Origin of the sequence: Hymenobacter sedentarius (assembly GCF_001507645.1) — a bacterium.
In the GTDB taxonomy this organism is placed as follows: domain Bacteria; phylum Bacteroidota; class Bacteroidia; order Cytophagales; family Hymenobacteraceae; genus Hymenobacter; species Hymenobacter sedentarius.
In genome coordinates this window covers 3,902,824-4,017,088 of sequence record NZ_CP013909.1, presented here as the reverse complement: position 1 = coordinate 4,017,088, position 114,265 = coordinate 3,902,824, and the positions used below count along the sequence as shown (strand labels likewise).

Here is a 114,265-nt window from a genome sequence, read left to right as displayed (position 1 = left end):
AGCTTCGGCGAGCCCGACTTTCAGACGCCCCAGTACATCAAGGACGCCGCCAAGGAGGCCCTCGACAAGGGCTTCACGTTCTACACGCCCGTGCCGGGCATTCCGGAGTTGCGGCAGGCCATCTGCGACAAGTTCAAGCGCGACAACCAGCTCGACTTTCAGCCCAACCAGATTGTGGTGAGCACCGGCGCCAAGCAGGCGCTGGCCAACGCCGTGCTAAGCCTAGTGAACCCCGGCGATGAGGTCATCGTGTTTTCGCCCTATTGGGTGAGCTACGAGGAGATGGTGAAGCTGGCCGAAGGCACGTCGGTGCCGCTCGTGGGCACGCTCGAAAACGACTACAAAGTGACGGCCGCGCAGCTCGAAGCCGCCATCACGGAACGCACCAAGCTCATCATGTACTCTTCGCCCTGCAACCCCACGGGCTCGGTATTCAGCCGGCAGGAGCTGAGTGAAATTGCGGCCGTAATGGCGCGGCATCCGCAGGTATTTGCCCTGGCCGATGAGATTTACGAGTACATCAATTTTGTGGGCGAGCACGTGAGCTTGGCTCAATTTCCGGAGGTGAAGGACCGGGTGATTACCGTGAACGGCTTCTCCAAGGGCTACGCCATGACTGGCTGGCGCCTGGGCTACCTGGCCGCCCGCCAGGACATTGCCGCGGCCTGCGAGAAAATGCAGAGCCAGATTACGTCCGGCACCTGCTCCATTGCGCAGCACGCCGGCCTGGCGGCCCTGCGCGGCGGCCGCGCCTCCGCCGACGAGATGGTGGAGGCCTACCGCCGCCGCCGCGATTTGGTGCTGGACATCGTGAAAGACATTCCCGGCCTCAAAACGCCCACGCCCAGCGGCGCTTTCTACGTCTTCCCCGACGTATCGGCCTTCCTGGGCCGCACCGCGCCCGATGGCAGCATCATTAGCACCTCGATGGATTTGGCGCTTTACCTGCTGAACGATGGGCTGGTGTCGGCGGTATCGGGCGAGGCGTTTGGGGCCCCGGAATGCATGCGGTTCAGCACAGCCGCGGCCGATGACAAGCTGGTAGAAGCGTTTCGACGGGTGAAAGCCAGCTTGGCGAAACTGTAGGCCCGCGCCGCAGGGTAGGCGGGGCAGCCCAAGCTCGGCTATGGGAGTGGACATGCTGGGGTAGAACGCGCCGTGGCTCGTCCCTACCTTTGCACAATGTCTGTCGATTCTCTGCTTACACTTTTCGAAAACTTCAATCGCCTACGCGTCCTCATCATCGGGGATGTGATGGTGGATGCCTACGTGTGGGGCCGCTCGACGCGGCTCTCGCCCGAGGCGCCGGTGCCCATCGTGCACGTGGCCCGCACCGAGCAGCGCCTGGGCGGGGCTGCCAACGTGGCCCTGAACGTGCAGGCCCTCGGCGCTACGCCGCTGCTCTGCGCCGTAATTGGCAACGACCCGGGCGGCGACCAGCTCCTGCAACTGCTGCACGAGCGGCAGCTCTCGTCGGATGGCATCATTCGCAGCGCACACCGGCCCACCACGGTCAAGCAGCGCATTCTGGCGCACGGCCAGCAGTTGCTGCGCATCGACTCCGAGGTTGAAACCGACGTCAACGCCGAAGAAAGTACCCAATTGCTGGCCGCCTACGACGACCTGCTGACCCGCGCCGACGTCGTGATTTTCGAGGACTACGACAAGGGCGTGCTCAACGAAGCCATTATTGCCGAGTGCATTGCGCGGGCAAGGGAGCGCGGCATTCCCACGGTGGTGGACCCCAAGAAGAAGAACTTCCTGGCCTACCGAAGCTGCACGCTCTTCAAGCCAAATTTGAAGGAGCTACGCGAGGGCCTGAAACTGGAGTTCGGCGACCCTGTGTCGGACCGCCCCGGATTTGAAGCGGCCGTAACCCGGCTGCGCGAGGTGCTGGAGCCCGAAACGGTGCTGGTGACACTGTCGGAATACGGCGTATTTGCGCAGCAGAATGAGCAAAAAACGTATCTGCCGGCCCACCTGCGCACCATTTCCGATGTGTCCGGCGCTGGCGATACCGTCATTAGCATTGCCGCGCTGTGCGTGGCCTTGGGCTGCCCGCCCGCCTTCACCGCCGCGCTGGCCAACCTGGGCGGTGGGCTGGTCTGCGAGCAGGTAGGCGTGGTGCCCGTGGAAAAGCAGCTGCTGCTCCAGGAGGCCATGGAGGCCGGAATCTAAACTGCCCAACCCGAACAGGTTAAAAAGGAAATGGCGCCGGGCAGAACCTGGCGCCATTTCCTTTTTAACCTGTTCGGGTTTATGCTTTCTTCAAAAACTCAGTTTTGAGCACCATGGTGCTGCCACCGGCCCGGCCTTCAATCTCGCTGGCGCTATTGGTGAGGCGGATGTTTTTGACGAGCGTACCGCGCTTCAGGGTGAGGGACGAGCCTTTCACTTTGAGGTCTTTGATGAGGGTGACCGAGTCGCCTTCGGCGAGCAGGGTGCCGTTGCTGTCTTTGACGTCCATGGAAGGCTTTTTTAATAACGAAGTGGGGAGTGAAAATCACAATCGGCTGTCATGCTGAGCCTGCGAAGCATCTTCTCATGGCTAAACGATTAGTACTAACCTGATAAGATGCCTCCTGCGTCAGGATGACAGCCGATTACAAACTACCCGCGCCAGGCCTTCACCGTGTCCACGAATACGCGGACGTTATCCGGGTCGGTATCAGGGTACACGCCGTGGCCGAGGTTGGCAATGTGGGGGCCGCCGGCAAACTTGCGGAGCATGGTTTCAGTGGCCGCTCTCACCTGCTCGCGGGTGCCGTAGAGAGCGCAGGGGTCGAGGTTGCCTTGCAAGGTTTTGCCGTCGGCTTCGCGGCGCACCTGCATGGGGTCCTGGTTCCAATCCAGCCCAATGGTGCGACAGGGCAGGGCCGCAAAATCGGGCACGGCCCACCAGGCGCCTTTTGCAAAAACGGTGACGGGCACCAGGGGAGCCAGCGCTTCGCAGATTTCAGCAATGTAGCGGGTCGAGAATTCGCGGTAGTGGTCGGGGGGCAGGATGCCAGCCCAGGAATCGAACACCTGCACCACCTGGGCACCGGCGGCCACCTGGGCCTTGAGGTAGGCAATGGTCGTGGCCGTAATTTTGGCGAGTAGCTGGTGGGCCAGGGCGGGCTCGCGGTAGAGCATGCCGCGGGCTTTGCTGAAAGTTTTGGAGCCGTGGCCCTCAACCATGTAGGCCAGAATGGTCCAGGGAGCGCCGGCGAAACCGATAAGCGGCACCCGGCCGTTGAGGGCGCGGTGGGTAATGCGGATGGCTTCGAGCACGTAGCCGAGGTGCTCTTCGGGGTCCGCGATGCGGAGCTTGGCCACGTCGGCGGCCGATTTGATGACTTCGGGAAAGAGCGGGCCGCGGGCTTCCACCATCTCATATGTCAGGCCCATGGCATCGGGCACCACCAGGATGTCGGAGAAGATGATGGCGGCGTCCACATCCAGCGCATCAATGGGCTGAATGGTGACTTCGGCGGCCAGGGCGGGCGTTTCTACCAGCTCTTTGAAGCCGGAGAGGCGGGCGCGCAGGGCGCGGTATTCGGGTAGGATGCGGCCGGCCTGGCGCATCAGCCACACGGGCGTACGTTCGGTGGCCTCGCCGCGAGCGGCGCGGAGGAAAAGGTCGTTTTTCAGCATAAGCGAGGGCAAAGGTACACCGCCAGGCAGACGCATGCCGCATTGCGTCCGAGTTGAAAAAGCGACGTTATGTCCCGGCTCTCGACATGCGGCACGCTGCCTGACGGCCGTTGGGCTTTTACCGCGTCAGCCCCGGAAACAGGGCGCTGATGGCCGTGGCAAAGAAATTGACCCCAATGGCCAGGGTGATGAAGCCCATGATGCGCGCCATGGCCGCCATGCCGGGCTTACCCAGCACGCGGGTGAGCCGCAGGGAAAAGAGCAGGATAATAAAGGCCGCCAGCGCCACCAGCGTAAAGCCAAACACTGTCATGGCCTTGTCGACGTAAGTGGGCCGAATCAGGCCAATGCAAATGGCCATGGAGCCCGGCCCCGACAGCATGGGCATGGCCAGGGGCGTGAAGCTGATGTCGTCCTTGTGCTTGCTTTCTTCAAGGGCATCGGGCCCCACCCGGTCGCGGTTGGCGCCGGGCGTGAGCAGCTCAAAGGCCGAGCGCATGAGCAGGATGCCGCCCGCAACGCGCAAGTGCTGGATGTTGATGCCAAAAAAATTGAGAATGTACTGACCGCCAAAAAAGGCCACGCTCAGAATCGCCACCATGTAGATGCAGGCGCGCAGGGCCGTGCGGGCGCGCTCCTGGGCCCGGTCTTCGGCCGTGAGGGTCAGAAAAACCGGCATCGCCCCAAACGGATTGACGATGGAAAACAGGGTGGTGAAGGTGGCGAGGAGAATTTCCATAGGTCGCAAAGGTATGCGTAGGTATTGGCTGGATGGAAAAGCCTTATTTTGCCACCTCAACGGCGGAGTTTACTGCTCTGCTTCCTGCTTCCCTCTTTTCGCCTTTCCCCACCTGATGATTCCTGACTCTTCCGCTGAAAGCTCGCCGTCTGGCCCAAGTAACGACGACCGCCCCATTATGGAAACGCCTATTGTAGGCATCATCATGGGGTCGAAATCGGATTTAAAAATTATGGGAGCCGCTTCCGACGTGCTCCGGCAGTTCGGCATTCCCTTCGAAATCACGTTGGTGTCGCCGCACCGCACGCCGCACCGCATGGTGGAGTACGCCGAAAGTGCCCGCAAGCGCGGCCTGCGCGTGCTCATTGCCGGTGGGGGCGGGGCCGCCCACCTGCCGGGCATGGTGGCGGCGTTCACCACGCTGCCCGTCATTGGGGTGCCCATCAACAGCACCATGTCCATTCAGGGGCTCGATTCCATTCTGAGCATGATTCAGATGCCGGCGGGCGTGCCCGTGGCCACGGTGGGCGTGGACGCGGCGGCCAACGCGGCCGTGCTGGCCACCCAAATGCTGGCCCTGAACAACGCCCGCCTGGCCGATGCCCTGGAAAAGTACCGCGCTACCCTCAAAGACCGGGTGATGCGCACCATTGAGGAGTTGCGCAAAGGCGGCTTCCAGGACGATGTATAATTCCTTGCGCCGCGTAGATGTCTGATTTTTTATACCTGCTGGTCACCATTGGCCACTGGGTGGTGTGGGTGCTCGGCGGCCTGGGCCTGGTGGTGACCCTGCTGCCCATACTGCGCCAAACCGCCTGGTGGATTCGCGCCTGCGACTTTCCCCGCCTGCAAATCGTGGCGGGCCTGGTGCTGAGCCTGGCGCTCACGCTGGCCCTGCCGCACGAGCCCGGCCCGGCTCATTCCTGCTTTTGGGTGAGCCTGGCGGTGGCCTTGGCTTACCAGGTGAGCCGCATCTGGCCCTACACGCCGCTGCACCGCAAGCAGGTGGCCAACGCCCTGCGGGCCGCCGACGACAACGACCACCACATCAGCCTGCTGGTAACCAACGTGCTGATGTACAACCGCGACGCCTCACGCTGCCTGGGCCACATTCGCAACTACCAGCCCGACATCGTGCTGGCCTTGGAAACCGACGATTGGTGGCTGAGTCAACTCCAAGGCATCGAGAAAACCCACCCCTATACCTGCCACGCGCCCCTGCCCAATACCTACGGTATGCTGGTGTTTTCGCGGCTGCCCCTGCGCGAGCCCCAGATTCGGTACATTCTGGACAAGGATATCCCCTCGTTTCATGGCTGCGCGGTGCTGCCCAACGGCGTGGCCGTGAACATGCACTTCCTACACCCCAAGCCGCCGGCGCCGCAGGAGTCGAAAACCAGTGCCCGGCGCGATGCCGAGCTGCTGGTGGTGGGCAAGCTCATTCAGCGGCACGACGGGCCCACCATCGTGGCCGGCGACCTGAACGACGTGGCCTGGTCGCATACTTCCGAGCTGTTTCGGCGGTTGTCGCGCTTGCTCGACCCGCGCATTGGCCGGGGCCTGCTGCCCACCTTCCACGCCGACCACAAGCTGCTGCGCTGGCCCCTGGACCACGTCTTTCATTCGTCGCACTTCCGCCTGCAGCACCTGGAGCGCCTCACCCACATCGGCTCCGACCATTACCCCATCTACATCCGCCTCAGCTACGAGCCCAGCGGCTGGCAGGAGCAGGAAGACCAGCTGGAGAAGGCCGATGCCGACGACCACCAGGAAGCCGACGCCAAAATCGAAGAGGGCGTAATCGAAGCCGCCCAGCCCGCCGAAGATTAATTCCGGCGAGCTGGGCGGCAAGAGTTGGGCTGCGAAATTGGGCTAGCGCTTGGCTGATGCTTTGCGCGTAACCAGTTCCGCGGGCTGGAAATCGCCCACGGGCGTCACGCGGCCGCTGGCGCTCACGTACGTGGGCCGGATGCGCATGGTGAGGCGGCGGGCGCTGCCGGTAAAGTCGGCCAGGCCAGCAGCGAAGGCGGCCGGGGTGCTGCCATTGAGCAGCGCCGGGGTCAGCTTCAGGTCCACGTCGACGGGCAGGGTCACGATGGCGCTGGATTCCAGCGCGGTGTTGGCGCCGGTGCTGCCTTTAGTCAGCTCACGGCCGTCGAGAAAGAGCTGGTAGTCGAGCTGCTTAAGCTGCAGGGTAACCTGGCTGGAATTGCGGGCATACACCCGCATACGCAAGCGCAGGGGCAGGTTGCCGGCTTGCAGGGCGGTTTGTAGTTTGGCTTGCTGGGCCGGCGTGAAGTCGCTGGCCTGGCGCACAAACAGGATGTCCTGGCCGCCTAGCTTGGCTTCGTCCATGAAGTTGAGCCGGTACTGGATTTGGTCGTAGGCCAGTGTTTCCTGGGCCTCGGTTGAGAGGTTGCTTTTCCGAGAACTGGGCGATTCTTTAACCTGGTCGCTAACGCTGCATTGGCTGGTGCCCACCAGCAGGGCCCCAAGGGCAAGCGCCCGGAGCGGAAAAAAGTAGGAAGTGGATTTCATAAAGTAACGAGTGAGTCGTGGCGGGGAGTCGAAAGTTGCGCAAGGCCAACAGGCCGCAACGGGCGTGCTTACGCAAATGGGCGAATGTTGGGCTAAAATTAGCGCATCTCAACGCTACTGTTGAACTAACCAGAATTAATTGGCCTCTTTCCGACGTATTCATTCAACTTGAGCCGAACCCGGTAGGAGCAGGCACCCTTTTCAAATCAGGTCAATAAGCATGGATTGGGCATAAAAAAGGCTGGAAGCAATGCGCTTCCAGCTTTTTATTATCCGCGACGGCTGGTATTATTTGCCGTCTACTTCTTCGTAATCCACGTCGGTTACGTGGTCGCCTTGAGGCTGGCCCTGGCCATTGCCATTGCCGCCGGCACCTTGGCCGTCGCCGCCGGGGAAGCCCCCGCCGGGCTGGCCGGCTCCGCCGCCTTCGCCACCGCCCGCAGCGTACATCTCCTGCGAGGCAGCCTGCCAAGCCGCGTTGATGGCGGCCATGGCCGTATCAATGGCGTTGAGGTCTTTGCTCTCGTGGGCCTTCTTGAGGTCTTCGAGGGCTCCTTCGATGGCGGTTTTGTTGCCACCGCTCAGCTTGTCGCCGTACTCTTTCAGCTGCTTTTCGGTCTGGAAAATCATCGAGTCGGCGGCGTTCACCTTGCTGATGCGCTCGGTTTCGGCTTTGTCCGATTCGGCATTGGCGGCAGCCTCGTCGCGCATGCGCTTGATGTCGGCTTCGCTCAGGCCCGAGCTGGCTTCGATGCGGATTTTCTGCTCTTTGCCAGTGCCCTTGTCCTTCGCGGTTACGTTCAGGATGCCGTTGGCGTCGATGTCGAAGATTACTTCAATCTGCGGCACGCCACGGGGTGCGGGCGGGATGCTGTCGAGGTGGAACTTACCGATGGTGCGGTTCTGGCTGGCCAGCGGACGCTCGCCTTGCAGCACGTGGATTTCCACCGAAGGCTGGTTGTCCGACGCCGTCGAGAAGGTCTCCGATTTCTTGGTCGGGATGGTCGTGTTCGACTCGATGAGTTTGGTCATCACGCCGCCCATGGTCTCGATGCCCAGCGACAGCGGGGTCACGTCGAGCAGCAGCACGTCCTTCACCTCACCGGTGAGCACACCGCCCTGGATGGCCGCGCCGATGGCCACTACTTCGTCGGGGTTCACACCCTTGGAAGGCTTCTTGCCGAAGAACTTCTCCACTTCCTCCTGGATGCGGGGAATGCGGGTAGAGCCACCCACAAGGATAACCTCGTTGATGTCGGAAGTCGACAAACCAGCGTCTTGCAGGGCCTTTTTCACGGGCTCCATCGAACGACGCACGAGGTCGTCGGCGAGCTGCTCAAACTTGGCGCGGCTCAACTTCACCACCAAGTGCTTGGGGCCCGAGGCCGTAGCGGTGATGTAGGGCAGGTTGATTTCGGTTTCGGTCGAGCTCGACAGCTCAACTTTGGCTTTCTCCGACGCTTCCTTCAGGCGCTGCAGGGCCATGGGGTCCTTGCGCAGGTCGAGGCCTTCGTTTTCGCTGCTGAACTGGTCGGCGAGGAAGTTGATGATAACCTGGTCGAAGTCGTCGCCACCGAGGTGGGTGTCACCGTTGGTGCTCAATACTTCAAACACGCCATCACCGAGCTCGAGAATGGAAATGTCGAACGTACCACCGCCGAGGTCATACACGGCAATCTTCTGGTCTTTGTGCTTCTTGTCGAGGCCGTAGGCCAAGGCAGCGGCCGTGGGCTCGTTGATGATGCGCTTCACGTCGAGGCCGGCAATGGCACCGGCTTCTTTGGTGGCCTGGCGCTGGGCGTCGTTGAAGTAAGCCGGCACCGTGATAACAGCTTCGGTTACGGTCGTACCCAGGTAATCTTCGGCCGTCTGCTTCATCTTCTGCAGAATCATGGCCGAAATCTCCTGCGGCGTGTAGTTACGGTCGCCAATCTTCACGTTCACCGTGTTGTTGGGGCCGGCTATTACCTGGTAGGAAACGTGCTTCTGCTCGGCAGTCACCTCATTGAAGTGGCGGCCCATGAAGCGCTTGATGCTGGAAATCGTGTTTTGGGGGTTGGTAACGGCCTGGCGCTTGGCAGGGTCGCCCACCTTGCGCTCGCCCTTGCCCCCGTCGAGAAATGCGACGATGCTGGGGGTGGTGCGGCGGCCTTCGCTGTTGGGAATTACAACAGGTTCGTTGCCTTCCATTACGGCCACGCACGAGTTGGTGGTGCCGAGGTCAATGCCGATTATTTTTCCCATGATGGGGTGTTTTTTAGTTAGGTGTGGAATGTCAGGTCAAAGCAGCCCAATGGGCCGCTGACCGACGATTACAAGCAACGTACCAGCGTGTTTTTGGTGACAGATTGTCACCGGCAGGCCACAGAAAGCCCATCCAAGCCGCCGCCGTGGCCGGATTGGCCGCAAGCAACTGAATATTTCCTGACAGGGATGCAGCCTAACTCGGCCGTCAGCTACTTAAGCGCCCTTTCCCGGATGCCTTATGCCTGTGTAGATTTCGGCGAGGTGCCCGATGAGCCCTTGGGTACTTTCACCACCACCTTCCGGTTCGCCGGGTTTTTCGTGGCCGAAAACTTCGCTTTCAGCTTGCGGGATTCTTCCGGCGTGAGCTCGCGCCATTGGCCGGGCGCCAGCTCGCCCAGGTCCAACTCGTCGATGCTGGCGCGGATAAGGCGCAGGCAGGGCAGGCCCACGGCCGCGCACATCTTGCGCACCTGCCGGTTCATGCCTTGGGAAATGGTGATGGCCAGCCAGCTGGTCGGGATGCTGGCCCGGTAGCGGATGGGCGTGCTGCGCTCCCAAAGCTCAGTGGGCTCGGGCAGGACTTGGGCCCGGGCGGGAACGGTGAGGCCATCTTTAATCTGCACGCCGCGCCGCAGCTTCTCCAGCGCTTCTTCCGAAACCACGCCTTCTACCTGGGCCCAGTAGGTTTTGGGAACTTTGAATTTGGGGTCGCTGAGGCGGTGCTGGAGGGCTTTGTCGTCGGTGAGCAGGAGCAGGCCTTCGCTGTCGAAATCGAGCCGGCCCACCGGGTAAATGCCGGGCACGGGCACGCAATCCTTGAGTGTGGCGCGGCCGTGCTCATCCGTAAACTGGGTGAGGACTTCGTAGGGCTTGTTGAGGAGTATGTAGCGCATATAGTTGGATTTGCTTAGACCATCATGCCGAGCGCAGCCGAGGCATCTCGCGTGCCGTGGCAATTCATTCGGTACAACGAAGCGGGCGAGATGCCTCGGCTGCGCTCGGCATGACGGACTTGTAGTGCTCCGCGCTACTCCCACCAGCGGGAGCTTGGCAGCGCAGCCCCCAAAGTTACCGGTTCGCCCAGGTGTGGCGTGGTGATGGGCTGGTGCAGGCGGGCCGCCTCGGCCGTGGCCCGGATTACCGGGTCGTTCCAGGCATGGTTGGCTTCGGTGAAAGCCGCCCAATGCACGGGCAGCATCACCTGAGTGCGCACGTCGTGGGCGGCCTGCACACTTTGTTCGGGCATCATATGAATCTGGGCCCATTGCGCGTCGTACTGCCCACATTCCATCAGCGCCAGGTCGAAAGGCCCGTAGGTGGTTCCAATGGTGCGGAAGTGGGGGCCATAGCCGCCGTCGCCGCTGTAAAAGACGCTTTTCGTGGCCGACTTCATCACCCAAGAGCTCCAGAGCGTGGAGTTGCGGTTGGTGAGGCCGCGGCCCGAAAAGTGGCGGCTGGGCGTGCACACCAGCGTGAGGCCGGGCAGCCGCACGCTGTCGCCCCAGTTCATTTCGCGGATGCGCTCCGGTGCTACGCCCCAGGCCCGCAGGTGCGCCCCCACGCCCAGGGGAACATAAAAGTGGGCCACTTTGCCTTTGATGCGCCGAATGGTTTGGTAGTCGAGGTGGTCGTAGTGGTCGTGCGAAATCAGCACGGCATCGATGGGTGGCAGCTTTTCCGGGCTGATGGGCAAGGTGGGGTTGTAGCGCGGCGGGGTCAGCAAGGCGCTGGGCCCCAGGTCCACGCTCAGCATGGGGTCGAGCAGAATGTTTTTGCCGGCCAGCTCCACCAGGCTGGACGAATGGCCGAACCACGTCACGCGCACAAGCTCCGGCGTCTTGTGCACGATAGCCAGCGAGTCGAGCGGCTGCATGGGCAGCGGGCCGGCGGGCCGGGCGTTCGGGTTTTTGCGAAAGAGAAACTTCCACAGCACGGCCAGGGTGCTGCTGCCGGTCATCACTTGGGTGGGCACCAGGTTCACAAACTCGCCGTTGTGGTAATGGCCCGATTTCGCAAAAGCTGCCCGCTCGGCCTTAGTGGGCGTGCCGCCAAACTCGGGGCTGAGGCTAACAAACGCCACGGCCGCAACGAGAGCCACGCCAATGATGCTGCCGAATGCCATAAGGAAGGTTTGTAGCGCTTTTCGCATGCGTTAGGCAGCCACCTTGCCGTGGGCCAGCGCCACAATATCCCGGACTTCCAGCACCGGTTTTGGGTAGCCCGTGCGCACTGCTGCTATCATGGCCTGGCCCAACTCCTGCAGGGTGGACGCATACGAGGGCGCCAGCCGCCGGATAATGGGGTAGAGCCAGCCCACGTACCGGTATGCTTTCGGCATGTTGCGCTGGCCAGCCGTGGGATGCATGAAGGCGGGCCGAAACATGTAGGCGTGCCGAAAGGGCAGGTGCATCAGGGCGTTTTCGGTGCGGCCTTTTACGCGGGCCCAGTGGCTGCGGCCGCGCTCGGAGCTGTCGGTGCCCGCGCCGGTGACGTAGCAAAACGTCAGGTCGGCGTTCAGGCGAACCAGGGTCTGGGCCACGGCCAGGGTCAGGTCGTGGGTGATGCGCTCGTATTCTGCTTTCGAAATGCCCAGCGAGGAAATGCCCGCGCAGAAAAAACAGGCATTGTACCCGGTGAGCTGGTTTTCGACGGGGCCCAGGTTCTGCAAGTCGGCCACCAGCAGCTCTTTCATTTTGGGGTGCGAGCGGCCAGTAGGTTTGCGGCCGAGCACCAGCACTTGCTCCACATCAGGGTCTCGTAGGCATTCGAGCAGCACGCCCTCGCCCACCATGCCGGTAGCGCCGGTAAGAATCGCCTTGATTTTCATATTGGCTAGGTAAAGTAGGAGGGAGGACGCTGCGGAGAGGATTCTACTTTACGGAGCACCGCGCTACGGGAAAAGGGTGGCGCGGCGAATGCGGAGGTGCATGTACAATAGGCTATAGTCTACCGATAAGAGCTGTTCTGAATCAGATAGAAAGGAAGCAGCGAAAATGAAATAAGTAGCAAAAGCACCATAATGCTACCTAAGTGGCGCTTCGCTGGAGAGTGCCCTGCAAATTCAGAACGATACAAAATCCAGTGGGCCGACTTTAGAATTCGATAGTTAAGCCAATAGGTTACTAACCATTCCGTGCCGAGTATACCCATAAACCATAATTGCTGAGATTGCCGATTATAGATAATGCCTGCATTCGTTAGAAAATGCATTGCGATAATAAGACCATACAGCGACCAACCCATAAAAGGGAGGAGCATTAGTCCAGCAGTATCTACGGCTCTTTGAGTTACTCTGGCACCCAAGGCTTTTATCTCCGTGGCCATTCGGAAACGAAAAACTTTATACAAGACATAGCTATACAGCTTCATTAACGCCCCCAATTAAGTCCCAACGTCTACACGCTGCCCGAGTACTTCCGCGTCGCCCATTCGGCCGTGAGGAAAGCCAGAATCACGAAGAAAATCCACTTCAGATTTATCAAATCCTTCAGGTCTTCTTCGGCGGTAATTACCGGTTTGTAGTTCGCCTTTTGAATGTCCTGGGCCAACTGGTCGAATTGAGCCGGATAGTAGAGGCGTGAGCCGCTGCGGCGCGAAAGTTGAGCCAGCAGGTTGTGGTCGGCGCGCGACTCGAGCGCTTCGAGCGGCTGCGACTGCACTACTAGCTCGCCTGCATCTTGTTGGGCCTGACCGCCCAGCGTGGCGCGGGCCTGGTAGCGGTAGAGGCCCGCGGGCAGCGGGCCCAGGTGCAAAGGCGACCCATCCTCGGGGTTGGCGAAGGTGAAGCGGCGGGTTTGCTGCTTGTCGTCGGTGAGGGTGAGGTCAATTTTTTGGTTATAGATGCGCTCAAACACCGCGTTGTAGGTTTCAGCGCCGAGGGTTACGTCGTCCTGCGTGCCGAAGCTTTCCTGCGTGGGATACACGTCGAGCCGCTTTTTGTTGGCGTTTTGGGTCAGGAGCTGCAGCGTGCGGATGATGAGCCGGTCGTAGGCTTCGGGCTTGTCGTCGTGCTCCACGGCTTCCTGCAGGCGCCACTGCCAGCTGCCATCGGTGAGTAGCGTGGCCTGGCGCCGGTCGGTGGTGCCCCCAAAAACCAGCAGCGGCTTTTGGGTGGCCACGCGGCCCACGCGTTGCCACAGCGCTGCCTCGGCGCCCGCGCCCAGGCGCAAATCGCCGAACGGCACCGGGGCCGGTGGGTACGCCGCAAAGCGGCGGGCCGATTCTTCGTCGGTGGCGAAGCGGGCAAAGCCGGGGTTGGGCAGCGGCGTCACTTCATCGGTCTGGGCCCCGCGCGGCTGAATGGTGAGGCCCGTGCCCAACTGGTTGTACGCCGCCAAATCCGACTGCGCGCCGATGATGTACAGCGCCGGCGTGCGGCGAGCTTTCACCTGAGCCAGAATCTCATTGCCCAGGCCACCCTGCGCTGGTATCTGGTGCAGAATGGCCACGTCAAAATCGGCCCCAGCCCGCAGCGGCGCCACTCCCGGCAGCGCCAGCGTCAGGTCGAAGTTGTTGTTAGCCAGAATCGCGGCCCGCAAGGCCTTCAGGTCGGGGTGGGGCGCGGCGCCGGCCAGCAGCACGCGCAGCTTGCCTTTCACGATTTCGATGAAGGCCGTGCGGGCATTGTTCAGCTCTGTAAACTCGCCGGGCTGGGGCACCACGCGCACTTCGTAGCGGCGCTTACCCGGCGCGGGCGCCGTTATCTGGAAGGTGGCTTTTACGCGCCGGCGGCCGGCAGGTAACGCCACGCGGCGCCTGTCGAGCACGCGGTTGCCTTCGCGCAGCTCCACGGTGGCCGCGCCGCCCGCGAAGCCCTCAAACCCAATTTCAGCCTCCACTGGAAACCGGTTGCCGCTAAACGCCACGCGGTTGTAGATGAGGCCGGTGAGGCGCAGGTCTTTTTTGGGCACGGTGTCGCCCACCGCCACGCTGTATATCGGAAAGCTGTACTCGGAGTAGGCCGGACTGCGGCCCTGGTTTACCAGGCCGTCGCTCAGCAGCACCACGCCGGCCAGGTTGCGGCCGTCGTAGGCTTCGCGGGTGCCGGAGAGCAGGCGGTCGAGGTCGGTGGTGGGGGCGCCGAAGCGTAAGGAATCGAGCCGAGCCGGGCGACCGGGCGTAGGAGTCAGAGTGCGCGTTTCGACATTGAAGCCCTTGCTGCGCAGGGTTTCGGCCAGGCGCGCGAGGCCCGCAGTGGCCTGGCTCAATACGTTCTTCGGGGTGAATAGCTCCACCGACTGCGAGTTATCAACCGCGAGCACAATGGTGGGCTGCTCGGTGTGCGTGGTCGTCGTCTTGATAAACGGCCCCAGCAGCAGGTAGCACAGGAAGCTGACCACGGCAAAGCGCAAGGCGGCCAGCGCATAATTCAGGTTGCGGCTCCACGGCGCTTTGGCCGAGTATTGCAGCGCCGCATAGCCCGCTCCCACGAGCAAACACAGCGGAATAAACCAGGCAGAATATTGGGTAGTCAGCAAGCGAAAGTCGGATTGAATCAGCGCTAAAGTTCGTCACTCGCCCCCAAGGTTGCAGGCCGTGGCGGGTGCCTCAGGATAGCCCAATAACCAGTGGGCGACCAATGAAGATATAAGCCGGCCGAATATAGCGCTCAGACCATGGCCGTGCCTGTCCCTTCGCGCCCGCAGCAATAGGCGTGCTGCTGCGGGGCTACTGGGGTCAAAATCAATACGATTCTGCTTCGTTCCGGGGCTTTGCCTACTACGTCAGCATGCCGCCATCTACCTGCAGCACCTGGCCGGTGATATAGCTCGAATCATCCGACGCCAGGAAGGCTGTGGCTTTGGCCACGTCTTCGGGCGAGCCGCCGCGCTTGAGCGGAATGGCCTTGCGCCACTCGTCTACCTGCTTGGGGTCGAGGGCATCGGTCATTTCGGTTTCGATGAAGCCGGGGGCAATGGCGTTGCAGCGGATGTTGCGCGAGCCCAGTTCCAGGGCCACCGACTTGGTGAAGCCGATGATACCGGCTTTGCTGGCGGCGTAGTTGGCCTGCCCGGCGTTGCCTTTAATGCCCACCACGCTGGTCATGTTGATGATGGAGCCGGCTTTGGCGCGCATCATGGGCTTGGTGGCGGCCTTGGTGAGGTTGAAAACCGACTTGAGGTTCACGGTGAGCACCTGGTCCCACTGCTGTTCGCTCATGCGCATGAGCAGGCCGTCCTGCGTGATGCCTGCGTTGTTGACGAGGATGTCGAGCTTGCCGAAATCAGCCAGCACGTCCTCAATCAGCTTTTCGGCCTGAGTGTAGTCCGAGGCGTCGGAGCGGTAGCCTTTGGCTTTGGTGCCGTGGGCCGAAAGCTCGGCCTCCAGGGACTGGCCCTTTTCGACGGAGGAGAGGTAGGTGAAGGCCACTTGGGCACCGAGTTGGGCAAAATGCGCCGCGATGGCGCGGCCAATTCCTTTGGAAGCGCCCGTTACGAGGGCCACTTTTCCGGTCAGCGTTTGAGTCATGGGGCGAAGGTAAGTAGCGCGTCCGTAGCGCGGACTTTGTCGTCTGCGTCTTTGAAAGACTTAAGCGGCGTGGGGGCGCGGACTGCAAAGTCCGCGCTACAGCGGGCTAACTTCGCCCCAGATTATGCTTCACCACGATATCTGCATTTTGGGTGCCGGCCCCGGCGGGGCCACCGCCGCCCTGCACCTGGCCAACGCCGGCCACCGCTGCCTGCTGCTCGACCGCGCTTCCTTCCCCCGCGACAAAATCTGTGGCGACGCCCTCAGCGGCAAGGTGCTGAGCGAGTTGCGCCGCATCGACGAAACGCTGCCCGCCCGGCTGGCCGCCGCGCCCATGCAGGTGCCCAGCTGGGGCATCGATTTCTTTGCGCCCAATGGCCGCCGTCTCGGCATTCCCTTCAAGCCCAAGTTCGACAAGGCCACCGACCACGCCGCCGGCCACGTAGCCAAGCGCCTCGATTTCGACAACTTCCTGGTGGAAGAAGTGCGCCAGCGGCCCGAAATTGACTTTCGCGAAAACGTGGATGTGGCCCGCACCGAGCGCACGCCCACCGGCTGGCAGCTGCTCGACAAAGCCGGCCAGGAAGTGGCGACTTGCCGCATTCTATTGGTGGCCAACGGCGCCCAGTCGGAGTTTGCCCGCAAGGTGGCCGGCCACGCCCTCGAGCCCGACCATCACTGCGCCGGCTTGCGCACCTACTACGACAAGGTGACCGGCCTGAGCCCCGACAATTTTATTGAGCTGCACTTCATCAAGGATTTCCTGCCCGGCTACCTCTGGGTATTTCCCTTGCCTAACGGCCAGGCCAACGTGGGCGTGGGCATGCTCTCCAAGACCGTAGCGGCCAAGAAAATTAACCTCCGCCAGCGACTCGACGAAATTCTGACCACCCACCCCACGCTGGCGCCGCGCTTTGCCAATGCCGAGCGGCTGGGGCCCGTGCGCGGTTTCGGCCTGCCCCTGGGCTCGAAACGCCGGTCCTTGTCGGGCGCCAATTATATGCTGCTCGGCGATGCCGGCTCGCTCATCGACCCCTTCAGCGGCGAGGGCATTTCGCACGCCATGGTGAGTGGGCGCCACGCCGCCATCTGGGCCGCCCAAGCCGTCGCCAAGGCCGATTTTAGCCTAGAATTCCTGAAGAACTACGACAAAGCAGTCTACAACCGCCTCGGCCAGGAGCTGCGCCTGAGCCGCGTGATGCAGCGGCTGCTCAACTTCCCCAGCCTGTTTAACATTGTAGCCAATCGTGCCGTGAACAATCCCACCTTGGCCGAAACCCTGTCGGCCATGTTCATGGACCTTGACCTGCGGGAACGGCTGCGCCAGCCAGGGTTTTATTTCAAGCTGTTGTTTGGCGGGAAGTAAGGGTATTTTATTCCTTAAAAAAAACGTCCTGCTAGGTGAGGTCGCGGAACCTCACCCCTACCGAGCACGGCCCCGGCCGCTCTCCAAAAGAGACGGGAGCCAGACGGTCATACAACTAAAAGCCCCGGCTCAATTTTGAGCCGGGGCTTTTAGTTTCAAGAAATTGAGCTGGTACTTGTGCCGTGGCTCCCCTCTCCGCGGGAGAGGGGCCGGGGGTGAGGTTCCGCTACCGCTTTGCTGCAGGGCGGGGCGCCACTTTAGCTCCCGTAGCTTTAACAGGCTCTTTGCCTTCGTTTTTCACATAGCGCCGGAGGCTCTTAGCCGCTTCGGGGTTGAGCTTGGTAGCCCGCTCCAGGTCGCGCCGCGCTTCGGCTAGCTTGTCAAACGACGAGTAGCTGATGCCGCGGTATTCCCAGGCATCGGCATAGGTGGAGTCGAGCTGGATGGCGCGGGTAAAATCGGCCACCGCTGGCTTGTATTGGTACATCTGCATCTTGGCCACGCCGCGGCCGAAGAAAGATTCTTTGTCGTCGGGCCGATACTTGAGGGCACCAGAAAAGTCCGACGCGGCCGCTTTGTATTCCTTCATCATCAGGCGGTTTACGCCACGGTTGTAGTAAGCGTCGGGGTTGGTGCGCTCGTAACGCAGGGCAGCGGTGTAGTCGGGCAGCGCTTCTTTATACTGCTTGAGGTAGCTTTTGGCCTTGGCCCGCTGGAGCAGGGCGGCGGCGTTTTTGGGATTGGCCTTCACGGCCGCCTCGGCGTTGGCGAGCATGGTGCGGTATTCCGCGGTGGTCATTTTCTTCTCCTTCGCCCGCTCGGCCGAAGCCACCGCCGCGCTTGGGGCTACAGCAGGAGCAGCATTAGCGGCCGCGCCACCGGCAGCCACGCTTTCCGTGATGGGCGCATTCACGGGCGCTCCGGTCACGGTGGGAGGAGTGGTGGGTTCGGCGGCGGTAACGCGGGCATCCGGCGCGGTAGCCGCGGCGCCGCTCGAGTCGGGGCGGGTGGCACCGGTGGCCACGGGCGCATCCATGGGCTGGCTCGCAACGGACGGCTTCTCCTTTTCGGTAACGGTAGTAGCGCAGTTGGTAAGGAATGCCAACAGCCCAATGGCAGCCAGCGGTGTGCGGAAAAGTAATTTCATGGAGTCAGAAGTATGGTAGGAAGTGGGCGGCTTTGCCGTTACCGGGGCGTTATACGGAGACAATGCAAGTGTGGCCGATATCCTGGGCCGCACAAAAGCCCTCCCAAGTAGTTAAGCCGAAGTATTGGATATAGCTGCGCGGTGCGGGGCCGCGTCTATCTTTGCGCCACAATGGGTGGGTCCCCCAGGCGGGCCCGGTGTACTTTTTTCTTCCTGAGCATTTTATGGCATTGCAATTTGATTTGGTCGTGGTCGGCAGCGGCCCCGGCGGGTACGTCGCCGCCATTCGGGCGTCGCAATTGGGTTTGAAAGTGGGCGTTATCGAGCGCGAGTCGCTGGGCGGCATCTGCCTCAACTGGGGCTGCATCCCCACCAAAGCCCTGCTCAAGTCGGCGCAGGTATTTGAATACCTCAACCACGCCAGCGACTACGGCCTGAAAGCCGACGGCATCGGCTTCGACTTCAACGCCGTTATCAACCGCAGCCGCGGCGTGGCCGACGGCATGAGCAAGGGCATCAACTTCCTGTTCAAAAAGAATAAGATTGAAACCGTGATGGGCACCGGCAAAGTGCTGGCTCCCGGCAAAGTAGAAGTAACCAAAGCCGACGGCAGCAAAGAAACCGTCGAAGCCAAAAGCATCATCCTGGCCACCGGCGCCCGCTCGCGCGAGCTGCCCACCATGCCCGTCGACAACAAGAAAATCATCGGCTACCGCAAGGCCATGGCCATGGAGCAGCTGCCCAAGCGCCTCGTGGTGGTGGGTTCGGGCGCCATCGGCGTCGAGTTTGCCTACTTCTACCGCACCATGGGCTCGGAAGTGACGGTGGTGGAGTACCTGCCCCGCATCGTGCCGGTGGAGGACGAGGAAGTGTCGCGTCAGATGGAGAAGTCGTTCCGCAAAATCGGCGTGAACGTGCTCACCAGCGCCGAAGTAACCAAAGTGGACACCGCCGGCGAAGGCTGCAAAGTGACCATCAAAACCGCCAAGGGCGAGCAGGTGATTGAGTGCGACGTGGTGCTGAGCGCCGTGGGCGTGACCACTAACCTCGAGAACATCGGCCTTGAAGAACTGGGCATCAAAGTGGAGCGCGGCCGCGTGATTGTGGACGACTTCTACCAGACCAACGTGCCCGGTATTTATGCCATCGGCGACATCGTGCCCGGCCCCGCGCTAGCCCACGTGGCCTCGGCCGAAGGCATCATCTGCGTCGAGAAAATCGCCGGCCATCACCCCGAGCCGCTCAACTACCAGAACATCCCCGGCTGCACCTACGCCTCGCCCGAAATCGCCAGCGTGGGCTACACCGAAGCCGAAGCCAAGGAAAAAGGCTACGACGTGCTGGTGGGCAAATTCCCGTTCTCCGCTTCGGGCAAAGCCAGCGCCGCCGGTGTGAAAGACGGCTTTGTGAAAGTCATCTTCGACAAGAAATACGGCGAATGGCTCGGCGCCCACATGATTGGCTCAAACGTAACCGAGATGATTGCCGAGGTAGTGGTAGCCCGCAAGCTGGAAACCACCGGGATGGAAATCATCAAGTCGGTACACCCGCATCCCACCATGTCGGAAGCCATTATGGAAGCCGCTGCAGCGGCTTACGGTGAGGTGATTCACCTCTAGGTCTGAGTTTAATTGTTTGAGAAAAAGGCCCGGCTATTTAGCCGGGCCTTTTTGATTTAATCCTGCACTGCCACCAGCGGCACCTCAGGCTCGGCTACCGCTTTGGGCTTGCGGCTCACCAGCCACACACCCAGGAAGATGAGCACGGCCTGCCCGGCCTTGCCCCAGGTGAGGTGGTCTTTGCCCAGACTCACGGCGATGAGCACGGCCAGCACAGGCTGCAGGTAGATGTATACGCCCAGCAGGGCCGGGGAGGCGTATTTCAGGGCCCAGTTGTTGAGCAGGTAGGCCAGAATGGTGAGGAAGATGACCATGTAGCCGATTTCCAGCCAGATGTGCAGCGGAAAGTGGCCGTAATCAGCGGTGAGGGCCTCGCGCCAGCCAAAAGGTACCGCGATGAAGGCACCCACCAGGAAGATGCGCGCCAGCACGGTGAAGGCGTGGTACTTGCGCATCAGCGGCTGCACCAGGACCAGGTACAGCCCAAAAACGGTGGCATTGGCCAGGATGAAAGTATTGCCCAGTGTGGCGTGCGGGTAAATGGCTGCCTGTGCGTTGCGGCTCAGGATGAGCAGGCCCGCCCCGAAGGCGCCCACGGCAATGCCGAGCACCCGCGGCAGCGTGATTTTTTCACTGAGCAAAATGGCCGAGGCAATGACCACCACAATGGGTGCGATGGTTTGCAGCAGCGAGGCGCTGATGGGCGACGTCAGATTGAGGCCCGAAAAAAACAGCAGCTGGTTGACGCCAATGCCGCAGATGCCGCAGGCAATGGCGCGCAGGTTGTCGGCCCGGCCCACCAGCTTGTCCTGCGGGGCCACGATGCGGTGGATGATGCCGAAGAATAGCGCCGCCCCAACAATGCGGAGCGTGACAATGCCAAACGGCCCCATGTAGCGCGGCATCACGTCTTTCGACAGGCTGTAGTTGGCGGCGTAGATGAGGGCGACGAAAAACAGCGCCGCGTGGACGCGGTAGGAATTACGCATAGTTTGGGGAGGGCTGTAGCGCGAACTTTGTAGTTCGCGTTTTCGCGCCGTCAGAACCCGTTACGGTGCCGAACGTTCTAAAAACGCGAACTACAAAGTTCGCGCAACTTTGCTACTCATGACTTCCCTTTTTCCCGACGAACCCGCCGCATTTACTCCCCCGCCCGGCCCCGGGCCCGACGCGCCCCTGGCCGAGCGCCAGCGTCCCCGCCGCCTGGCCGACTACGCCGGCCAGCAGCATTTGGTGGGGGAGAAGGGCGTGCTGCGCCGCTACCTCAACTCCGGCCGCCTGCCCAGCCTGATACTATGGGGCCCGCCCGGCGTGGGCAAAACCACCCTGGCGCACTTGCTGGCCTCGGAGCTAAAACAGCCGTTTTCGGCGCTCTCGGCCATCAATGCGGGCGTGAAAGACGTGCGCGACGTAATCGACAAAGCCAAGCGGCAGCGGGGCACGGTGTTGTTTATTGATGAGATACACCGCTTCAGCAAGGCGCAGCAGGATGCCTTGCTCGGGGCCGTGGAGCAGGGCACCGTCACCCTGATTGGGGCCACCACCGAAAACCCGTCGTTTGAAGTCATCCCGGCCTTGCTATCGCGCTGCCAGGTGTACGTGCTGGAGCCGCTGAGCGCGGAAACTCTGCGCGAGCTGGTGGCCAAAGCGCTGCGGGAAGACGAGGCCCTGAAACAGAAAAAAGTAAAGCTGGCCGAAGACCACGCCCTGCTGGCCCTGAGCGGGGGCGACGCCCGCAAGCTGCTCAACCTGCTCGAAATCGTGGTGCAAAGCACTCCGCCGGATAAAAAAGGCGTGGTCACCATCACCGATGCCGTGGTGCAGGAAGTGGCCCAGCGCCCGTTGGCCAAGTACGACAAGGGCGGCGAAATGCACTACGACGTCATTTCAGCCTTCATTAAAAGCATGCGCGGTTCCGACCCCAACGCCGCGCTCTACTACCTGGCCGTGATGCTGGAGGGCGGTGAAGACGTGAAGTTCATTGCCCGCCGCATGCTCATTCTGGCTTCCGAAGACATCGGCAACGCCAACCCCAACGCCCTGATGCTGGCCACGAGCTGCTTTCAGGCCTGCACGGTCATCGGCCTGCCCGAATCTGATTTGATTCTGGCCCAAACCGTTGTTTACCTGGCTACTTCGGTGAAAAGCAATGCCTCGTACATGGCCATCAGGGCAGCGCAGGCCGAGGTGAAAGCCAACGGCGTGTATCCAGTGCCGGTGCCGCTGCGCAACGCCCCCACGCGCCTGATGAAGCAGCTCGGCTACGGCAAGGAGTACGCCTACTCGCACAATGGCGAGGGAAACTTTGAAGAGCAGGAGTTTCTGCCCGATGCGCTGAGCGGCACCCGTTTCTACGAGCCGGGCCTCAACCCCAGCGAGCAGAAAATCCAGGAGCGCCTGCGCAGCTGGTGGGGCGAGAAGTACGGTTATTAGCCCAACGTCATGCAGAGCACGTCTGTCATGCAGAGCGCAGCGAAGCATCTTATCAAGTCAGCACGACTAGTTCAGCGGTGAGAAGATGCTTCGCTGCGCTCTGCATGACAGACGGCGTGAGGGAGACGACAGGCACTAAGCAGTTTAAGCTAGCTCAATTTCGAAACCAGGGCTGTTTTTGGATAGGATTTAAAAAAGCAGCGACAGCAGTTCTACGTCCTTACTTTTACAAACCTAATTTCTGTAAATAAACGACATGCGTCAATTCTTTAAATACGTGCTGGCCACCCTCGTAGGCCTGGTGGCGTTCTGCTTTTTGGGCTTTGTGCTGCTGGCCGCCATCATTGGGGCCGCCAGCACGGCCGACCGCAAGGTAATCGCTGCCAATTCGGTGCTGGAGCTGAAGCTCAACGAGCCGCTCTCGGAGCGGGGGCGCGACAGCAAGTTCAATTTCTTCGGGGGCAATAACTCCTCCACGGGACTGGTGAGCCTGAAGCAGGCCATTCGCCGGGCGAAAACCGACGGCGACATCAAGGGCATTCTCCTGAACCTCGACATTGTGCAGGGCGGCATGGCTTCGATGGAAGAGGTGCGCAACGAGCTACTCAACTTCAAGAAGTCGGGCAAGTTCATCGTGGCCTACCACGAAGTGTGCTCGGAGAAGGCCTTCTACCTTTCGTCGGTGGCCAATGAAATCTACCTGCACCCGCAAGGGACGCTGGAGTTCAATGGCTTGAGCACGGAGGTGCTGTTCTACAAGCGGCTGTTCGACAAGGCCGGCATTGAGCCGTACATCTTCCGGGTGGGTTCTTTTAAAAGCGCGGTTGAGCCGTTTTTCCGCGAGAATTTCTCCGATTCGGCCCGCTACCAAACCGTGTCGTTCCTGAACGCCATCAACAACCACATGATTGGGCAGGTCGCCGCCACCCGTGGCATTGCGCCGGCGCGCCTCAAGGTTATCAGCGACTCGATGCTGGTGCACAACGCCCCCGATGCCCTGCGCCTGAAGATGGTAACCAAGCTCGGCTACTTCGACGAAGTGCAGGACTACATGCGCGGCAAACTGGGTTTGAGCAGCAAGAAAAAGCCCAACCTGGTGAGCCTGCACGACTACTTCGACGAAGACAAAGCCGATGAAAACGAAGGCAAAACCAGCGGCAACCGCATTGCCGTGATTTATGCCGAAGGCGACATCGTGACCGGCAAAGGCAGCGACGACAACATCGGCAGCGACAAGTTTGCCGAAGCCATCCGCAAGGCCCGGCTCGACGACAAGGTGAAGGCCGTGGTGCTGCGCATCAACTCGCCCGGCGGCTCGGCCCTGGCCTCCGACATTATTTACCGCGAGGTGCTGCTCACCAAGAAGGTGAAGCCGATTATTGCGTCGATGTCGGACGTGGCGGCGTCGGGCGGCTACTACATTGCCATGGCCTGCGACACCATTGTGGCCCACCCCAACAGCATCACGGGTTCCATTGGTGTGTTTGGCGTGCTGCCCAACATCCAGCCCATGCTGGCCAACAAGCTCGGCATTACCGTGGACCGCGTCACCACCGGCAAGTTCTCGGACCTGCCCACCATCACGCGCCCGCTCTCGGACTTTGAGAAGCGCACGCTGCAGCACGAAGTCGACCACATCTACGCCGACTTCACCACCAAGGCCGCCTTGGGCCGGCACATGCCCGTGGCGCGCCTGCGCCGCCTGGCATCGGGCCGCGTCTGGAGCGGGGTCGAAGCCAAGAACAACGGCCTCGTAGACGTGCTGGGCGACTACACCGACGCCGTGAAAATCGCCGCAGCCCGCGCCCACATCAAGGCCGACGACTTCCGGGTGCAGCGCCTGCCCCGCCGCAAAACCGAGCTGGAACGCCTGCTCAACATGTTTGGGGCCAGCGATGACGAAGAAGCCCAAACCAAGGCCCTGCAAACCCAGCTGGGCCCGCTCTACCCGGCCTATGCGCAGTACCAGCAGCTCATGCACATGCGCGGCGTGCAGGCCCGGCTGCCCTACGAATTCGATTTGCAATAAACTCTTTCAACTGCCCGACTCCCAGCTCTAAATGCTCCATATGCAGCAACTGCGCGAGGCCACCGTCTACATCGAAGCCTACGCCCCCAATTTTCGCCCCGACATCGGCATCATCCTCGGAACGGGGCTCGGCGCGCTGGCCCGGGAAGTAGAAGTGGAGCACAGCATCAGCTACGCCAACATCCCGCACTTCCCGCTTTCGACCGTAGAAAGCCACGCCGGCCGGCTGCTGCTGGGCCGCCTGGGCGGCAAAAACGTGGCCGTGCTGCAAGGTCGCTTCCACTACTACGAGCGCTACACCATGGAGCAGGTGGTGCTGCCGGTGCGGGTGCTGAAGATGCTGGGCATCAAGCAGCTGGTGGTAAGCAACGCCGCAGGTGGGCTCAACCCCGACTTCAATATTGCCGACCTGATGCTGATTGACGACCACATCAACCTGCAGCCCACCAACCCGCTTATCGGCCCGAACCACGACGAACTGGGCCCGCGCTTCCCGGACATGTTTGCCGCCTACGACCACGGCCTGCTGGCCCACGCCGAAGCCGCCGCCCAGGAACTCGGCCAGGCCGATACCACCCGGCGCGGCGTGTACGTGAGCGTGCCCGGCCCCATGCTCGAGACCCCGGCCGAGTACCGTTACCTGCGCATCATCGGGGCCGATGCCGTGGGCATGAGCACCGTGCCCGAAGTAATTGCGGCCCGCCACCTGGGACTACCCGTGCTGGCCGTGTCGGTCATCACCGACTTGTGTTCGCCGGGGCACCTCAAGCCGGTGGTGCTGGCCGATATTTTCGCCGCCGCCGCCAAGGCCGAGCCACGCCTCACGGCGCTGGTAAAGGCCGTAATTGAAAAAATGTAAGCGCTGAATTGTTGATTGAGCCAAGCTCAATTTAGCGTGAGTTCAACCTGGTGTCAGGACAATAAAAAGGCCATTGCATTTTGCAATGGCCTTTTTATTATGAGCAGAAATGCATCGGGCCTAAAGTGGAAATCCGGCGGAGTACCTCTTATATAATTGCTGCGCCGGCCCACCTGTTGGGCTTAAGCTGTCTTTTAACACCATTGATGTTTAGCTACTTAATAATCTTAGTCATATGGGTGCCGCTCAGCACCGAGAAGATGCCGACGCCGCCCTGCACGTTGCTGTAGATGGCCGAGGGCTGGGCAAACGGGTTGCCGTTGGCCCCGCGGGCATCGCGAATCGACTGGCGGAAACGGTAGAAGGCCGCATCGGTGTGGTAGAGAGTGGCCGTGACGGTATCGCCGCTGAGAAAGCGGTAGGTGGTGCCCACCACAAACGGCTTGCCATTGAGCAGCCGGTCCTCGAAGGAGTTGTCGACTTCGGGCTGCTTTTGCAGGGCACCTTTGGCCGGGTTGCCTTTGTGCAGCTGCAGGCGGTAGCAGTCATCGGCCGTGGGCGGGTCGCGGAAGCTGGTGAGGAAATAGGCTTTGCGCTCGGCCCCGGTTTTATCATTGAACTTGTATTCCACCGAATCGATGGGCACGGGCGGCAGCATGGTAGTGGTACTCGTGACGTGGCGGCCCTGGGTATCGCGCACGTCCAGCTTAAACACGTCGCCGGGGCGGGCCACCAGTGGGTCGCGCCCAATATGGGAGTGGAATTTCTGGCCCGAGCTGGTGTCTACCAGGGCAGCGTAATTGGGCTTGAACGGCAGCGGCACCACCGTACCATTGGGCATCGTGAGGCTCACGGTAACGTCGGTGGGCACCTGAGGCAACGCCGCGCTCAGGTACGGCACCGAGGTAGTGACAGCCAGGCTCGGCACCTGGCCCGGCTCCAAATAGCACTCCACCACTAGCTCGGCCGAGTAGCTGGGCAGCGGCACGTCGATGTTGTTCTGCAGCTTGCCGCACCCCGCCAACGCCAGGAAGGCAAGGAGGTAAACAGCAGATTTATTTACGATTATCATATTGGGGATATTCACCAGTTTTTTAGAGGCTAAGTTGCTCAGCAGCATCGTTGCACGTCATGCTGAGCTTGTCGAAGCATCTCGCTCGCGCCACTTGTCATGCTGACGAAGGAAGCATCTTATCAGGTTAGCACGATTCGTTCAGCGGCGATAAGATGCTTCCTTCGTCAGCATGACAAGTGGCGTGGAAGCATGACAGATAGATGCGCTTTGCAAGGACATTAAAACCTGAAATTGTAAGTCAGCGAGGGGATAACTGGGAACAGCGACACCTGCTTGGCTTGAAAGCCGGTGGTGCGGTCGGTGGCTTTGTCCTTCACGGTTTCAAAAAACACGAAGTAGGCATTGCGCCGATTGTAGGCGTTGTAGATGCTCAGGGTGAGGTCCTGGTTGCGGCGGGTACCAATTTTGTACACCACGCCGAGGTCGAGGCGGTGGTAGGGGATGAGCTGGTAGGAATTGCGGTTGGGGTAAATGGGCACCGGCCGCGGGTCGATGCCCGTGCTCGAGCCCGGAATGTCTTGCACGCCAAACCGGCCCAGCGGCAGCGTGGTGAGCGAACCCGAGGTGTAGATAAAGCTGGCCGTGAGGTTGATGCGCGCGTTGAGCTGGTGCAGCAGCACCACGGTCAGGTTGTGGCGGCGGTCGTAGTTGGGGTGGAAATCCTGGCCGCTGTTTACGCCGGTGGTGCCGCGCTGGGGCTGGAAATTGCGCCAGCTCCAGGCCAGCGTGTAGCCTATCCAGCCGGTCGTTTTGCCGGTTTTCTTTTCCAAGTACAACTCGTCGCCGTAGATCCAGCTTTTGCCGAAGATGAATTCGGCATCCAACTCGGGGTTCACAAAAAGCTGGGCGCCGTCCTTGAAGTCGACTTGGTTGCGGCCCCACTTGTAGTATACTTCGTTGGTGAGCAGGTACTTGCCCCGGCCCAATAAAAAGCTCACGCCACTGCTCAACTGCTGCGAGCGCTGCGGCTGTACCGCGAGCCGTGAGGGGTACCAGATATCCGTGGGCAGCGAGGCACCCGAGTTCGTGACCAGGTGTACGTACTGGTACATCAGGGCGTAGCTGGCTTTGAGCGAGGTACGGTCGTTGAGCGAGTAGCGGGCCGATGCGCGGGGCTCGAGGCTGCCGTATTGGTTGCTGCCGCTGCGGAAGCCGGTGAGCCGCAGGCCGCCTTCGAGCTGCAGCTTGTCGGTGGCTTTCAAGTTGTCGGAGGCGTAGAGGGCGCCGTCGAGGCCGTAGTAGCTCACATCGGACCCAAAGTTCACGCGGCCGTCGCCGGAATTGGCATCCAGCCGGCCCACCCCAAACTTGTGCTGAGTGAGTTGCGCCCCGGCTTTGAGCACGTGCCGGTCGTTGGGGGTGTACTCGAAATCGGTGCGGCCGCTGTAGTCCGTGATTCGGGAGCCCAGTTTGAAGCTGAACTGGTCGAGCTTGTTGGTCAGGTCGTATTTATAATCCGAAACCGAAACCGAGGTATTGACGAAAAGCTTGGGCGAAAAGACGTGGTTCCAGCGCAGCGTGCCGATGGTGTTGCCCCAGTTGAATTTAAAATCGAACCCGCCCGAGCTGTTGAACCCGAACGTATCGCGGCCGAGGTAGCCGCTCAGAAACAGCTGGTCTTTCTCGCTGAGCGTATAGTTGGCCTTGGCGTTGAGGTCGTAGAAGTAGTAATCGGGAATGGGGCTGTAGTCTTCTTTTCCTTCGTTGGCCTTGTTGAGGGCGCGCGTGAAAATGTCGAAATACGTGCGGCGGCCCGACACGATAAACGAGCCTTTGCCTTTGTTGATGGGCCCCTCATAGGTGAGGCGCGACGAAATGAGGCCCACGCCGCCGGTGGCCACGTAGTGCTGGCGGTCGCCCTCGCGCAGCTTCACATCCACCACCGACGACAGCCGCCCCCCAAATTGAGCTGGAAAGCCCGACTTGTACAAATCCACGCTTTGCACGGCATCGGAGTTGAACACCGAAAACAGCCCAAACAAGTGGTTGGGGTTGTACACCAGGGCATTGTCGAGGAGCACCAGGTTTTGGTCGGCCGAGCCGCCGCGCACAAACAGCCCGCTGGTGCCCTCGCCGCCGCTCTGTATGCCCGGCTTGAGCTGCAGCGTTTTCAGAATATCGACTTCGCCAAACAGCGCCGGCAGCAGCTTGGCCTCCCGGATGCTGAGGTGCTCGACGCCCATTTGCGTGGTTCTGAGCTTTTCTTCCAGCGTAGCGGCTCCTTCTACCACCACCTCGCCGAGCTGGTTGCCGCTCTCTTCCAGGGCCACGTTGAGCCGCTGGTTTTTGGTCAGGTTCAGCTCGCGGGTGATTTGCTGATACCCCACGAAGGCCACCACCACCTGGTGCCGCCCGGCCGGCAGCCTCAGGGAGAAATGCCCCAGGGAATCGGCTGCGGTGCCGGTATTAAGGGCGGGCACGGCCACGCTGGCCCCCGGTAGCGCTTCGCCGCGCACGCCGCGCACCGTGCCACTGAGCAGAAAATGGGCTGCCTCCTGCGACCAGCCCACCCGTGGCCAGCCCAGGCCTAACCATAACACTAATAAGAAGTAACGTTTAACAGAACCCCCAGGCATACGGTAGCAATCGAGGAAAACACAAAGGTAGCGTGCTCTCCAACGCCCAGCCCGACCGGATAGTTTGCCGCCCGCTCGCAGCCCCGCAATCGGAAAACCCGATGAGCTAGCTCTTGCCCACGAAGGGCTGCAGCGCCTGGCTAATTTGGGCGGCGGGCACCACGCCCGCCTGCCGCCACACCGGCTGCCCCTGATGAAAGAGAATGAGCGTGGGGATGCTCTGCACGCGGTATTGCTGGGCCACGGCCGAGTTGCGGTCCACGTCAATCTTGATGACGCGCAGCTTGCCGCCGTGCTGGGCCGCTACCTGCTCCAGAATGGGCGCCATGGTTTTGCAGGGGCCGCACCAGGTGGCATAAAAATCGACCAGCACGGGCATGCCCGGGCTGTTGATGAGTTCGGGAAAGGATTTGCGTGGCACGGTAATGACGAAAGAAAGTGAACGAATAACGGACCCGGTGCGGTATTCCCGGCTGGCCAGGGCCCACTTTCTAAACGAAAAAACCCGGCACATGGCCAGGCTTTCGTTGGTTTCGCTGCTTAAAAAGCCGCCCGTGCGGTGGGCATTTACTTGGTAACCACGCTCACGTCGTTGCCGACTTCGGGAAACACAAACCGGCCACCCACGGCTTTTACGCCTTTTACCCGGCATTCCCAGGTGTAGCGGCCGGGCGCGGCGGCGGCCGCCTCCCCCGATTCGGTTTTGAAATACTGCGGGTCCGAAGGGTCGGTGGGGAACAGCACGTCGACGCCCGTTTGGCCCTGGGCCAGCTCCTTCACCAGGAAGTAGTCTTTGCCGGTACGCTCGCTGTGCACCACAAACGTGGCCGTGTAGGGTCCCAACTGGCCGTATTTATCGAGAATGCCCATTTTGATTTGGGCGTTGGTGCTCACCATCCAGGTTTGGGCGCGCACCGAGGGCGCGGCTCCCAGCAACAAGAGGGCCGTGAGCACGCCGGCTACCCGGCCGGCCAGCGACGGCTGCTTGGTTGAGGTAACGAAGGGTACGGTTGTTATCATGTGGGGAAATAGTGAAAGTTATATGAAACAAAGAGTAAATTAAGCTATGCAAGTAAGCTCAACCCAGGCCAAGGTAGCGCATAGTAAGCATATCAGCAACTTGTGAAAGTTGAACGGTGTTAGCTCAATAAATAACCCTCTTTCTAACTCGCCCTTTTGCAGCTTATGGCAAGGCAGCGCACCCGGCCCTCGGCATGGCCGCCCCTCGATTCACCGGTTACCGTTGGCCCGCAGTGCGGCCTGTGCGAGCGGGAGGTACAAGCCACTTCCCGGCACCACTTGGTACCGCGCGAAGAAGGCGGCAAATACGGCCCCACCGTTGAGCTATGCCAACCCTGCCACAGCAGCGTGCACCGCTTCCTAAGCAACCGCGACCTTGCCCAGCGCTACTCTTCGGTTGAGCTGTTGCGCGCCGCCGAGGAGCTGCAAACCTACCTGCGCTGGATTCGAAAGCAGCGCGTAGAGCGCATCGCCAACCGCCGCGCCCGCCGCTGAGAAGCTATGCAGTTGCCCAAAAAGACGCAAAAAGAACTGTCATGCTGAGCGCAGCCGAAGCATCTCTACCTCGTGACTAATCATTTTAAGCGCCTGTCATGCAGAGCGCAGCGAAGCATCTTATCGCCGCTAAACGAGTCGTTGTGGCGTGATAAGATGCTTCGCTGCGCTCTGCATGACAGACGTAAGGGCTAAAGATTTATACGAGAATCCCTATAGCCCAACTACTCGAATTGAGCTGATGCCACCCGCGCCCTTGCGCACGTTGATTTGGGTGCTCACCCGTTCCTTCAGGGCCTCGACGTGGGAGATGATGCCGATGGTTTTCCCCGTGCCTTGCAGCATCTCCAGGGCCGTGAGGGCCACGTCTAGCGCATCGGGGTCCAGGGTGCCGAAGCCTTCGTCGATGAACAGCGTGTCAATCTGCGTCTTGCGGCCGGCCAGCTCACTCAGACCAAGGGCCAGGGCCAGGCTCACCAAGAAGCTTTCACCGCCCGAAAGCGAGTTCATGGAACGGGTGCTGCCGGCTTGGTACTCGTCCAGAATCAGCAGGTCGAGGTGCTCCTCGGGGTTGCGCAGGATGTGGTAGCGGTCGGTGAGGCGGGTGAGGTGGCGGTTGGCCAGGTCCACCAAGCGGGCCAGGGTGAGGCCTTGAGCAAACTCGCTGAACTTCTTGCCGTCGGCCGAGCCGATGACTTCGGCCAGGCCGCGCCAGCGGCGGGCTTCCTGCTGCTGCTTTTCGAGCTCGGCGGCCATTGCGGCGTGGCGCTCCAGGCCGGTGCGGTGGCTGCTGAGGCGCTCCTGCCGCTGCCCTAGCTGCTGATGGATGGCAGCCAGCTGCTCGCGGTTGGCCTGCAGCTGGCTGGCTATGGTTTCGGCTGGGTCGGGGGTGAGGGCCCGTGCTTGCTCACTGTGGAGCTGGCCGGCCAGGTCAGTCAGGTTTTGCTGGGTGATGGCCAGGTCCTGTTCGTGCTGCTGGAGCTGGCCGGCCAGGCGGCGCACCTCGGCATCGGGCAGGAGCAGGGGGGCGAGGGCCGAGGGGTCGGGCACGAGGCCAGCGGTTTCGAGGCTGGCCACCAAGGCCGCGTGCTGGGTGGCGCGCTCCAGTTGCTGCCGAGCGGCGTCCTGCTCGCGCTGGCGCAGCTGGTTTTCGGCGGTAGTCAGGTCGGTTTCGTGCTTCTGGAGCTGCTGGTCGGCTTCGGTTAGCTGCTTATCAGCCCGTTGAGCTGCGGCTTCCAGCTGCTCTCGGGCCACTGCCACATCGGGGCCGGCAAATAGCAAATGGCGCTGCTCCTTTTGGGTCTTAATGGCTTCGTGCTCGGCCAGCAGCTCGGTCTTGCGGGTGCGCAACCAAGCGTCTACCTCGGCTTTGTCCTGCTCGTCCTTCGCCAAGCCGACTTCGGCTGCTGCCAGCTCCTTTTCGGCCTCGGTCTGGGCCTTCTGCTTGTTCTGGAACTCGATGCCCAGGCCCTTGAGCCTATCAATTAGCTCAGGCCCATTTTCGCCGGAAAAAGTCAAGCCAAAGCTGCTGCTCAGGCTCGCCAGCTGCTCCCGCACCAGGGGCTCGCGCTCCCGGGCATCGGCCAGGTCGGCGCTTACCTGCGTCATTTCGTTGGTCAGCTCCCGGTGCTGGTCGGTGGCCTGCTGAACCCGGCTTTCTGCCTTGGAAAGCACGAGCTCCAGGGCTTGCCGCTGCTGTTCCAGTTCCCGCAGCTGCGGTCCCAGCGCCCGCACCTGCGCAAAAGCATCGGCTTCTTCGGCCTCGGAGAGTGGGGCCGGCGTGCCGGGGCCGGACTGCACCAGCCCACCGTTGTTTTCGAGCATGCCGGTCAGGGCCTGCACGCGGTTGAGCCGGGCATTGAGGGCCCGGACGCGCTGGCCCAGTTCCTCCTCTCGTTCCCGGTCGGCGCGTACCGATTCGGCATTTACGCCCAGCTCACCGGCTGCATACGGGTGCTCGGTGGCTCCACACAACGGGCAGGGCTCGCCCGCGGTGAGGTGCTCACGGGCTTCTTCGTGCGTAAGAATGAGGTGGTGCGCCTGAATGAGGCGCCGCAGGTCGTTTTGGGCCCGTTCCTGGTCGGCGTGCTGCTGGCGGAGGGTCGTTTCGTGGTGCTGCAGGCGCTTGAGCCACTGGTCGCGCTGGGCAGTGGCGGTCTGTTGCTGCTCGCGTACGGCGCTCAATTGCTCGGTGGCGGTGGTAGCCTCCGCGCGGCCCTGGGTGCCAGCAGTAATGGCAGCAGTGAGGCGCAACTGCAGCGTGCGTTCGGCTTGCAGCAGCCGGCCCAGTTCCGCCCGCAGGTGGTCCCAGTCCTGGAGGCTGCCCGTGAGGGCGGGCAGGGCCTCGCCCAACTCTGTGAGGTGTAAGTTCTTAGTGAGCCATTCCTGCACGGCGTGAAGCTGCTGCCGCAGCTCGCGCAGGCGGGTGCTGGCGGCCTCAGTGGTCGCCTTGAGCTGTTTGCACCGCTCATTTTTAACCTCGTATTCCTGGCGATGCTCCCGCAGGCGCTTATCAGCTTCCTGCACCTGCAAATCCAGCTTTTCGGCTTCGCGAAGGCGGGGTTCCTGGTCGCGGCGGGTCGCGGCGGCGGTTTCCCGCGCTTCGGCGGCCGCAGTGCGGGCCTGGCGGGCAGTGGCTACCTGTGCCTGCAGTTGGGGCAGATGTTGGCGCAGCTGCTCGGCCTCACGGGTCAGGTGCCGCAGTTGCTCGTCGGTTTTTTGCAGCAGGGCCCACGGCGTTTGAAAGGGGAGCGCCTGCTCGTGCCGGGCCACGCGCTGCCGCACCGGCGTGAGGGTTTCGGCCTGGGCCGTGAGCTGGTGCAGGCGCGACTGGCTGCGCTGCTGCTGCAGGCCCAGCTCTTCGAGGCGGCGGCGCCAGGTTTGGGCTTCGGTCAGGCGCTGCTGCTCGGCGGTAGCGTGCTGCACGTGCTGGGCCAGCTCCTGCACATCGGCTTCCAGTTCGGTTACTTCTTCGGGGCTTAATAGGGCTACGCCAGCCAGGCCGGCGCGCAGGGTTTCCACCCGTTGGGTTTCCTGCTTGGCGCGCTCGTAGGCTGCCCGGGATATGTCGGAGTATTTGCGCGTGTCCGTTAGCTTTTCCAGCAGCTGGGCCCGCTCGCCGGCGGTCGATTTCAGGAACTTGGTAAACTCGCCCTGGGCCAGCAGCACCGAGCGCAGAAACTGCCGGTATTCCAGCCCACTAAGCTCGGCCACCTTGCCAGGTACCCGCGACTTGTAGGTTTCTAGGAACGGCCAGGTTTCCTCGCCGTCCACGATTTTTTGCTCGCTAAGCTCCATTTTGGAGTCCTGCAGCGGGCCGTCGGCCCGGCGGCGGGCGCGGTGCTGGCCCCACTTGGCCCGGTACACCCCGCCACTGGCCTGAAACTCAACTTCGGCCCAACTCTCGCCCGTGCCGTGGCTCATTACCTGCTCGGGGCCGCTGCCGTCGTGGCGCGGTACCTGCCCGTAGAGGGCCAGCGTAATGGCGTCGAGAATGGTGGTCTTGCCCGCCCCCGTGGGCCCGGTAATGGCAAACAGCCCCGCATCGGACAAGGGGCTGTTGCCGAAGTCGACCTCGTGCTCGCCGCGCAGGGAGTTCAGGTTAAAGAAACGGACGCGGAGAATCTTCATGCGTGGGGCATCCCTTCCAATAGTTCGTCAAATGCGGCCAGCAGCTCGGCGCGGCCGGCTTCCGGCTCGTTTTCCAGCCGCTGCGCAAATACCTGGCGCTCGGTAAAATCATGCAGGCTGGGCGTGAGCGGGGGCTCGTCGCCGGCCGCTTCGCCTAGGGGCCGCAGCTTCACCAGGCGCAGGTGGCGGCGGGCCAGCACTTCCACATGTTTGCGGTCTAGGTCCTGAATAACTTTCAGCAGCGCTTCGGCTACTTCCAACTGGGTGAGCTCGGAGCGCACTTCCACGTCGACCCAGGCGGGCAGCAGGTAGCCGGTGTTGTCGTAGGCCACGAGCAGGCCCAGCACTTCGTCTAGTTCCCCATGAAAACGTAGCAACCGTCGCGTACCCGGCACGGCCAAGGCCACGAGCGTGGCCAGCTTGCCGCCGGCAAAGTCCAGCAGCAGCACTTCCTTGCCGTGGTCTATTTCGGAAAACGACAGCGCAATCGGCGACCCCGAGTAGCGAATGTGCTCGCGTCCACCCACGCGCTGGGGCCGGTGCAAGTGCCCCAGGGCCACGTAATCGAATATCTCCGGGAAATGCTCGGCCGTCACCTGCCCCAGGTTGCCCACGTGGATGGTACGCTCGGAGTCGGAGGGTGCTGCGCCGGCGGCGTAGAGGTGGCCCGTAGCCAGCACGGGCAGGCCATTGGCTTTCAACTGCCACACGTGCTCCACTTCGGCAATGCGGGCGTAGTGGTCGGCAATGCCTTGCTTAAGCCGGGCTTCGCGCTCCTCGGCCGTTTCGCCGGGCACCGACAGGCGCACGTCGCGGTCGCGCAGAAAGGGCACGGCGCACACCACCAGCCCAGGCTGCCCGGCAGCGTCGTTCAAAATCAATACCTGGTCCTCGAAGCAGTCGGGCACGCAGCCCACCACGTGCACCCGCAGGTGGCGCAGCAGCCTGGCCGGCGCATTGAGGGTAGCCGGCGAGTCGTGGTTGCCGCCCACCACCACAATATCGCGGCACTCGGTGGACTGCATTTGCAGCAGGAAATCGTAGTACAGCTCCAGCGCCTGGTTGGAGGGCGAGCCGCTGTCGAAAACGTCGCCGGCAATCACCAGGATTTCCACGGCGTGCTCACGCACCGTGGCCACCAGCCAGTGCAGGAAGTGGCGGTGCTCGTCGGTGCGCTCGTGGCCGCTGATGAAGCGCTGGCCGAGGTGCCAGTCGGCGGTGTGGAGGACGCGCATAGGGTAGAGATAATCTCAAAGATACCCATGCGGCAAGGAATGCAAAAAGCCCCGGCAAATGCGCTGGGGCTTTTTTGGATGTTGAGATAATGCTGAATTGAATTTAAAGCTGATAGAGAAACAAAGCTAACGTTCCCTTTACCTGCCCTATTTATTAACGCCAAACCACTTGCTGGCTGCGAGCTTTTGTTATTTAATTTATTTTATTGACCGAATTTTTAGCAGCAATCTGAAAGCAGTAATTTCTAATTTTCATTAAGGAGCATCCAAGACGTACCGAATCTATCGCGCAGCATGGCAAAACGATTCGCAAAGAAGGTCTTTTCCATCTTCATAAAGATTTCGCCATCAGTGGAAAGTAGATTGTAGATGTGTTCTGCTTTTTCCGGCGTATCAAGTCTAAGCGTAAGATAGGCGCTACGCATAGGTTCGGCACCAAGAATGTCGGCGCCCCTAACCAAAGTGCCACCTATCTCGAGTATAGCATGAAGAATTGGGCGCTCCCATTCAGGGGGAAATTGGGATGCGGTTGTTGGTGAGGCATCATCATATTTATTTTCCCACCAAGATGCTGCTCGTAAAATCGAAACGCTTTTTCGCAATGCCCTGGATAGTTGACGTAAATGTCAAGCTTCATTGAATGGTCGGTCATAATTCTTGCCCTTATTTAATTAATAGTTTAATTATTTGGAAAGAAGGTTTTGTCTTTCAAAAATAAAGAATGGCGTTACGACAAACGAACAACTTACTGCGTCAATTATAATGGGTTGGTTTTGGTTGTTTTAATACGCTTGGTTCGACATTAGAACGTATGCATCAGCGCTTGCTGTCAGCCGGAGTACTAAGGCACTAGATGAGCAGCGTGATTCCGCCCCACTTGTGCGGAATTACGCTGCTGTAAACGCTGTATATAAGGTGGTGCTAGTGCACCGCCTGCTTCTGAAACTCCGTGATGGCATCGCCCAAGTTCAGCACTTCCACGCCGGGCAGCGCCTGCTGCAGGATGCTGGCGCCCGCAGCGGAGCGGTAGCCGCCGGCGCAATGCACCAGCACGGGCTTGTCGGTCGGCACTTCGTGAGCCCGCTCGCGCAGCTCGGGCAGGGGGATGAGCAAGGCGTTCTCGAACACCGGAACCCTGGCTTCGGCCCGGTTGCGGATGTCGACGATGGTGAAGGCTTCGGGGTGCTCGCGCACCTGGGCTACATCGACTTCGGGCGAAGTAGCCGGAAGCGAGAGCGGAGCCAGCAGAGCGCCTTTGATGTTGCCTTCGTAGCCAATCTTCGCCGATTTGCGGACTACGGTATCCAGCGCAATCTGCGAGTCGGCGAGGAGGTAAAACGGCTCCTTGGGGCCCACGATGGAGCCCAGCCAGGTTTCAAATTTGCCGCCATCCTGCAGGTTGATGGCGCCCGGCAGGTGGCCCGCGCGGAACTTGGCCGCCGGGCGGGTGTCGATGAGCAAAACGCCCGGCTCCAGCACGGCGGCGCTGCTGAGGGTGGGCACCGCCCGGATACTGTCTTCGAAGCTTGGGGCACCTTGCTTGTTGAGCTTCACATCGTGCCCGAAATACTTGGGCACAAAGGGCTGGTCTTCCAGTAGCACCTTGACAAACTCGTCCTGCGACATGGGCTGCAGGGCGTAGTTGGTCTTGAGCTCTTTGGCGATGGTGCTGTCGAGGTCGGGGCTGGTGGTCTTGCCGCAGAGCGAGCCGGGGCCGTGCGCGGGGTACACGCGGGTGGTGCCGGGCAGGGTCATGAGCTTGTTGCGGGTGCTGCGGTAGAGCTGGGCCGCGAGCTCCTCGCGCTTGTGCCCGCCCACGGCTTCCTCCTCGCGCAAATCGGGCCGGCCCACGTCGCCCACGAAGAGGGTGTCGCCGGTAAAGACGGCGCGGCTTTGGGCCAGCTCGTCCAGCAGCAGGATGCTGATGCTGTCGGGCGAGTGGCCGGGGGTGTTGATGGCGTGCAGCTCCACGTTGCCCAGCTTAATCCGGTCGCCATCGTCGAAGGCTTTGTGGGGGTACTTGGCGCCCAGCAACTTGCTGCAGTAGATGGTGGCCTCGGTTTCTTCCGCAATTTCCAGGTGCGACGACACAAAATCGGCGTGCGGGTGCGTCTCAATTACGGCGATGATGTCGGCCTCGTGCTCGTCGGCAAAATCGTAGTAGGGTTGGGGGTCGCGGCCCGGGTCGATGACGGCAACCTGGCGGCCGCACCGTACGGCGTAGCTGGCGTGGGCCAGGCCCTTGTCGTAAAACTGCTGAATTTGCACGGCCGAAGCCGTGCTACTGGGGAGGGGAGGCATTGCGTTTGGGGTATTAAGGCTGCATTTGGAGCCAGGTGGCTAGGCCAAATATAAGCAAGTAGCCGAATGCGGAAATCGGTTCAGCTTAAGCCAAAATACGAAAAAGCCCCCACCTATCAGGCGGAGGCTTTTTGGAACCGGGGCCGAGGCCCGCGGTTACGCTTTGGCTTTCATTTTCATTTTGCCGCCGCCCTGCAGCTTGCCGTGGCCGTGGTGCTCTTCCTTCAGCTTGTCGAACTTGGCGTACTGGTCGGCCGTCAGGATGGCTTTGAGCTGGGCCTGGTAGCGCTCGTGGGCGGCCTTCATCTCGGCGCGTCCGGCTTTTTTGTCGGCGCCGTACTTGGTTTTGAGGGCCGCGGTTTCCTGCTGGCGGGCCAGCATCAACTGCTCAACTTTGGCTTCCTGGTCGGCCGTCAGTCCAAGTTCCTTGGCTAGTTTGGCGGCCCGGTGGTCGGCTTTTTGGGCGGGGGTGGCGTGGCCTTTTCCTTTGTGCGCTTTCAGGGTAGTAGCGGCGGGGGCGGTGGTCTGGGCAAAGCTGGTGCCGGCGGTGGTCAGGGCCAGGGCAGCCAGCAGAATCAGGTTCTTTTTCATGAGGTAATTGGAGGATTGAGAAGGGTCTATTGCGGGAGGAGGGGCGGCTGTGCTTAATAAGATGCATGTGCCTTGCCAGAAGATTTGCAAGCGGTATGCCAGGAATAGTTGAGCCAGGATGCGCACCTGATGCAATCGATAAGCAGGTGCTTTTTCCGGACAAAGCCGCTGGATTAATCCTTCGTAGCGGGAGGCGGGGTGCAGGTTGGCGGCTTCCATTTAGTGGCTCAAATTCCGGCCTTCCACCCCGGCCGGGGCGTGTTCCGACTACTTTCTGGGCTAAATCTTTCTGAGCTAAACCTGATGCGAGGAAATGCCCAGGCGGCGAAAGCACGGACGCTGCTCGAATATCCCAAGGCTAGCGGGCTGTCCCTACACTGGCTATGATAGCCCAATCTGTGTCGGGTTTAAGCCGCTCATTCTGAGCAGTGGTTTCCTGTTTGCCATTGCCTCTAAAGGGCGAAAACCGGGATGGAGCGAATTTGCTGCCTATATTTCGGGCCTGTCGGTGTCACTTTTCAATATTTTCATTGCGAATGGGCCCGACGGTTCTGTTTAAAAGGCTTTTTATTTCACACTTCTTCCTTCTTCATACTTAAAACATGGCAAGTATTTTCGCCAAAAAACCCCTGGCCGTGCTTCTGGGCGAGGCCAATTCCACCGGGCACGGGACCCTGAAGCGGACGCTGGGCGCGGGCAACCTCGTGGCGCTGGGCGTGGGCGCCATCATCGGGGCGGGCCTGTTTGTGCGCACGGCGGCGGCGGCGGCCCAGGCTTCGGGCCCGGGCGTCACGCTGGCGTTCATCGTGGCCGCCATTGGCTGCGTGTTTGCGGGCCTGTGCTACGCCGAGTTCGCGGCCATGATTCCCATTGCCGGCTCGGCCTACACCTACGCCTACACCACCATGGGCGAGTTTGTGGCCTGGGTAATCGGCTGGGCCCTCATCATGGAATACGCGCTGGGCGCGGCTACCGTGAGCATTGCCTGGAGCGAATACCTCAACAAGCTCCTGCAGGTGTTTGGGATGAGTATACCGTACAACCTGAGCCACTCGCCCTTCGAAAGCGCCGTGGTGAACGGCGTAACCGAGCACGGCCTCATCAACCTGCCAGCCCTGCTGGTGATTGTGGCGCTGAGCCTGTTGCTGGTAAAAGGCACGCAGGAGTCGGCCATGTTCAACGCTGTAGTGGTGGTGCTGAAAGTGCTTATCGTACTGGTGTTTATCGCAGTGGGCTGGCAGTTTATCAACCCCGCCAACCACACGCCTTACCTGATTCCTGAGAACGCCGAGCCGGTGAAAAACGCCGCTGGCGACGTGGTGCGCAGCTACACCGAGTGGAACAAGCACGGCTTCGGGGGCATCCTGGGTGGTGCTGCCATCGTGTTTTTTGCCTTCATTGGGTTTGATGCCGTGAGCACCGCCGCGCAGGAAGCCAAAAACCCCAAGCGCGACATGCCCATCGGCATCCTGGGCTCGCTGGCCATTTGCACCGTTCTCTACATCCTGTTCGGCCACGTGCTGACCGGCGTGGCCAACTGGCGCGAATTTGCTGACCCGGCTCTGGGCGGCGAAGCCTCGGTAACCTACGCCATCAAGGCGCACATGCCCGGCTACGGCTGGCTGGCCACGGCCGTCACGGTGGCCATTCTGCTTGGCTTCTCGTCGGTAATGCTCGTGATGCTCATGGGCCAGAGCCGCGTGTTCTTCTCGATGGCCAAGGACGGTCTCATGCCCAAAGCCTTCTCGGAACTGCACCCTCGCTTCAACACGCCCTACAAATCCAACCTTATGCTGATGGTGTTTGTGGGCCTGTTTGCGGCCTTCGTGCCCGGCTCGTTGGCCGGCGACCTCACCTCGTTCGGTACCCTGCTGGCCTTCGTGCTGGTGAGCCTGGGCGTGTGGATTATGCGCCGCTCCGACCCCGACCAGCCCCGGCCGTTCCGCTCGCCGCTCTCTTCGCCCAGCTTCCCGCTGGTGCCTATCATGGGCGCGCTCATCTGCCTGCTGCTGATTGTGGCCCTCGATGCCTTCACCCTGAAAGTGGCGTTGGGCTGGATGCTGCTTGGCTTTGTGGTCTACTTCCTCTACGGCCGTAGAAAATCGCTGCTCCAGAAAGGCATCGTGGTAGTGCCGACGGAGATGGAAGAGGCGGCCTTTATTGAGCCCAGCGACAAAAATCTGTAATCTGCCTTAGATAGCTAAGTCATTAAAAAGCCCCGCCGGTTCAAACCGGCGGGGCTTTTTACTTTGGGTGTAATTACTGGAAGAACGCAAAAGGAAGCCCCTCTACCGCTTTCTCGCGCCGTCTGTCATGCAGAGCGCAGCGAAGCATCTTATCAGGTTAGAACGAATCGTTGAGCCGTTATAAGATGCTTCCTTCGTCAGCATGACAAATGGCGCGGTCGAGATTCTTCAGCATCGCTTACCATGATAGGCTACACGACCGATAACCGATATCGATGTCGTGCCACTCAGCTCGCCGCTTTTACTTCGCTTTTGAGCTTGAGCACCCGGTCGCCGTTTTCCTGCACGATGACCAGGGCGGGGTCGGCGGCGGAGCCGTTGCGGTGAATCTCGGAGCCCTTTATGGTGCGCGAAACGGGCTCTTTGTGCACCGATTCAATTTTGCCAGTTGCGGTGCCGGTGCCGTATTTCCAGGTGACTTTGGTGCCTTTGCGCATGGGAAACGGGAGAAGAAGGGTGAAAAATCAGGGGACGTAATTAATTCTTACTGGCAATTGAGCTGGACCGTTGCCAGACGGTGGGCGCGGGCGCTACATTTGACGAGAAAGCGGGAAGCAACGCCGTTGCTTCGGGCAAATTACTCGGGTTTAGCACCATACTTTTTGAATGAAAATTTTTAATCAGGATGTGCCGCTCACGGCACTGCTCGCGCTGGCGGGCTCGGCGGCCGTGGCGCAGCCCGGCACGTTCCCACGCAACGGCGTGTACGACCAGCGCCCCGGGGTGTTTGCTTTCACCCACGCCACGCTGTTCACCGATTACCAAACCAAAATCAGTGACGGCACGCTACTGATTCGGGACGGGAAAGTAGTGGCGACTGGCCCGGCGGCTTCCGTGAAAATCCCGGCCGGTGCCGTGGTGCAGGACGTGCGCGGCAAGTTCATCTACCCCGGTTTTGTGGACGTGTACACCAGCTACGGCGTGCCCGAAACCAAAGCGTCGGAGCGCCAGGGACGCCGGGCTGCCCCGCAGTTCGACAGCCAAAAAACCGGCGCGTATAACTGGAACCAAGCCGTGCACCCCGAAGTAAACGCGGCCGAGCAGTTCAAAATCAACGAAGAGCAGGCCGCCGCGTACCGGGCCCTGGGCTTCGGCGCCGTGCTCACGCAGCAGGCCGATGGCATCATGCGCGGCACGGCGGCCTTGGTCAGCCTCAATACCAACCGCCGCGAGCACGAGGTGATGCTGCTGGAAAAAGCCGCCTCGGGCCTATCGTTCGACAAAGGCACCAGCACCCAGGACTACCCCGGCTCGCTGATGGGCAGCATTGCCCTGCTCCGCCAAACCTACCTCGACGCGCAGTGGAACCAGCGCAACCCGCGCCGCGAGCAAAACCTGTCGCTGCAGGCCCTCACTAAGCAGAAGGCCCTGCCGGCCATTTTTCAGGTCACGGACAAACTCTCGGCGCTGCGGGCCGACCGGGTGGGCGATGAGGCCGGCCAACAATACATTATCAAGGGGAACGGTGACGAATACCAACGGCTCAACGACCTGAAAGCCACCGGCGCCACCTTCGTGCTGCCCCTCAACTACCCCGAGGCTTACAACGTGGACGACGTGTATGATGCCTTGCGCATTCCCCTCGAAGACCTGAAGCACTGGGAGTTGGCCCCCGCCAACGCGGCCCGCCTCAGCCAGGCCGGCGTGCCGTTTGCCCTCACCGCAGCCGACCTCAAGGACAAAAAGAAGTTCCTGCCCAACCTGCGCAAAGCCGCCAAGTACGGCCTGAGCGAAACCGATGCCTTGCGCGCCCTTACCGAAACGCCTGCCCACCTGCTGCACGCCCAGGACCGCATCGGGGCCCTGAAGCCCGGCATGGAAGCCAACTTCATCGTGTGCTCGGCCCGCTTCCTGGCCGACGACAACGTGGTGCTCGACAACTGGGTGCAGGGCGAACGGTACCAGGTCAGCACCGTGCCGGCCGACTTTCGCGGCGTGTACACCTTTAAGGTTGGCGAGCAACCCGAGGCCCGCCTGCTTATTCAGGGCAAACCCGAGGCCCCAGAGCTGAGAATTGTGTCCACTGCCGGCGATACCGTTCGCGGCAATGTGAACGTGACCAGCGACTTGGCCACCATTGTGTACAATCCCAGCGACAAAGTGAAAGGGAAAAGAGGGCCGGATAAAAGTGCCAATGCCCCGAACCAAGTCCCAAGCCCTACGCCCGGCTCCGTGCGCCTGAGTGGCTTCTACACCCAGGAGGGCCGCGTGTTTCAGGGCGATGGCCTGCTGGCCGATGGCACGCCGGTGAAGTGGCGCGCCGCGCGCCAGGAAGAAGCCAGCCGCGCGGCCAAGCGCGACTCGGCCAAGGTGACCCCGCTGCCGGTGCTCGGCAACATTACGTTCCCGTTTGCCGCCTACGGCCGGTCGGCCATCCCCAGCCAGCAGGCCACGCTCATCAAAAACACCACGGTGTGGACCAGCGAGGCCGCGGGTAAGCTCGAAAACACCGACGTGCTGCTGGAAAACGGCAAAATCACCAAAATTGGCAAGAACCTGGCCCTGCCCAAGGGCGCCCGCAGCATCGACGGCGCGGGCAAGCATCTCTCGCCGGGCATCATCGACGAGCACTCGCACATCGCCATTGCCGGCGGCGTGAACGAAGGCACCCAGGCCGTGACTAGCGAGGTGCGCGTGGGCGACGTGGTGGACAACGAGGACGTGGGCATCTACCGCGACCTGGCGGGCGGCGTGGTGGCGGCGCAGCTGCTGCACGGCTCGGCCAACCCCATAGGCGGGCAGTCGGCGCTGGTAAAGTTTCGCTGGGGCGCCACGCCCGATGACATGCGAATTGCCGGCGCGCCGGGCTTTATCAAGTTTGCCCTGGGCGAAAACGTAAAGCAAAGCAACCGCAACGAGCTTAGCGTGCTGCGCTTCCCGCAGACGCGCATGGGCACCGAGCAGGTATTTGTGGATGCCTTTACCCGCGCCAAGGAATACGAGAAAGACCTGGCGGGCTACAAAAAGCTCAGCAAAAGCAAGCAGAAAACCACCGAGGCTCCGCGCCGCGATTTGGAGCTGGAAGCCTTGGTCGAAATTCTCAACCGCCAGCGCTTCATTACCTGCCACAGCTACGTGCAAAGCGAAATCAACATGCTGCTGAACGTGGCCGACCGCATGGGCTTCAAGGTGAATACCTTCACTCACATTCTGGAGGGCTACAAAGTGGCCGATAAGATGAAAGCCCACGGCGCCAATGCCAGCACGTTCTCGGACTGGTGGGCGTATAAAAACGAGGTAAGGGACGCCATTCCGTACAACGCGGCCATTATGACGCGGGCCGGCCTGAACGTGGCCATCAACTCCGACGACGCCGAAATGAGCCGCCGCCTCAACCAGGAAGCCGCCAAAACCGTGAAGTACGGCGGCCTGACCGAAGAAGAGGCCCTGCGCCTGGTCACCATCAATCCGGCCAAAATGCTGCACCTCGACGCCCACATGGGCTCCATCAAGGAAGGCAAGGACGCCGACGTGGTGCTCTGGACCGATAACCCCCTCAGCATCTACGCCCGCCCCGAATACACCTTCGTGGACGGCCGCGAAATGTTCAGCCTCAGCACCGACGCTGCCCTGCGTGCCGACATGCAGAAGGAGCGGCAGCGCATCGTGCAAGCCATGCTGCTGGCCAAAAAGAGCGGCGCGCCCACGCAGTCGGCGCCCAGCAAAGCCCAGGGCCTCTGGCACTGCGACACAATCGGCCAGGAAAAAGAGCTTGCCAAATAATTCAGTCTTCGAAACCATGCGCATATCCGCTTTATTATTTGTCTGCCTGCCCCTCGCCGCCCTGGCCCAGGTGCCCACACCGGCGCCGCCCCAAGCCAAGCCCGTGCTCATTACCGGCGCCACGCTGCACGTGGGCAACGGCACCGTGGTGCCCAATGCCACGGTTGCCTTCGACAAAGGCCGCTTGACCTATGCCGGGCCCGCCGCGGGCTTCACGCAGGACAAAGCCGGCTTCGAGGCCATTGATGCCACGGGCCAGCAGCTATATCCGGGGCTGATACTGCCGAATACGACCCTGGGCCTGACCGAAGTCGAATCCATCCGGGCTACGGTGGACGAGGAGGAAGTAGGCACGCTCAATCCCAACGTGCGGGCCCTGATTGCCTACAATACGGACTCCGACATTCTGCCCACCGTGCGCACCAACGGCGTACTGCTGGCCCAACCTACCCCGCGCGGTGGGCTGCTGGCCGGCCAGAGCAGCGTGGTGCAGCTCGACGCCTGGAACTGGCAGGATGCCGTGGTGCGCGCCGACGACGGCCAGCATCTCACCTGGCCCGCCATGGTATTTCGCATCAACCCCACCGAAGACGCCGCGGCCCTAGACCGCCGCCAGAAAGCCCGCGAAGCCCAGCTGCGCGACCTGGAGCAGCTCTTCGGCGAAGCCAATGCCTACCGCCAAGCGCCGGCCGGCCGCCCCGAAAACCTACGCCTTGCCGCGCTGGCGGGCCTTTTTGATGGCTCCAAAACGCTGTACCTGCACGCCGACTACGGCAAGGAAATCATCGAAGCCGTGCGGTTTGCCCGCCGCATGGGTGCGCAGAAGGTGGCCGTGGTGGGGGCCCGCGATGCCTGGATGGTGCTCGATTTCCTGAAGCAAAACGATGTGAGCGTGGTCGTGTCGCGGATTCATGCGCTGCCCCGCCGCGATGCCGACGACTACGACCAGCCCTACAAGCTGCCTGCGCAGCTCCAGGCCGCGGGCGTCCGGTTTTGCCTCGATTACCAGGGCAGCATGGAAACGGCTGGTTCCCGCAACCTGGCCTTTATTGCCGGTACTGCCTCCGCGTTTGGCCTGAGCAAGGAGCAGGCCCTGACGGCCGTGACCCTGAGCCCGGCCCAAATGATGGGCATCGACAAGGACTACGGCACGCTGGAAACCGGCAAAAGCGCCACCCTGGTGCTGAGCAAGGGCGACCTGCTGGACATGCGAACCAATGCCGTGTTGCGCGCCTTTATCGATGGCCGCAGCATCTCGCTGGATAGCAAGCAAACGTACCTGGCGAATAAATTCCGCAGCAAATACGGGCTGTAATGGGGCTGAAAACGTGGCTGCGGAGTGGGCACCTGCCGGTATGCTTTCCCGGCTTGAAATGCACAGTTCACCTTTCCCGCCGTTCTTTTGCGTTGTTCACCCACGCGGGCTCGTTTCCTGCCCGCCCCCGCTGATGTTTCGATTGTTGCTGTTGGGCCTGCTGTTGCCCGTTTTTGCCCACGCCCAAACCACCTTTGTGCCCGATGAGCGGGCTTTCTACGGGCTGATTGACCGCGGGAGTGGGCGCTGCCTCGACGTGGCCAGCGCCAGCACCGCCAGTGGCGCGCCCGCCGTGCAGTGGGAGTTTACGCACGGGCTCAGCCAGCAGTGGCGCTTTGTGCCGCTGCGGGCCGGCAGCGACTACTACCGCATCGAGGCCCGCCACAGCAACCAGTGCCTCACCGTGAGCAAGGCCGGCGAAAACATGGCCCTGGTGCAGCGGCCCTTTCAGGGCAGCGCCGAGCAGCAGTGGCGTCTGGTGCCGGCCGGCCCGGCGGGCAGCTACCAGCTCGAAAACAAGAGCGAAGGGCGGTGCGCGGCCCTGGCCTCTTCGGATAAATTCAACGGCACGCCGGTGCTGGCCCAGAAAGGCAACGGCCGGGCCAGCCAGCAGTGGCGCCTGTTTCGGCTCCGGCTCAACGTGGTGGAAGGCCCTTCGCCATTTGGCCCCCCCAAGCCCCTGGCCGGCCCCGTAAACTCGCCCGGCAACGAAGTGCACCCCGTGCTGAGCCCCGACGGCAACACGCTGTACGTGGCGCGCACCAAGTTTGCGGGCAACACCGAAGGCAATACCGACTCCGGCGATGCCTGGATGAGCCAGAGCGCCGACCACGGCCAGACCTGGGGCCCGTCCACGCGCCTCGACGCCATCAACACCCCCCAAAACAACGAAGTAGTGGCCGCGGTGGGGCCCGAGGGGCGCACGCTGTACGTGCGCGGCACCTACGACCCAAACGGCTTTCGCGACGAGAGCCTGAGCAAGGTGCCCAAGGCGGCGGCCACGAGTGGCACCAGCAAAGGCGTGAGGCCCGAGGGGCTGCGGGTGGCCAACTACTATTCGGCGGTGCCGGGCACTGGCTTCTTTGTGAGCCAGGACGAAAAAACCCTGCTGCTCTCGCTGGAGCGCGGCGATTCCGAAGGCGGCAACGACCTGTACCTGAGCCGGCCCGACGGCAACGGCGGCTTCACCGAGCCCCAGTCCCTGGGCCCGGTACTCAACTCGCCCGGCTTTGACTTTGCCCCTTGGCTGGCGCCTGACGGCAAAACCCTGTATTTTGCCTCTTATGGCCACATGGGGTACGGCTCGGCTGATATTTTTGTGAGCGAGCGGCTCGACAACAGCTGGAGCAAGTGGAGCGAGCCTCGCAACCTGGGGCCGGTACTCAACGGCCCGGGCTTCAACGCCTACTTCAGCTTGACGCCCGATGGCAAAACCGCCTATTACTCGTCGTCGACCACGGTAAACGGGACCAGCGACATCTGGCGGACGGGCCGCGCAGTACCCGCCGATTCGCTGCCGGCCGCGCCGGTGGCCGCCGTGACCGAAGCCCCGGCCCGCGCTTACCTGACCGGCCGTGTGCTGGATGCCCGCACCAAGCAGCCGGTGCCGGGCGCCATTGTGAAGGCCAACCTGCTGGCTAATGCCGCCGGGGTGCAGTTCAATGCCACTAGCAAGGCCGACAATACCGGCGGCTACCAAATCTCCCTGCTGCCGGGCAAGTACTACCTCTCGGCCATGGGCGGCGGCTTCCTCACCGTGGGCGATACGCTGATTGCCACTGGCTCGCCGCGGCGCGACCTGCTGCTACTGCCCGCCGCCGTGGGGGCAAAAGTGGACCTGCCATCCATCATTTTCGCGCAGGGCAAGGCCGGTTTGCTGGGCTCGTCCTACAGCGAACTCAACCGCCTGGCCATTGCCCTGCAAGCCAGCCCAACCACGGAAGTGCGCCTGGAAGGCCACACCGATAATGTGGGCCCGGCCGATAAAAACCAGCAGCTATCCGAAGACCGGGTGGCCGAAGTGAAACGCTACCTCGTGGGCCGAGGCGTCGATGAAAAGCGCATTACCACAGTCGGCTTTGGCGGCTCGAAACCGAAGTTCTCCAACGACCGCGAAGAAACCCGCCGCCTGAACCGCCGGGTTGAACTGGTGATTGTGAAGTAAGCCGGCATCGCCGGACCGCCGTCCGGCGTAGGCCATAAGGGGCTGACCGGAAACCGGGCGCCGTTTTATTGAGGCTTTTCACCGAGACTTTTAGCCCAATTTGGGCGCGCGCATGACTGCTACCGTTCTTGCCGAAACCAGCATTGCCGGCCTGCCGTCGGCGTCGGGCATTGAGCTGATTGGGCCCGTGGCCTACGTCATCAGCGACGATGCGCCGTTTGTGTACCTGCTGGATGCGGCCACGCTGGCGGTCACGGGCCAAGTTCGGCTGTTCGAAAGCGCCGAGTTTGGCAGCGGCCGCATCCCCAAGAAAACCAAGGCCGACGCCGAAGCCCTCACGGCCCTCACCTGGCCCGATGGCGCGGCGGGCGTGCTGGTACTGGGCTCGGGCAGCACGCCCTTGCGCGAAACTGGCTGGTTTGTGCCCGTAGCGGGCGGGGCGGCGCAGCCGGTGGCCCTGGCGCCGCTCTATGCCTTGCTGCGGGCGCATCTGCCCGCCGGCGCCCGCCTCAACGTGGAAGCCGCAGCATCTTCCGATACCGAGCTGCTGCTGTTTCAGCGCACCACTGAGGTAGCCAACGGGGCGCTGATGTTTCGGCTACCGCTGGCCGCTACGCTGCAGTTTCTTGCGTGCGGTGGGCCGGCACCAGGTGTGGCCGCGCCCTTATCGTTTGAGTTGCCCCATATCAATGGGCGTCCGGCGGGGTTCTCGGGGGCCTCCTTCGTGCACGAGAGGCTGTTCGTTTCGGCTTCGGTGGAAGAAACCAAAGATTCGGTGCTCGATGGGCAGGTGCTGGGCTCCTTCATCGGCGTGCTCGATGAGCAGCATACGGCTGCCACTTTCGCCCGCCTGGTGTGGGCCGATGGCCGCGCCTACATCGGCAAAGTGGAGGGGCTGGCCGTGCGCCGCACCCTGGAACCGAACCGCTGGGAGCTGCTGCTCGTGACCGACGACGACGCGGGCGGCAGCACGGCCGTGGTAGCCGAAGTGGCCATGGCCGAATAGCAAGCGGGTAGGCGAGGGGCTGCTACGGCAGCTGGCGCAGCCACGCTTCGGCCTCTTCCTCGCCCTCAAACAAGCGGTAGGTAAGCGCCGAATGCTGCGAGTCGTTCATCACCAGGTTCACCGAAGGGCGGGCAAATACGTCGCTGGGAATCACCACCGCGCCGTACAGCTCGTAGCCGTCGCTCTGGCTGCTGGCCAGCCAGAATTTTCCAATCCAGGTGCATTCGGCTTCCATGGAAGGGGCCATGTCGCGCTGGTCCACCAACATTCTGTGCCAGCCCTGCCGGCGCAATAGCTGGCTAACGTGGGTGAGGAAGGCCTTAAACGTCGCAAAATCCCGAGCCCCGGCGTTGTACTACACTACGGCAAAGCCGTGCGGGTGTTCGAGCAAGCGCCTGATGGGATTTTCATAGTAAACACGCATACAGGATAGCGGAACAGAACGGGACGGATAGCCATCTTATAAAATCCATAGCGGTTGGGCTAAAACCTGATTTCATAACGCGACCTTGCGACCACGGGCAAAGGGTTTTTGTTATAAAAAAATGTTGTTGGCTTTTCGCAGTGTAAATTTGTTAGGCATATGGCAATCTGTATGTTTTAACGCTCGCCTCTACCCACGCTCCATGAATTCGCTGCCCCAGGCTAAGGAAGGCCATTATTTTCAGAATGCCGCTGGTAAGCTTTCTCATAACCCAGCGGGCTTTGTGCGGATGGTGTGGAGCGCGGAGCGGGCCCCTATTGAGGTGATTAAAGCATTTTATGAGCAGGCCCTGGCGCTGCTGCTGAACTCCGGGTCCCGTAAAATTCTGTCGGACCACGGCCTGCGGGCCCCTTTGTCGGGCCCAGCCCAGGAGTGGCTGACCGAAAACTGGATGCCGCGGGCCATCAGCCAGGCCCGCGCCCGGTACTGCGCCATCGTCGAAGGCGCCGACCCCATGCACCGCCTTTCCACTCAGTCGGTGGTGGCGTCTTCGCCATCCGGCCTGGTCTTCCAGCGATTCAGCAACGCGGAAGAAGCCCAGGCCTGGTTGGTCAATGCCCGGATTTAGCAGGAGCTCTTGGGCGCCCCGGACAGCCGTTCAGCGAGTTGGCGATGAACAGCAATAGGCCTATTGCCCAGAAATTTGTGCGCTGACGCAGCGGGGGCCTGTATCTAGTTGGAGTAAAACTGCGTAAAGGCATGCCTTTACGACGATACGATATCTAGCACTGCAATCCGACTATTTTGCCCACTAACCAAGCGCTCCGTGAGCAGATAGCTCAGCGGCTAAACCAAGAGCTGGAGGCCTTAGCCAGCTACGCGGCCAAACAGCTAACTCATCCGGCCGGTACCGATGCCGGTTCGACTTTAGACCAGCTTAAGCAGCACCTGCTGGCCCTGGGCAATGCCGTGCTGATGAACAGCCCGGCTTTGTTCGAGGCGCACGTGCTTCAGCTTAGCAAGGAGCTAGGCGCGCCGCACGCCATTGAGCAGGTAGCCGCCCTGAGGCAAGCCCTGCTGCTGCGCCTGAGCGTGGGCGAATACGTGGTGGCCGCCAGTACCCTGAGTGCGGGCGTTAATGCGCTCACAAGCAAGGAGGTCGCAGTAGAGCCCATAGCGGCGCCAAGCCCGGAGCGTACGCCCGAAGCGGGCCGGTTTGCCGGCCTGAGCGCCGATTATCTGGCCCTGTTGCTGGCCGCTGACCGCACTGCGGCCCAACGCCTGGTGCTAGCCGAAGCCGAGGCGGGCACCGATGTGCGCCACCTCTACCTACACGTGCTGCAGCCTGCGCAGCGCGAAGTGGGCAATTTATGGCACAGCGGCACCATCAGCGTGGCCGAAGAGCACTACTGCACGGCCGCCACGGCCGGCCTCATGGCCCAGCTGCAGCCCTATTTCCAACACACGCCGCGCAACGGGCGCCGCCTGCTGGCGGCCTGCGTGGCCGGCGACCTGCACACCCTGGGCCTGCAGATGGTGGCCGATTTTCTGGAGTACGACGGCTGGGAAGTGAGCTACCTCGGGGCCAGCACCCCGCTGGAGAGCATTCGGCGCATGGCCGCCGAGCAGGGCGTGGACCTGTTGCTCACCGCCGCCTCCATGCCCCACCACGTGCCACTGCTGCGCGAACTGGTGACCGGGCTTCGCAGCGACCGCGTCACCCAGCACGTGCGCGTGCTGGTAGGCGGCCGGCCGTTTGCGCACGAAGCCGGCCTTTGGGAGCGTACCGGCGCCGATGCCTGGGCCGCCAATGCCGACGAAGCAGTGACCGTAGTGCGTGGGATGTTTGGGGATGGAAACAGGGATGCCGACGTAAAAGCCAGCCAGGCTGCGTCCTAGCCGGCGAGGCCGCCGGCGGGCTGGTTGCTACTCCACCACCATTTGGTTGTCGCGGGTCTTGGTTCTTTTGGCGCGGGGCCCTTCTTCGTCGCCCAGCAGCAGGCCCCAGGGTTTGAGGGCCGGAATGCGGTCAAACACGATTTTGAGGATGGCGATGACGGGCAGGGCCAGGAACATGCCGGCCACGCCCCCGATTTCGTTCCCAACGAGCACGCCCACAATAGCCACCAGGGCATTCACCTTGATTTTGGAGGCGACGATGCGGGGGATGAGGAAGTGGTTGTCGATGAACTGGATAAGTATGTACGCGGCCACCACGGCCACGGCATGCCCGTAGCCGGCCTTCGTAACGAAGGCCATGAGCGTGGGCAGGGCAATGGCAACGAGCCCGCCGATGTAGGGAATGAAATTTAGCAGCGCCCCCAGCACCCCCAGCAGCAAGGCATACGGCACCCCAATGACGAGCAGCGCCAGCGTATTGAGCGTAGCCACGATGCTGCCCTCGATGAGCAGGCCCACCATGTAGCTCCGGATGGTGGCCTTGCTCTCGTGCAGCACTTCCGCTACGCCGCTGTCCTGCCGCCGTCCGGAGAAAACCTGGGTCAGGAAGTCCACCAGCCGCCTCTGGTACAGGAAAAACAGAAAGATGTAGACCGGAACCAGCGTGGCCACCACCAGCAAGCCCGACACCGCCGACAGCGTACTGCCCAGCAAGGCCGAGGCCCGGTTGCCCGCCTCGCCCAGCAGGCCCTGCAGCTTCTCGTCGCTGATGCCGAACCGGTCCTGCAGCCACTGGTGCACCTGCGCGGTGGTTTGCAGGAACTTGGCCTTAAAAAGCGGCATCTCGCCCGACAGCTGCAAGGCTTCGATGTAGATAAAGTACAGCAGCCCCAGCAGCGAAGCCACGCCCAGCACCACCGTGAGCGTAATGGCCAGGAGCCGCGGTACCCGGTGCCGGAGCAGCCATTGCTCCACCGGATGCAGCATGATGGCAAAAATGCCCGCGAAAAACAGCGGGAAGATGATGGCGCTGGCAATGTGCAGGGTAAACACCACCAGGGCCAGCCCCAGCAGCACCAGCGGGACTTTCACGTAGAGCGGAAACCGCAGTTCCTGGGGGGAGTGGTCGTAGTGGTCAGGCATAGGAAGGCCCGTGGGGGCGAAAAAAGGCGGTTGAGTATTGCGCGGCCGCGTAGCGAAAGCCCTGAAATGTGGTCGGGAAATGGCTAGCCCGGTGCACCTTGGTCCCCCTTACGTCGGCTGGTTTGCCATGTTGCCCGCTCCGGTTTAGCTCAATTTTCCTCAACGGATTCAAATTGAGCTGAAAGGCGCCCGGCGGCACCTAGCGCGTGAAGTCTTCTACCACCTGCAGGAACATGGGCGACGGCACTTCCGCCGTCTGGCCGGTGGGCGTAAGCAGGCCGGTTTGCTGGTCGATGCGGTAGGTCACCACGTTGTTGGAGTTTTGGTTGGCCACCAGCAGCAGCCGGCCGGAGGGGTCGAGGGCAAAATTCCGAGGCGTTTTGCCCTGCGTGTCTACGTCCTGCACCGGCGTGAGCGTGCCGCTGCTGGCATCAATGGCAAACACCGCGATGCTGTTGTGGCCCCGGTTGGAAGCGTACAGAAACCGGCCGTTGGGCGAGACGTGGATGTCGGCGCAGGAGTTGTCGCCCACAAAGCCGGCGGGCAGCGCCGACAGCGTTTGGAGCTCCCGGAATTTGCCCGCTGTGGGGTCGTAGACCAGCGCCGTTACCGTCGAGTTTAGCTCGTTGATGAGGTAAGCCAGCTTGCCATTCGGGTGGAAGGTGAGGTGGCGCGGGCCGGCCCCGGGGCGCGCCACAAACGCCGGCTCCGGCATAAGGGCCAACTGGCCCTGGGCCGGGTTCAAGCGGTAGACATACACTTTATCGGTGCCCAGGTCCACGGCAAAGGCGAAGGCATTGGCTGGGTCGGGGATGATGCAGTGCGCGTGGGGGCCGTTCTGGTTTTTGTGCGGCCCACTGCCCTCGTGCTGGTCGGTGGCGGTGGCGGGCGCCAGTTTCCCATCCGGTTGCAGTGGCAGCAGGCTTACGGTGCCGCTCACGTAGTTGGCCACCAGGGCTACTTTGCCGCTGTGGTCGAGGCTGATGTAGCAGGGCGAAGCGCCGTTGGAAGGCTGCTGGTTGAGCAGGGCCAGGTCGCCGGTGCGGCGGTCTACCGCAAAGGTGCTTACGCCGCCGCCTTTCGCCCCCTTAAAGGTCTGCGTTTCGCTGACGGCGTACAAAAAGCGCCGTCCGGCATCCATCGTCAGGTAAGTGGGGTTGGCGCCGCCCCGTTGGGCACTTATCCGCGTGAGCGCGCCGGTAGCAGGGGAGAGGCGGTAGAGAAAAATCGTGCTTTCCTGCTCTGCTGCCACATTAGTGCCCACATAAACCAGGTAATCCTTGGCGCTGTTACCGCCGGCCGCCGGGCGGGTGCAGCCCGCAAAAAGAGTCGCCACTGCTAAGCCCATTCCACTAATAAACAAAGAGCTATGGTGGAGGCAAGCGGCGTAGGACATAAGTCGGGCGGGTTAGTTGAGCTGGAGGACGGAGTAAATGCTGCCTCCAAGGTAAGCCGACTAACTCAGGGCGAATGTTTTTACGCTAACCATCCAAAAGCAAAATCCCCGAAAAACCGCCTTCACAATGTGAGCGGCAGCTTTTCGAGGATTATAAGAGCGACTGTTAGTGTCTATAGTAAATTGACTAAGTAGTTTAAAGCCAGTTGTCTATAATAGTTTGTAGGTTCCTGTGATAGAACAGGATACTATTCGCCAGGAGCCCGGTAGCTGACGGATTTTTTGGAGGCTTCGTCAATTTCAGCAGGGGTGAGCAGCGCAGTTATGGAAATCCTGACCAGCCCGGCCGCATTAACCCTTAATGCAAGGGCTGTTGCCGATATCTCATCGGGAAGCTCGATAACCAGGTACACATCGTTCTCGCCAAAAGCGTAATAAAACGACTCCACTTTGCCACCAATTTCTCCCAACATTTTCTCAACAGCAGCCCTACGCCCAGAGCCCCCTTCCTTAATTAAGCCCTTGGTTCCTTCGGCGTTATAAACTCCTTTAATCAGATACTTTTTCATGGGTTCATTATTTAGCTGTTACCTACACTTATGACATCTTGGACTTCATTCTTTATGTTTTATGAATATACAAATTAATTATTAAACTAAAATTATAAAATTGCCTGCCGCTGATAAAGAAAAGTGTAAGCTGCACTAAGCGTTGAATGACGCGACAGACACTTTGAAACGAACAAGCAGCCAGCTTTTCCTGTAATGTCACCGCCTGCCTCCGCATTAACTTGGGCATTAATGGTGGCTACGCTCTAAGCAGGCCAGCTCAACTTGAGCAGTACCGTTTCCGACGCTGTGGTGGAAACTCTGCATGATTTGATGCCATGCAAAAAGCCGAAAACCGGCCCCTCTTAGATGCTAAGAGAAGCCGGTTTTCGGCTAATTCGACCCGGTTTAGGTGGTCAAAAGCAAGTTAAAGTACCCGGAGCCGGAGTCGAACCGGCACACCTTGCGGTATTGGTGTTTGAGACCAACGCGTCTACCGGTTCCGCCATCCGGGCAGGATGAGCTTTTTCAGAACAATTCCGCTCTGCCGGTATCAGGAGCGGGCTGCAAAGGTAGCCACCTGCTGCTGAATGCGCAACAGATACCGCTTTTTTAGGTAGTAGGTGCGGATTTGCTGGAGCGCGGCCGGCCGGTGGTCGGCTGGTAAGCCTTCATACCCAGCCAGTACGGGCTGAATGCCCGCGTCCAGGGTGTCGGCTAGGGCCTGAACTTCGGCGGCTACTTGGGCTACGGCTTCGGCGTTGGGAGCCGTTTCCAGGTCCATCAGCTGCTCGTTCAGGTCCATCATGTCCATCAGGAAATCGGGCGGGAGCTGTTCCTGCTTGCCTTCGTCGAGCAGGCCGTGCTGGCGCAGGATGTAGGCCATGCGCTTATCCGGGTCGGCCAGGGTGCGGTAGGCATCGGTGTTGAGGGTGGCTTGCTGCAGCATGTCGGCCTGGTTTTCGGCCGAAGTGGTCGCGTGAAAATCGGGATGGGTTTCGCGGCTTTTGGCGTAGTAAAGGCGCTTGAGGGCCGCTTCGTCGGGCAGAAAAGACTCGGGGAGGCCGTAGAAAGCAAAGTAATCGGAAGCCATGGGCAGGGAGTGAGCAGCGGGTGTTTTTTGAAAATGGTAGTACGGCTACAACACCTGAGTAACCGAAAAGGCCACGGGCGGGGCCGCAAACAGCCGCTTGGTGGCCGGCCACACTTCCCCAAAAAGCGCCGATTTGCGGTAGGCGTCGAGCGCGGCCGCATCGTCCCAATGGCTATGGGTGCAGTAGGTGGCGGGGTTGTCGGCATCCTGCCACAGTTCCAGATGGCGGCAGCCGGGCTGCTGCCGGATACGGTGCTCAGATTGGCGGAAAAGCTCCAGAAAAGCGGGCACCTGCTCGGCAACGAAGGTCATGCGAACAATGCGAATGAGCATAGCAAAAAGGCAAAAAGTTGAGCTAAAATGAAATGAATTTTAGGATAAAATGCAATAATGCCAACTACTGGCTGGTACTTGTCGTAAAGGTCAGGCACTAATCTTTCACTATTTACATCCTTACCAATTCACTTGCATGAAACGTCTTTCATTTCGCCCATCGGCCTTGGCTTGGGTAGTGGCGCCGGCCCTGGCCGGTGGCCTGCTGCTGAGCAGCTGCAATAGCAATCCGAAAGCCACCGAAGCCGACAAAACGGTGACGGTGGTACCCAAGGAAGTCACGAAAGCGTCGGATAGCGCCGCCGTTACCGCCACGGCGTCGGCCCAGGGCAGCACTGGTGCGGTGAAGCCCACCGGTGCTAAGCCGGCCTGGGGCCCCAATATCAAGCCCGAGATGCAGGCCGTGATTGAGCAGTTTATGAGCTTCAAAAACAAGCCCCTGCCCGAGCTCACCGCGGCCCAGGCCCGCAAGCAGCCCAGCGCGGCCGACGCCGCCATGAAGCAGATGCGGCTGAGCAACATCACGCCCCCGCCCATGAACTGCGACACCGCAACCAAAACGCTGGCGGGCGTGAAGTCGCGCATCTACACGCCTAAAGGCGGCACGGCGCCGTATCCGGTGATTGTGTACTACCACGGCGGCGGCTGGGTGATTGCCACCAACGACACGTACGCGGCCTCGGCGCAGGCCTTGTGCGAGAAAGTAGGGGCCGTGGTGGTGTCGGTGGAGTACCGCAAGGGGCCTGAGCATAAATTCCCCGCTGCGCACGACGACGCGTTTGCCGTTTACCAGTACGTAGTGAAGAACGCTGCCAGCCTGAAAGGCGACCCGAACAAGGTGGCCCTGGCCGGCGAAAGTGCCGGCGGCGGCCTGGCCTGCGCCGTGAGCATGATGGCCCGCGACCGCAAAGTGGCCCTGCCCAAGTACCAAGTGCTGGTGTATCCCATTGCCGGCTACGACCTCAACACGCCTTCTTACCAGAAGAATACGGAAACCGCGCCCCTGAATAAAGGCGGCATGGCCTGGTTCTTCAAGAACTATCTACGCACCCCCGCCGATGGCAAGGACCCCCGCATCAACTTGGTAGCGGCCAACCTGAAGGGCCTGCCGCCGACCACCATTATTGCAGCCGAGTACGACCCGCTGATGAGCGAAGGCAAGACCCTGGCAGACAAGCTCAGCGCCGCGGGTGTTAAAGTCAACTACAAGCTGTACGACGGCACAACCCACGAATTCTTCGGCATGGCGGCCGTAGTGCCTGAGGCTAAAGACGCTCAGGGAGTGGCCACCAACGACTTGAAAGGCGCGCTAAAATAAGCCACTCGCTGTCATTGCGAGGCGGCACGACATTGCGCGCATCAAGCGGCGTCAATCCGTCCTGGTCTCAGCGACCAGCCTACTAATGTGAAAAGCCCCGGCACTGCGAAGTACCGGGGCTTTTGCAATGAAAGAGCGTTGTTACTTCTCAGGGGTAGCTGCAGGCAGAGGAAAGATTGCCGCGCTGCGCTCGCAATGACAGACTGGACAGTTGGCGCTACCCAAACAAATTGGAGCCAGTGTTACTCTACCGGAAAGCGCACGTCTACCTGCGAGTCAAAATGCAGGCCCAGCAGCTCGGAGGCGTTGCCCTGGCAAATGCCCAGGCACAGGCAGCCCTGGCTGTTGAACACCGCCACGGCCTCGCCGGGAGGGGCAGCCGAAAAATGGGGGTGCACCTCCTTCACCACATCGCGGCCGAAGTACACGGCAAAGCCCCGGCCGTGCCCCACGGCATCCACCGCGGTGCGGGAGATGTTGGTAATGAGGTTGCCGTAGTGGTCGATGTGGGCCACGTGGCCGGTGATGCGGTGGTCCTGCAGGCGCAGCTGGCGGTTGTTGAGCTGATGGAACGTGGTGATGAGCGGACCCAGGCTGGCGAGCCCCGCGCCCTGGGCCAGCGCCACGGCGGCGGGCAAGAGCACGTCGCGGGTAGGCGAGGGGGTGACGGCGGCCGGCAGCGCCACCAGCGCCTCGGGGGCGCCGCTGGTGAGCAGGGCCAGGATGCCGTTGTCACCGGCTACGAAGTAGTGGCCCTCAAAAAGGGCGGCCTGCCAGCCCGGCTCGGTCCCGGCGCCGTGGTCGTCGACGCCGATGACGTGAACCGTGCCGGATGGGAAATCCCGAAATACCGATTGGAGAACGTGAACGGCGTGCGCGATGTTGAAGGGTTCTACGCCGTGGCTGATATCGACCACGGTGGTAGCCGGTGCCAGTTGCAACAGCCGCGCTTTTAGCGCCGCCACGTAATGGTCGCGGTAGCCAAAATCTGTCAGCAGTGTTATCAACCCCATGCCCGCGTTGCGTAGTTTTTCGTAGTATTGTTCATTCGCCCGAACCGGGGCAAAAGTAGCCGGTTTAGGGTGAAAACGGGCTGTTTTTTGTCTTCCCTTTTCTTTCCCCCTCTCTTCCAACTTGGTCGAAAAAATCATCACCCTCGAAAACATGTCCCTGGTCGATTTCCTCGGCCCTGACAACCAGAATATCCGCATGCTGGCCGCAGCCTTCCCGGGCTCCAAAATCATCAGCCGCGGCAATGAAATTAAAATCCAGGGTCAGACGGAAGTCATTTCCCGCATCAACGACTTGCTTTCCTCGCTCATCGAGCATTACCACCAATACGGCCAGATTACGGATAAAACGGTTAATCAATACCTCTCGGCCACCAGCGAAGAAGCGGAAGGCCGGGTGCTGGCCGCCTCGCCCGACGTTATCCTTTTCGGAGCCAAAGGCGGCGTTATCAAGGCCAAAACGGCCAACCAGCAGAAGCTCGTGGATACCGTGATGGCCCACGACCTTACCTTCACGCTGGGCCCGGCCGGTACCGGCAAAACGTACATTTCGGTGGCCCTAGCCGTACGGGCACTGAAAAATAAAGAGGTCAAGAAAATCATCATCTCGCGGCCCGTGGTGGAAGCCGGTGAAAGCCTGGGTTTCCTGCCCGGCGACATGAAGGAGAAGGTAGACCCCTACCTGCGCCCGATCTATGATGCCCTGGAAGACATGATTCCGGCCGAGAAGCTGAAATTTTACCAGGAAAATAAAATCATCGAAATAGCCCCGCTGGCTTACATGCGCGGCCGGACGCTGAACAACGCCTTCGTGCTCCTGGACGAGGCGCAGAACACCACGCCGAGCCAGATTAAGATGTTTCTGACCCGGATGGGCCCCACCGCCAAGGTGATGGTGAACGGCGACCGCAGCCAGATTGACCTGCCCACCCGCCAGAAATCGGGCCTGATGCAGGCCATGGACATTCTGAAAAACGTGGCGGGAATCGGCTACGTCGAAATGACCTCGGAAGACGTAGTGCGCCACCGCCTGGTGAAGGAAATCGTGGAAGCCTACGATAAGTACGACACCGATGAAATGACGCGCCAGGCCCAGCCGGGCAGCAACGGCCTCCGCCGCGATGAGCGGCACGAGCGCCGCCTGCGCGAGCTGCAGCAGGAAGCCGAGCTGCCGGTAAACCAGGAGCAAGCGCTGTAATAAATAGCCCATTTAATCATTTTTTCGTCATCCTGAGCTTGCGCAGGACCTTATCACGTCAGAACAAGCCGTTCGGACATGACAAGGTCCTGCGCAAGCTCAGGATGACAGTTTTTGCCCCATGCCAGCCACCGCTTTCCGCGTCACCGACCTGCGTGACCTCGACGCTGCCTTCACCATCCGCGAAAAAGTATTTCAGGAAGAACAAGGCGTGTCCGCTGCCAAAGAACACGACGAGCACGACCGCACCGACGCCCGCCACTACCTGGCCCGCACCGCCGACGGCACGGCCGCCGGCGCCGCCCGCTGGCGCGAAACTGAAAACGGCGTGAAGCTGGAGCGCTTTGCCGTCCTGGCCGACTTTCGCAACCAGGAAATCGGCGCCGCGCTCTTACACGCCGTGCTAGCCGACGTGCAAGCGGAACTGCCCGATGCCGAAGTGTACTTGAATGCGCAACTGCGCGCCGTTCCTTTCTACGAGCGCCACGGTTTTCAGAAAGTAGGGGAGATGTTTGAGGAGGCGAATATTCAGCACTATAAGATGGTGCTGGGGTAGCTCAAGCATCTCGCGTGCGTGGAACCTCACCCCCGGCCCCTCTCCATGAGGAGAGGGGAGCCATACGTTGAATTAATGAGAAAGCCCCAACTCAATTGAGTTGGGGCTTTCTATTTTTCAGGAATTGAGCTAACTGGTGTCCGGCTCCCCTCCCTTTTGGAGAGGGGCCGGGGGTGAGGTTCCACCCTGCATGACGAGCAGGAACAAAAGTCACAGCGTTAGCCCAGCAGCGCGGGTCGCTGCGTGATTTCGTGGTAGCAAATGTGGGCCCGGCTGAAGTAGTGAAACACCATGCTTTTGCGCGTTTGGGTTTTGTCGCGGTGGGGCTCGCCGCCGTGCATCAGGTTGGCGTGCCAGATGAATACGTCTCCTTTCTGGGCTAGAAAAATCTGTTTGAGAATACCGGCTTCGGCAATTTTTTGGGCGATGGTGGCTTCGTATTCGGTGTATTCCTTGTCGCCGGTGAGCCAGGGGGTGCCTTCGTTGGCATAATCGGCGTTGAGGTAATAGGGGAGCTTGTGGCTGCCGGGGTAGTAGTGCAGCGGGCCATTGTTGGGGGTGATGTCTTCCAGGGCCACCCAGGCGGCGGCCAGCCCACCGAGCGGGAAGGTGCTCATGTGAATGCTGTCGGAGTGCGTGCGCTGCTCGCTGCCGGTGAGGAAGTTGATGCTTTGGAACAGCGTGGTCTCGTGGCCCAATAGGGCCGCAACCACGGCCCGCAGCGCTCCCTCGCCCGCTTTGCGAATGCGGTCCGAATGCCGGAAGGCAAACATGAACTTGTTGCGGTAGCGCAGGCTAACCTGCTTGGTGGCAACGAGTTGGCTCAATTCCTGGTTGATGCCATCTACCGTTTCCGGGCTGAAGTAGCCGGGCAGTACGGCAAAGCCATTTTCTTCAAACGCCAGCAAGCTGGCCTGGCTTTCCGCGGACAGTGCCTGGAAGGCCGGGCTGGCTTCCAGCCGTTCGGCCAGGGGAGGCACCAGCGGCAAGCCCGCATCGGGCGGCAGGTGGGCAAAGTCGCGGCTGCTGACCGGCGAGAAGTACTGCTTGTTCAGCCCAAGCCGCTCGTACAACGGCAGGTTGTGCACCAGCTTGCGGTGCTGAAACACATTATAGACGGAGTAGCTGAGCTTGAGGCGGCGGAGGAAGGAAAGCATGAGGCAGCAAATTTCGGACTGCCAAGATAGGGCCCTGCGCAAGTCGTGGGCCGGAGGTGTGGGGCCTTTCTCAATAATCATATACATTGCCAATTCAATATCCTTCCTGCTTCTACCTCGATGATAACCTGGGCCGCCTTCCCCTTTGTGCGGTACACCCCCGCGCTTATTGCCGGCATTGTGGCGTACCTCTACCTCGGCGCTGGCTGGCCGGAACTGTGGCCCTATGCCGCTGCCATGGCAGTTCTGGCAGCGGGGCTCATCTTCTGGAGCGTGCGCCACCGCACTGCGGCGGCCACCGATGCCGCCGGCCTGCTGGCCCTGTGCACGGTAGCCGTATTGGGCGCCACCCTCACGCAGCGGGCCACCGAAAGCCGCCGCGCCGACCACCTCAGCCGCTTCGCTGACCGGGTAACCAGCTACCAAGCTGTGGTGGACGACTATACGGTGGTGCGGGCCGCTACCTACGCCACCACGCTGCGGGTGCAGGCCGTGCGCGTGGCTGGCCGCTGGCGCCAGGCCACCGGCGGGGTGCGCGTGTCGGTGCCGCGCGTGGCGGGCGTGGCCCAACCGCGCTACGGGGAGGTGTGGCTCATCCGCGGGCACCCCGATTTGAGCAAGCCCCCGCTCAACCCCGGCGAGTTCGATTACCGGCGCTATCTGGAGTATCGGCAGGTGTACCACCAGCAGTACATTCACCCGGACCAATACCAGGTGCTGCGCCTGCAGCCGCCTAGCGTGTTGGTAGCCATCAGCATGCGGGCCGCCGCGCAGCTGGATGGTGTTTTTCGCCACTACATCAAGGCCCGGCGCGAGTACGCCATTGCGTCGGCTCTGGTATTGGGCATCAAGGACGACGTGGATTTGGCCACCAAGCAGGCGTATACCAACACCGGGACTACGCATATTATGGCGGTGTCGGGCTTGCAGGTGGGGCTGCTGTTTGCGGCCATGTCGTGGCTGCTAGGGGCGTTGTTTGGGCGGGTGCGGGGCTTCCGGATTTGGTCGGCGTTGGTGGGACTGGTAGTTATTTGGAGCTACGCGTTTCTCACCGGCTTGTCGGCGTCGGTACTGCGGGCCACGGTCATGTTCACGTTTGTGATATTGGGGCGGGCCACCGGCCGGCAGGATATGATATTCAACACCCTGGCCGTGGCAGCTTTTGCGCTGCTGATTTACAATCCCTTCCTGGTGGCCGATGTGGGGTTTCAGCTCTCCTTTTTGGCCGTGCTCAGCATTGTGTACCTGCAGCCCCGGATTGTGCGCTGGCTCGATGTGGAAGCGTATTTCTATGCCCGGCGCCGGCCTTGGCAGCCCAAGGCGCTGCAGTTGGGCTGGCGAGCCAGCGGCTGGTTTCTCGACAAAGTGTGGCAGGCCACGGCGCTGTCGTTGGCGGCGCAGGTGGCCACGTTTGGGCTGGGTCTGTACTATTTTCATCAGTTCCCGATCAGCTTTCTTTTCTCCAACCTCGTGGCCGTGCCCATCTCGAGCGGGGCCGTGTACGTGGGGCTGGGGCTGCTGGGCCTTAGAGGCTTGGCCGCCGTGCTGGGCGCTCTGCTGCCCGCGAGCGCCGCCGGGTGGCTCGATTTGCTGCCTCGGCTGGTGGCCTGGGTTTTTGAGGGCATGGTGTGGGCCTTCAACGAATACATCTTCTGGGTAAGCCGCCTGATGTCCGGGTGGGTTATCCGCGAAATCCACGTCACGGCGCTGCAAACCGTGCTGCTGTTTGGGCTGATTGGGGCCTTGCTGGCCTGGGCCAATACCCGACGCCTGGGCTGGCTGCGCTGGGCAGCCGGCATGCTGCTGGTGTATGCGGGCACGCGGGTAGCGGAGGCCCGCACCGTGGCGCCCACCGAAGAATTTATCGTGTACAGCATCCCGCGCCGCTCAGCCGTGGGTTTCTGGCAGGGCAGCGCGGCCGAGTTCGTCACGCCCGATTCGCTGCCGCTCAACGAAACCGAACGCACTTACCGGCTGCTGCCGGGCCTCATTCAGCGGCAGGCCCAGCGCCCCGCCTACTCGGTGGGCTGGCGGGGCGCCACCGTGCCCGTGCAGCGCCTCGCCGACCCCGACAGCGCCAACGACCGACTATTTCTGAAGCCCGGCCCGGTGGTGCTGGCCCGCTGGCGGGGCCTGCGCATAGCCTTTGTCTCCAATCGGATTTCATCGGCCACCCAGCCCGTGCCTGTCGATGTGCTGGTGCTCCGCCGCAATGCCCGACTCAGGACCGAAACCGTGGCGGCCGTTTTTGGACCGCAAGTGCAGGTGGTTTTCGACTCGTCTTGTAAAATTTGGTACGTGGCCCGGCAGGATTCTTTGCTGCGCGCCGCCGGCTTTCGCACTTGGGACGTAACTGCACAGGGGGCCTTTCGGCGGCGCCCGCCCATGGCCCGGCAGTAGGCAAAATGTAGCCTCAACGGTTGGCGTGGCCGAATGCCAGGCAACTTCAAGGCTCCGAATTTCGAGTTTAGGGCATGACACTATATATGCCAGTGGCCGAACACCTTCGGTAGCGTAGCGATATAGTTGGCGGTTGATTATAATCTCCTTGGACGTTTTTTGCGTTAATTGCTTCAAAGGATGCCACCATTTCACAGCTTATGGTCATCTCTAGATATACCCATCCGCCCGCGCTTGTTCCTGCTTCCCATGGAAAATCTGCTTACTCCCGAACTCGAAGCGCTCCGCTACATCCGCTACGATGTGCAGGACCGCATTGGCTACATCACGCTCAACCGGCCCGACAAGCGCAATGCCCTGAACGCCGACGTGGTAACCGAGCTGAAGCAGGCGTTTGACTTTGCCGAGAACGACGAGGCGGTCAAAGTCATTGTGCTGCGCGCTGACGGCGACGTGTTCTGCGCCGGCGCCGATTTGGCCTACATCCAGGACCTGCAGGGCTATGGCTACACCGACAACCTGGAAGACAGCACCCACCTCATGCAGCTCTTCCACCAGATTTACACCCTCAAAAAGGTGGTCATCGGCCAGGTGCAGGGCCACGCCTTGGCGGGCGGTTGCGGCCTCGCCGCCATCTGCGACCTCACCTTTGCCGTGCCCGAAGCCAAATTTGGCTACACCGAAGTGAAAATTGGCTTTCTGCCGGCCATTGTCAGCGTGTTTCTGGTGCGTAAAATAGGGGAGGCCCGCACCAAGCAGTTGTTGCTCAGCGGCGACGCCATTTCAGCCCAATTGGCCCTCGACATGGGCCTAATCACCTTCTTGGCTTCGAAAGAAGAGCTGGCCGGCACCGTAAGTGCCTACGCCCGGCGCCTGTGCCGCGAAAACTCGGGCCAGAGCATGGAAGTCACCAAGGAAATGCTGGCCCGCCTGCCGGAAATGGACCTGGAAGAAGGCCTGCGCTACGCCGCCCAGCGCAACGCCGAAGCCCGGGGCTCCGAAGACTGCCGCCAGGGCATCAATGCGTTTTTGCGCAAGGAAAAGATTAGCTGGTAGCGTGAAAAGTCGTTATTTAGTAGCCCAATAGACCGGAACGCCGTTCTGCTCCCGCAATTCGTTTGGGGCGGAGCGGCGTTTCTGCGTCCGTTCCAAACATCCCCTTCCCTGCTCTGGTTACTTCCGCATGACGATTCTGCCTGCCCTTGGCATCACCCTCACAACGTTTGCTTTCATGGAGTTCTGGGCGTGGTTCATGCACAAGTTTGTGCAGCACGGCCCGTTGTGGTTCTTGCACCGCTCGCACCACGTGCGGCACCCGCACCCGGTGGAGCGCAACGACCTGTTCTTTCTGATTTACGGGGGCATCTCAGCCGCGCTTTTTATCACCGGCGACGACGGCGGGCGCTGGTGGTTTTGGGTGGGCGTGGGCATTGCGGCCTATGGCACGGTCTACTTCTTCGTGCACGACGTGCTAATCCACGGCCGGCTGCGCTTCTGGAAAAAATCGAAGCACCCCTACCTGCGGGCGCTGAACATGGCCCACAAAACGCACCACAAAACCGACGGCCGCGACGGCTCCCAGGAGTTTGGCCTGCTGTGGGTGTCGCCCAAGTACCTGCGGCTGGCGCGCCAGCAAGCCGCGGCCAAACAAGAGAAAATCAAAAGCACGGTGGAATAGGCGGTGATTTCAGTAGCCTTGAACAATTCCCCCCGATTCGCTTTATACTTCTCAGAACTTGATTTGAATTAAAAATGGGCCACTTCTCCATCAGCGACTTAGAGCAGCTTTCGGGCATCAAGGCGCATACCATTCGGATGTGGGAGCAGCGCTATGGCCTGTTGCGGCCGGTGCGCACGGCCACCAATATTCGCCTGTATTGCGACGACGACCTGCGCCGCCTGCTCAACGTGACCACGCTCTGCGGGCGGGGCAAGCGCATCTCGCAGGTGGCCCGCCTCAGCGATGCCGAGATTCAGGCCGCCGTACTGGCCTGCGGCAACGACGCGCATGATTACCAGCTGCAGGTAAATGCCCTGCTGGCGGCCATGCTCACCTTCGACGAGGTCCGGCTCAACCAGCTGCTCGACGATGCCACCAGCAAGCTGGGGTTTGAAAACATGATGCTGCAGGTGGCGTACCCGCTGCTGCAGCGCATTGGGCTGATGTGGCTGGCCGGCACCATGAATTTGTCGCAGGAGCACCTGCTTTCCCACTTGCTGCGCCAAAAGCTGCTCGTCGCCACCGATGCACTGCCGCCCATTGGCTCCGCGGAGGCGCCCCGGTGGCTGTTGTTTCTGCCCGAGCACGAGCTGCACGAGCTGGCCCTGCTGTTTATGAACTACGCCCTGCGCTCCCGGGGCCAGCACACCTTGTACTTGGGCCAGAACATGCCCATCAAGGAGCTCACCATGGTGTGCCAGTTCTACCGGCCCAACGCCCTGGTGACGGTGCTCACCACGCAGCCCGAGCGCACCCGCATTGGCGAATTTGCCCAGGAATTGCTCCAGCTGTGCCCCGCCGGGCGGGTGGTGCTCTACGGCAACCTGGCCCGCCAGGAAGGCCTGGTGCTGCCCCCCAACTTTGTGGCGCCGCCGCTGATGACCGATTTCCTGGCCATGATCAGCGAAAATAATTTCGCTCCGGTATCCGCCTAAATACCCGGGGTGGCGGCCCAATCCGCTTGCCGCTCGTGCCCGTAAATGCATCCGGTCGTGGGGAAAAGCTGGTCATTGGGCGAGGAACGAGCCAAGGGAATGGCCAAACTGACTAGCTTGACGCAACAACGATTGAGAAAAGGATTGATAATAAGGCGAGCGGGCTAAAATTATTTTGGCATCCGTGGTCAATTTCAGTTATGACTCGTATATTTGTTTAACAATCGGCCACGAAAAGCTAAACAGCATGACTTCGCTAGAATTCACCTCGCAAGTGCAGAAGATTTCGCTCACCCTCCGGCCCGCCGCCATGAATTTGACGCGAGACGCTGATGATGCCAAGGATTTAGTGCAGGAAACCCTCCTCAAAGCCCTGCTTAATAAGGACAAGTTTAAAGCCGGTACCAACCTGAAGGCGTGGTTGTATACCATCATGCGCAACACCTTCATCAACAACTACAACAAGATTACCAAGCGCAGCTCCAACATCGATTCGACGGAGTATTTCCAGTATTTCAACACCGACCAGAACTACATCACCCACAATGGCGCCACTTCCGATTTTGTGGTGCGCGACATCAACGAGGCCATCGCCGGCCTGGGCACCGACTACCGCACGCCGTTCATGATGTACTACATCGGCTACAAGTACATGGAGATTGCCGAGAAGCTGCAAATCCCCATTGGTACCGTTAAAAACCGCATTCACATTGCCCGCAAGGAGCTCAAGTCGGCCCTTCAGGTGTATGCCCCGGTAGGCGCATCGGCCGGCGAAACGAGCGACGCAGTAGAAGATTAACTCCCTTGCCTGATTACCTTGGCCGCCGGCCTTGCTGCTGCAGTTGTGGCGCAGGGTCGGCGGTTTCTTTTGGGGCTGCATGTCATGCAGCACGCCGTTTGTCATGCAGAGCGCAGCGAAGCATCTTCTCACCGCTGAACGAATCGCGCTAACCTGATAAGATGCTTCCTGCGTCAGCATGACAAACGGCGTGCTGCATGACGTTCTTTATGGTTTACATAAGCTTAACCCCACACGTTGCAAAGCAAAAATCCTAAGCACGCCATCGTCATCGGCGCCGGCTTTGCCGGTTTGGCTGCGGCCACTACGCTCGCTCAGGCTGGCTGGCGCGTCACGGTGCTCGAGAAAAACGAAGGCCCCGGGGGCCGGGCGCGGGTCTTTCGGGCCCAAGGCTTCACCTTCGACATGGGTCCGAGCTGGTACTGGATGCCCGATGTGTTTGATAAATATTTTGCCCGCTTCGGCAAGACAGTAGCCGACTACTACGAGCTGCAGCGGCTCGACCCCTCGTACCAGGTAATTTTCAAAGGGCCGGAAGCCGTGGACATTCCGGCCAAGATGAGCGAGTTGCGCGCCCTGTTCGAGCGCTACGAGCCCGGCAGCGCCGCCCGGCTCGACGAGTTTCTGAAGCAGGCAGCTTACAAGTACGAAGTGGGCATCAACCGCCTGGTGTACGCGCCCAGCCGCTCGCTGCTCGAATTTGCCGACCCCAAGCTGCTCGTCGACATGGTGCGCATGGACGTGCTGCAGAGCATGCACAAGCACGTGCGTCGCTTCTTTAAAGACCCGCGCCTGCTGGAGCTGGTGGAGTTTCCCATCCTGTTTCTGGGCGCTACTTCCGAGAACACGCCCGCGCTGTACTCCCTCATGAACTACGCCGACCTAGCGCTGGGCACCTGGTACCCCAAAGGCGGCATGCACAAGATTGTGGAAGGCATGGTGCGCCTGGCCGAAGAGCTGGGCGTGGAAATCCGCTGCAACGAAGAGGTGCAGGAGATAGTAGTGGAGCAGGGCCGGAGCACCGGGGCACGCACGGCCAGTGGCTTTCTCGCCGCCGATGCCGTGGTGGCCGGCGCCGACTACCACCACATCGAGCAGGAAGTGCTGAATCCCGAACACCGCCACTACGACGAGAAGTACTGGAACTCGCGTACCATGGCGCCGTCGTCGCTGCTGTTCTACCTCGGCGTGAATAAAAAGCTGGACAAGCTGCGCCACCACAACCTGTTTTTCGACGAGGATTTCAACCAGCACTCCCGCGAGATTTACGAGCAGCCTCAGTGGCCCAGCCGGCCGCTGTTCTACGCCTCAGTTCCCAGCAAAACCGACCCCACCGTGGCCCCCGAAGGTCAGGAAAACCTGTTTCTGCTCATTCCGGTTGCCCCCAACCTGACCGACGACGAGGCTACCCGCGAGCGGTATTACAACATGCTAATGGACCGGCTCGAACGGCACTGCGGCCACAGCATCCGCGACGCGGTGGTATACAAACGGAGCTATGCCCACCAGGACTTTATCTCCGACTACCACAGCTATAAAGGCAACGCCTACGGTTTAGCTAATACCCTCAAGCAAACGGCCATCCTGAAGCCCACCCTGAAGAGTAAAAAAATCAGTAATTTGTATTTCACCGGTCAGCTTACCGTGCCCGGGCCGGGCGTGCCGCCTTCGCTAATATCCGGCCAAGTGGTGGCGGGAGAGGTACTAAAAGAAAATTAATAACGGCCGTACAGAACGTCATGCTGAGCGCAGCCGAAGCATCTCGCTCACGAGAGTGATTAATTACTGCTGCACGCGAGATGCTTCGGCTGCGCTCAGCATGGCGTTCTATTTTGAATCAGGCCTCATTCAACAAAATGGACCACGTTAAACTATTCACGGATACCAGCCTGGCGTGCAGCAAGCTCATCACGGGGCGCTACAGCACTTCGTTTACGCTGGGCATTCGCACGCTCGACCCCAAGCTGCACCTTCCGGTGTATGCCGTGTATGGGTTTGTGCGCTGGGCCGATGAAATAGTGGATACGTTCCATGACCACGACAAAACCGCGCTGCTGGCTGACTTCCGCCGGCAAACCTATGAGGCGCTGGACACCGGCCTGAGCTTTAACCCGGTGCTGCATTCCTTTCAGCACGTGGTGCGGCAGTATGGCATCGACCGCGAGTTTATTGAGGCCTTTCTGCACAGCATGGCCCTGGATTTGGAAGACCAGAACTACCACCCCGGCTTGTACAACGAGTATATCTACGGCTCGGCCGAAGTGGTGGGGCTGATGTGCCTGCGCATCTTTTGCGATGGCGACACGGCCCTGTTTGACCGGCTGCGCGAGCCGGCCCGGCGGTTGGGCGCGGCGTTTCAGAAAGTAAACTTCCTGCGCGACATCCGTTCCGATTACGAGGAGCGCGGCCGCGTGTATTTCCCGGGCGTGGTGTACCAGCGCTTCAACGACGCCACCAAGCAGGAAATCGAGGCCGACATCAAGGCCGATTTTGAAGCTGCCTACGAGGGTATTGTGCAGCTGCCGCGCTGCGCCAAGCTGGGCGTGTACCTGGCTTATGTGTACTACCTGAAATTATTTTATAAAATAAAGAAGTTGCCGGCGGCCCGCATATTGGGCGAGCGGGTGCGGGTGCCCGATAACACCAAGCTGCTGTTGCTGTTGGGGTCTTATTTCCGGTATCGGTTGTCGCGCATTTGAGGCGGTTTTCGAGCACGGGTTTTGCTTAGCGCCGGCCCGTTGCGGTTGAGCTAAGTAATTTTGCAGATATGAAGATTCCCAGCGGGCTCCTTTTCCTCGGTATTGCAGGCATGTGGTCTGGCTCCTCGGCCGCCGATTTGCGTATGGGGGGAAACCCTGCGGGCACGGTTGTGCGGGACCACGTTTCGGTGATTGCTGCCCCACGCGTTCTGCTTCCTGCTTCATCCACTTCCGTAAAAAAAACCGTGTCGACTACTTACCCACCCGCCACCCTGCGCCGCCACTACGAGCAAGCCGCTGCCGACAAAACCGCCGGCGAAAAATTCTACAAGTTGCTGGCCGACTACAAAGACGGCAATGCCCTGGTGCTGGGCTACAAGGCTGCTGCCGAAGCCATTCGGGCCCGCGACGCCTCCATGTTCAATAAGATGACCTACGTGCAGGACGCCGCGCGCACCTTCGAGCAAGCCGTTGGACTTGACCCGCAGAACCCCGAAATCCGCTTTCTGCGCTTTTCCGTGGAAAGCAATCTGCCCGCCTTTCTGGGCCTGAGCAAACACGTTGACGAAGACAAAGCACTGTTGCTCAACGCAGCGCTCAGCCACCCCAAATCGGGCCTCGACCCGGAAGCCTTCCGGACGGTGCGCAACTTCCTGGTGGAGCGCGGCCACGTGAGCGACGAGCAGGCCCAGCGCCTGAGCAAGGTGGCTGAGTAGCCGACCCGGCACCGGTCGGGCACGGCTCCGTGCAAGTGCAGTCTGGTCAGGATTTTGGCGGCATATTGCCTTTGCCAATCCAAAATGCGTTTTACTTACGTATTTTTCGGAAGATAGGCTCGTGCTTCGCAACCTTGCGGGTAGGTTGCTGGTTACCTTGGCCTATGCCGAAAATGTCGCTCAGCGTCCGAATTGACCCCAACTCCGGCTTTTGCTTTGGCGTGATTTACGCTATTCAAATGGCTGAAGACTTGCTTGATGAGCAGGGCTATTTGTACTGCTTAGGCGACATCGTGCACAACGACGAAGAAGTGCAGCGCCTCGAGGCCCGCGGCCTGCGCATTATCTGCCACAACAAGCTGGCCGAGCTGCGCGACGAGGCCGTGCTCATCCGGGCGCACGGCGAGCCGCCGGCCACCTACCAGATGGCCATGGAAAACAACCTGACCCTGATTGACGCCAGCTGCCCGGTGGTGCTCAAGCTGCAAAACCGCATCAAGACCAGCTACGATAAGCAGGAGAAGATTTTCATCTACGGCAAGCACGGGCACGCCGAAGTACTTGGGCTGCTGGGCCAAACCAGCGGCAACGCCGTGGTATTTGAGAACCTGGACGAGCTGCTGAGCCACGAGCTGCCCGAAAACATTACCCTCTACAGCCAGACCACGAAGAGCACCAACAGCTTCTACAACATCAAGAACGAGCTGGAGGGGCGGGGCTTTCAGGTGAATGCCAACGACACCATTTGCCGGCAGGTGAGCAACCGCGACAAGGACCTGCGCCGGTTTGCGGCTCAATTTGACCAAATCGTGTTTGTGTCGGGCACTAAAAGTTCCAACGGCAAGGTGCTTTACCAGGTGTGCCTGGAAACCAACCCGCAAACCCACTTTATTTCCAACGTGGCCGAAATTCAGCCCAACTGGTTTCTGCCGGGCCAGTCGGTGGGCATATGTGGGGCCACCAGCACGCCCATGTGGCTAATGGAGCAGGTGCGCGACCGGCTGCTGAATTTGTAGACCAGCCCAGCCCGATGCTATGCAGATAACGGACTTGCCCTTTGGCGTCACCAACTGGCCGGAGGTAGCCGGCGAGCAGTACCCCGGCACCACTGGCGTGGCCACTTGGCGCACCCAGCAGTTTGGCCCGGTGCGGGTGCGCATGGTGGAGTACAGCCCGGAATACCTGGCCGACCACTGGTGCCAGAAGGGGCACTTCCTCCTGGTGGTTGCTGGCGAGCTGCACACTGAGCTGGCCGACGGGCGCCAGTTCGTCCTAACGCCCGGCATGAGCTACCAGGTAGCCGATGGCGCCGAAGCCCACCGGAGCAGCACCGCCACCGGGGCCACTCTTTTCGTAGTCGATTAGTGTAATGCCGACCATTGCCCAACCCACTCTTGCCGGTGCTGCTTCCCGCCGGGTGGCCCCCGCGCCGCTGGGCGCGAAAGGCGTGGCCGTGGCCCTGGCGGTGTTCACGGCGTGGGCGGCTTTGCTTACGTATTTGCTGGCCTTTCATCAGCCCAACTGGCGCAGCCCGGTGCCCTACGTGCTGGTGCTGTTGCAAACGCACCTGTACACGGGCCTGTTCATCACGGCCCACGACGCCATGCACGGCCTCGTAAGCGCCAACAAGCGCGTCAATAACACCATCGGGACGGTAGCCGCGGGCCTGTTTGCTTACAACTGGTTTCCGGGCCAGCTGCCCAAGCACCACGCTCACCACCGCCACGTGGGCACCCCCGACGACCCGGATTTCCACGACGGCCGGCATCCCGGCTTTCTGCCCTGGTTCCTGCGCTTCGCCTGGAACTACGTAACCTGGTGGCAGGTCGCCCTCATGGCCATCACCTACAACGTGCTGAAAGTATGGTTCCCGCAGGCTAATGTTATTGCCTTTTGGATGGTGCCGGCGGTGCTGGCCACGTTTCAGCTGTTCTTTTTTGGTACCTACTTGCCGCACCGCGGCGAGCACGCCCCCGATAACCCGCACAAGTCGCGCAGCCAGTTCCGGCACCACCTGTGGGCCTTCGTGAGTTGCTACTTCTTCGGCTACCATTACGAGCACCACGACCAGCCGTACCTGCCGTGGTGGCGGCTGTGGCAAACCAAATAAAAAGGCCCCGTTCTCAGGAGAACGGGGCCTTTTTTGTTAGCTCAACTTCGGTTAGTGCGCGTCGGTGTGCACGGTGTTGGTTTTCTTGCAGCAGTCCGGCAGGCGGTTGTAGGCGCGGGCGTCGGCGGTCAGCTCGTCGGCGTCGTAACCGGTTTTCTGAACGGCGGTGCGCAGGTTGGCCGGCGTGGTTTTGTCGGGCCGGTACGTCACGGTGAGGACCTTGCTGGGCACGTCGAGCGTGGCGCTTTGCACGCCTTTCTCATAGGCCAAGCTTTTTTCGAGGCGTGCCTTGCACATGTCGCACACCGCTGACGTTTTGAATTGGGCGGTGGCCACATTTCCGGTCTTGGCTGCCGTAGCGGGCGCGGTTTGCGCCTGGGCGTTTGGCGAGAAGCTTAATAAAGCGAATAGCGGGAGTGCTAGGAGGAATTTCATGGTGAAGATTTTGAGAATGCTGTGTAGTGACAGCGATAACAAAATTGCTGCCGGAAAAAGTTAACTAGGCAAAAAGCTTGCCGCTACTCGATGCGGTAGCGCAGGCCGGCGTAGGTCAGGCGGCCGTACACCGGGCCCCACACCATGGCGGCGTCAAAATTTGGTCCTAAGGGGTTGTCGGCGCCTTCGATGGGGTTGGGCTGGCGGTAGTTGGTGAGGTTTTCTACGCCGGCGTACACTTCCAGGCGCTTGAAGGCCCTCGTGATTTGGGCATTGAGCAGGCCGTAGCGCGGCCCCAGCTCGGGCGTGTATTCCTGTCCTGAGCCGTGGGCGTGGGTGCTGGTGATGTGTGCCAGCGGGCGCTGGCCAAACCACTGCACAGTGAAGTCGCCGCGCCATTTATCGAACGCGCTGGCGTAGTCCAGGTTCACAAAGGCGCGGTGCGTGGGCGTGAGAGGCTTGGCCAGCAGCACGCCGTCGTAGGTGGTACGCACGTCGAGGTACTTGTAGGCCCCCTTCACTTGCAGGCCTTTCAGCGGCTCAAGTTGCAACTCGCCCTGCAGGCTGCGGGCAAAAGACCGGCCGCCCGGCCCCAGGTTCTGGATGTTGATGTATCGGGCCGAGGTGTACATGTCAGCCACTACCTGGTTGTCAAACTCGGTGTGGTAGTAGTCGGCCACAAACGTCGCCTGCCGGCCCAGCACTGTGAAGTACTGCGTGGCGCTGCCGCCGATATTCCATGCCCGCTCCGGTCGCAGGTTGTCGCTGATGAGAAACTGGCGCGCGCTGGCCAGCATGGCCGCATTGTCGGCAATGGGGTTGGCCACGCGGAAGCCGCGGCCCGCCGCCAGCCGCAGCACGGTGTTCTTGGCCGCGTCGTACTTCAGGTTGAGCCGGGGCGTCACCTGCCAGCCGTAGAGGTTGTGGCGGTCGGTGCGTAGCCCGGCCACCACCGTCAGGTTGCGGCTGTTCTGGTAGGTGTACTCGGCAAAGGCGCCGGGCACCAGCTCCAGCCGGTTGCGGTGCTCCCGGGCGTACACGTCGGCGTCCGTTTCGGTGGGGTAGCGGTGGCCGTCGCGAAACACCTCCCGGTAGTCATCATACAGAAAGCTCAGCCCCGCCCGATACACGTGGGAGGTGTTGCCCAACACGCTCTGGAACAGCAGGGTACCCAGGCCGGTGCGCTGGTTGCCATCATAGGTGCGAGGCCCCGTGGTAGGCGCCAGCGAGTAAGCCGGGCTATAGGCCGACGTGAAGGCATGGTCGGTGCCACTCAGCAGCAGGCCCAGGCTTTGGAATGGCCGGGTGGGCCAGGTGTACGAAGTCTTGGCGTAGCCCGTGTAACGCGTGGTGGCCTGCGTGGTGCCGTAGTGCTGCAGGTACGCGTCGGCATCGCCGGTATTGCGAAAGTTAATCTGGCCGCCCTGCCGGGTTTCGCGCAAAGCGCCCAGCCCCACTTCGCTCACGAAGCCGGTACCGGAAATGTACTTCCACTTATTAAAGGCATTGAACTGGGTGGCCAGAGGCAGGTCTAAGAACTTGTCGCCATTCCGGTCCACGCGGTTGCCCAGGTGGTCGGTGTGCAGCAGCAGCACCGTGCTCCACTTCGGGTTGATGCGGGCAGAGGCATTCAGGTTGACATCGAATTTGCCCAAGTCGTTGCCATAGATGTTGAACAGCAACTGGTCGGTTTTCTCGGGCTCCTTCAGCTTCACGTTCACCTGGCCCGAAATGGCTTCGTACCCGTTCACCACCGAGCCCGTGCCCTTGATGATTTCGATGTTCTCAATCCACGGCCCGGCCAGGTAGCCCAGGCGGTAGGGCGCGGCCAGCCCGCGCAGGGCCGGCTGGTTGTCCACGGTCAGCAGCGAGTAGCTGCCATCCAGCCCAAGCAACTGAATCTGCTTGGCACCGGACACGGCATCGGAAGTGGTGACCTCGACCGAGGCGTTGGTTTCGAAGCTCTCGGCCAGGTTGCAGCACGCCGACTTGGTGAGGTCCCGGGCCGATATCACCTGCACGTTGGCGGGCGTGATGGCCGAGTAAGCCGGAGCACGGGCTGTCACGGTGACTTCGCCCAGTTCCTGGCCAGCGCGTAGGGCTACGCGCAGGTAGGGGGCGCCGGTAGCTGGCACGGCCAGGGTATCGGCCTGGTAGCCCAGGGCCTGCACCACCAGGCGCGAGGCCGCGCGCGCCGGCCGCGGCAGGGTAAAGCGTCCGGCCGCGTCGGTAACGGTCGTGGTGGTTGGGCCTTCGGCCTCGGCCCCGTCGAAGAGCCAGCGCAACAGCGCGCCGGGTAGGGGAGTGGCTTTGCCGGCTTCCGTGACTTCGCCGCGTACCGGGGCAATGGCAGCCGATTGGGCCACAGCCGATTCCGGCTGCACCCAAGCCACCAGCAGGGCAAGCATAGCAAGCAGCGGGCGGTGCCCGCAGATGGATTTCATAATAGCAGTAAGTTAGATTTTTGTGAAAAAAGGCCGGTGCAGACCACGCGGCCCCCTCGTTGCGACCAGCGTGGCAACGGGCATTTTCAGAAAAACCTAGACTACCAGCGTGCAGGCAAATGCCAGCAGCCCGCGCCCGCCCAGGGGTGGGGGCGAAGAATCGGCCGCGAACCAGCGGGGGCCGGGCGCCTCGGGCAGTTGAGCCAGCCCAAGCGGCGCCCAGTTGGGCGCCGGCAGCCAAACGGCCAGCAGTGGAGCCGGCACGAGCACCTTCGCCGCCAGCTCGTGGGCGGGCACCGAGAGCTTATGAAGGTGGCTGCTGAAGTCACAGCAGTTGTCCTTGGCCACCGGCTTGGTGGGTGCCAGCTGCCCATCGCAGCCCCGCAGCGACGCCTGCCCCGTGACCGAAATATCCACCTTGCTGACGCCACTCATGCGGCAGGTATGGCGCTGCACCGTGAGGCCCACCGAGGTGATGAGCACCAACACGGCCAGCACCAGGCTGACGAAGCGACGGCATAAAGAGTAGCGTGGCATTACCGGGCAAAGATACGGCTTCGGTGCCGGAGGAGCAGTGTGGAAATCGGGCGTAGTAGGTGTAGAATCTGGCCAAAAATGTAGCGCGTGCCAGCCGGAAGTTAGCCCAATGCAACGGCTGACACTTTGGCAATTCTGAACTGGGGTAATGAGGGGGCTGATAATCCCCCGTTGCTAAACCGGCTTGAAAACCCATTTTAAATATATAGGAAGGCCCTATTTCTTTTGTGGTAGGAAATGGTAAATCGTGGTTGGTTTTCGAAGGGCTTCCCGTACATTTGCCAATACCGTTCAACTTTCCTGCGACGGTTTGTGCCCATGAATCTGCTGTCCGGCGAATACGAATGCAAGCTTGACCCGAAGGGGCGGCTTGTGTTGCCGGCCAAAGTAAAGGGCAACCTGCCCGAGCAGTCGGGCAACCAGCTGGTGCTCGTGCGCGGCTTTGAGCCCTGCCTGGTATTGTACCCCCGGTCGGCGTGGGGCGTCATCCACGAGAAGGTGATGGCCCTCGATGAATTCAACGAGGAGTACCGCCAGTTTCAACGGAATTTTTTCCGGGGTATGACTGAAGTGGAGCTTGATAGTATCAGTCGCTTCATGTTGCCACGCAGCATGTTACGCTACGCTGGTATCGAGAAGGAAGCTATTATCGTTGGCTTGGGCAACAGGTGCGAAATCTGGGACCCCAGCCGTTACGACGAGTTTCTAATCAAAGACCAGCAAAGCTTTAGTAAGTTGGCACAGAAGTTTTTGTCGGTAGATACTCCGCCGCTAGGCGGGCCCATTGCGTGAGCGACTATTCCAACGATACCGCCTACCACCGTCCGGTGATGCTGGCCCAATGCTTGGCCGCGCTCGACATTCAGCCCAACGGCCGGTACGTCGACGTCACCTTTGGTGGGGGAGGGCACTCGGCCCGCATTCTCGAAAAGCTCACCACCGGCCACCTCTACAGTTTCGACCAGGATGCCGATGCGGAAGCAGAGGCAGAAAAGTTAACTCGCCCCCAATTCACATTTGTAAAGGCGAACTTTCGCAATTTATCGTCTGAATTGCAGCAACTTGGCGCTTTGCCGGTAGATGGCCTGCTGGCCGACCTTGGGGTTAGCTCGCACCAGTTTGATACGCCGGAAAGGGGCTTTTCGACCCGTTTTGATGGGCCCCTGGACATGCGCATGGACCCCGACGGCCCCCTGACGGCCGCCGATATCCTGAACGATTACAAGGAGGCCGACCTGCACCGCATCTTCGGCATGTACGGCGAAGTGACCAACGCCCGGACCCTGGCCCAGACGGTGGTAGCCGCCCGCCGCGGCCGGCGCCTCGAAACCATTGCCGAACTCAAGCAAGCCATTCAGCCGTGCACCCCCCGCGGCAAAGAGAACAAGTACCTGGCCCAAGTTTTCCAGGCCCTGCGCATTGAAGTGAACCAGGAAATGCAGGCCTTGCAGGAGATGCTGCTGCAAACTGCCGAGGTGCTGCGGCCGGGTGGGCGCCTGGTCGTGCTCAGCTACCATTCGCTGGAAGACCGGCTGGTGAAAAATTTTATTGCCAAGGGCAAGTTTTTTGGGTCCGTGGAAAAAGACTTCTTTGGCAATGAAAGCAAGCCATTTGAAGCCGTGAACCGCAAGCCCGAAGAAGCCGACCCCGCCGAAGTAGCGCTGAATAGCCGAGCTCGAAGTGCTAAATTGCGTGTTGCGATTCGAAATGAGTGAACGGATTTCAGGCGGGGATAGCGGCGGTTTTCGCCGGCCAGCCCCGCCATTGCTCACCCATCAACCTTCGCTGTAACGCCTTTTTAAGTTCGTGTAAAAGCATTCCTGACTAGCAGCCTGTGGCCACCAATACGCTCAAACCCTCCGACAGCCAGCGCCGGGCCAACGTGCCCCGCGAAGTACCCGCGCCGGCTCCCGAGGTGATGCCCGAAGCCGCGGCGGTAGAAATGCCCGAGCCGGAGCCAGTGCGAGCCCCGGCCCCCGAGCCCCGCCCGCGCAAGCCCAAACCCGAACCCCGACCGAAGAGCAACTGGAGCCTGTTCTCCCTGCTCGACCGGGTGACCAGCGTGGACGGCCTGTTTCGGGAAGGCCTGCCGGTGCGCTTCCTGCCGCACCTGCTGTTTATTATGGCCATCACGCTGCTTTACATCGGCAATACGCACTACGGCAACCGCATGAACCGCAGCATTCAGCGCCTCAAGCAGGAGACCGAAGACCTGCGCGCCGACTACACCACGCTGAAATCCGACTACATGGAGGCGAGCAAACAGAGTGAGGTGGCCCGCAAAGTGGCCGCCTTCGGCTTGGTGGAAAGCTCGTCGCCGCCCTTTCGCATCTCGGTGCCCGCTGGCCACCTCGACGCGGCCGAGCTGGAGCTGATGCCCGTGCTCACGGCCGATACCCTGGCCGCGCGAGCTGCTCGTGACTCGGCGGCAGCTCAGCAAAACGACCTGCTGGCCGGCCGCAATAGGGCCGCCACAACGGGTGACGACGAGAATAGCGGCCCCGAAATCATTGCGCCGCCCCTGGCCCTGGATGGCGATACTACCGAGGCCAGCGCGCCTGTTTCGGCCGCGCGCCGCGCTTCAGCTCAACCCATAAAAGCGAAATCCAGGCCGGCAAAAGTTAGCTCGAACAATAAGCCCAACAGCAGGAGCAAGGCACAAAAAGGCACAAGCCCGCACAAAGCGAAACCGACAACCAAGCAGGCAGTTAGAGCCCATTCCCGATGAAAGGCAGCGTAAAGAAGTCCATTGTCACGCGGGTGCGGCTGGCCTTTTTGGGGGTCGCCGTGTTTTCGAGCGCTATTTTCTGGAAGGCCACCAAGATTCAATATCAGGAAGGCACCAAGTGGCGGGCCCTGGAGCAGGAGCGGCGCATCAGCTACCAGCCGGTGCCGGCCACGCGGGGCAATATTTACTCTGATAACGAGAGCATTATGGCTACCTCGCTGCCCTTCTACCGGGTGGCCTGGGACCCTGGCGTGGTCGACGACGCCGTATTCCGTGCCGGTGTGGATTCGTTGGCCTGGCATTTATCCCACTTTTTTGGCGACCGCAGCGTGCAGGAGTACCGGCGCCGGCTGGTGAATGCCCGCGACCCTCGCCACCCCATGGTGCGGTACATCCGGCTCAACTCCCGCCAAATCAACTTTCAGGAAAAGAAGCTGCTGGCCAAATGGCCCATCTTCCGGGCCAAGCGCAACCGCGGCGGGGCCATTTTTGAGAAGGTAGACAAGCGCTTCCGGCCCTTTGGAGGGCTGGCCCAGCGCACCATCGGCTTCGTAAACGAGGACCACCACGGCGCCGGCCTGGAGTACACTTTCGAACAAAGCCTGGCAGGCAAATCCGGCGAGGCCTTGTTTGAGCGGGTGCCCGGCGGCGTGAAACCCGTGTACGACGGCACCGAAATCAAGCCCCTGCCCGGCTACGATGTGAAGACCACGCTCGACATCAACCTGCAGGATGTGGCCGAAAATGCCTTGTACAAGTCCCTGGTCGACAACAATGCCGAATATGGCTGCGTGATACTGATGGAAGTAGCCACCGGCGAAATCAAGGCCGTGGCCAACTTGGGCAAGGCTTCGGACGATACATATAAGGAGGACTACAACTACGCTTTTGCCGACCAGGGCCGCACCGAGCCCGGCTCCACTTTCAAGCTAGCGTCGATGATGGCCTTGTTTGAAGCCCGGCCCGACATCAAGCTCGACGACATCGTGGACACCGGCAACGGCCGCATGCTGGTAGGCGGCGCCGTAAAATCGGACTCGCACGGGTACGGGCGCATCACGGTGCAGCAGGTGTTCGAGAAGTCGTCCAACATCGGGGTGGCTCGGCTGGTGAACGAGAACTTCGCGAAAAACCCAGCCGAGTACACCGATTACCTCAAGAGGTTCGGCCTCGACAAGCCCCTGGGCTTCCAGATGGCCGGCGAGGCCCGGCCCTACGTGAAAGACCCCACCGACCGCAGCTGGAGCAAAACCTCGCTCACTACCATGAGCATCGGCTACGAGCTGAAGCTGGCGCCCCTGCAAACCCTGGCCTTTTACAACGCCGTGGCCAATGGCGGCGTGAAGGTGCAGCCGCTCATCGTAAAAGAAATCAAGCAGGCCGATAAGGTGTTGCAGCGCAACGAAACCAAGGTACTGAACCCCAAAATCTGCTCGGAGGCCACCCTGGCCAAGGTGAAAGCCATGATGGAAGGGGTGGTGACCGAGGGCACCGCCCGCGCCATCCGGCCCAAAGACTATAGCATTGCCGGCAAAACCGGGACGGCCTGGAAGTTTAAAAACGGCCAGTACACCAAGACATATTCCACGAGCTTCTGCGGCTACTTCCCGGCCGATAAGCCCAAGTACAGCTGCATTGTGGTGGTGGACTCGCCCCGCAACGGCCGCATCTACGGCGCCGATGTGGCTGCGCCGGTGTTCCGCGAGGTGGCCGATAAGTGCATGGCCCGCGACCTGCTGAGCCAGCGCCCGCTGCTCGCCAAAGCCCGCCTGAACAAGAGCCACGTGCCGCTGGTGCGCGCCGGCATGCAGGAGGAGCTGGCCCTGGTGTGCCAGAAGCTGGGCCTGGCCGGTAAGACCCAGGCCACGGGCGGAGAAGAGTGGGTGCGCGCGGCTTCTGACACAGCGTTTCACGCGCGCACGGTGGCGCTGGTCGTGAACCCGGTGCGTCCGGGTCGCGTGCCTCAGGTAAGCGGCCTTTCGCTGCGCGATGCCCTGTTTCTGCTGGAAAACCGGGGTCTGCACGTGCGGGCCACTGGTACCGGCCGGGTGCGGGAGCAGTCGCTGCCGGTGGGCTCGCCCATCAAGCGGGGCGATGTTATCACGCTTACGCTCGTGGAGTCGGGCCCGCGTCTAACTGCGCCCAAGGCTTTGCCGGAACCGGAGCACACCGACCTGGCCGAAAACAAGCTCCTGACTCCTGCCGACCCCGAGCCGGTGGCCAAGGCGCTCGTGATAAAGCCTTTCGCCTCGTCGGCCAAAGCCAAGGTAAACCCACCGGTTCGCTCCAAACCCAAGGCAGCTACCGAAGCCGTTTCCAAGCCTGCTGTTACCACTGGCAAAACTGCTCCCAAGGCTGCAACCGAAAAAGCCGCTCCCAAGAATGCTAAAAAGGCAGCTGCCCCGGCACCTGCAAAACCTGCCGTCCGCCGGACCTAGCCGCTGGGCAATGCCGGCTTCCAAGTGAGCTGAACGTTATTTCAATGATTTCTCTACCGCTCTTTTCCCTGCTTACCGACGTGACCGTGCTGGCTCAGCACGGCCCCACCGACGTGCTGATTACTGCGCTCACGCTCGATTCGCGGGAGGCGGGTCCGGGTGTGGCGTTTTGTGCCCTGCGCGGCACGGCCACCGACGGCCACAAGTTCATTGAAACTGCTGTGGCACAGGGCCTGGCTGCCGTGGTGTGCGAAGAGCTGCCGGCGGTGCTGAACCCAGCTACCTCTTATGTAGTGGTGGAAAACAGCGCGGCCGCCTTGGCGCACATGGCAGCGGCTTTTTACGGGCACCCATCGCGGCAACTGCAGCTCATCGGCATCACGGGTACCAATGGCAAAACCACGTGCGCTACGCTGCTGCACAAGCTGTTGCGCGAGTTGGGCTACCACGCCGGCTTGCTGAGCACGGTGCAAAACCAGATTGACGAAGAGGTTATTCCCTCCACCCACACCACGCCCGATTCCATTCGGCTGAATGCGCTGCTGGCCCGCATGGTAGCGGCCGGCTGCACCCACGCCTGCATGGAAGTGAGCAGCCACGCCGTGGCCCAGCACCGCGTGACCGGCCTGCGCTTTGCCGGAGGCGTGTTCACCAACCTCACCCACGACCACCTCGACTACCACGGCACGTTCGACAACTACCTGAAGGCAAAAAAGGGCTTCTTCGATGCCCTGCCCAAGACTGCTTTTGCCCTGACCAACGCCGATGACAAGCGCGGCCCGGTGATGCTGCAAAACACCGCCGCCCGCCGCGAAACCTATTCCCTGCGCGGGGCCGCTACGTTCCGGGCCAAGCTCATTGCCAACGAAGTGCACGGCCTGCACCTCGAGATTGACGGCCGCGAAATCCTGTTTCGGCTCATTGGCGTGTTCAACGCCTACAATCTGCTGGCCGTGTACGGGGCCGCCGTGCTGCTGGGCGAAGACCCCACCGAGGTGCTCACCATCCTCTCGGGCCTGACCACGGCTCCCGGCCGCTTCGAGCCAGTCGTGTCGGCCCAGCAGGGCATCACCGGCATCATCGACTACGCCCACACGCCCGATGCGCTGGAAAACGTGCTGCAAACGCTGCACGAAATCCGCCAGCCCAGCCAGCAAATCATTACGGTGGTGGGCTGCGGCGGCAACCGCGACGCCGCCAAGCGCCCCATCATGGCCAACTTGGCCGCGCGCCTTTCTAATAAGGTCATCCTTACGGCCGACAACCCGCGCTTCGAGGACCCCAACGACATTCTGGCCCAGATGCAGGCCGGCGTGACGCCGCCGGATTCGGCCAAAGTACTCACCGTGGCCGACCGGCGCGCCGCCATTAAAAAGGCCGTGGAGCTGGCCGGCGCCAATGACATTGTGCTGGTGGCGGGCAAAGGCCACGAAAACTACCAGGAGATACGCGGCGTGAAAGCCCCGTTCGACGACAAGCTGATTTTAACCGAAATTTTTGCTCAATTGAATAAATAGAACGTCATGCTGAGCGCAGCCGAAGCATCTCGCTCGCTTCGTTGTCATCATCAGGGTTACTGCTGCACGCGAGATGCTTCGGCTGCGCTCAGCATGACGTTCTGGCTTTTAAAAGCCCTTACGAATGCTTTTTTACCTTTTCCGTTACCTCCACGAGCATTACCACCTGCCCGGCACCGGGGTGTTTCAGTACACCACGTTCCGCGCCGGCCTGGCGGTGGTCATTTCCCTGCTCATCGCCTTGCTGTTTGGCAATCGCCTTATCCAGGTACTGCAAAAAAAGCAGGTGGGGGAAAGCATTCGCGACCTGGGCCTGCAGGGCCAAAACGAGAAAAAAGGTACCCCCACTATGGGCGGCCTCATAATCATACTGGCCATTCTCGTGCCGGTTATTCTGCTGGCGCGGTTGCGCAATATCTACATTATCCTCATGCTGCTGAGCACGGTGTGGCTGGGGCTGATTGGCTTCCTGGACGACTACATTAAGGTATTTCGTAAGAACAAGGAAGGCTTGAGTGGCCGGTTTAAGGTGCTGGGCCAGGTGGGGCTAGGCATCACGGTGGGCTGGGTGCTGTTTTACAGCAACGAGATAACCGTGCGCGAGTACCTGATGCCCAACGGCCAGTTTTCAGCCATTGAGGCCAGCAAAGTCTTCAAAGACGTGCACCTGATGATTACCACAGTGCCGTTCATGAAGAACAACGAGCTCAATTATGGCGACTTGTTTGCTACAGCCGGCACCTTCTTCAACGGTCTGTACGGCGTACTCTACATCCCCATTGTCATCTTCCTGATAACGGCTGTGAGCAACGGCGCCAACATCACCGACGGCCTCGACGGGCTGGCGGCCGGCACCTCGGCCATTATCGGCATCACGCTGGCAATCTTCGCCTTCGTGAGCGGCAACGCACTGCTGGCTGATTACCTGGACGTAATGTTCATCCCAGACTCCGGTGAGCTGGTTATTTTCTGCACGGCTTTCGTGGGGGCGTGCATCGGGTTTTTGTGGTATAACAGCTATCCGGCGCAGGTATTCATGGGCGACACGGGCTCCCTGGCCCTGGGCGGCATCATTGCAGTTCTGGCGCTAATTGTGCGAAAGGAGCTGCTAATTCCGATTCTGTGCGGCGTGTTTTTGATTGAGAACCTGTCGGTTATCGTGCAGGTGAGCTACTTTAAGTACACCCGGCGCAAGTACGGCGAAGGCCGCCGCCTGCTGCGCATGTCGCCGCTCCACCACCACTACCAGAAGTTGGGCTACCACGAATCCAAAATCGTGTCGCGCTTCTGGATTGTGGGCATCATGCTGGCCGTCATTACCTTGGTTACCCTGAAACTGCGTTAGAAATACGTCTGTCATCCTGAGCGGAGCGAAGGACCTTATCACGGTCGCCCTGCTTGGTGTAAAACTCAACGTGATAAGATGCTTCGCTCTGCTCAGCATGACAGATAAAATGAACATTGTAATTCTGGGAGCGGCCGAAAGCGGCGTTGGGGCGGCCCTGTTGGCGCAGGCCAAAGGGCACGCCGTGTTTGTGTCGGACCGCGGCGCCATTCAGCCGGCTTATAAGGAGAAGCTCACGCAGGCGGGCATAGCCTTCGAGGAAAACCAGCACACGCTGGAGCGTATTTTGCAAGCCGACGAGGTGGTGAAAAGCCCCGGCATTCCCGAAAAAGCGCCGGTGGTTCAAGCGCTGCGGGAGAAGAAAATCCCCATCATCTCAGAAATCGAGTTTGCGGGCCGCTACACCAAGGCCCGGAGCATCTGCATCACGGGCACCAACGGCAAAACCACCACCACGCTGCTCACCTACCACTTGCTGAAAAGCGCGGGCCTGAACGTGGGCCTGGCCGGCAACGTGGGCTACAGCCTGGCCGAGCAGGTCATTGCCGACCAGCACGACTACTACGTAATTGAGCTGAGCAGCTTTCAGCTGGACGACACCCACGACTTCCAGCCCTGGATTGCGGTGCTGCTCAACATCACGCCCGACCACCTCGACCGCTACGACTACTCCCTGGAAAAATACGCCCAGGCCAAGCTGCGCATTGCCCGCAACCTGGACAGCGAGGGCGCATTCATCTACAACGCCGATGATGAAGTGACGGCCCGCTACCTGCAGTCTTCCTTTATGGAAACGCGCCTGCTGCCCTTCAGCCTGCACCACCGCCACGATGTGCACCTGGCCGGCTACTACACCGGCGAGACCACGCTCTGCGTTGACTTCACCACCGACCTGAGCCCCGACAACCGCCAGGAGGTAAGCATTGCCAATTCCCCCTTGATTGGCCAGCACAACCGGCAGAATATCCTGGCCGCCGTCTTGGCCGCCCGAGTTGCGGGCGTGAGCCCCGAGCAAATAGAGGCGGCCCTGGCCACGTTCCAAAACGCCGAGCACCGCCTCCAGCCCGTGGGCGAAATCAACGGCGTGCGCTTCATCAACGACAGCAAGGCCACCAACGTGGAAGCGGCCTGGTACGCCCTCGACGGCATCAAGCAGCCCATCGTCTGGATTGCTGGCGGCACCGACAAGGGCAACGACTACAGCAACCTGCTGCACCTGGCTGAAGCCCGCGTGAAGGCTCTCATCTGCCTGGGCGTGGACAATGCCAAGCTCCACGCCGCCTTCGATAGCGTGGTGCCCCACGTGGAAGAAACCCAAAGCATGACCGACGCCGTACGCCGCGCCGCCGCGCTGGCTGCCCCCGGCGACGTGGTGCTGCTCTCGCCCTGCTGCGCCAGCTTCGACTTATTCAAAAACTACGAAGACCGGGGCCATCAGTTCACGGCCGCCGTCCAGGCCCTGAGCGACGAAGTGACGTCCTAACCAATGCTTTTTTGCCTATCCCGCCATTCCTGTCTTCCCTCAGCCACTCCATTACCCCGTCACTCCCTCCCCAATGGAACCATCCAACAACTGGCTGCAGCGCAATCTTAAAGGCGACCCCATTCTGTGGGCCATCGTGCTGCTGTTCTCCTTTATCAGCATCGCCGTGGTGTACTCGGCCACGGGCACGCTGGCGTACAAGAAGATGGACGGCAACACCGAAGCCTTCCTCTTCAAGCATACCGGACTGATTCTCGTGGGGCTGGTTTGCATGTGGCTGGCGCACCGCATCGACTACCGTCACTACTCGCGCCTGTCGCTCTACGCGCTGCTGGTAAGCGTGCCGTTGCTGCTGTTTACGTTCTTCCTGGGCGGCGAAACCAACGGCGCGTCGCGGTGGATGACCATCCCGGTGATTAACCAAACGTTCCAGCCCTCGGACTTAGCCAAGCTGGCCCTGATTTCGCACCTGGCCAGCATGCTCAGCCGGCGCCAGCAGCACCTCGACGATTTTAAGTCGACGGTGCTTCCGGTGATGCTGTGGGTGGGCACTATTTGCAGCCTCATTATTCTGAGTAATGCCTCTACGGCATTGCTGCTGTTTGCTACCTGCATGCTGCTGATGTTCATCGGCCGGGTGCCGCTCAAGCACATGGCCGTCATGGTGGGCATTTTTGTGGTGCTGGGCGGGGGCGGTTTGGCCTTGGGCCAGCGCCTGGGCACGGTAATGTCACGCGTTACGAATTTCACCGACAAAACGAAAAAAACGCCCTTCCAGCTCGAGCACAGTTACATAGCCATTGCCACCGGCGGCATCGCGGGCAAAGGCCCGGGCAAAAGCACCGAGCGCAACATTCTGCCCCACCCGTATTCCGACTTCATCTACGCCATCATCATCGAAGAATACGGCCTGATTGGCGGGGCCGTGGTGTTGTTTCTCTACCTGGCTTTCCTGTATCGAGGGCTCAAAACGGTGATGAACAGCTACGGCGCTTTCGGGGGCCTGCTCTCGGCGGGCCTGAGTTTTAGCCTGGTGTTGCAGGCACTGGTGAACATGGGCGTGTCGGTGGGGCTGGGCCCCATTACCGGTCTGCCGCTGCCCTTGCTGAGCATGGGTGGTACCTCGCTTATCTTCACGGGCATCAGCATCGGCATTATTCTGGCCGTGAGCCGCGGTGAGCGCGAAGTGCGCCCCATGACCGGCGAGCCCGACGACACCGCCCGCATCCCCAGCAAGCGCGCATATGTAAACGCCTAACCGCTCAAGTTGAGCTGGCCAACGCCTCGCTACCGGGCAACTGCTTCCAGTTGGTCGCCCAATAGCAAGCGCCACCGCTGCTCTGCCTGACGTTCTACCTAAACATGACTCATCCTCTTCGCGTCATCATCAGCGGCGGCGGCACCGGTGGGCACATTTTCCCAGCGGTGGCCATTGCCAATGAACTACGCCGCCGGCTGCCCGATACCGAAATCCTATTCGTGGGCGCCAACGGCCGCATGGAAATGACGCGCGTACCCGAAGCCGGCTACAAAATCGTTGGGCTGGATATCACCGGCCTGCAGCGGCGGCTTACACCCCAGAATTTGCTGTTTCCGATGCGCGTGCTGCGGTCGGTGCGCAAGGCGGGGAAATTGATTAAAGAGTTCCGGCCCGATGCCGTGGTAGGAGTGGGGGGCTATGCCTCGGCGCCCGTGCTGCTGGCCGCCACGTCGCAGGGCATTCCGTCGCTCATTCAGGAGCAGAACTCCTACGCCGGCCTAGTCAACAAGCTGCTTGCCCGGCGGGTGAACCGGATTTGCGTGGCGTATGATGGGATGGAGAAATTCTTCCCCCGCGAAAAAATTGTGCTAACCGGCAACCCGGTGCGCAGCGAAATTGCCACCGGCGACCGCGCCGAAGCCCTGAAGTTTTTCGGGCTGGACCCCAACAAGAAAACGCTGCTCGTGGTGGGCGGCAGCCTGGGCGCCCGCACGCTCAACCTGGCCACGGCCGCGGCTTTGCCGCGCCTCCGCGAGGCCGGCGTGCAGCTGCTCTGGCAAACCGGCAAGCTCTACTTCCCCGAAGCCCAAAAACTGGCCGAGCCCTACGAGCAAGACAAGCTACAAGCCCTGGAATTTATCCAGCGCATGGATTTGGCGTATGCCGCGGCCGACGTCGTCGTAAGCCGCGCCGGCGCCCTGTCCGTTTCTGAGCTGAGCCTTACCGGCAAGGCCTGCATCCTGGTGCCCTCGCCCAACGTGGCCGAAGACCACCAAACCAAAAACGCCCTGGCGCTGGTGGGCAAAGGCGCCGCCGTGCTCATCACCGACGAGCACGCCCGCACGCGCCTCTACGACGAAGCCCTGCGCCTGCTCGCCGATACCGAGCGCCAGCACCAACTCAGCGCCCGCGTGCTGGAGCTGGCCCGGCCCCAGGCCACCACTGCCATCGTGGACGAGCTACTGAAATTAATTCCCCGCCAACAATAGTCCCGGCCTTGGCTCATTGTTAATTGTTAGTTGAATTGGAGCAGTTTCCCTACGTTTTCTTTTTGGGTATTGGCGGCATTGGCATGTCGGCCCTGGCGCGCTGGTTTCAGGCCAATGGCCACCACGTGAGCGGCTTTGATAAAACCGAAACGCCGCTGACGCAAGCCTTAGCTGCCGAAGGCATTGCCATTCATTACGCCGATGCTGTGGAGAATATCCCGGCGGAGGTGCGGGAAAACCGCGCCCAAACGCTGGTGGTGCTCACGCCCGCTATTCCGGCCGAAAGCCTGGAGTGGGCCTGGCTGCGGGCCCAGGGCTACGACATTCGCAAGCGCAGCCAGGTACTGGGCGTGCTCACGCAGGGCCGCTACACCATTGCGGTAGCCGGCACGCACGGCAAAACCACCACCAGCAGCATGGTGGCCCACTTGCTGCACCACGCCGGCCTCGACGTGGGCGCCTTCCTGGGCGGCATTGCGGTGAACCTGGGCAGCAACCTCTTGCTGCCGCGCAGCGAGCAAGCCCCCATTGTGGTGGAAGCCGACGAATACGACCGCAGCTTTCTCACGCTCTTTCCCGACATCGCCATCGTCACCAGCACCGATGCCGACCACCTCGACATCTACGGGGACCAAAACGCGCTGATAGAATCCTTCCGCCAGTTTGTGGCCCAGCTCAAGCCCGGGGGCACGCTGCTCATCAACCACACCGCCGACCCGAGCGTGGCCGCGGCCGCACCGGCCGGTACCAACGTTATCCGCTACGGCCTCTCGGCCGAGCAGGGGCCGGAATTGTTTGCCGCCGCTATTTCGGCCGAAGGCCACCAATTTCACTTCGATTTGCACGGCCCGCAAGGCCTCGTGCCCAACCTGGAATTGGCGGTGCCGGGCTACCACAACGTGGAAAACATGCTGGCGGCCGCGGCCGTCGCCCAAATTCACAAAATAATTCCGGAAAAATTACGTGCTGCCGTCGCGGCGTACCGGGGCGTAAAACGCCGGTTTGAGTTTGTGGTCACCACGCCCCAAAACGTCTATTTGGACGACTACGCCCATCATCCGCGCGAAATTGAGGCCTTTTTGCGGTCGGTGCGGACCCTTTACCCTGGCAAGCGACTGCGCGTAATTTTTCAGCCGCACCTATTTACGCGGACGCGGGATTTCGCCGAAGGTTTTTCTAAGAGCTTAAGTATTGCAGATGAGGTATTTTTGTTAGATATTTACCCAGCTCGAGAAAAGCCAATTCCGGGAATTACTTCGGAAATAATCTTATCAAACATTACTTCCCCAACCAAAGCCATCCAAACCAAAGAGCAAGTGCTGGCCGCGGCCAAAACCGACACATCGTTTGATGTTTTGGCCACGGTAGGCGCGGGGGATATTGACACGTTGGTGCCGCAATTAAAATTATTACTGACCGAGCGCTGGAAATAGATTACGCTAAAAAATTATGGCTTTTAATACCACCTTACTTCATCACACCGTTACCTTATTAGTCTTTGGAACGCACCGTTAGAAACCTATTAGTTGCTGCTGCTTGCCTGTTGGTGCTGGGCGGCCTCGGTATTTTCGCCGCCATGCGCCAGGCAGCCCGTCCGGTGGGCGAAGTATCGGTGAACATTGCCAACGAATTCGATAATTATTTCATCAGCGAACGGGGCGTGACGGCGTTGCTCACCAAAGGTGGCGCCGAGCCCGTGCTGGGCACCCGGCCCGAAGGCCCCCGCCTCCGGCAGCTGGAAGACCGGCTCCGCGCCCATCCCTTCGTGCGCGAAGCCCAGGTATACCGCGACCTGGCCGGCAACCTGCATGCCGACGTGCGCCAAAATCGCCCCATTGCCCGCATCACCCACCCCGACACCCGCCTCGACACCTACGTGGATGCCGAAGGGCACGTGCTGCCGCTCTCGCCGCTGTTTACGGCGCGCGTGGCCACGGTGGCGCGGCCCAGCGGCGGCAGCCTGCCAAGTGCATTTTTCCAGGATAGCACCGGTAAGCGCTACCTTGAGTTTTTGCGCTATGTCGACGAGCACGAATTCTGGAAAGCGCAGGTCTCGGAGGTCTTTATTGAGCCGAGCGGCAAGCTCTCGTTCACCCAGCAGGTGGGCGACCAGCGCATCGAATTTGGCCTACCCGAAAATATTTCCGAGAAATTTGCCAAGCTTATGGTATTTTACCGGCAAATTCCGTCAGTTTTGGGATGGGATACCTACCATCGTGTAAACGTGGAATACCAAAATCAAATTATCTGCGAATAGTAATTCGCTGAAACATAGACCTTAGGGTCAAAAATCTCTCAACCCCCAACCCAAGTTTCCTTCACGCTCGCCAGCACCGCATCTATGCAACAAGACAAAATCGTCGTCGGGCTCGACATTGGCACCACAAAAATCTGCGCCCTGGTGGGCCGTAAAAACGAATTCGGTAAACTGGAAATCCTGGGCATGGGCAAAGCTGTGTCGGAGGGCGTTTCGCGGGGCATCGTACTCAATATTGACAAAACCGTCGACGCCATTAAACGGGCGATTCGGCAAGCCGAAGAACAATCCGGAATTAGCATTGGATTGGTAAACGTGGGCATTGCAGGCCAGCACATCAAGAGCCTGCAGCACAACGGCAGCATCACGCGCAACTCGCACGATACCATCGGTCCGGACGACGTGAACCGCCTCACGCAGGACATGTACCGCCTCGTGACCCAGCCCGGCTCGCAAATCATTCATGTGATGCCGCAGGACTACAAAGTGGACTACGAGGAAGGCATCGCCGACCCCGTGGGCTACGAAGGCGTGCGCTTGGAAGGCAATTTCCACATCATCACGGCGCAGAGCACGGCCATCAACAACATCAACAAGTGCGTAACCAAAGCCGGGCTGGAAATTGCCGACCTGATTTTGGAGCCGCTGGCTAGCTCGATGTCCATTCTCTCCGAGGAGGAGAAAGAGGCCGGCGTGGCCCTGATTGACATCGGAGGTGGAACGACTGACCTGGCCGTGTTTAAGGACGGCATCATCCGCCACGCGGCGGTACTGCCGTTCGGTGGCAACATTATTACGCAGGACATCAAAGCCGGCTGCAACGTGGCCCCCGGCCAGGCCGAGCAGCTGAAGGTGAAATTCGGCAAGGCCATCGCCGAGGAAGCTTCCGATTACGAAATCGTGAGCATCCCTGGCCTGCCCAACCGCCCGCCCAAAGAAGTGTCGCTCAAGAACCTGGCGTACATCATCGAGGCCCGCATGTCGGAAATCATGGAGCTGGTGTATGCCGAAATCTACCGCATGGGCCTGCACGACAAGCTGTCGGCCGGCATTGTGCTCACGGGTGGCGGCTCGCAGCTGCAGAACCTGGAGCAGCTCACCGAGTACATCACCGGTCTGGATACCCGCATTGGCTACCCCAACCAGCACCTCGGCAAGAGCCGCATCGAGGCGGTGAAATCGCCGATGTATGCCACTACCGTGGGTTTGGTGCTATCGGGCTACCACTCGCTCGACGAGCGCACCAACTCGCGTGCACCCTACGAGCAGGAAGAGCAGGTGATTCCCGCTTACTATGCCCCCGTACAGCAGGCTGCCCCGGCGCCGGCCACCGCTCCGGTAGAAACGCGCGCTTACGTGCCCGCTGCCCCGGCTCCGGCCCCCGTGCCCGCCAAGCCCAAGGAGCCCGGCGCTGCCAGCCGCTTCTTCAAGGACATCATCACCCGCACCAAGGGGTTGCTGATTGACGATTACGACGATAAATCCTATTAGAATCTAGTTATGAGTTATGGGTTATGAATTATGAGTTGGCCACTGGTTTTTGGCTGGCTTGCAACTCATAATTCATAACTCATAATTCATACTTTGTCATTTATGAATTACAAATTCGACATTCCTGCCCAGAACAAGTCAATCATCAAGGTGATTGGCGTGGGGGGCGGTGGCTCCAATGCCGTGAAGCACATGCATAAGCAGGGCATCAAGGACGTGGAGTTTATCATTTGCAACACCGACCACCAGGCGCTACAAAGCTCCACGGTGCCCAATAAGCTCCAAATAGGAGTGGACCTGACTGAAGGCCTCGGCGCGGGTGCCAAGCCCGAGCGCGGCCGTCAGGCAGCTATTGAAAGCAAAGAGCAAATCCGCGACTTGCTGAACCAAGGCACCAAGATGCTGTTCATCACGGCGGGCATGGGCGGCGGCACGGGCACCGGCGCGGCCCCGGTAATTGCGCAGGTAGCGCAGGAGCTGGGCATTCTGACGGTAGGCATCGTGACGGCGCCGTTCATGTTCGAGGGCAAGAAGAAGCGTCAGCAGGCCGAAGAAGGCATCAAGGCGTTGAGCGAGCACTGCGACACGGTGCTGGTGATTCTCAACGACAAGCTGCCCCAGATTTACGGCAACCTGACCATGGGTGCCGCCTTTGCCAAGGCCGACACCGTGCTGACCACGGCCGCGAAGTCCATTGCCGAAATCATTACGGTGACGGCCGATGTGAACGTGGACTTTGAGGACGTGAAAACGGTGATGAAGGACAGCGGTGCCGCCGTAATGGGCAGCAGCGTAACCGACGGTGAAAACCGCGCCCGCCGCGCCGCCGAGGAAGCCCTGAACTCTCCGCTGCTTAACAACACCGACATCCACGGTGCGCAGCGCATTCTGCTCTCCATCATGTCGGGCGCCGAGCACGAGCTGGAGATGGACGAGCTGACGGAAATCACGGAATACATTCAGGAGAAAGCCGGCCAAGACGCCGAAATGATTTTCGGCCACGGCATCGACGAGTCGTTGGGCCAAAGCATTCGCGTGACGGTAATTGCCACGGGTTTTGCCCGTGATGCACACTCCATCAATACGCCCGGGACCAGCACGGCGGAGGCAGCTCCAGTTGCTGCAGCTCCGGTAGAAACGGCTCTTACGCCGGTTGCGCCAGCCGCTCCGGTGGCTAGCAACCCAACGGCGCCATTCGTGCCCAGCTTCGGCAGCTCAACGCCCGAGCCAGCCCGCGTCACGTTTGATTTGAACGGTCCTTCGTCGCACAATGCGCCGCCGTTGGCTGGCATCCCCGCCAGTGCCCCCACGGAGCCGGTACTGACTTCGAGTGCTACGCCAACTCCGGCAGCTTCGCCTTCGTCAGAAAATCGGTCGCGGCCCGCCATGGATGCCCAGGCACTGGAGCGTCGTCGTCGCCTGCAGGAATTGAGCAATGGCTTGCCGCCCGAGGCAGTGAGCCAGTACGACACGCCCGCTTACCTGCGCCGCCAGGTGAAACTGGAGAATGTTGAACCGAGCTCAGCGCAGAATATCTCGCGTTTTAATTTGTCAGATGATAATGAATTGCTGGGAGACAACCGGTTTCTGCATGATAATGTAGATTAGGTTAAAGCCTGCTTAATTAAAGCAAAAAGCGCCGCTGCTGATTAATTCAGCAACGGCGCTTTTTTAATTGTAACAATTCGGGTATTGCCGAATGTGGGCATTTTCATCACTACCGCTTAATAGAATCACTGCCATCAGCCCATGAGTATTGCATCAGTTCCACATTTAGCAAGACTTGCTAGCTGAGTTTATTAGTCCCACGGATTTTTATGTTTGATTATTTCTGTCAACTTGTTTTCAATTTCTGTTATTAATTTTTGTCCTGAAAAAGTTATTGTCCCTTCATGGGAAATATAAATTAGCCAATCAGTTTCAAAGTTGCAATAGGCTGATTCAATCCGATCAAGCTCTAAAGCTGAAGTTGCAATCTCATAATTAATGCTTTCCTCTGTCAACAGGTAAATTCTGTCGCCTGAAATTGATTTTACGATTTCAAATACTTTTTCAACATCCTTTGACTTGAATAATTCGGCTTCAAAGTAAATTAGAGGGACTTTGTTTTGAGTTTTGGAAAGTGGCTCCCAATAATAATTTTCATCTTTCCAAGTTCCAAAATCAAACTTGTCTTTTAATGCAGCTGTAAGTGTTTCTAATTCTTCTTTTCTTATTCGTCTTTCAAATGGAATAGGTGATACATCGGTCAGTTCGTCTATATTTAGTTCGTTTACAAAACGAATAAACCCGGACTTAATAGCCTCAGCCATTTTTAAGTGTCCAACTTTGTCAAACACTTTAGTTTGTAATTCATACTCCTTCAAACAAGTAGTAATTATTTCGTCTTTGACAGTTTCACTGTTGTCGTTTCGTCCAACAAAATAGTCAATACCATTCTTTAAACCTGTTACCATATTTTGATGTGTACTATAACCTTCCGAATAAAGCTTTAGAATGTACTCTTTGGTTTTGGTAACTATTTTTTCGGTGTCGGTCATGAAATTTCCGTTAACATTTGAGTTGCGCTACTGCCAACTTACTCCATTAGCGGTTATCCCTTCTTAATACGCAATACAAATTGCGGCAAGCAAAGCAAATAGGGCAGGCTTACGCTATTTAGTGGACTTGTGCACAGCATTCGGAACGGTGCTTCTGGCTGGACGCAGCCACTTCCTAATTGGCTCCTCCACCACTCGATACACTACATAAGACACCACCTGTACCGCCAGCAGCTGTAGCGGCCAAATGCCCGGCAGGCGTTCATAAACCCAAAAGGCCAGCGGGCCGGCGTGCAACAGGTAAAACGCATAGGAACTCCGGCCCAACTTCTGAAACAAGCTGCCGCTGAGTAGCTGCCGAAACCAGGAATGCTCGCTGAGCAAACCGGCGAAAAATAGGCCGCCCGCCGCAGGCAACCCGAGCAGGTTCAGGACCAGGGTAAGCGGGTGGTCGGGGTTGTGGAATTGGGCTTGGGTGAGGCCCAGAGCGACCGTGACGGCTATCCAGAGCAACACGCCGCCGGCAGTGCGCCAATAGCCCACAGGCCAGCCCAATTTGCCGGATTGGTAGCGGCCGGCCAGCCACACGCCGATAAAGAACTCCAGGCTGTGCCCCAGAAACGTGTACATGAGCATGAACGGGTACGTTCCAAACAGGCCGTGCCAGTGCAGCGGAGCCAGCAGCGCCACCAGCCCTGCGCCCAGGGCCAGCAACAGCAGCGGCTGCAGCCACAGCGCGACGCCCCGGGCCCGCAGGCCAAGCAGCAGCGGGGCCGCCAGGTAAAAGCATTCGAGCAGTGTGAGGGACCAAGCCTGGCCGATGCCGGTGAACTTGTATTCGTCGAAAAAGCCGCGCAGCAGCGTCAGATTTAGGAAAAGCTGGGTTGGGGTGACGCTAGGCGAGTGCCAGCGCCAGAGCAGCGCAAACGTGGCCAGCGTGAGCAAGGCATACAGCGGGTACACCCGGGCGACGCGACTTTGCAAATAGCGCCGCCAGCCGCCGCGGGGCCGGAAACTGGGCGTGCCGGTATCGTAGCGCAGGGCGATGAGAAAGCCGCTGAGCAGCAGCAGCAGCGGCAGGCCGTGCGACTCATCGACGAGGTACTGGAAGGCGCGGGCCACGCCGGGCGGCGGCACCGGGCCCAGGGGGTAGTGGTTGAAGAACACCAGCCAGGCCGCTATGGCGCGCAAGCCGGTGAGGGCAGGTAAGTAGCCGCTGGGCTGCGGCATGCCCGGTGAAATGCCCGCGGCTACTGAAGCAGAAGGTTCGGCGACGGGCATAGGCGGCAGCGGGGGCAATGGTTACAAGTGAATGCCTACAGGCAAAAAAAGAACGTCATGCTGAGCGCAGCCGAAGCATCTCTACCGCGCAACTAATTCAATTTAGTATTGCGGTAGAGATGCTTCGGCTGCGCTCAGCATGACGTTCTTGGGAAAGGATAGCAGGGCACCCTGGCGTTAGCCAACGGTGTGGTACACGGCCTGCACGTCTTCGTCGTCTTCGAACTTCTCGATGATGTTCATTACTTCTTCCAGCTGCTCGTCGTTGAGCGAGACGGTGGTGTTGGGCACGCGCTGCAGGTTTACGCTCACCACGTGGCGGCCCTGGGCTTCGAGGGCTTTCTGCATCTGGCCGAAATCGGTGAAGGCCGTTTCGACCACGATGTACCTGTGCTCGGCGCCGGCTTCGTCTTCTTCGGCGGTTTCGTACACGTCTTCGGCGCCAAAGTCAATGAGTTCCAGCTCCAGCTCGTCGCGGTCGAGGCCTTCGGCGGCCAGCTTGAAGACGCCCTTACGGGTGAAGGTGTAGTCGGAAGAGCCGGCGGTGCCCAGCGTGCCCTCGTTGCGGTTGAAAATGAGGCGCACGTTGGAAACGGTGCGGGTGGGGTTGTCGGTAGCGGTTTCGATAACTACCGCAATGCCGTGGGGCAGGTAGCCCTCGTAGACCACTTCCTGGTAGTCTTTTTCCTCCTTGCTGCTGGCGCGCTTGATGGCGGCTTCCACCCGGTCTTTGGGCATGTTCACGCCTTTGGCGTTTTGCATGGCGGCGCGCAGGCGGGCGTTGGTATCGGGGTTGGGGCCGTTTTCTTTCACCGCCATCACAATTTCCTTCCCGATGCGGGTAAAGTCTTTCGACATTTTATCCCACCGCTTCATTTTGCGGCCTTTGCGAAATTCGAATGCGCGTCCCATAGGGGGTCAATTAACAATTAGCAATGAGCAATTAACAATGCCGTGGCGGCGGCCTGACCAACAAGCGCAGCCGAAACGGGCCGCAAGTTAGCCAGAAGGGGCGGGGGGAGCCAAATGCGACCCAAAGGCCGGGCTAGTGCTTGCGCTTTTTTACGGTTTTGACGCGCAGCACCGCCGGCGTGGCTACTGGTTTGGTATCCACGGCCACCAATTCATACACCCCTTTATTGCCGGTTGGGTAGCCCAGAATGGTGAGGGTAAGGTGCTTGTTGGCGGGGTTGAATTGGAAGGTGCCGCGCTGCACGTCGGCTCCCTTCAGGTCGCTGAAGGCGAAGCGAATGCTGTCGCCGGTCAGCACGAAGCGGCCGGACTGGTTGAAGTAGTGCGGGCCGCTGGGAGTGACGATGCTCAGGTGCTTCTCGTAAGTGCCGTCGGGCCGCAGGGTGAGCGAGCCGCCCACGCCGCGCACTTCGGTGGGTGGGTCTGTGTTGGTATTGTCGTACACGGTGTAGCCCGTGTAGTGGTAGGTAGAATAAAAAGGCGGGAGCGCCGCAGTAGTTTGGGCCGCTGCCGGGAGTGCCAGCAGGGGCGACAGCAATAAGCAGCCGCCAACAAACCGCAGGGAAGAGAAAAAAGCCATTGTTCGTAATTAACCTCGGTAACCAGAGTACCCGAAGGTAGGCTACCCTAGCTGGTAGAAATTGGGCTGACCTAACGTAAGGACAGCGAATGCATTTGCCAAACACGTAAAAATGGGGCCGAAAATTAGCGTTTCCCCAGTCCCCTCCCAGCTATCCGGCCTGCTGCTTCTTAAGCCGGGCAGTTGCTGAGCTACTTCATAAACTGACTAAGATGCTGTTTGGGTTAATTATAGCAATGTAAGAACAATGTAGAGACGCCATACTTGGCGTCTCGTCGTCCGCGCCGTTCGGACATACCCTTTGCAACGTCATCGTTCAACGACGAGACGCTACACTGTTCTACTGATTGTAGAGTATAATCCGAACAGCTGTAACCCAACCAGCAGCGTTTTCAGCCCAATAAACCCGCGGCTCACCTAAGGATACTAAAAATCTCCCCTGCACAGGAGCTGGAAATGGGTTTATGCTATGGTGCAGCTTGCTTTAATGACGGCGAATAGTGAAAATTCGATAAGATTTGGGAGGGCTATTGTGGCCGTGTAATCCCTCACCACCCTTAGCTGCGTTTTTGTGTCTGACGCTTCGTCCGTTTCTGTTGCTCCTTACCTAGCCTCGCAGTCGTTGACGGTGCTCGTGCCCGTGTACAACGAAGAAGAAAGCCTGCGCCAGCTGGTGGTGGAGGTGGATAAGTTTCTAAGCCAGACGCCGGTGCCCACCACGGTGCTGTTTGTCAACGATGGCAGCACCGACGGCTCGCTGGCCTTGCTGCGCGACATCTGCCGGCCGGGCACTGCCTACGAGTTCATTTCCCTGAGCGAAAACCGTGGACTGAGCACGGCCATCAAAGCCGGCATCGACCACAGCCGCAGCACGCTGGTGGGCTATATCGATTCGGATATCCAAACCACGCCGCTCGATTTTCTCACCTTCTTCGAGTTTTTTCCGGCTTACGATATGGTGAATGGCATTCGGGCCAAGCGTCAGGACACGTTCGTGAAGAAAGTCTCATCCAAAGTGGCCAATGGCGTGCGCCGGGCCCTTATCAATGACGGCATCGAAGACACGGGCTGCCCCTTGAAAATCATTAAGATAGAATATGCCCGGCGGCTGCCGCTGTTCCACGGCCTGCACCGCTTTCTGGGCGCTCTGGTGCAGCTGCAGGGCGGCCGGGTGAAGCAGATTCCGGTTCGGCATTTCCCGCGCTTTGCCGGCACGGCCAAGTACACCCTCTGGAACCGGGCGTGGAAGCCGCTGGTCGACACCTTCGGCTTCCGCTGGATTCGGAGCCGCTGGAAGAACTACGAAATCGGGGAGCAGTACCGGGCTACCAGCCGTGCTTAGTGCCCAGCAGCTGGCCCTGGGCATCGGCCTCACGTCGCAGCTGCTGTTTAGCAGCCGCATTGTGCTGCAATGGGTGCAGAGCGAGCGGGCCCGCCGGGTACTGGTGCCCGCGTTGTTCTGGGAAATCAGCCTGATATCGTCGTTTTTGATGATAATCTACGGCATGCTGCGCCACGACCCGGTGATACTGGCGGCTCAACTCGTGAGCTACGGCATCTACATCCGCAACCTGCAGCTGCAGGGCGAGTGGCCCAAGCTAAGCCCCTGGTTTCGGGCGGCGGCTTACGTGTTTCCGGTGGCCATGCTGGGGTGGGCGGGGGTGGGAAACCGGTACTTCAGCCTGCAGGCGGTGCTGCGCCCCGGCATTCCGAGCGGGGTGCTGCTGCTGGGCGCGGTGGGCCAAACGGTGTTTCTGCTGCGGTTTGTTTTCCAGTGGCTGTATTCGGAGCGCCAGGGTGAGTCGGTGCTGCCGCTGGGGTTTTGGGTGGTGAGTCTGGCCGGTTCGCTGCTCATCCTGGCCTACGCCCTGCTGCGCGACCCGATTGACGTGGTGCTCATCATCGGCAACGTGTTTGGGACGGTGGTGTATTTCCGGAACATCGTGCTGCTGCGCCGAGGGCAGCGGCAGCAGGTAGCGGGGTAGCGCGCCTGTTTGCCAAGCCTGTTCATTTAGCAGCCGAAGCTGGCTCAACTAAGGTTACGCGCCAGTACTTGTATTTCCGCTTCCTGTTTAGGTAAAAGCTTTCGAATACGCGCAGGCCCGCTGCCATCTCCCAGGCCACCACGAAGTTGTGGGCCTCCATCAGAGTGATTTCCGAAATGCCTGGGTGCACAAAAAGAGCTGAAGAAGCACAGGGCCAGCACGGCTGCCAGCCGTGCGCCCGTGCGGCGCATTTACACGGGCGGCACCAAGTCCACGGCGCGCGCAGGCTGGGGGTGGGCAGGGACGAATTCCCTTTCATCGAGCCAGCTCACAAATTGCCGCAACCCCTCGGGCAGGGCCGTGCGGGGCTGGTAGCCCAGCAGCTTCCGGGCCTTGCTGATGTCGGCAAACGTGACGTCCACATCGCCGGCCTGGGCCGGCAGAAACTCCAGCTGCGGCGCCACCCCCATGGCCTGTCCGAGGGCCGCCACCAGCTCCAGCAGCGAGATGGGGTGGCTGTTGCCGAGGTTCACGATTTCGTAGGTGCCAGCGTGCGCGTCCAGATAAGCCAGGCCGCGCACGATGCCGTCCACGATGTCGTCGATGTAGGTGTAGTCGCGGGCGGTGCGGCCGTCGCCGTACACGGGCAGGGGCTGGCCGGCCCGCAGCCGCCGCGCAAACTTGTGGATGGCCAAATCAGGGCGCTGCCGGGGGCCGTACACGGTAAAGAACCGCGCGTTCAGCACATTCAGCCCGTAGAGGTGGTGGTAGGTGAAGGTGAGCTCCTCACCGGCCAGCTTGCTGGCGGCATAGGGCGAAATGCAGTGGGCAAACAGCGGTTCGTCTTCGCGGAAGGGCCGCGCGGGCGTGTTGCCATACACCGACGAGGAAGAAGCAAACAGCAAGTTGGGCAATTGTTGCGGCTGCTGCCGCATCCATTCCAGCAAGTGGGTGGTACCAAGCACATTGGTGTCGAGGTAGGCCGCTGGCTCGCGTAGCGACGGCCCCACGCCGGCTTTGGCTGCGAGGTGCACCACGGCGGCATAGGGCTCGGGCGGCAAGGCGGCGAGGCCGTGGCGCAAGTCCAGCTCATAAAAAGAAAACCGGGGCTGGGGCCGAAGCAGCGCCAGGTTCTCAACCTTAGTGTGGCGGTCGTAAAACGGGTCGAAATTGTCGAGGCCCACCACCCGGTAGCCGTCGGCCAGCAGCCGTTCGCTCAAGTGAGAACCGATGAAGCCCGCGCAGCCGGTGACGAGGATAGTAGACATAGCGCAATCAAAAAAGTATAAAAAACCCTGGCCGCCTCCTCTCGGCTGGCCTTGCCCAACCGCTGGCGTAGAGCGGAAGCTTAACAAAAACGTTGTTATAAAAAATTGATAATTAGGGTGCTATAAATAATGGCTGGCATTGTTGAAATCACGCCTTGTACAATGTAGTCTATATTATACCTTTATTTTATGGAACTATTTCCGGAAGCTGAGCCGTTGCGAGCCCGCTTTGCCCTCCTATGGTTGGGGCTATTTCTAATACTATTGGGGCTGGGGCTGCTGTCCGGGCTCAACGCCTGGGGCCCGCTGGAAAGCAGCGAAGCGCGCTACGCCGAAATCGGGCGGGAGATGCTGGCCAGCCGCGACTGGCTGCACCCGCGGCTGCTGGGTATTCAGCACTTCCATAAGCCGCCGCTCACCTACTGGCTCACGGCCGCGGGACTGGCGGTGGCGGGGCCCACGGCGGCGGGTGTGCGGCTGCTGCCGGCGCTGGCCGTGCTGGTGCAGGTGGGGCTGGTGTACGGGGTGGGCCTGGTGCTTTTTGAGGGCAACCGCGCCCGTGCCCTGGCGGCGGCCGTGGTGTACGGCACGCTGCCGGCGGTGCTCATTTCGGCCCTCAACGTCACCACCGACGTGTACCTGGCCACGCTGGAGCTCGCGGCCGCTTATGCCGTGCTGCGGTATTATGTCAACGGCCGGCCCGGCTGGCTGTACCTGTTTTGGCTGGCGTTGGGGCTGGCGTTTCTTACCAAAGGGCCGGTGGGCCTTGTGCTGCCGCTGATGGCCGTGGCGGGGTTTTATTTCCGGCAGAGCCGCCCGCGCCGGCCTTTCACGGTGCACCACGCCCTGGGCATCGGCTTATTTTTGGTGGTGGGCTTGGGCTGGTACGGTTACCTGGCTACCGAAAACCCCGCGTTTGTGCGCTACTTCCTGTTCAACCATACCGTGGAGCGCTTCGTCAATCCGGCCTCGTTTGGGCGCAGCAAGCCGTGGTGGTTTTACTGGGTGCTGGCCCCGGCGGTGAGTTTGCCGTGGTCGGCGGCGTTGCTGGCTCAATTTGCGCGCACGCCCTGGGCGGCGCTGCCCCGCACCTGGCGCAACGTATGGGTGTTTTGGGTGCTCGTACCGCTGGTGTTTTTCTCGCTGTCCAGCTCCAAGCTGTTGCTGTACGTGCTGCCCGTGTTTCCCGGCGTGGCCCTGCTGGTGGTGTACTACCTGGGCCGCTGCCCCGAGGCGGTGCTTTACCGCTGGTACCTGGGCATGGGGCTGTTTTTTGGCCTGATGCTGACCGCAATCGGGGTATTGCCGATGCTAAGCATTCGCGCATTGCCGCTGGTGGCGAGCCCGGCCTTGGGGTTCTGGGCAGCGGTGGGCCTGGGGGCGTTGCTGGTGCAGCACCTGCTGTGGCGGCCGGAGTGGCCGGTGCCACGCCTGCTGGTAGCGCCGGCGGTCTTCACACTTTTCCTGCTGCTAGCCGCCAAAACCCTGTTGCATCAAAACGAGCTCCTGTTCAACGGCACCCGGCCGGTGGCAGCCCGCCTGCTGCTCCCACACCTCGCCGGCCGGCCAGTCTTGGTGTACAACGAGCTGCTGCCGTCGCTGGCGTTTGAATTGGGCCAGATTCCGGTGTCGCTCTTTGATGGCAATGAGAAGCTCAGGCGCGAAACCCAGTTCGAAGCCGACCGTGCCTGGCAGCGCCTGCTGGTGAACCTGCAAGACAGCACGGCCCCCAGTGTGCCCCTAGCGGCCCGCTGGTCCCGGCCGCCGCTGCTGGTGGTGAAGGGCGCCCTAGCGCCCGACCGCCAATGGCTGCGCACCGGCCTGCTGCGCGAGGAGCAAGTCGGTCCCTGGCGGATATACTACGCGCCCTGAAGCCGCTAAACTCTCTGCTTGCCGTCTTTGCCGCGGGCCTTTTTCTACATTCGCCTCCTGAATACTCTCTCCGCTATGGCAACCTTTCTCCGCGACATCATCCGCCCCGCCGCCGAATTGCCCGCCGCCGACGTATGCCTGGTGGGCCTGCCCCTGGATTTTGGCACCGTGCTGGAAGGCGGCCGGGCCGGGGCCGTGGGCGCGCCCGATGCTATTCGGCGCGAGCTGCGCCGCTACCACAAAGTTTACAATCTGGAGCACGACGTGAGCCTCGACCAGCTGCGCCTTGCCAACGCCGGCAGCCTCGACCTGCACGAGCACGACCACGCCCGCAACCACGCCCACATTCGCGAGCAGCTGGGCAAGCTGCTGGCGCAATATCCCCGGGTGGTGGTGCTGGGCGGCTCGCACGATGGCTCCTACTCCACGGTGCGGGGCCTCTTCGATGCCAGCGGCGGTAAGCCCGTGGGCGGCATCAACCTCGATGCACACGCCGACGTGAAGGACAAGCCCGAAATCAGCAGCGGCACGCCGTTTGGCAAGCTGCTGCGCGAGGGCTTTGTGGCCGGGGACCGGTTCACCGAAATTGGGCTGCATTCCAACCTCAACACCAAGGAGGATGTCGATTTCCTGAACCAGCAAGATGCGCACATCGTGCCGCTGGCCCACGTGCAAAAGGACGGCATGGAGCTCTACATGACGCGCGCCCTGAGCCGGGCCATCAAGGCGGGGCCCGCCTTCGTGAGCTTCGACATCGACGGCTGCGCCGAGGCCTACGCGCCCGGCGTATCGGCACCCAGCGCCGACGGCTTTACCCCGCGCCAGGCCGTGGAAGCCGCTTATCTGGCGGGCCAGAAGGAAGAGGTGCGCCTGTTTGAGGTCGCTGAGCTAAACCCGCTGTTCGACCGCGACAACCAAACGGCGCGCCTGGCCGCCACCATCATTACCGCGTTTCTGACCGGTGTGGCTGCGGCCGTCGCCGACCGCGCCGCCGGCCGCCGATAAGCAGCCACGAGACGCCCGCTACCGCCAGGCCCGCGCCCAGCATGGCAGCCTGCATGGGCAGCTTGTCGGCCGGGGCAGGGGGCAGGTGCTCCACGCCGCTGGCATCGGTGCGGGCGGGTTCCTTCACGTAGCGGCCGTGGGAGGGCACGGGGTAGTGGTCGGCCAGTTCATGCAGGCCCGCGGCTGCTTCCGGGCCTTTTATAACCGGGCCGTGGCCGCAGCCGATGGCCTTGGGCTCCAGGGCAGCCAACAGCTGCACCGAGCGGCGGGCCGCTTCCCAGTCGTAGTTGAAGGGCGTGCCGGCCCGGCTGATTTTGGGCAGCCCCAGCAGCACGGCCGGCACAGAATCGTGGTGGCAGGTAGCGAAGGCATCGGCCCCAAGGAGCACGCGGTCGGCCTCGCGGAAGAAAGCCAGTTGCCCGGGCGCGTGGCCCGGCACGTGCAGCCAGCGCCAGTTCATGAGGTAGGGCGTGGAGGGGTCGTCGGTGTTGAGGGCCTGCACCCGGTCGCCCAGGTTGGGCAGTTGGGCTGGAAAGAAGCGGCTCATAAACGCCAGCGAGCCGCCCACGGTGGGGTCGCGCGGCGGGTACAGCGCCTTGCCCGTGACGTAGGGCAGCTCCAGTGAGTGCACGATGACGGGCACGTTCCAATGGTCGGCCAGTTCCTTGGCCGAGCCCAGGTGGTCGAGGTGGCCATGGGTCAGCAAGATGGCCTCGGGGTGGCTGCCGGGGTAAAACAGCTTGTCGGCGGCGGCGATGATGGTTTTGGCGCTGCCGGGCAGGCCGGTATCAATCAACACCCACTCGCCGGGCGTACCGGTTTCGACAAAATATACATTGACAAAACGTTGTATGCGGAGCTGGGTGACGCCGGCGGCTACATTATCCATGGCAAGTGGGGTGTTGGAGAAAGGAAAGCTTGAAAGCAGGCATACGATGTCCGGCGAAAGAGGGGAGGGCTGCGGCCGTAAAAAAATCTAGGAAGGTGTGTAACGAATCGGGAATTACCCGGTAACCCTTACACGGCCAGCCGCTGCCTCCCGCTTCTGAAACCTCAACCCTTTCAAATTCTTACTCTTATGCTCACCTCCAAAACCCTTCTTTCTGCATTTGCCATCTCCTGCTTAGCCCTGCCCGCCCTAGCCCAATCCACCACCGAGCCCCAATTCAAAATCACTTGCGAAGAAGGCAACTGGTCGAGAAACGACGGCGAGAACAAACGCTTCTGCGAAACCCGCGACCTGACCATGAACGCCCCGGGCGGGCAGCCCCTCAGCATCGACGGCGGCGCCAACGGCGGCATTGCGGTGCATGGCTGGTCGGGACCCAACGTGCGCATTCGGGCCAAGGTGACGAGCTGGGCCAGCACCGACGCCGAAGCCCAGTCGCGGGTGAAAAGCGTCACCATCCGCACCGCCAACAACACGTTGAAAGCCGATGCTCCTGGCAAAGACGAGCACTATAGCGTGAGCTACGAGGTATTCGTGCCCCGCCAGACAGCCCTGGCCCTGAACACCGTGAACGGCGGCATCAGCCTCGATAATATGCAGTCCGACGTGAAGTTTCACGCCGTGAACGGCGGCGTCTCGCTCACCAGCCTGGGCGGCCAGGTTACCGGCCAAACCGTGAACGGCGGTCTGAACATCACCCTCACCGGCAACAAGTGGAACGGCAAAGGCCTCGACGTGGAAACCACCAACGGCGGCGTTCACTGGAAGCTGCCCCAGGACTATTCCGCTCAATTTTTCACCAGCACCAACATGGGCGACATCCGCTCGGCTCTGCCCGTCAATAAATCAGGTTTCATGCACAAGGAAGTAACCGCCAACCTCGGCAAAGGCGGCGCGCCGGTGAAGGCCGTGACCACCAACGGCGGCATCAGTGTAGACCAGGGCCGCGACTAGCCTAATCATCTGTCATGCAGAGCGCAGCGAAGCATCTTATCGCCGCTGAACGAGTCGTTCCAGCCTGATATGATGCTTCGCTGCGCTCTGCATGACAACGGAGCGGTAAGATGCTGAGGTTCTGCGGGTGCCAAATGAGCAGGCTTTTATGTACTTGGCTCAGCAGCCCAGGCTGAAATCGGGGAAGTCGGCATAGGCAGGGGCGGGCGTGTCGTCGAGGCGGATGATGTGGTCGAGTCTGATTTCCTCGCCCGATTTCAGGCGCATGTATTCCACCTTGTCGCGCACCAAAAGCGTGTCAATTACGCCGGATGCGAGGCAGAGCTGGCGCAGGTCGTTGAAGTACTGCAGGTCTACCCGGCGTCGCAATGTGGCGGCAGCTTCCAGTAGGTCGTAGAAGTGGCAGTCGATGGGAGTGTAGTCGGTGCTCATGAAGCTGGGAAATAGGGCGAGCGGAAGGTAGGGCAGCCCAACAATGCACTGGTTACGTGGGCTGGTAGGTGCACGATACAAGGGCTGGATCCGCCAATAGGTTTCCGGATAGTGCTGCAAGTCGGCACTTTTCTATCTTCGCCGCACCCACCCAATCCACTTCCCACCCATGCAGACCACCCCCCTCGCTGCCGAACTCAATCTTGAAGCTAACTCACTTTCCAGCGGCCCGGGCACGCCCAAACCGAACGGCGGCAAGCGCCCGATGTTCTACGAGTTCAAGCCCACCGAAACCGTGCGGGCCGCCCACGGCACCACCCTGCGTTGCAAAACCTGGGAAGCCGAAGCCGCCCTGCGGATGCTGGAAAACAACATCGACCCCGCCGTGAGCTTGGTCTACGACGAGCTGATTGTGTACGGTGGCGCCGGCCGCGCCGCGCGCAACTGGAAAGAGTACCAAACCATCGTGAAGACCCTGAAGGAACTGGAGCCCGACGAGACCATGCTTGTGCAATCGGGCAAGGCCGTGGGCGTGCTCAAAACCTGGCCCCATGCCCCGCGCGTGCTCATTGCCAACAGCAACCTGGTGCCCGCCTGGAGCACCCAGGAGTACTTCGACCAGCTCGACCGCATGGGCCTGATGATGTACGGCCAGATGACGGCCGGCTCCTGGATTTACATTGCCACCCAGGGCATCTTGCAGGGCACGTACGAGACCTTCGCTGCCATGGCCGACCAGCATTTTGGCGGCAGCCTGCGCGGCACCATCACCGTCACGGCGGGCCTGGGCGGCATGAGCGGCGCCCAGCCGCTGGCTGTGACCATGAACGACGGCGTGTGCCTCGTGGTGGAGCCGATTGATGAGCGGGTGAAGCAGAAAGTGCGCGAAGGCTACCTCGACGAGCAGGCCCGCGACCTCGCCCACGCCCTGGAGCTCTGCGAGCAGGCCAAAGCCGAAGGCAAAGGCTGGTCCGTCGGCCTCACCGGCAATGCGGCCACGGTGCTGCCCCAGCTGCTGGAGCGGGGCTTCCGGGCCGACATTGTGACCGACCAAACCTCGGCCCACGACTTGATGGACTACATGCCCGAAGGCGAGATAGACACGGTGCTGGCCTTGCGCGCCAGTAACCCCGAGGAGTTCAAAAAGCAGGCGCTGCAGGCCATTGTAAAGCACGTGTCGGCGATTCTGGAGATGCAGAAGCGCGGCACCATCGCCGTGGACTACGGCAACAATCTGCGCGGCCAGGCCGAAAAAGGCGGCCTGCCGGTGCGCGACGAACACGGCCATTTTCTCTATCCCGGCTTTGTGCCCGCGTACATCCGGCCGCTGTTTTGCGAGGGCAAGGGGCCGTTCCGGTGGGCTGCTCTCAGCGGCGACCCGCAGGATATTCTGCGCATCGACCGCGCCCTGCTCGAAACCTTTCCCGAAAACAATCTCCTGGCCCGCTGGATAGCCAAGGCCCAGGCCAAAGTGCCGTTCATCGGCTTGCCGGCCCGGGTGTGCTGGCTCGGCTACGGCGAGCGCGAGAAGTTCGGCCTCGTCATCAACGACCTGGTGGCGCGGGGCGAAGTCTCGGGCCCCATTGTCATCGGCCGCGACCACCTCGACTGCGGCTCGGTGGCCTCGCCCAACCGCGAAACCGAAGGCATGAAGGACGGCTCCGACGCCGTGGCCGACTGGCCCCTGCTCAACGCCCTAGCCAACTGCGCCAGCGGCGCCGACTGGGTGAGCCTGCACAACGGCGGCGGCGTGGGCATCGGCAACTCCACCCACTCCGGCATGGTGATAGTAGCGACCGGCACCCCCGAAAAAGCCGAACGCCTCAAGCGTGTGCTTACTACCGACCCCGGCATGGGCATCTTCCGCCACGCCGATGCGGGGTATGAGCTGGCTCAGGATGTAGCGCGGGAGCGCGGGGCGAAGATTCCAGGGGTGAAGTAGAATACAACACTTAACAAACACTATGAAACTGAAGCAGACTTTGATGCAGAAATACAGTAGTATTTCAGAAGCGTCAATTACGGAAGCCAATATTTCAATTGAGCATTTAGCGGCAATTGATGATGACTTTGCCAAATTGAATCCACAGCTTGACCAAGCTGCTGAATTTATTACTAGATTCTTATTGAAAGCAAAAGATATTCATTCTGTTAGATACAGACTTAAAAACCCTGAGCATTTACTTAGAAAAATAATCAGGAAAAAGAAAGAAAACTGTTTAAGAGAAATAACGCCTGGAAATTACAGGAGTGAAATCACCGACCTGATTGGTGTAAGGGCCATTCACTTGTTTAAAGAGGATTGGAAAAAAGTTAATGACTTTATTATGAATACTTGGGAAGTGCATGAACAACCAACAGCATATGTTAGAGCTGGTGACACGGAAGAGTATTCTGATATGTTTAAGGAAGGAGGCTGTGAAATCAAACCCCACCAGTTTGGGTATAGGTCAGTTCACTATATAATTAAAACTCGACCTGCGAAAGAGGAAATACTTGCTGAAATTCAAGTAAGAACCATTTTTGAAGAGGGATGGAGTGAAATAGACCACAAAGTGCGTTATCCATCGCGTAATAGTAATGAACTAATTGACTACTTGTTATTAGTCATGAACAGATTAGCTGGCAGCGCTGATGAGCTAGGGTCATTTACTAAAAAATTGGGGCTACATATGTTGGAAAGCAGGTTGGATTATGAAGAAAAGCTTCTTGAAAAAGATGCTGTGATTTTAGAACTAGAAAAAAAGATAAAACTGCTTGATATCGATAAGGATAAAAAGGCTGAGTTAACTAAAATGACTTCTGATTTGCATGCATTGGTGCCGCCAAAATTTGATTTTAGTTCCTTGTTTCCAATTCAGGGTATAGGAGCAGCATTAGCTGAGGCAGTTGGACCATTAGCAAACCTCGACTTTTCCCAAGCGTCGGATTTATACAGAATTCAAAATATGGCTTCGGATAAAGTGACGCAGTTACCGGCACCGCTATTAGAGCCTGGAAAGCAAAGAAATAAGATTAAAAGCGTTAATAATAAAGCCAAAAGCGCTGAGTAAAGTATACTTTCGGTCAATGGAACGGCCCCGCTGCAATCACAGTGGGGCCGTTCCATTTCCACCGCAGCCTATGCTTCCGGAGGCTTCACGTTGTCCGTCCCATTTGCTTGCGGTTGTGTCTGAGGAGCGTGGCAGTGGCGTAGAGCGGCTTTTTTGACTGATTGTCTTTTAAATCAGGTGCTCGTTCCTCACAGGTCAGTGAGAGTGGCCGTGAATGCATTACTGTTGTCACGTTGCGATGTACTAATTTTCTCCAATGACAATGTTTAAGACCGTTCTAATCAGCCTATGAAGCCTCGCCCTACGCTGTTGTTCGCCGGGGCCTTACTGCTGAGCGGATGCCAGGCCGCCACGGCGCAGCAAGCGCCCTCGCCCTACAGCACCCGATTTGCCGTGGATGCGCCCATCACAGTTGGGCTGGCGGGACTGAGCGTAACGGGGCTGTACCTGGTGCAGCAGAAGCACGTCTCGACTGAGGCCGAGCTGGCGGCGCTGAACCGTCAGGATATCCCCAAAGTTGACCGGTTTTCGGCGGGGTGGTACAGCGACCGGGCTCAGGTTACGAGCGACGCTTTTTGCTACGGCACGCTGGCGCTGGTGCCCGCCCTGTTGTCCTTCGACCCTAAGGTGCACGGCCGCTACGGGCAGGTAGCCGGGCTGTATCTGGAAACCATGAGCGCCACGGCGGCCATTTTTACCCTCACCGTGGGCACGGTGTACCGCTCGCGGCCTTACCTCTACGGCACCGAGGGCGGCAGCAAGCGCCACGGCACCATTGCCACCGATTCGTTTTTTGGCGGGCACACGGCGCATACGGCTACGGCCACATTTTTTGCGGCCCAGGTGTTTCATGATTTCAATCCCGGCTCGGCAGCCCAACCCTACGTGTGGGGCGCAGCCGCGGCCCTGCCGGCGGTGGTGGCGTACTTCCGCGTCCGGGCCGGCAAGCACTTTCTCACCGACAACCTGGTGGGCTACGCCGTGGGGGCCACGGTGGGCGTGGTGGTGCCCCGGCTGCACCGCAGCGCCCCCGGCTACGATGCCGCGGCGGTGCCCGCCCAAAATTTCACCGACTCGCTGGTGGGCTGCGGCGTGGGCGCGGCGGCCGGCGTGGTGGCGCTGCATTTCTACAAGAAGGTGCACGGCACGGGCGTATCCATGGTGCCCATCCAGGGCCTGAGTGTGAATGGATATGCTTATGGCGGCCTGATGGTGACCCGGCGCTGGTAGCCGCGCTAGTTGCTTAGCAGCTTGAGTGGTGGGCAGCTCGTCGCAGCTGGCTGCCGGCCGTGGGCAGGTAGGAAACCGGCGCGGGCGCTACCAGCCGAAACTACGGGCCCGGCACGTCGTAAGGTAGGAGCTACACCGTCTGGTAATCAAAACGTCGATGAACAAGGTCAATCTAGCCGAATCGAATAAGCTGCCCGCTGGCGCCAGCGGGGCCGTGCAGGGTAGGGGCGCCGGGAGCAGCGGTAAGATTGTGCATCCGTACTTCTGGACCTTGGCTTGTGGAGTGCTGCTTGAGCTGGCTTCGCTAGTGGCTTGCTCCGATGACCAACCCCGAAGCGCCAATTCGGAAATGCGGGTCGACCAACCGGAAACTGCGGCTACTAGCGGTGCCGGTGCCAGCCCAACAGCTCCGCAAACGGCCAGCGATAATGCCGCTGCCGAGCCTCCAGGTCCGCTATCGGGCCAGGGCCGCCGCTACCGGGTGGCGGTCGGCACGGCGTATTTTTTTGATGCTCCGCAGCAATCCACGCCCAATGGCAAGTACCTGCGCCGGGGCGACGTCTTCTACGGGGAGGGCGAATGGAACGGCTTCGTGAAAACCGGTTTTATCGGCCCCGACGGCACCAAGAACACCGGGTGGCTCAAGGCCCAGGAGCTAACCCGGCTGGCCGAAAGCACCGCTCCTGCCAAAGCGGCTCGCACCAGTTCGGCACGCCCGTCCGCAACTGTAGCGCAGCCGAACCGCACGCCCATGCCCACTCCTGCAACGGCCCCCGTGCAGCGGGCCAGCAGCAACACTACCAGCGGCCAACGGGCGGTGGTGCAGGTGGACCGGGCATATTTCTACAACTCGCCCGACCTGGCCACGCCCCGCAGAGCATTTTGCCAGCGCGGAGATAAAGTGCACCTGGGCGAATCCCGCGGAGCTGCCGTGTACGTGACGTTTACCAATTGGGAAAAGGTGACCACCACCGGCTGGATGCGGAAAGACGCTTTGCGGTTTAATCAATAACCAATCAGCCCAATTTTTAGCCCAATAAACAGCTGCTGAAGAGCAGCCGCTGGGCGCCCGGCGGCTAGACTTTCTCTCCGCAGCGCCAGCAGAACGCTGCTTCCGGGCGGTGGCCCTCGGCCTGGCACCGGGGGCAGCGCGCTAACTTGTAGGTAGGCATTGAGGAGGAGGAACCCTGGGTCATTTGGGCCGTAACGATGCCCGTGGGCACAGCAATGATGCCAAAGCCCAGAATCATCAGTAGCGCGGTCAGGGCCTGGCCCAGCACGGTGCCGGGCGCGGTGTCGTTGTCGCCCACCATGGTTACCGTCCCGATGGCCCAGTAAACGCTCTGCGGAATGCTGGTAAAGCCATGGTGGCCGCCCTCGACCACATACATGAGCGTGCCGATGACGATGACCAGCGAAAATACCGCGGTCAGAAACACCGTTATCTTGAAACGGCTGGCCTTCAGCGCGTCCACGATAAATTCCCCCTCGCCCATGAAGTGGCCCAACTTGAAAATGCGGAATACCCGCAGCAGCCGCAGCGTGCGAATCACCAGCAGGTAGCGGCTGTTTGTCAGCACCAATGCGGCCAGCGTGGGCACGGCGGCGATGAAGTCGATGATGCCGAGCCAGCTCAGCGCATAGGCCAGCGGCCGGCGCACCACCACCAGCCGCACCAGGTATTCGAAAATGAAGAGCGCCGTGAAAAACCATTCCACCGCGTGCAGGTACGGCCCGTACGCGGCCCTGATTTTTTGCACGCTTTCCAGCATCACGGCCGCCACGCTCAGCCCAATCGCGACCAGCAGGACAACGTTAAAGGCGCGGCCAGCTGGCGTGTCCGAGTCGAAAATAATGCGGTACGTGGCGAGTTGCCAGCGGGGGGCTGTGTTGCGGGGGCGGTTGTCCATAGCCGAAAGCAGAGGCCGCGCCTTTTCGGGGCCCCTTGTCAGTCTTTTCTTACGCAAACCGGTCGCGGCAGGACAGACAAGTTAGTTGGGCTGGTTATGTGCCTGTCATTTGGTTTCAATTTACTCAAATGCTGAGTTTTATACAAATATTAAGCGCCATTTAGCTTGACTTTAACCGCGCAGGAACAAGCCACAACCGTGGTTTTTTGGGTACATAACTGCTAATAATTTTGATTATATTGAGTTAAATCCGTTTGCTCGACAATAGTGGTACCAAGCCCTATTGCCGAGTATGAATTAGCGCCTAAAACCATGCTCTACGACTGCCATAAGCTACTGGAAATACCCGTGGAAGGCGCCCGGCTGACCGGAGAAATCATTGTGCCCAGCGGCGCGCGGTCCCTTGTGCTGTTCTCGCACGGCAGCGGCAGCAGCCGCCTTAGCACCCGCAACACCTTTGTGGCCGACGTGCTGCACCAGCACAGCATCGGCACCTTCCTGTTCGACCTGCTGACACCGGAGGAAGACGCCGTTTATGCCCATCGGTTTGATATTCCGCTGCTGACCGACCGGCTCGTGGCGGCTACCGATTTCCTGGACGCGCTGCCGCGGTTAGCCCACCTCACCTTCGGCTATTTTGGGGCCAGTACGGGCGCGGCGTCGGCGCTGGGCGCGGCCGCACGGCGGCCCGACCGCGTGCTGGCGGTGGTTTCGCGCGGCGGCCGCCCCGACCTCGCGGGGCCGGCGCTGGCCCACGTGATGGCGGCCACGTTGCTCATCGTGGGCGGGCTCGATACCGATGTGTTGGCGCTCAATCGTATGGCGCTCGAGGGCCTGCACGGCACCAAGTACCTGGCCGTGGTGCCCGGGGCCACCCACCTGTTTGAAGAGCCCGGCACCCTGAAGCAGGCCGCCGAGCTGGCCGCCGCCTGGTTTAGCAAATACCTGCAGCCCATCCCCCAAACGGCCACCTGAGCCGCCCCGCCGATGTTTCAGAACCGCCAAGATGCCGCCCTTCGCCTGGCCCAACGCCTCGAAAAGTACCGGGGCGAAGACGGCATTGTGCTGGCTATTCCGCGCGGGGGCGTTCCCATTGGCTACGTCATTGCCCAGCAGCTGGGCTTTCCGCTCGAAGTGGTGCTATCCAAAAAAATAGGGCACCCCAACAACAGCGAGTACGCCATCGGCTCGGTGTCGCTCGATAGCGTGGCCGTGGACGAGCGCACCGCCTCCGGGATTCCCGCCGAGTACATTCAGCAACAGGCGGCCCGCATTCAAGCCAAGCTCCGGGAGAATTTCCGGCTGTTTATGGACGGGCGCCCGCCCACCAACCTCAAGGGCAAAACAGTAATTGTGGTCGACGACGGCATTGCCACCGGCCACACCATGGTGGCCACGGTGGAGGCCATCCGCAGGAGCCAGCCGGCCAAGCTGGTTGTGGCTGTGCCGGTGGCCCCGCCACGCGCCCAGCAGCAGCTGGCCCCGCTGGTCGATGAGTTCGTGTGCTTGCTGCTGCCCCATGATTTTGCCGCCGTGGGGCAGTTCTATGTCACTTTCGACCAGGTGAGCGATGAGGAAGTTATTCGTCTGCTCCGCAAAAGCGCGGCTGGCGCCCACGACGGTGCATTTGCCAAGTAAGGTGCTGACTGGCTTAAGCATAACCTGCTTAGATAGCGCTTCGCTGTAGACTAAGCCGGCGTACCCAGAGCCGCACTAAGAGCCGGCGCGGGAATCTCCACCACGGCGCGGATACGGGGCAGGCAGCCGGGAAACTCCCGCTGCAGAAAGCCCACCAGTTGCTCGCGAACGGCGCAGCGCAGCTCCCACACGTCGCTCGCGTTGGCGGCACTTACCAGGGCGCGCAGCTCCAGGGTGCGTTCCTTGGAGTCGGTAACGTGGAGCACGCACACGCGCCTGTCCCAGAGGGGACTGGCTGCTACAATGCGCTGCAGCTCAGTGCGCACGGCCTCGACGGGGACGGTGTAGTCGGTTTGCAGCAGCACCGTGCCGAGTATCTGGCTGCTGTTGCGGGTCCAGTTCTGGAAGGGCTTTTCGATGAAATAGTTGAGCGGCAGCACCAGGCGGCGTTCGTCCCAGATGCTGAGCACGACGTAGGTGAAGGTGATTTCCTCGACCCGGCCCCACTCGCCTTCCACTACCAGCACGTCGTCGATGCGGATGGGCTGGGTGAAAGCTATCTGGAAGCCCGCCAGCAGGTTGCTGATGGAGCGCTGCGCCGCAAAGCCCACAATAACGCTAGCAATGCCCGCCGAGGTGAGCAGCCCGGTGCCGAGGCGGCGGACCGTTTCGAAGCTCATCAAAACCAGCCCAACAGCCACGAATACGATGAGCGACATGACCAGCTTCTTGATAAACTGGAGCTGGGTGAAAAGCTTACGCACGCGCAGGTTGTCGGTGGTGTTAATCTCATACCGGCGCAGCACCTCGTCCTCTACCACATCCGTTAACTTGACAAGGCCCCAGGCGAAGGTGGTAATCAGGGCCATCTCGACCAGGCGGCGCAGCACTTCGAAGGGCTGCGGCGGCAGCTGCACCAGCGGCAGGAGCAGCGACACCGCCAGCGCCGGAAAAAACCACCCACTGGCCGGGCGCAGGTGCCGCTGGATGGATGTAATAAGCTCCGAATTGGCGCGCCGGTTGTAGGTCTGGAGTACCGTCGATATCACAAACCTGGCCACCAGCCCCATTACCACGCCCAACAGCAATATGCCCAGGGTGGCCACAAAGCCAGGGAAATGGGTCAAAAAATGAGCAAACTCTTCTTTCATACCAAGTGCTGCGCGGGCCGGTGGCCCGCGTTCCGATGAAATGAGTTTACCCTGCCCGGGTAGGAAAGGTTAACGGTAGCGGGGCCGGCAGGGCCAGGAGTGGAGGGCCTCCGTTACCGAAGCGCCTGGCACTGCCGGTCCTGATTGCGGCACTTGCGGGTGCGGTGGCTACGCGCGAAGTCGTTTTAAGACAAGTTTGCCCGAACTTTAGCAAGTTGAAAAGCGCATTTAGTAATCAGGAATCTTATCCGCATCGGCACTAAAAAGTGGCGCCGAAAGTTTGGCCCAACTGACCTTGCTGCTTTTGCGATGCCGTTTTTACTGCTGATTCAAAGGGCTTTTGTACTCGCTGCGGTATGCGGGATGGCGTTTGCCCAGCCCGCCACAGC

General features: G+C 60.7%; 99 protein-coding genes and 1 tRNA gene (2 of these 100 running past the window's edge). 56 read left to right on the top strand and 44 right to left on the bottom strand.

All coding sequences use genetic code 11. The features are described from left to right. Both AUC43_RS16590 and AUC43_RS16585 read left to right on the top strand, forming a co-directional pair. Positions 1–1,086: the 3' portion of a pyridoxal phosphate-dependent aminotransferase gene (locus tag AUC43_RS16590; protein ID WP_068196202.1), read on the top strand. 135 nt of this gene lie to the left of the window's left edge; only the last 1,086 of its 1,221 coding nucleotides appear in the window; the start codon falls outside the window, past its left edge; it ends in the stop codon at positions 1,084–1,086. A 96-nt stretch (positions 1,087–1,182) separates the two neighbouring features. Continuing rightward, positions 1,183–2,178, top strand: a complete 996-nt coding sequence (locus AUC43_RS16585; protein ID WP_068196200.1) for a bifunctional heptose 7-phosphate kinase/heptose 1-phosphate adenyltransferase — start codon at positions 1,183–1,185, stop codon at positions 2,176–2,178. Between the two features lie 79 nt (positions 2,179–2,257). Here the strand turns inward: AUC43_RS16585 and AUC43_RS16580 are convergent, their stop codons facing one another. The 3 genes from AUC43_RS16580 to AUC43_RS16570 all read right to left on the bottom strand — a co-directional run bounded on the left by AUC43_RS16580 (position 2,258) and on the right by AUC43_RS16570 (position 4,375). Next, entirely contained in the window at positions 2,258–2,467 is a 210-nt protein-coding gene (locus AUC43_RS16580; RefSeq protein ID WP_068196197.1) for a zinc ribbon domain-containing protein YjdM, read from the bottom strand. A gap of 143 nt (positions 2,468–2,610) precedes the next feature. Then, positions 2,611–3,636 carry a uroporphyrinogen decarboxylase gene (gene hemE / locus AUC43_RS16575; RefSeq protein ID WP_082685150.1) on the bottom strand — a complete coding sequence of 342 codons (1,026 nt, stop codon included), beginning with the start codon at positions 3,634–3,636 and terminating at the stop codon, positions 2,611–2,613. A gap of 118 nt (positions 3,637–3,754) precedes the next feature. Further along, the gene (locus tag AUC43_RS16570) at positions 3,755–4,375 is read right to left on the bottom strand and encodes a MarC family protein (protein WP_068196189.1); all 621 of its coding nucleotides are present in this window, start codon (positions 4,373–4,375) and stop codon (positions 3,755–3,757) included. Positions 4,376–4,553: 178 nt separating this feature from the next. Here AUC43_RS16570 and purE point away from each other — a divergent pair, with 178 nt between their 5' ends. Both purE and AUC43_RS16560 read left to right on the top strand, forming a co-directional pair. Further along, on the top strand, positions 4,554–5,066 hold the full coding sequence (gene purE / locus AUC43_RS16565; protein WP_068198792.1) for a 5-(carboxyamino)imidazole ribonucleotide mutase: 513 nt from the start codon (positions 4,554–4,556) through the stop codon (positions 5,064–5,066). A 17-nt stretch (positions 5,067–5,083) separates the two neighbouring features. After that, the gene (locus AUC43_RS16560) at positions 5,084–6,205 is read left to right on the top strand and encodes an endonuclease/exonuclease/phosphatase family protein (protein WP_099092904.1); all 1,122 of its coding nucleotides are present in this window, start codon (positions 5,084–5,086) and stop codon (positions 6,203–6,205) included. Positions 6,206–6,247: 42 nt separating this feature from the next. Here the strand turns inward: AUC43_RS16560 and AUC43_RS16555 are convergent, their stop codons facing one another. The 8 genes from AUC43_RS16555 to fabG all read right to left on the bottom strand — a co-directional run bounded on the left by AUC43_RS16555 (position 6,248) and on the right by fabG (position 15,628). Further along, positions 6,248–6,913 (bottom strand): hypothetical protein, encoded by a 666-nt coding sequence (locus tag AUC43_RS16555; RefSeq protein WP_068196185.1) that lies wholly within the window; start codon positions 6,911–6,913, stop codon positions 6,248–6,250. A gap of 288 nt (positions 6,914–7,201) precedes the next feature. Next, positions 7,202–9,157: a molecular chaperone DnaK gene (gene dnaK / locus AUC43_RS16550; RefSeq protein WP_068196183.1), complete on the bottom strand. Its 1,956-nt coding sequence runs from the start codon at positions 9,155–9,157 to the stop codon at positions 7,202–7,204. 239 nt (positions 9,158–9,396) lie between these two features. Next, positions 9,397–10,053, bottom strand: a complete 657-nt coding sequence (locus AUC43_RS16545; RefSeq protein WP_071885952.1) for a pseudouridine synthase — start codon at positions 10,051–10,053, stop codon at positions 9,397–9,399. A 134-nt stretch (positions 10,054–10,187) separates the two neighbouring features. Beyond that, positions 10,188–11,282, bottom strand: a complete 1,095-nt coding sequence (locus tag AUC43_RS16540) for an MBL fold metallo-hydrolase (protein WP_068196180.1) — start codon at positions 11,280–11,282, stop codon at positions 10,188–10,190. A 30-nt stretch (positions 11,283–11,312) separates the two neighbouring features. Next, positions 11,313–11,987, bottom strand: a complete 675-nt coding sequence (locus AUC43_RS16535; protein WP_068196177.1) for a Rossmann-fold NAD(P)-binding domain-containing protein — start codon at positions 11,985–11,987, stop codon at positions 11,313–11,315. Positions 11,988–12,106: 119 nt separating this feature from the next. Beyond that, the gene (locus tag AUC43_RS16530; protein WP_068196174.1) at positions 12,107–12,529 is read right to left on the bottom strand and encodes a hypothetical protein; all 423 of its coding nucleotides are present in this window, start codon (positions 12,527–12,529) and stop codon (positions 12,107–12,109) included. 26 nt (positions 12,530–12,555) lie between these two features. After that, positions 12,556–14,637, bottom strand: coding sequence for a VWA domain-containing protein (locus AUC43_RS16525; protein ID WP_233254034.1), 2,082 nt, complete (start codon positions 14,635–14,637; stop codon positions 12,556–12,558). Positions 14,638–14,878: 241 nt separating this feature from the next. Then, positions 14,879–15,628 carry a 3-oxoacyl-[acyl-carrier-protein] reductase gene (fabG, locus tag AUC43_RS16520; RefSeq protein ID WP_068196170.1) on the bottom strand — a complete coding sequence of 250 codons (750 nt, stop codon included), beginning with the start codon at positions 15,626–15,628 and terminating at the stop codon, positions 14,879–14,881. A gap of 124 nt (positions 15,629–15,752) precedes the next feature. Here fabG and AUC43_RS16515 point away from each other — a divergent pair, with 124 nt between their 5' ends. Continuing rightward, the gene (locus AUC43_RS16515) at positions 15,753–16,994 is read left to right on the top strand and encodes a geranylgeranyl reductase family protein (protein WP_068196167.1); all 1,242 of its coding nucleotides are present in this window, start codon (positions 15,753–15,755) and stop codon (positions 16,992–16,994) included. A gap of 226 nt (positions 16,995–17,220) precedes the next feature. Here AUC43_RS16515 and AUC43_RS16510 read toward each other — a convergent pair whose 3' ends face one another. After that, complete coding sequence (locus tag AUC43_RS16510) at positions 17,221–18,141, bottom strand: tetratricopeptide repeat protein (RefSeq protein WP_068196164.1); 921 nt, start codon at positions 18,139–18,141, stop codon at positions 17,221–17,223. 224 nt (positions 18,142–18,365) lie between these two features. On the opposite strand from AUC43_RS16510, the gene lpdA reads away from it, so the two are divergent. After that, positions 18,366–19,760, top strand: coding sequence for a dihydrolipoyl dehydrogenase (gene lpdA, locus AUC43_RS16505; RefSeq protein WP_068196159.1), 1,395 nt, complete (start codon positions 18,366–18,368; stop codon positions 19,758–19,760). A gap of 56 nt (positions 19,761–19,816) precedes the next feature. Here the strand turns inward: lpdA and AUC43_RS16500 are convergent, their stop codons facing one another. Next, entirely contained in the window at positions 19,817–20,749 is a 933-nt protein-coding gene (locus AUC43_RS16500) for a DMT family transporter (RefSeq protein ID WP_068196156.1), read from the bottom strand. Between the two features lie 118 nt (positions 20,750–20,867). On the opposite strand from AUC43_RS16500, the gene AUC43_RS16495 reads away from it, so the two are divergent. The 3 genes from AUC43_RS16495 (at position 20,868) to AUC43_RS16485 (ending at position 25,081) form a co-directional block, all read left to right on the top strand. After that, a complete protein-coding gene (locus AUC43_RS16495) occupies positions 20,868–22,193 on the top strand; it encodes a replication-associated recombination protein A (RefSeq protein WP_068196153.1) in 1,326 nt (441 codons plus the stop codon). 256 nt (positions 22,194–22,449) lie between these two features. Beyond that, complete coding sequence (gene sppA, locus AUC43_RS16490) at positions 22,450–24,222, top strand: signal peptide peptidase SppA (RefSeq protein ID WP_068196150.1); 1,773 nt, start codon at positions 22,450–22,452, stop codon at positions 24,220–24,222. A 40-nt stretch (positions 24,223–24,262) separates the two neighbouring features. After that, a complete protein-coding gene (locus tag AUC43_RS16485; protein WP_082685149.1) occupies positions 24,263–25,081 on the top strand; it encodes a purine-nucleoside phosphorylase in 819 nt (272 codons plus the stop codon). Positions 25,082–25,295: 214 nt separating this feature from the next. On the opposite strand, the gene AUC43_RS16480 is transcribed toward AUC43_RS16485, so the two are convergent. The 4 genes from AUC43_RS16480 to AUC43_RS16465 all read right to left on the bottom strand — a co-directional run bounded on the left by AUC43_RS16480 (position 25,296) and on the right by AUC43_RS16465 (position 29,752). After that, positions 25,296–26,153, bottom strand: a complete 858-nt coding sequence (locus tag AUC43_RS16480) for a DUF4249 domain-containing protein (protein WP_157781133.1) — start codon at positions 26,151–26,153, stop codon at positions 25,296–25,298. Between the two features lie 221 nt (positions 26,154–26,374). Continuing rightward, on the bottom strand, positions 26,375–28,696 hold the full coding sequence (locus AUC43_RS16475) for a TonB-dependent receptor (protein ID WP_233254033.1): 2,322 nt from the start codon (positions 28,694–28,696) through the stop codon (positions 26,375–26,377). 142 nt (positions 28,697–28,838) lie between these two features. Beyond that, positions 28,839–29,153 carry a thioredoxin gene (gene trxA, locus AUC43_RS16470; RefSeq protein ID WP_071886118.1) on the bottom strand — a complete coding sequence of 105 codons (315 nt, stop codon included), beginning with the start codon at positions 29,151–29,153 and terminating at the stop codon, positions 28,839–28,841. A 146-nt stretch (positions 29,154–29,299) separates the two neighbouring features. After that, positions 29,300–29,752 carry a hypothetical protein gene (locus AUC43_RS16465; RefSeq protein WP_068196138.1) on the bottom strand — a complete coding sequence of 151 codons (453 nt, stop codon included), beginning with the start codon at positions 29,750–29,752 and terminating at the stop codon, positions 29,300–29,302. A gap of 165 nt (positions 29,753–29,917) precedes the next feature. Here AUC43_RS16465 and AUC43_RS16460 point away from each other — a divergent pair, with 165 nt between their 5' ends. Then, complete coding sequence (locus AUC43_RS16460; RefSeq protein WP_071885951.1) at positions 29,918–30,247, top strand: restriction endonuclease; 330 nt, start codon at positions 29,918–29,920, stop codon at positions 30,245–30,247. Between the two features lie 213 nt (positions 30,248–30,460). Here the strand turns inward: AUC43_RS16460 and AUC43_RS16455 are convergent, their stop codons facing one another. From AUC43_RS16455 to AUC43_RS16430, 5 genes are all read right to left on the bottom strand, one after another. Further along, positions 30,461–33,877 carry an AAA family ATPase gene (locus AUC43_RS16455; protein WP_068196134.1) on the bottom strand — a complete coding sequence of 1,139 codons (3,417 nt, stop codon included), beginning with the start codon at positions 33,875–33,877 and terminating at the stop codon, positions 30,461–30,463. Next, positions 33,874–35,112 carry an exonuclease subunit SbcD gene (sbcD, locus tag AUC43_RS16450; protein ID WP_068196130.1) on the bottom strand — a complete coding sequence of 413 codons (1,239 nt, stop codon included), beginning with the start codon at positions 35,110–35,112 and terminating at the stop codon, positions 33,874–33,876. Before sbcD ends, AUC43_RS16455 begins: the two co-directional genes overlap by 4 nt. Positions 35,113–35,357: 245 nt before the next feature. Continuing rightward, on the bottom strand, positions 35,358–35,714 hold the full coding sequence (locus tag AUC43_RS21075; protein ID WP_157781132.1) for a VOC family protein: 357 nt from the start codon (positions 35,712–35,714) through the stop codon (positions 35,358–35,360). Positions 35,715–36,033: 319 nt separating this feature from the next. Beyond that, the gene (locus AUC43_RS16435; protein ID WP_082685146.1) at positions 36,034–37,413 is read right to left on the bottom strand and encodes an MBL fold metallo-hydrolase; all 1,380 of its coding nucleotides are present in this window, start codon (positions 37,411–37,413) and stop codon (positions 36,034–36,036) included. Between the two features lie 156 nt (positions 37,414–37,569). Continuing rightward, a complete protein-coding gene (locus AUC43_RS16430; RefSeq protein WP_068196122.1) occupies positions 37,570–38,004 on the bottom strand; it encodes a hypothetical protein in 435 nt (144 codons plus the stop codon). Between the two features lie 602 nt (positions 38,005–38,606). On the opposite strand from AUC43_RS16430, the gene AUC43_RS16425 reads away from it, so the two are divergent. Continuing rightward, positions 38,607–40,190: an amino acid permease gene (locus AUC43_RS16425; RefSeq protein ID WP_068196119.1), complete on the top strand. Its 1,584-nt coding sequence runs from the start codon at positions 38,607–38,609 to the stop codon at positions 40,188–40,190. 287 nt (positions 40,191–40,477) lie between these two features. Here the strand turns inward: AUC43_RS16425 and AUC43_RS16420 are convergent, their stop codons facing one another. Further along, a complete protein-coding gene (locus AUC43_RS16420) occupies positions 40,478–40,687 on the bottom strand; it encodes a hypervirulence associated TUDOR domain-containing protein (RefSeq protein WP_068196115.1) in 210 nt (69 codons plus the stop codon). Between the two features lie 169 nt (positions 40,688–40,856). On the opposite strand from AUC43_RS16420, the gene AUC43_RS16415 reads away from it, so the two are divergent. The 4 genes from AUC43_RS16415 (at position 40,857) to AUC43_RS16400 (ending at position 48,458) form a co-directional block, all read left to right on the top strand. Continuing rightward, complete coding sequence (locus AUC43_RS16415) at positions 40,857–43,973, top strand: amidohydrolase family protein (protein WP_068196113.1); 3,117 nt, start codon at positions 40,857–40,859, stop codon at positions 43,971–43,973. A 16-nt stretch (positions 43,974–43,989) separates the two neighbouring features. Further along, positions 43,990–45,288 (top strand): amidohydrolase family protein, encoded by a 1,299-nt coding sequence (locus AUC43_RS16410; RefSeq protein WP_068196109.1) that lies wholly within the window; start codon positions 43,990–43,992, stop codon positions 45,286–45,288. Positions 45,289–45,421: 133 nt separating this feature from the next. Continuing rightward, positions 45,422–47,452, top strand: coding sequence for an RICIN domain-containing protein (locus tag AUC43_RS16405; protein WP_199243461.1), 2,031 nt, complete (start codon positions 45,422–45,424; stop codon positions 47,450–47,452). Between the two features lie 112 nt (positions 47,453–47,564). Then, positions 47,565–48,458, top strand: coding sequence for a DUF6929 family protein (locus tag AUC43_RS16400; RefSeq protein ID WP_068196103.1), 894 nt, complete (start codon positions 47,565–47,567; stop codon positions 48,456–48,458). Between the two features lie 22 nt (positions 48,459–48,480). Here the strand turns inward: AUC43_RS16400 and AUC43_RS16395 are convergent, their stop codons facing one another. Further along, a complete protein-coding gene (locus tag AUC43_RS16395; RefSeq protein ID WP_157781131.1) occupies positions 48,481–48,705 on the bottom strand; it encodes a hypothetical protein in 225 nt (74 codons plus the stop codon). 379 nt (positions 48,706–49,084) lie between these two features. Between AUC43_RS16395 and AUC43_RS16390 the strand changes: the two genes are divergently transcribed. Together AUC43_RS16390 and AUC43_RS16385 are read left to right on the top strand one after the other, a co-directional pair. After that, a complete protein-coding gene (locus tag AUC43_RS16390) occupies positions 49,085–49,510 on the top strand; it encodes a hypothetical protein (protein WP_068196097.1) in 426 nt (141 codons plus the stop codon). Between the two features lie 176 nt (positions 49,511–49,686). Continuing rightward, positions 49,687–50,781, top strand: coding sequence for a cobalamin B12-binding domain-containing protein (locus tag AUC43_RS16385; RefSeq protein WP_068196096.1), 1,095 nt, complete (start codon positions 49,687–49,689; stop codon positions 50,779–50,781). A 27-nt stretch (positions 50,782–50,808) separates the two neighbouring features. Here AUC43_RS16385 and AUC43_RS16380 read toward each other — a convergent pair whose 3' ends face one another. The 6 genes from AUC43_RS16380 to AUC43_RS16355 all read right to left on the bottom strand — a co-directional run bounded on the left by AUC43_RS16380 (position 50,809) and on the right by AUC43_RS16355 (position 55,294). After that, positions 50,809–51,924 carry an AI-2E family transporter gene (locus AUC43_RS16380; protein WP_068196093.1) on the bottom strand — a complete coding sequence of 372 codons (1,116 nt, stop codon included), beginning with the start codon at positions 51,922–51,924 and terminating at the stop codon, positions 50,809–50,811. 199 nt (positions 51,925–52,123) lie between these two features. Continuing rightward, positions 52,124–53,320 (bottom strand): lactonase family protein, encoded by a 1,197-nt coding sequence (locus tag AUC43_RS16375; RefSeq protein WP_071885950.1) that lies wholly within the window; start codon positions 53,318–53,320, stop codon positions 52,124–52,126. A gap of 248 nt (positions 53,321–53,568) precedes the next feature. Next, positions 53,569–53,889, bottom strand: coding sequence for a GYD domain-containing protein (locus AUC43_RS16370; protein ID WP_068196088.1), 321 nt, complete (start codon positions 53,887–53,889; stop codon positions 53,569–53,571). 412 nt (positions 53,890–54,301) lie between these two features. After that, positions 54,302–54,383: transfer RNA gene (locus AUC43_RS16365), tRNA-Leu, on the bottom strand. Positions 54,384–54,421: 38 nt separating this feature from the next. Further along, positions 54,422–54,961 carry an iron-sulfur cluster co-chaperone HscB C-terminal domain-containing protein gene (locus tag AUC43_RS16360; RefSeq protein WP_068196084.1) on the bottom strand — a complete coding sequence of 180 codons (540 nt, stop codon included), beginning with the start codon at positions 54,959–54,961 and terminating at the stop codon, positions 54,422–54,424. 45 nt (positions 54,962–55,006) lie between these two features. Further along, positions 55,007–55,294 carry a putative quinol monooxygenase gene (locus AUC43_RS16355; RefSeq protein WP_068196083.1) on the bottom strand — a complete coding sequence of 96 codons (288 nt, stop codon included), beginning with the start codon at positions 55,292–55,294 and terminating at the stop codon, positions 55,007–55,009. Positions 55,295–55,430: 136 nt separating this feature from the next. On the opposite strand from AUC43_RS16355, the gene AUC43_RS16350 reads away from it, so the two are divergent. Next, positions 55,431–56,612, top strand: a complete 1,182-nt coding sequence (locus tag AUC43_RS16350; RefSeq protein WP_082685144.1) for an alpha/beta hydrolase — start codon at positions 55,431–55,433, stop codon at positions 56,610–56,612. Positions 56,613–56,854: 242 nt separating this feature from the next. On the opposite strand, the gene AUC43_RS16345 is transcribed toward AUC43_RS16350, so the two are convergent. Next, on the bottom strand, positions 56,855–57,625 hold the full coding sequence (locus AUC43_RS16345) for an SAM hydrolase/SAM-dependent halogenase family protein (RefSeq protein WP_068196080.1): 771 nt from the start codon (positions 57,623–57,625) through the stop codon (positions 56,855–56,857). A 121-nt stretch (positions 57,626–57,746) separates the two neighbouring features. Between AUC43_RS16345 and AUC43_RS16340 the strand changes: the two genes are divergently transcribed. Both AUC43_RS16340 and AUC43_RS16335 read left to right on the top strand, forming a co-directional pair. Then, complete coding sequence (locus AUC43_RS16340) at positions 57,747–58,820, top strand: PhoH family protein (RefSeq protein WP_082685143.1); 1,074 nt, start codon at positions 57,747–57,749, stop codon at positions 58,818–58,820. Between the two features lie 121 nt (positions 58,821–58,941). After that, complete coding sequence (locus AUC43_RS16335; protein ID WP_068196077.1) at positions 58,942–59,376, top strand: GNAT family N-acetyltransferase; 435 nt, start codon at positions 58,942–58,944, stop codon at positions 59,374–59,376. A gap of 218 nt (positions 59,377–59,594) precedes the next feature. Here the strand turns inward: AUC43_RS16335 and AUC43_RS16330 are convergent, their stop codons facing one another. Continuing rightward, positions 59,595–60,533 carry a phytanoyl-CoA dioxygenase family protein gene (locus AUC43_RS16330; protein WP_068196074.1) on the bottom strand — a complete coding sequence of 313 codons (939 nt, stop codon included), beginning with the start codon at positions 60,531–60,533 and terminating at the stop codon, positions 59,595–59,597. A gap of 120 nt (positions 60,534–60,653) precedes the next feature. Here AUC43_RS16330 and AUC43_RS16325 point away from each other — a divergent pair, with 120 nt between their 5' ends. From AUC43_RS16325 to AUC43_RS16275, 11 genes are all read left to right on the top strand, one after another. Next, entirely contained in the window at positions 60,654–62,933 is a 2,280-nt protein-coding gene (locus AUC43_RS16325) for a ComEC/Rec2 family competence protein (protein WP_068196070.1), read from the top strand. Positions 62,934–63,182: 249 nt separating this feature from the next. Then, positions 63,183–63,989 (top strand): enoyl-CoA hydratase/isomerase family protein, encoded by an 807-nt coding sequence (locus AUC43_RS16320; RefSeq protein WP_068196067.1) that lies wholly within the window; start codon positions 63,183–63,185, stop codon positions 63,987–63,989. 127 nt (positions 63,990–64,116) lie between these two features. Next, positions 64,117–64,611, top strand: a complete 495-nt coding sequence (locus AUC43_RS16315) for a sterol desaturase family protein (RefSeq protein WP_068196064.1) — start codon at positions 64,117–64,119, stop codon at positions 64,609–64,611. 74 nt (positions 64,612–64,685) lie between these two features. Continuing rightward, positions 64,686–65,588: a MerR family transcriptional regulator gene (locus AUC43_RS16310; protein WP_068196061.1), complete on the top strand. Its 903-nt coding sequence runs from the start codon at positions 64,686–64,688 to the stop codon at positions 65,586–65,588. Between the two features lie 247 nt (positions 65,589–65,835). Further along, on the top strand, positions 65,836–66,387 hold the full coding sequence (locus tag AUC43_RS16305; protein ID WP_068196059.1) for a sigma-70 family RNA polymerase sigma factor: 552 nt from the start codon (positions 65,836–65,838) through the stop codon (positions 66,385–66,387). A gap of 237 nt (positions 66,388–66,624) precedes the next feature. Further along, the gene (locus AUC43_RS16300; protein WP_233254032.1) at positions 66,625–68,106 is read left to right on the top strand and encodes a phytoene desaturase family protein; all 1,482 of its coding nucleotides are present in this window, start codon (positions 66,625–66,627) and stop codon (positions 68,104–68,106) included. 137 nt (positions 68,107–68,243) lie between these two features. Further along, the gene (locus AUC43_RS16295; RefSeq protein WP_068196056.1) at positions 68,244–69,086 is read left to right on the top strand and encodes a phytoene/squalene synthase family protein; all 843 of its coding nucleotides are present in this window, start codon (positions 68,244–68,246) and stop codon (positions 69,084–69,086) included. A 245-nt stretch (positions 69,087–69,331) separates the two neighbouring features. Next, positions 69,332–69,802: a hypothetical protein gene (locus AUC43_RS16290; RefSeq protein WP_068196053.1), complete on the top strand. Its 471-nt coding sequence runs from the start codon at positions 69,332–69,334 to the stop codon at positions 69,800–69,802. Positions 69,803–69,975: 173 nt separating this feature from the next. Continuing rightward, a complete protein-coding gene (locus tag AUC43_RS16285) occupies positions 69,976–70,818 on the top strand; it encodes a 4-hydroxy-3-methylbut-2-enyl diphosphate reductase (protein WP_068196050.1) in 843 nt (280 codons plus the stop codon). 19 nt (positions 70,819–70,837) lie between these two features. Next, positions 70,838–71,167, top strand: a complete 330-nt coding sequence (locus tag AUC43_RS16280; protein ID WP_068196047.1) for a DHCW motif cupin fold protein — start codon at positions 70,838–70,840, stop codon at positions 71,165–71,167. A gap of 4 nt (positions 71,168–71,171) precedes the next feature. Continuing rightward, positions 71,172–71,912 (top strand): fatty acid desaturase, encoded by a 741-nt coding sequence (locus tag AUC43_RS16275; RefSeq protein WP_082685142.1) that lies wholly within the window; start codon positions 71,172–71,174, stop codon positions 71,910–71,912. Positions 71,913–71,963: 51 nt separating this feature from the next. On the opposite strand, the gene AUC43_RS16270 is transcribed toward AUC43_RS16275, so the two are convergent. The 3 genes from AUC43_RS16270 to AUC43_RS16260 form a co-directional block, all read right to left on the bottom strand. Further along, on the bottom strand, positions 71,964–72,347 hold the full coding sequence (locus tag AUC43_RS16270) for a heavy-metal-associated domain-containing protein (RefSeq protein ID WP_068198774.1): 384 nt from the start codon (positions 72,345–72,347) through the stop codon (positions 71,964–71,966). A gap of 83 nt (positions 72,348–72,430) precedes the next feature. Beyond that, a complete protein-coding gene (locus AUC43_RS16265) occupies positions 72,431–74,791 on the bottom strand; it encodes a TonB-dependent receptor (protein ID WP_068196044.1) in 2,361 nt (786 codons plus the stop codon). Between the two features lie 96 nt (positions 74,792–74,887). Beyond that, positions 74,888–75,328: an HYC_CC_PP family protein gene (locus AUC43_RS16260; protein ID WP_157781130.1), complete on the bottom strand. Its 441-nt coding sequence runs from the start codon at positions 75,326–75,328 to the stop codon at positions 74,888–74,890. A 318-nt stretch (positions 75,329–75,646) separates the two neighbouring features. Between AUC43_RS16260 and mraZ the strand changes: the two genes are divergently transcribed. The 13 genes from mraZ (at position 75,647) to ftsZ (ending at position 92,664) form a co-directional block, all read left to right on the top strand. Beyond that, complete coding sequence (mraZ, locus tag AUC43_RS16255) at positions 75,647–76,120, top strand: division/cell wall cluster transcriptional repressor MraZ (protein WP_068196038.1); 474 nt, start codon at positions 75,647–75,649, stop codon at positions 76,118–76,120. Further along, entirely contained in the window at positions 76,117–77,043 is a 927-nt protein-coding gene (gene rsmH / locus AUC43_RS16250; protein WP_071885948.1) for a 16S rRNA (cytosine(1402)-N(4))-methyltransferase RsmH, read from the top strand. The genes mraZ and rsmH overlap by 4 nt, the downstream gene beginning before the upstream one ends. Positions 77,044–77,162: 119 nt before the next feature. After that, positions 77,163–78,056, top strand: a complete 894-nt coding sequence (locus AUC43_RS21315) for an FtsL-like putative cell division protein (protein ID WP_071885947.1) — start codon at positions 77,163–77,165, stop codon at positions 78,054–78,056. After that, on the top strand, positions 78,053–80,494 hold the full coding sequence (locus AUC43_RS16240; protein WP_082685141.1) for a penicillin-binding protein: 2,442 nt from the start codon (positions 78,053–78,055) through the stop codon (positions 80,492–80,494). The genes AUC43_RS21315 and AUC43_RS16240 overlap by 4 nt, the downstream gene beginning before the upstream one ends. Positions 80,495–80,538: 44 nt before the next feature. Beyond that, the gene (locus tag AUC43_RS16235) at positions 80,539–82,011 is read left to right on the top strand and encodes a UDP-N-acetylmuramoyl-L-alanyl-D-glutamate--2,6-diaminopimelate ligase (RefSeq protein WP_068196035.1); all 1,473 of its coding nucleotides are present in this window, start codon (positions 80,539–80,541) and stop codon (positions 82,009–82,011) included. A gap of 124 nt (positions 82,012–82,135) precedes the next feature. After that, positions 82,136–83,356, top strand: a complete 1,221-nt coding sequence (mraY, locus tag AUC43_RS16230) for a phospho-N-acetylmuramoyl-pentapeptide-transferase (protein WP_068196031.1) — start codon at positions 82,136–82,138, stop codon at positions 83,354–83,356. A gap of 97 nt (positions 83,357–83,453) precedes the next feature. Continuing rightward, on the top strand, positions 83,454–84,839 hold the full coding sequence (murD, locus tag AUC43_RS16225; RefSeq protein ID WP_068196028.1) for a UDP-N-acetylmuramoyl-L-alanine--D-glutamate ligase: 1,386 nt from the start codon (positions 83,454–83,456) through the stop codon (positions 84,837–84,839). A gap of 73 nt (positions 84,840–84,912) precedes the next feature. Further along, positions 84,913–86,097, top strand: a complete 1,185-nt coding sequence (locus AUC43_RS16220) for an FtsW/RodA/SpoVE family cell cycle protein (protein WP_068196025.1) — start codon at positions 84,913–84,915, stop codon at positions 86,095–86,097. Positions 86,098–86,201: 104 nt separating this feature from the next. Further along, the gene (murG, locus tag AUC43_RS16215) at positions 86,202–87,308 is read left to right on the top strand and encodes an undecaprenyldiphospho-muramoylpentapeptide beta-N-acetylglucosaminyltransferase (RefSeq protein WP_068196022.1); all 1,107 of its coding nucleotides are present in this window, start codon (positions 86,202–86,204) and stop codon (positions 87,306–87,308) included. A gap of 23 nt (positions 87,309–87,331) precedes the next feature. Next, positions 87,332–88,741: a UDP-N-acetylmuramate--L-alanine ligase gene (gene murC, locus AUC43_RS16210; protein ID WP_071885946.1), complete on the top strand. Its 1,410-nt coding sequence runs from the start codon at positions 87,332–87,334 to the stop codon at positions 88,739–88,741. Between the two features lie 65 nt (positions 88,742–88,806). Further along, entirely contained in the window at positions 88,807–89,565 is a 759-nt protein-coding gene (locus AUC43_RS16205; protein ID WP_068196019.1) for a cell division protein FtsQ/DivIB, read from the top strand. Positions 89,566–89,649: 84 nt separating this feature from the next. Further along, positions 89,650–91,056: a cell division protein FtsA gene (ftsA, locus tag AUC43_RS16200; protein WP_068196016.1), complete on the top strand. Its 1,407-nt coding sequence runs from the start codon at positions 89,650–89,652 to the stop codon at positions 91,054–91,056. A 102-nt stretch (positions 91,057–91,158) separates the two neighbouring features. Continuing rightward, positions 91,159–92,664, top strand: a complete 1,506-nt coding sequence (ftsZ, locus tag AUC43_RS16195; protein ID WP_068196013.1) for a cell division protein FtsZ — start codon at positions 91,159–91,161, stop codon at positions 92,662–92,664. Positions 92,665–92,855: 191 nt separating this feature from the next. Here the strand turns inward: ftsZ and AUC43_RS16190 are convergent, their stop codons facing one another. The 4 genes from AUC43_RS16190 to AUC43_RS16175 all read right to left on the bottom strand — a co-directional run bounded on the left by AUC43_RS16190 (position 92,856) and on the right by AUC43_RS16175 (position 96,429). Then, positions 92,856–93,596 carry a hypothetical protein gene (locus AUC43_RS16190; protein WP_068196010.1) on the bottom strand — a complete coding sequence of 247 codons (741 nt, stop codon included), beginning with the start codon at positions 93,594–93,596 and terminating at the stop codon, positions 92,856–92,858. Between the two features lie 114 nt (positions 93,597–93,710). Continuing rightward, entirely contained in the window at positions 93,711–94,877 is a 1,167-nt protein-coding gene (locus AUC43_RS16185; RefSeq protein ID WP_082685138.1) for an acyltransferase family protein, read from the bottom strand. A gap of 177 nt (positions 94,878–95,054) precedes the next feature. Continuing rightward, positions 95,055–95,789, bottom strand: coding sequence for a YebC/PmpR family DNA-binding transcriptional regulator (locus AUC43_RS16180; protein ID WP_068196002.1), 735 nt, complete (start codon positions 95,787–95,789; stop codon positions 95,055–95,057). A 133-nt stretch (positions 95,790–95,922) separates the two neighbouring features. Next, positions 95,923–96,429, bottom strand: a complete 507-nt coding sequence (locus AUC43_RS16175; protein ID WP_068196000.1) for a hypothetical protein — start codon at positions 96,427–96,429, stop codon at positions 95,923–95,925. 571 nt (positions 96,430–97,000) lie between these two features. Here AUC43_RS16175 and AUC43_RS16170 point away from each other — a divergent pair. Both AUC43_RS16170 and AUC43_RS16165 read left to right on the top strand, forming a co-directional pair. Beyond that, entirely contained in the window at positions 97,001–97,771 is a 771-nt protein-coding gene (locus tag AUC43_RS16170; protein WP_068195997.1) for a glycosyltransferase, read from the top strand. Continuing rightward, positions 97,764–98,414, top strand: coding sequence for a lipid-A-disaccharide synthase N-terminal domain-containing protein (locus AUC43_RS16165; RefSeq protein ID WP_068195994.1), 651 nt, complete (start codon positions 97,764–97,766; stop codon positions 98,412–98,414). The genes AUC43_RS16170 and AUC43_RS16165 overlap by 8 nt, the downstream gene beginning before the upstream one ends. Before the next feature lie 251 nt (positions 98,415–98,665). On the opposite strand, the gene AUC43_RS16160 is transcribed toward AUC43_RS16165, so the two are convergent. Beyond that, positions 98,666–99,682 carry a GDP-mannose 4,6-dehydratase gene (locus tag AUC43_RS16160; RefSeq protein ID WP_068195991.1) on the bottom strand — a complete coding sequence of 339 codons (1,017 nt, stop codon included), beginning with the start codon at positions 99,680–99,682 and terminating at the stop codon, positions 98,666–98,668. 189 nt (positions 99,683–99,871) lie between these two features. Between AUC43_RS16160 and AUC43_RS16155 the strand changes: the two genes are divergently transcribed. Further along, positions 99,872–101,554, top strand: a complete 1,683-nt coding sequence (locus AUC43_RS16155; protein WP_082685137.1) for an ArnT family glycosyltransferase — start codon at positions 99,872–99,874, stop codon at positions 101,552–101,554. A gap of 75 nt (positions 101,555–101,629) precedes the next feature. Continuing rightward, the gene (locus tag AUC43_RS16150) at positions 101,630–102,559 is read left to right on the top strand and encodes an arginase family protein (protein ID WP_157781129.1); all 930 of its coding nucleotides are present in this window, start codon (positions 101,630–101,632) and stop codon (positions 102,557–102,559) included. Here AUC43_RS16150 and AUC43_RS16145 read toward each other — a convergent pair. Further along, complete coding sequence (locus AUC43_RS16145) at positions 102,498–103,448, bottom strand: MBL fold metallo-hydrolase (RefSeq protein WP_068195982.1); 951 nt, start codon at positions 103,446–103,448, stop codon at positions 102,498–102,500. The genes AUC43_RS16150 and AUC43_RS16145 overlap by 62 nt on opposite strands. Positions 103,449–103,637: 189 nt before the next feature. On the opposite strand from AUC43_RS16145, the gene AUC43_RS16140 reads away from it, so the two are divergent. Continuing rightward, positions 103,638–104,462, top strand: a complete 825-nt coding sequence (locus tag AUC43_RS16140) for a DUF4097 family beta strand repeat-containing protein (protein WP_068195979.1) — start codon at positions 103,638–103,640, stop codon at positions 104,460–104,462. 159 nt (positions 104,463–104,621) lie between these two features. On the opposite strand, the gene AUC43_RS16135 is transcribed toward AUC43_RS16140, so the two are convergent. Next, positions 104,622–104,894, bottom strand: a complete 273-nt coding sequence (locus AUC43_RS16135; RefSeq protein WP_068195976.1) for a Rho-binding antiterminator — start codon at positions 104,892–104,894, stop codon at positions 104,622–104,624. Between the two features lie 169 nt (positions 104,895–105,063). On the opposite strand from AUC43_RS16135, the gene hutU reads away from it, so the two are divergent. The 4 genes from hutU (at position 105,064) to AUC43_RS16115 (ending at position 110,189) form a co-directional block, all read left to right on the top strand. After that, positions 105,064–106,836 (top strand): urocanate hydratase, encoded by a 1,773-nt coding sequence (hutU, locus tag AUC43_RS16130; protein WP_099092903.1) that lies wholly within the window; start codon positions 105,064–105,066, stop codon positions 106,834–106,836. Positions 106,837–106,858: 22 nt separating this feature from the next. Next, a complete protein-coding gene (locus tag AUC43_RS16125) occupies positions 106,859–107,947 on the top strand; it encodes a RelA/SpoT domain-containing protein (RefSeq protein ID WP_068195973.1) in 1,089 nt (362 codons plus the stop codon). A 288-nt stretch (positions 107,948–108,235) separates the two neighbouring features. Then, entirely contained in the window at positions 108,236–109,177 is a 942-nt protein-coding gene (locus AUC43_RS16120) for a phosphatase PAP2 family protein (RefSeq protein ID WP_068195969.1), read from the top strand. A gap of 157 nt (positions 109,178–109,334) precedes the next feature. After that, positions 109,335–110,189, top strand: coding sequence for a hypothetical protein (locus tag AUC43_RS16115; RefSeq protein WP_157781128.1), 855 nt, complete (start codon positions 109,335–109,337; stop codon positions 110,187–110,189). A gap of 64 nt (positions 110,190–110,253) precedes the next feature. Here AUC43_RS16115 and AUC43_RS16110 read toward each other — a convergent pair whose 3' ends face one another. Beyond that, a complete protein-coding gene (locus AUC43_RS16110) occupies positions 110,254–111,087 on the bottom strand; it encodes an ion transporter (RefSeq protein ID WP_068195963.1) in 834 nt (277 codons plus the stop codon). A gap of 312 nt (positions 111,088–111,399) precedes the next feature. On the opposite strand from AUC43_RS16110, the gene AUC43_RS16105 reads away from it, so the two are divergent. Next, positions 111,400–112,062 carry a dienelactone hydrolase family protein gene (locus AUC43_RS16105; RefSeq protein ID WP_068195959.1) on the top strand — a complete coding sequence of 221 codons (663 nt, stop codon included), beginning with the start codon at positions 111,400–111,402 and terminating at the stop codon, positions 112,060–112,062. 12 nt (positions 112,063–112,074) lie between these two features. Further along, positions 112,075–112,725 (top strand): phosphoribosyltransferase, encoded by a 651-nt coding sequence (locus AUC43_RS16100; RefSeq protein ID WP_068195955.1) that lies wholly within the window; start codon positions 112,075–112,077, stop codon positions 112,723–112,725. Between the two features lie 50 nt (positions 112,726–112,775). On the opposite strand, the gene AUC43_RS16095 is transcribed toward AUC43_RS16100, so the two are convergent. Further along, positions 112,776–113,852 (bottom strand): mechanosensitive ion channel family protein, encoded by a 1,077-nt coding sequence (locus tag AUC43_RS16095; protein WP_233254031.1) that lies wholly within the window; start codon positions 113,850–113,852, stop codon positions 112,776–112,778. 387 nt (positions 113,853–114,239) lie between these two features. On the opposite strand from AUC43_RS16095, the gene AUC43_RS16090 reads away from it, so the two are divergent. Next, positions 114,240–114,265, top strand: partial view of a metallophosphoesterase gene (locus AUC43_RS16090; protein ID WP_068195949.1) — the 5' portion only. It continues 1,045 nt past the right edge of the window; 26 of the gene's 1,071 nt are visible here — the first part of the coding sequence; the start codon lies at positions 114,240–114,242; the stop codon falls past the right edge of the window.

What these genes read in the sequence shown, in the direction of transcription:
- AUC43_RS16310 (WP_068196061.1), top strand. Translation starts at nt 64,686, where the DNA reads ATGGGCCACTTCTCCATCAGCGACTTAGAGCAGCTTTCGGGCATCAAG.
- AUC43_RS16260 (WP_157781130.1), bottom strand. Translation starts at nt 75,328, where the DNA reads ATGCCACGCTACTCTTTATGCCGTCGCTTCGTCAGCCTGGTGCTGGCC.
- AUC43_RS16580 (WP_068196197.1), bottom strand. Translation starts at nt 2,467, where the DNA reads ATGGACGTCAAAGACAGCAACGGCACCCTGCTCGCCGAAGGCGACTCG.
- AUC43_RS16100 (WP_068195955.1), top strand. Translation starts at nt 112,075, where the DNA reads ATGTTTCAGAACCGCCAAGATGCCGCCCTTCGCCTGGCCCAACGCCTC.
- AUC43_RS16515 (WP_068196167.1), top strand. Translation starts at nt 15,753, where the DNA reads ATGCTTCACCACGATATCTGCATTTTGGGTGCCGGCCCCGGCGGGGCC.
- AUC43_RS16570 (WP_068196189.1), bottom strand. Translation starts at nt 4,375, where the DNA reads ATGGAAATTCTCCTCGCCACCTTCACCACCCTGTTTTCCATCGTCAAT.
- AUC43_RS16295 (WP_068196056.1), top strand. Translation starts at nt 68,244, where the DNA reads ATGGACCACGTTAAACTATTCACGGATACCAGCCTGGCGTGCAGCAAG.
- AUC43_RS16220 (WP_068196025.1), top strand. Translation starts at nt 84,913, where the DNA reads ATGGAACCATCCAACAACTGGCTGCAGCGCAATCTTAAAGGCGACCCC.
- AUC43_RS16270 (WP_068198774.1), bottom strand. Translation starts at nt 72,347, where the DNA reads ATGAAATTCCTCCTAGCACTCCCGCTATTCGCTTTATTAAGCTTCTCG.
- AUC43_RS16325 (WP_068196070.1), top strand. Translation starts at nt 60,654, where the DNA reads ATGATAACCTGGGCCGCCTTCCCCTTTGTGCGGTACACCCCCGCGCTT.
- AUC43_RS16265 (WP_068196044.1), bottom strand. Translation starts at nt 74,791, where the DNA reads ATGAAATCCATCTGCGGGCACCGCCCGCTGCTTGCTATGCTTGCCCTG.
- AUC43_RS16465 (WP_068196138.1), bottom strand. Translation starts at nt 29,752, where the DNA reads ATGATAACAACCGTACCCTTCGTTACCTCAACCAAGCAGCCGTCGCTG.
- AUC43_RS16395 (WP_157781131.1), bottom strand. Translation starts at nt 48,705, where the DNA reads ATGGCCCCTTCCATGGAAGCCGAATGCACCTGGATTGGAAAATTCTGG.
- AUC43_RS16305 (WP_068196059.1), top strand. Translation starts at nt 65,836, where the DNA reads ATGACTTCGCTAGAATTCACCTCGCAAGTGCAGAAGATTTCGCTCACC.
- AUC43_RS16455 (WP_068196134.1), bottom strand. Translation starts at nt 33,877, where the DNA reads ATGAAGATTCTCCGCGTCCGTTTCTTTAACCTGAACTCCCTGCGCGGC.
- ftsA (WP_068196016.1), top strand. Translation starts at nt 89,650, where the DNA reads ATGCAACAAGACAAAATCGTCGTCGGGCTCGACATTGGCACCACAAAA.
- hutU (WP_099092903.1), top strand. Translation starts at nt 105,064, where the DNA reads ATGCAGACCACCCCCCTCGCTGCCGAACTCAATCTTGAAGCTAACTCA.
- AUC43_RS16545 (WP_071885952.1), bottom strand. Translation starts at nt 10,053, where the DNA reads ATGCGCTACATACTCCTCAACAAGCCCTACGAAGTCCTCACCCAGTTT.
- AUC43_RS16315 (WP_068196064.1), top strand. Translation starts at nt 64,117, where the DNA reads ATGACGATTCTGCCTGCCCTTGGCATCACCCTCACAACGTTTGCTTTC.
- AUC43_RS16480 (WP_157781133.1), bottom strand. Translation starts at nt 26,153, where the DNA reads ATGATAATCGTAAATAAATCTGCTGTTTACCTCCTTGCCTTCCTGGCG.
- AUC43_RS16485 (WP_082685149.1), top strand. Translation starts at nt 24,263, where the DNA reads ATGCAGCAACTGCGCGAGGCCACCGTCTACATCGAAGCCTACGCCCCC.
- murG (WP_068196022.1), top strand. Translation starts at nt 86,202, where the DNA reads ATGACTCATCCTCTTCGCGTCATCATCAGCGGCGGCGGCACCGGTGGG.
- purE (WP_068198792.1), top strand. Translation starts at nt 4,554, where the DNA reads ATGGAAACGCCTATTGTAGGCATCATCATGGGGTCGAAATCGGATTTA.
- AUC43_RS16275 (WP_082685142.1), top strand. Translation starts at nt 71,172, where the DNA reads ATGCCGACCATTGCCCAACCCACTCTTGCCGGTGCTGCTTCCCGCCGG.
- AUC43_RS16375 (WP_071885950.1), bottom strand. Translation starts at nt 53,320, where the DNA reads ATGTCCTACGCCGCTTGCCTCCACCATAGCTCTTTGTTTATTAGTGGA.
- AUC43_RS16125 (WP_068195973.1), top strand. Translation starts at nt 106,859, where the DNA reads ATGAAACTGAAGCAGACTTTGATGCAGAAATACAGTAGTATTTCAGAA.
- AUC43_RS16400 (WP_068196103.1), top strand. Translation starts at nt 47,565, where the DNA reads ATGACTGCTACCGTTCTTGCCGAAACCAGCATTGCCGGCCTGCCGTCG.
- AUC43_RS16115 (WP_157781128.1), top strand. Translation starts at nt 109,335, where the DNA reads ATGAACAAGGTCAATCTAGCCGAATCGAATAAGCTGCCCGCTGGCGCC.
- lpdA (WP_068196159.1), top strand. Translation starts at nt 18,366, where the DNA reads ATGGCATTGCAATTTGATTTGGTCGTGGTCGGCAGCGGCCCCGGCGGG.
- AUC43_RS16390 (WP_068196097.1), top strand. Translation starts at nt 49,085, where the DNA reads ATGAATTCGCTGCCCCAGGCTAAGGAAGGCCATTATTTTCAGAATGCC.
- AUC43_RS16405 (WP_199243461.1), top strand. Translation starts at nt 45,422, where the DNA reads ATGTTTCGATTGTTGCTGTTGGGCCTGCTGTTGCCCGTTTTTGCCCAC.
- AUC43_RS16120 (WP_068195969.1), top strand. Translation starts at nt 108,236, where the DNA reads ATGAAGCCTCGCCCTACGCTGTTGTTCGCCGGGGCCTTACTGCTGAGC.
- mraY (WP_068196031.1), top strand. Translation starts at nt 82,136, where the DNA reads ATGCTTTTTTACCTTTTCCGTTACCTCCACGAGCATTACCACCTGCCC.
- AUC43_RS16555 (WP_068196185.1), bottom strand. Translation starts at nt 6,913, where the DNA reads ATGAAATCCACTTCCTACTTTTTTCCGCTCCGGGCGCTTGCCCTTGGG.
- AUC43_RS16355 (WP_068196083.1), bottom strand. Translation starts at nt 55,294, where the DNA reads ATGCTCATTCGCATTGTTCGCATGACCTTCGTTGCCGAGCAGGTGCCC.
- AUC43_RS16380 (WP_068196093.1), bottom strand. Translation starts at nt 51,924, where the DNA reads ATGCCTGACCACTACGACCACTCCCCCCAGGAACTGCGGTTTCCGCTC.
- AUC43_RS16135 (WP_068195976.1), bottom strand. Translation starts at nt 104,894, where the DNA reads ATGAGCACCGACTACACTCCCATCGACTGCCACTTCTACGACCTACTG.
- AUC43_RS16160 (WP_068195991.1), bottom strand. Translation starts at nt 99,682, where the DNA reads ATGTCTACTATCCTCGTCACCGGCTGCGCGGGCTTCATCGGTTCTCAC.
- sppA (WP_068196150.1), top strand. Translation starts at nt 22,450, where the DNA reads ATGCGTCAATTCTTTAAATACGTGCTGGCCACCCTCGTAGGCCTGGTG.
- ftsZ (WP_068196013.1), top strand. Translation starts at nt 91,159, where the DNA reads ATGAATTACAAATTCGACATTCCTGCCCAGAACAAGTCAATCATCAAG.
- AUC43_RS16495 (WP_068196153.1), top strand. Translation starts at nt 20,868, where the DNA reads ATGACTTCCCTTTTTCCCGACGAACCCGCCGCATTTACTCCCCCGCCC.
- AUC43_RS16425 (WP_068196119.1), top strand. Translation starts at nt 38,607, where the DNA reads ATGGCAAGTATTTTCGCCAAAAAACCCCTGGCCGTGCTTCTGGGCGAG.
- AUC43_RS16420 (WP_068196115.1), bottom strand. Translation starts at nt 40,687, where the DNA reads ATGCGCAAAGGCACCAAAGTCACCTGGAAATACGGCACCGGCACCGCA.
- AUC43_RS16510 (WP_068196164.1), bottom strand. Translation starts at nt 18,141, where the DNA reads ATGAAATTACTTTTCCGCACACCGCTGGCTGCCATTGGGCTGTTGGCA.
- AUC43_RS16285 (WP_068196050.1), top strand. Translation starts at nt 69,976, where the DNA reads ATGTCGCTCAGCGTCCGAATTGACCCCAACTCCGGCTTTTGCTTTGGC.
- AUC43_RS16460 (WP_071885951.1), top strand. Translation starts at nt 29,918, where the DNA reads ATGGCAAGGCAGCGCACCCGGCCCTCGGCATGGCCGCCCCTCGATTCA.
- AUC43_RS16175 (WP_068196000.1), bottom strand. Translation starts at nt 96,429, where the DNA reads ATGGCTTTTTTCTCTTCCCTGCGGTTTGTTGGCGGCTGCTTATTGCTG.
- AUC43_RS16155 (WP_082685137.1), top strand. Translation starts at nt 99,872, where the DNA reads ATGGAACTATTTCCGGAAGCTGAGCCGTTGCGAGCCCGCTTTGCCCTC.
- AUC43_RS16345 (WP_068196080.1), bottom strand. Translation starts at nt 57,625, where the DNA reads ATGGGGTTGATAACACTGCTGACAGATTTTGGCTACCGCGACCATTAC.
- mraZ (WP_068196038.1), top strand. Translation starts at nt 75,647, where the DNA reads ATGAATCTGCTGTCCGGCGAATACGAATGCAAGCTTGACCCGAAGGGG.
- AUC43_RS16335 (WP_068196077.1), top strand. Translation starts at nt 58,942, where the DNA reads ATGCCAGCCACCGCTTTCCGCGTCACCGACCTGCGTGACCTCGACGCT.
- AUC43_RS16435 (WP_082685146.1), bottom strand. Translation starts at nt 37,413, where the DNA reads ATGCCTCCCCTCCCCAGTAGCACGGCTTCGGCCGTGCAAATTCAGCAG.
- AUC43_RS16330 (WP_068196074.1), bottom strand. Translation starts at nt 60,533, where the DNA reads ATGCTTTCCTTCCTCCGCCGCCTCAAGCTCAGCTACTCCGTCTATAAT.
- AUC43_RS16110 (WP_068195963.1), bottom strand. Translation starts at nt 111,087, where the DNA reads ATGGACAACCGCCCCCGCAACACAGCCCCCCGCTGGCAACTCGCCACG.
- AUC43_RS16140 (WP_068195979.1), top strand. Translation starts at nt 103,638, where the DNA reads ATGCTCACCTCCAAAACCCTTCTTTCTGCATTTGCCATCTCCTGCTTA.
- murD (WP_068196028.1), top strand. Translation starts at nt 83,454, where the DNA reads ATGACAGATAAAATGAACATTGTAATTCTGGGAGCGGCCGAAAGCGGC.
- AUC43_RS16430 (WP_068196122.1), bottom strand. Translation starts at nt 38,004, where the DNA reads ATGAAAAAGAACCTGATTCTGCTGGCTGCCCTGGCCCTGACCACCGCC.
- AUC43_RS16320 (WP_068196067.1), top strand. Translation starts at nt 63,183, where the DNA reads ATGGAAAATCTGCTTACTCCCGAACTCGAAGCGCTCCGCTACATCCGC.
- AUC43_RS16150 (WP_157781129.1), top strand. Translation starts at nt 101,630, where the DNA reads ATGGCAACCTTTCTCCGCGACATCATCCGCCCCGCCGCCGAATTGCCC.
- AUC43_RS16535 (WP_068196177.1), bottom strand. Translation starts at nt 11,987, where the DNA reads ATGAAAATCAAGGCGATTCTTACCGGCGCTACCGGCATGGTGGGCGAG.
- AUC43_RS16530 (WP_068196174.1), bottom strand. Translation starts at nt 12,529, where the DNA reads ATGAAGCTGTATAGCTATGTCTTGTATAAAGTTTTTCGTTTCCGAATG.
- AUC43_RS16190 (WP_068196010.1), bottom strand. Translation starts at nt 93,596, where the DNA reads ATGACCGACACCGAAAAAATAGTTACCAAAACCAAAGAGTACATTCTA.
- AUC43_RS16350 (WP_082685144.1), top strand. Translation starts at nt 55,431, where the DNA reads ATGAAACGTCTTTCATTTCGCCCATCGGCCTTGGCTTGGGTAGTGGCG.
- AUC43_RS16585 (WP_068196200.1), top strand. Translation starts at nt 1,183, where the DNA reads ATGTCTGTCGATTCTCTGCTTACACTTTTCGAAAACTTCAATCGCCTA.
- AUC43_RS16415 (WP_068196113.1), top strand. Translation starts at nt 40,857, where the DNA reads ATGAAAATTTTTAATCAGGATGTGCCGCTCACGGCACTGCTCGCGCTG.
- AUC43_RS16280 (WP_068196047.1), top strand. Translation starts at nt 70,838, where the DNA reads ATGCAGATAACGGACTTGCCCTTTGGCGTCACCAACTGGCCGGAGGTA.
- AUC43_RS16240 (WP_082685141.1), top strand. Translation starts at nt 78,053, where the DNA reads ATGAAAGGCAGCGTAAAGAAGTCCATTGTCACGCGGGTGCGGCTGGCC.
- AUC43_RS16180 (WP_068196002.1), bottom strand. Translation starts at nt 95,789, where the DNA reads ATGGGACGCGCATTCGAATTTCGCAAAGGCCGCAAAATGAAGCGGTGG.
- AUC43_RS16235 (WP_068196035.1), top strand. Translation starts at nt 80,539, where the DNA reads ATGATTTCTCTACCGCTCTTTTCCCTGCTTACCGACGTGACCGTGCTG.
- AUC43_RS16145 (WP_068195982.1), bottom strand. Translation starts at nt 103,448, where the DNA reads ATGGATAATGTAGCCGCCGGCGTCACCCAGCTCCGCATACAACGTTTT.
- sbcD (WP_068196130.1), bottom strand. Translation starts at nt 35,112, where the DNA reads ATGCGCGTCCTCCACACCGCCGACTGGCACCTCGGCCAGCGCTTCATC.
- fabG (WP_068196170.1), bottom strand. Translation starts at nt 15,628, where the DNA reads ATGACTCAAACGCTGACCGGAAAAGTGGCCCTCGTAACGGGCGCTTCC.
- AUC43_RS16410 (WP_068196109.1), top strand. Translation starts at nt 43,990, where the DNA reads ATGCGCATATCCGCTTTATTATTTGTCTGCCTGCCCCTCGCCGCCCTG.
- hemE (WP_082685150.1), bottom strand. Translation starts at nt 3,636, where the DNA reads ATGCTGAAAAACGACCTTTTCCTCCGCGCCGCTCGCGGCGAGGCCACC.
- dnaK (WP_068196183.1), bottom strand. Translation starts at nt 9,157, where the DNA reads ATGGGAAAAATAATCGGCATTGACCTCGGCACCACCAACTCGTGCGTG.
- AUC43_RS16360 (WP_068196084.1), bottom strand. Translation starts at nt 54,961, where the DNA reads ATGGCTTCCGATTACTTTGCTTTCTACGGCCTCCCCGAGTCTTTTCTG.
- AUC43_RS16560 (WP_099092904.1), top strand. Translation starts at nt 5,084, where the DNA reads ATGTCTGATTTTTTATACCTGCTGGTCACCATTGGCCACTGGGTGGTG.
- AUC43_RS16370 (WP_068196088.1), bottom strand. Translation starts at nt 53,889, where the DNA reads ATGAAAAAGTATCTGATTAAAGGAGTTTATAACGCCGAAGGAACCAAG.
- AUC43_RS16500 (WP_068196156.1), bottom strand. Translation starts at nt 20,749, where the DNA reads ATGCGTAATTCCTACCGCGTCCACGCGGCGCTGTTTTTCGTCGCCCTC.
- AUC43_RS16105 (WP_068195959.1), top strand. Translation starts at nt 111,400, where the DNA reads ATGCTCTACGACTGCCATAAGCTACTGGAAATACCCGTGGAAGGCGCC.
- AUC43_RS16185 (WP_082685138.1), bottom strand. Translation starts at nt 94,877, where the DNA reads ATGCCCGTCGCCGAACCTTCTGCTTCAGTAGCCGCGGGCATTTCACCG.
- AUC43_RS16540 (WP_068196180.1), bottom strand. Translation starts at nt 11,282, where the DNA reads ATGGCATTCGGCAGCATCATTGGCGTGGCTCTCGTTGCGGCCGTGGCG.